The sequence below is a fragment of the Frankia nepalensis genome (assembly GCF_016786325.1).
In the GTDB taxonomy this organism is placed as follows: Bacteria; Actinomycetota; Actinomycetes; order Frankiales; family Frankiaceae; genus Pseudofrankia; species Pseudofrankia nepalensis.
On record NZ_JADWYU010000098.1, the window covers coordinates 40494 to 144648 of the forward strand.

The window sequence follows — 104155 nt, forward strand, 5'->3', positions numbered from 1 at the left end:
TCGCCGCCCGCGGAGAACACCAGATCCCGCACGGCGCCGTCGAGTTCGGGAAGCGGCCCGAGGAAGACCGGGCCGTCGAAACCGCGCGGGTCCCACACCAGGGCCTCACCGCCGTCCAGCCTGACGGCCAGGACCTCGCCGTCGACGGAGAGCACCGGGTCCCCCGACGCGGTGTCGTCGAGCCCGTGAAGGAGCCTGGGAGGGCCGGAGCCGCTCAGGTCCCACACCAGCGTCTCACCGTCGACCAGATTCCCCTCCTCGTCGGCCAGCCTGACGACCAGGACCTCGCCGTCGGCGGAGAACCTCCAGTCCCACACGCCGTCGTCGAGCCTGAGAAGGAGCCTCGGCGGGCCGGAGCCACTCAGGTCCCACACCAGCCCCCCGCCGTCGGCCAGCACGACGGCCAGCACCTCGTCGTTCGGGCTGAGCTCGACACCCACGACAGGGCCGCCGAGGTCGAGGGCCCTGGCGGAGGCATCGATGGGGCGGGTGAACGCGAGCGTGATCGCGATGGCGGAGGCCGCGGCGGTGGCCACCAGTCGGCGGGGGACGGCGCGGGGGACGGGTGAGGCTGGTGGCCTCGTCCGGGTGTGGCCGGTGAGCGCCTGGTTGGCGAGTCGCTCCTGGAGACGGACGTGGCGGAACTGGTAGGTGCCGCCGGCCTGGCGGAGCAGTCCTCGGTCGCGGGCGTCGGTGAGGAAGTCCAGCAGCCGCCAGGGAAGATGACCACCGGCCGCGAGAAGCAACCGCGCGATGAGGAAGCGGGGCCAGGCGCGGGTGAGCAGGACCAGCACGGCGAACGCGGCGCCCGGAAGCAGGCAGGCCAGGCCGAGGAACGCGACGACGCCGATCTGGTCGTCCCAGGCACGGGTCCGGTCAAGGACGAGGGAGGCGACACCGCCCAGGTCGGGTTCTCCGGGCCGGCCAGGCCAGCCGGTGACGACCCGGCCCAGCAGGCCGCCAGCGAACTCGCCGGTGGCAAGGGCGGGAAGGGCGATGGCGACCGTCAGGCCGGCGGCCAGCGCGCCGGCCAGGGCGGAGCGGCGGTCCTGGCGCAGCAGGCTGGCGGGGCTGGCGTGGCCTGGCCGTTCGGGTGGGGCGTCGAGCCAGTTGTGGGCGGCGATCGCCAGGCCGGCGAGGATGGCCAGCGCGACGGCGACGCCGCACGCCTCGAAGAACAGCAGGAAGTTACGGGTGGTCCATCCGCCGGCGGCGGTGACGATCACGACGATCGCGGTCAGTGGCAGCCCGGTCAGGATCCCCGTCAGCGCGAATCCGGTCGCGAAGCCGCGGCGCAACCGGCCCAGCGAGCCGTCGACCGCGAACGACAGCCGTCCGGGCGCTCTGGCCGGGGAGGCGTACCAGACGATCAGGGACAGCACCGCGAACCCCGCGCCCGCGATTGCGCCGATGGCCAGCGGCCCGCCGACGTCGGTGGGCCCGTCGGCGCGGGCGGCGACGGTGGCGACCAGGGTCATCACCGCCACTCCGGTGACGATCCCCAGGGCGGGAATCGCCCACGCCGACAGCAGACGGGACGGCATCTGCCACCAGGCCAGATCACGGTCGCGGTGCTGGTGAACGTAGCGGGCGAGGAACATCAGCCAGCGGCGGGCACGCTCGGCGTCCCACCGGCCGTTCGCGGCCACGGGCTGTCCGGAGGGCAGCCGGTCAGGGGCGTAGGCTGCGTCGATCACCAGGTCGGTGAGCCGGTCCTCGACCGCGTGCCGGCAGTCATACCTCTGGGGGTCGAGCAGCTCGCCGGGGTCGCCACCGCACCTCTGGTACACCAGGCGGGCTATCGACACCATCAGCGGTGTGGACAGCGCGGCTCGGACCGGGCTTTCCGCGCGGTCCGAGTCCCGTAGCCGCGCGAAGACGCGTTCCCAGCTGGTCCCTTCCGGCCAGTCCACCGCCGTCAGGTAGGCGATCACATCCTCGGCGGGCAGGGGCGCGACCTCGACCACCGGGGCGCCGCGCAGCACCGGGGCGCCGCCCTCGATGACGTCCTCGTACTCGGCGGCCCGGCAGGTCACCACGACCGGCCGCTCCCGGCCCACCGTCTGGTTGACCGCGCGGACCGCGCTACGCCGCGCGGACTCGGGGATCTCGTCGAGCCCGTCGAGCACCGGCAGCAACAGGCCCGCGTCCCACAGGAGGCGCGGGACCTCCGGCCTGCCCGAGTAGTAGGTGACGGCCAGGTCGCGCACCAGCCACCGGTCCAACGCCTCGGTCACCGGATCCCAGGAGGACGCCGACACCAGCACCGGAACCGGCCCGCCGGCCTCCCGCCGGTCCAACAGCCCGAGGGTCAGCAGGATCGCCAGCACCGTCTTGCCCGCTCCCGGCTCGCCGAGCACCACCATCCGCCCGCTTGGCACCAGCTGGTAGCCGTCAGCGAGCCGACGGGTCACCTCCTCGAACCTGCCCTCCAGCCTGCCGTCCAGGCGTAGCCGGGTCACCCGCCCGGCCGCGTCCCGCGTCGCCGTCGCCCGCGGGTCGGCGACCTCACGGCGGGTCGCCGACCAGCTCAGTGGGAGAACGCCCGGGTCCCGCAGCCGGCGGGCCGCCGCCTCCTCCACCCACTGCCCGCGAAGCGTCCCCGTCAGGTCGTCGGCGAGTTCGGCGAGGTCGCGCCGCGGCCGCTCCCCGGACCGCAGGTAGTCCGCCACCGCCAACGCCAACCCGGCGATCGTCACGAACAGGCCCGCGATCGCCGCGATGTCGACCGCGTTCTTCGAACCGGCGTGCACCATCACCGCCGCGAGCCCCGCGGAGCCCAAGCCGAGTCCGCACAGCGCCACAAGACGCACGCGGCGCCAGACCCCCGTCATGGTCACGCAGCTTAGATCTGATGGACACGTACAGTCACAAGACTCGCGGACTGCCGATGGTGTCAGGAACAGGACCCATTGACGTGACGGTCTCGGCGAGGTCGCCAGGCTCACCGGCAACGCCCCGAAACTCGCCGCAAAGAAAGAGAACCACTATGCGCTGATGCCCGGGAGTGCCACTCGTCGCGGAGAACGGCGCCGCGGACCGTGACGCCGCTCAGCGCAGGCGCGAGGACGGCATGCCGTAGCGGGTGGCGATCGCGGCGGCGCGGTCGTGCAGGGAGGTACGCAACCACCGCGGGGCCAGGGCCTCCGCGTTCGTGGCGAGCTGCCACAGCGCCCATTCGGCGTGTCTCGGATCCTGGAAGGTCACCTCCAGCCGCAGCCAGCCGTCCGCGTCGACTTCTTCGGCGCGGACGGCCAGCGCGGTGCCCACCAGGTCTTCCCGCCGCGCCGGGTCCACCCGTACCAGCACGGTGACCTGGTCGCCGCCGGTCCGGAACCGCGTGCCGCGTTCCTGCCAGGCGCGGTCCAGATCGACCCGGTCTGGCCGCTGCGCGGGTTCGGCGAGTTCCTCGGCAGCCAGGACGCGGGACAGCCGGTAGGTGCGGTCCGCGCCAGATCTCGTGGCCAGCAAGTAGCCCTGGTCGCGCACGGTGACCAGGCCTATCGGGTCCACCGTGCGCCATGTCGGGGTCTGGCCCGCGGCCGCGTAGTGGATGCGCAGCTTGTGGCCGGCGAACACCGCGCGCCGGACCTCGGCCGCTACGGTGTCGGGCACCTCCTCAGCGACCAGCCGGCGTGAGAGGAGGTCGGTCTCCGGGTCGATGAGCAGTCGCTGGGCCGCGCCGGCCGCGGTGTCCCGATAGCTTTCGGGCAGCGCGTCAACCACCTTGAGCATCGCCGAAGCGAGCGCCGACCCGAGGCCGAACGCCTGCGCGCCGCGCCGTGATCCGGCGACCAGCAGGGCAAGGGCCTCGTCGTGGTTCAGTCCGGTGAGCTCGGTGCGGAAACCGGGCAACAACGCGAACCCGCCGTGCCGGCCGCGTTCGGCGTAGACCGGGACGCCGGCCGCGGACAGCGCCTCGATGTCGCGCAGCACGGTGCGGGTGGATACCTCCAGCTCGCGGGCCAGCGCGGCCGCGGACAGCCGACCATGCTGCCGCAGCAGCAGCACCAGCGAGACCAACCGGTCGGCGCGCACACGAAAACTCTACCGGAATACACGACACAGGATGTCATGTATTGCTGGGAGGCTTCTCGACAGGACGAAAAAGACGGTGGCTACCGAGTCGATGGGCGTTCGTCCTGTCAACGAGTCGAAGGGAGTCAAGATGGCAATGGAGCGAACGGCGGTCAATCCGTGGGCGTGGTCGGTGGAGATGGGGTACAACCAGGGTGAGATCGTCTCCGGGCACACCCGGACCCTGTACTGCGCCGGGCAGACCGCGATGAGCGGTGACGGCAAACCCCAGCACGCCGGTGACATGGCGGCGCAGTTGGCGCTGAGCCTCAACAACCTGGAGGCCGTGCTCGGCGAGGCCGGCATGTCCCTCGCGAACCTCGTCCGGCTCAACGTCTACACCACCGACGTGGATCGACTCTTCGAGCACTACGCAGTGCTGGCCTCGCGGTTGGGCGCCGCCGAGATGGCACCGCCCACCACGATGCTCGGCGTCGCACGGCTGGCAATCCCCGACCTGATGGTCGAGCTTGAAGGGACCGCCGTCGCGTGACGCGACCTCGCCACCGCAGGCAGGCCGCCGGTTGGACCGGCACGAGTAGTGCCGTGACCGCCAACGCCGACCCGCCGCGCAGGATCGCCGACAGCGCCCCGGAAAGGTGGCGGACAAGGCCAGGTCGCGACCTCCAGAAAGCAAAGAACGGCGATTGTCTCCGGCGCCGGGACAGGACGAACCCTGGCGGGCCGCGGTGATGGGCAGGTGGGTGATTTCCGGTGCTCAGGATAGTGACGATCGGCGTCTACGGCTTCGGCGGCGATTCTTTCCTGCAACGGCTGCGGCACGCGGACGTTCGCCTGCTGCTCGACGTACGCCAGCGCCGCGGTGTCCGCGGGCCCGAGTACGCCTGGGCGAACTCACGCCGGCTGCAGGCGGCCCTCGCCCAGGCTCGGATCGCCTACGAGCATCACCCCGAGCTCGCCCCAACCACCGAGTTACGCCAGCTCCAGTACGCCGAGGATGACCGTCAAGGGGTCGGCAAGCGCTCGCGCCGCGTACTCGCCGCGGAGTACACCCGCCGCTACACCAACGAGATCCTCGACCGCGCCGACCTCACGCCGATCGTGTCGGAGCTGCCGAGCAGCGGGACCGCGGCTCTGCTCTGTGTCGAGCGCGACCCCGAGGCCTGCCACCGTTCGTTGATCGCCCAGCGGCTGATCGAGCGGCACCACGTCACGATCGAACACCTGCGCCCGTCGTGACTCGTGAACTCCCAGGGCACGGTCGGCATTCAGCTGGCTGACGCGGGGGCACCGCGGCTGGTGGCCGGGCCGGCCGACCGGAGATACCCGGCCACAGCAGCGCTTGTCACGGCGGCCCAGGCGCACCACAGCGAGGTGACAGCGTCAGTCGCGATCCAGGCCAGCAGCGCGACCGCGGCCAGGTTGATCACGCCGAACCAGCGCAGGAACCGCTGTCCGGAGACAATCAGCGCACCGCACGTACTGACGAGATACAGAGCGATGACCACCGCTCCGGCCGGCAGATGCACGTGATAAACGATGTGATGGCCCTCTGGGCGCGCCGTGAAGGGCTCCGTGACAAGGGCCGCCGCCAGCCATATGGCGCAGAGCACGCCGGCGACAAGCGTAACGATCTCAACCGCCCGAAGCATTGGCGCGTCTTCCAGAACCAACACCATGACAGGCACGTACACCGGCAGGACGACGAAGGCGACGCCCAGGTAGAGCGCGGTCGCGACCGTCTGGACCACGTCACCGACGTCGCCGCGCAGCCCCCACCAGACGAACGCCTCGACCAGCGTGTGCCCGGCGAGCAGGAGCGGCAGCGCCGCCAGCGGCCACTGCGCGCCGTTCTGGACATGACGGGCGGCGTCGACGCCGATACCACCAATCACGACGGCGGCCACGACGTCGGCCTCCGGGGAGAAACACATTCCGGCCCCCGTCCGCGGTTCACACCCGCCCCTGCCGCCTCGGAGTATCTCCTGGTGGCTCGGGCCTCGACAATCTCGGCGGCGGCGTCCTGGACCGGCCGCGTCGGCGGCTGGTCAGCTCCTGGCCGCCCCCGATCTTCCGAACGCCCGTGGGAGGGCCCCACCGGATCAGCTCGCGAAGGCGGGGCCCGCCCTTGTCGGGATCCTTACCCCGCTCCGAATTCCCGTGCCTGCCAGGCTCCGGCATGATGCTCAGGTGCTGAGCGTGCCGCGGGCCTGGTCGGACGTGACCCCACAGTGGATGACGGCGGCTCTCGCCGCCGCGTGCCCCGGCGCCGCGGTCGCGGCGGTCGAGATCGACGACCTCGCCGACGGGACGAACAGTCGAGCCCGGGTGCGGCTGCGCTACGCGTCAGGCGGCGGCCCGGAACGGGTGTTCGTCAAGCGCGAGGGCCGGATGCTCAACCGGCTCGCGCTGACCGCCCTGGGCGCCCGGGAGGCCGAGGCCCGCCTGGCCGGTGCCGGGCCGGACCTGCCGCTGGAGCATCCCGCCTTCTACGCCGCCGCCGTCGACCGGCGCAGGCTGGCGACGGTGACCGTGATGGAGGACGTGACGCTGCGCGGAGCGCGGGCGAACGTCGCCACCGTCCCCCTGGAGGTCGACCAGGTGCGCGACGGCCTGCTCGGCCTGGCCAGGCTGCACGCGGCCTACTGGGAGAACTCGCTGCCGGGGCCGCTGGATTTCGTGCGTCCCTGGCGGCTCGGGCGGGTCTGGGCGCCGGTCTCCTGGGCGAGCCTGGCACGGGCGCTGCGGCTGCTGCGGTCCGGCGGGCACGACCGGCTGATCCCCGCCGGCGTCGACGCGGGTGTCGTCGAGCGGGGATTCCGCGGCTGGGCGGCGCTGGCGGCGGCGTACCCGCGGACGTTGCTGCACGGCGACCCGCACCTGGCCAACACCTACGCCCTGCCCGGAGGCGTCACCGGCTTCTACGACTGGCAGCTGGTCCGGGCCGGCAACTGGTCGCACGACGTCGGGTATTTCCTGGTCTCCTGCCTGAGCACCGCCGACCGGCGTGACCACGAGCGTGATCTCCTGGGCGACTACCTGAAGGAACTCGCCGGCCAGGGGGCACCCGGCCCGGGGCTCGACGAAGCCTGGGACCTGTACCGCCAGACGCCGGTGTTCGGGCTCGGCACCTGGCTGCACACGCTGTCCGGTGGCGGCTTCCAGCCGACCGACGTGTGCCTGGCGGTCATCGAGCGTTTCGCCACCGCGCACGCCGACCACAGCGGCGCGGTCACGCCACCGCGGCGCCGGTCGCGCATGGCGTTGCCCCGGCCCCGCACCCCTGGGTCCGCTCAGCCTGTCCCGACGAGCCCGACGACATCCACCTCCACCAGCGACCGGTGACGCCGGATCAGCGCGAAGCCGACGCCGGGACTGACGGACGGGCTCCGCGCCACGACCTGACCGGCGGTCGAGCGGTCGAGCGGTCGAGCGGTCGAGATTAGCCGCGCAACGGCAGCGGCCCGGCAGCGAGCAAGCACTCGCACCGGCATCGCCGGGGCAGGCAGATCCTCCGCCGGAGCCTCGGAGGTAGCGCCGCGCGCCACCTCCGAGGCCTCGCCGCCGACCGTCACGAAACGAGGAGCTAGGCCGATTCGGTGGGCAGGCCGGCCGCCACCCAGTCCTCGATGCCCTCGCGGTACTTGCGGACGTTGGAGTAGCCGAGCGCGGTGAGCCGGTCGGCGACCTGCCCGCTGTTCGGGCAGGAGGGGCCGGTGCAGTAGGTGACGATGGCGGCGCCACGGTCCGGCAACGCGGCGGACGCCCTCGCGCCGACCTCGGCCGGGACCAGGGGCAGGGCCCCGGGCAGGTGCCGCTTGGCATAGTACTCGCCGCCCAACGCGTCGACGACGGTCACGTTCCCGGCGTCGATCGCCGCCTTCAGCTCTTCACGGGTGATGAGCACGGTCATGCCACTACCTCCAAAGGAATCGGACTATAGTCCGGTTGTGCAGGAGAACCTTAGCGGACCACAGTCCGCTTACGCAACCCCGTTGGAGCTGCTCCGTACCCCGCCGCCCAAGGAACGAGCCGACGCCGCGCGCAACCGGACGGCCGTGCTGGACGCGGCCGCCCGGCTGTTCGCCGAGCACGGGGTGGCGGCGGTCTCCATGGACCAGATCGCCGCGGCCGCCGGAGTGGGCAAGGGCACCCTCTTCCGCCGCTTCGGCGACAAGGCGGGCCTGGCGGTCGCGCTGCTCGACACGCGGGAGCAGGTGCTACAGGAGGCGATCCTGCACGGGCCACCGCCGCTCGGCCCCGGCGCGCCGCCCGCCGAACGGCTCACCGCGTTCGTCGACGCCTACCTCGACTACCTGCTCGAGCACCTGGACCTGGTACGGATGTCGGAAACCGCGGCGCCCGGCGCCCGCTACCGCATCGGGGCCTACCGGTTCTGGCACCGGCACGTGGCCATCCAGCTGGGCGACGCACCCGACCCGGACCACGCCGCGCACACCCTGCTCGCCGCGCTGGCCGCCGAGCACGTGGCCGCGCTGCTGCCCGAACTCGGCGAGCCACGCATCAGAACCGGCCTACGCCGCCTCGCCGAGAACTACAACGCACGTCGCTAAGGAAGCGGGTCCGGGGAGGAGCGGAGTGGAGTCGGGGGAAATCCCCGCCCCGCCGGGTGAGGCTTCCCTGCTCGACCACGCAAACCTCGATGAGGGCGAACCTCACCGCGCCAGGCAACGGCCACCCGCCGAGCTGGCCCGGCCACGGTGCCGAGGCGCCTCGGTCGCGCGCTTTCAGGAATCCCTGTCGCCTCGGTCTTCGGAGGACCGCTCTTCGACAACGTCGACGAAGACCGAGGCGACGAGGGCGACCATGCGGTCGCCGTCGTGAGTCAGTTGGCGCAGAACCTCCCGCGCCGCGGTCCCCGGCAGCTCGACCAGCGCCTGGGTCAGGCGTATCCGCACCGCGGAGTCCGCGCCGGGCGCGGCGAGCTCGTCGACCAGCGCGCCGATGATCCGGTCCGCGCAGTCCGAGTCCAGGGACAGCGTTCCCAGGACCTCCGCCGCCTCGACGTCGCCTGCGCCCTCGACCACCATGGCGACGAGTGTCGGCACGGCGGCGGTCACGCCGTGCCTTCCCAGCGCCAGCGCGGCGTGCCGGCGCACCGTTGTGTCCGGGTCCCCGAGCGCGTCCGCGAGCACGGCGGTCGCACCCGGGGACCCGGACATCTCGGCGATCGCCAACACCGCGCGCTGCCGGATGCCGACATCCCGCGAGTGCACGCCGGCGGCCAGCGCCGCCACGCCGTCGGCGCCCGATCGGGCGAGCGCCCAGCGCAGAGCGCCCGCGACGTTGGGGTCGGACTCGGCCAGGACCGCCCTGGCCAGCAGCTCGGCGGGAACGGACACGCCCTCGGGTCGGGCCAGGACGGCCTGCTGCCTGCGTGTGGCGCTGGTCGAGTCGAGCCCCTGGATGAGTTCGACGATACGCAGTACGCCCTGCCAGTTGGTGGGCGCCGACGCGTCGATCGCGCGGAGCCGCTCGAGCAGCTCCCGTTCCCGCTCCAAACGGTCTTCGGTCGACCGGATGAGGTCGCTGACCAGGGCGGACGGCGAGAAGGCCGGGTCCTCCAGCGCCCGCCCGACCTGCTTGAGCGAGAGCCCGAGAGACCGCAGGCTCTCCACATGGAAGATCCTCCGGACGTCCTCGGCGGAGTACTCGCGGTAGCCGCCGACGGTGCGACCGGTCGGTCGCACCAGCCCGAGGGCGTCGTAGTACCGAAGCATCCGGGTGCTCACCCCCGAGTGGCGGGCCACGTCGCCGATCAGCAATCCACTGCCTCCGCGGCCTCCATCGACTCGGCCGTCTCCGCGGGTTCGCCGATCTCCGCGACGCCGGCGGTCTCCGCGGTCTCGGCGGCCTCCGAAGTCTCGATGGCCTCCGAAGCCTCGGCGGCCTTCGAAGTCTCACCGACTCCCGGCGCTGCCGCGGCAGCGGCAGCGGCGGCGGCTCGTTCCGGGCCGAGCGCGATGACCCGCTTCGCCTCGTCGATGGCCGCGTCGAAACCGGCCTCCGGGTCCTGGCGGAGCAACCTGGTGGCGCGGGCGTGCGCGGCCACGGCCGGGTCGGGATCCGCCGTGGCCTTCTCCAGGGCGGGCTCGACCACGTCGCCGAGGTCGACGAGCGCGCGGCTCAGGCTCAGCCGCACAGCGCGGTCGCCGCGGCCCAGCTGCGCAACCAGTTCGTCGGCCAGGTCCTTCTTCTCGTCCTCGGGCACGAGGGCGACCGCGAGGCGCCACGCGGTGCGCGCGACCTCGTCGTCGGCGTCACGCAGCATGTCGCGTGTGATCCAGGCCCACGCGCCCCTGTCGCCGATCTTGCTGAGCGTGTGCAACGCCTGGCTGCGAGCCTGAACGCGCGCGGAGTCGAGTTCCCGGCGGATCCGGGGCAGGGTGATCTGCGGCGAGAGGCGGGTCAGCGCCCAGGAAAGCATGTCTCGCACGAAGAAGTCCGGCTCGACCGCGCACCGCTCGACGAGCGTCTCCAGGAGGCCGGGGTCGGGGTTCGAGCCGACCGCCAGGGCCGCCTGAAGCCGGACCGATGGGTCCTTGGCGCCCAGGGCGTTGGCCACGCGGGTGTTCTGCGGGGTTCCGTCTGTCGTGTTGATCGGACCACCTCCCACTCCCAGTGGAAGCCCTATCACCGTGTCAAGGTCAAGCCCGTGACCAGCGGTTCACAAGATCGCCTGACTCGGGTGCGTCGGCATGGTGGATGACGGTATGGGACACCGCACAGGTGCCGGTGGAGCGCGGGAAGGCGGCCTCGGCGCGGGTGCCCCTCTCTCGCTCGAACACGGGCGACTCTCTCGCTCGAACACGGGCGACGCGACCTGATGCTCAATGTCGGGTGGGGCTTCGTGAGCTTCCGATCATGCCGCCCGGGTTCTACCGGAGGTGGGGGAAACGGGCGCGGTGCAGGCTCCGGACGATCTCGGTGAAACTCTCCACGGGGCCTTCCACGACGGCCCCTGGCACGACCCGCGAGATTGGTAGCGCCGCGACCGGCGCCGGTGGAACTCCCCATTCTTCGAGCCACGAGACCAGCTGGCCGCTGGACGCCGCGTAGACGATGCGCCCCAGGCCAACCCAGCCGTGGCTCGCGGCGCACATGGGGCAGTGCTCGCCGGATGTGTACACGGTCGCCGCCGCTCGTTCGTCCGGCGTCAGGTTCTCGGCGGACCACCGGGAGATCTCGAACTCGGGGTGGCGCGTGGCGTCCCCGTCCTTGACCCGGTTCCGGTCCTCGAACAGGACCGCGTCATCGCCTGACACGAGCACGGAGCCGAATGGCTCGTCACCATCCTCCAGCGCCTCGCGCGCCAGTTCGACACACCGTTGAAGGTGAACAAGATCGGCCGCGGTGATGGTCATCCACTGATCTTCCCGCCTCGCCTCGCCTGGCCTGTCATGACCCGCCCGGCCACCACGTCGCTCCTGATCGATCTCCGGCGAGACAAGGGCTCCCGGTCAGGCGGCGCGCCGTCGTCAGGGGCGGTTGAACGCCCACGCGACGAGCAGGGCCAGACCCGTGGCGACCAGCACCAGCGCCACCCCGCCGAGAAAGAAGAACCCGACCGTCTTCAGCAGCGCCACCGCGACCGGGACGGTGGCGGCTAGAACGAGGAAGCCCCGGGCGGTGACCGGAGCCCGCAGCAGCGTCAGCCACGTCCTCGACGCGCCGTATCCTTCCTCGCTCAGGTCCGCCAGCGCGGCCGGGACCAGCCGCAGCGTCCCCCAGGACAGCGCGGCGAACGCGACGGACAGCCCGAGGGCGTATAGGAAACCGATGGCGCCGCCGAACGCGTCGAACGACGCGCCGGCCCCGATCGCGGTACAGACGAACGCGAGGTACCAGGGCACGGTGCGGTCCTGTCGGGCCTGGACGGCCAGCCGGCGGGCCTGCGCCATCCGCTCGGCGCGCCGACCGCCTCCCGCGGAATCCATGACGTCCATCGCAGACCCCTTCCCTCCACGCTCGTGAACCCTCGGATACTCGACGTCCATCGTCTCGCCCCGGATCCGGGAACGCAGGACATCGCCGGATTCGACGGGCCATCAGGCCCGCCGAGGGTCCGGTCTTGGGATGACTTACCGGCCGAGTTGCCGGTTGAGCTCCTCAAGCATGTCAATGATTTCCAGTCTGCTGGTGCCGGCTGGCGTGATCCGCGTCGTGCCGTAGGCGAGCTCGGCCAAAGCCGAGCGCGCGGCGGCAAGCTCGGCCGCGGTGACGTCCAGTTGGTACCAGGAGGCGTTGGTCGCCGGGACGGCCTCGTCACGCAGCCGCACGGCGACGGCCCGCGCCGTCTCGGCGCCCACGCCCGTCCGGATCCTCCACTCGTCGTCTCCAAGGTCGTCCAGGGCAATGTCGACGGCGCGCGAGAATGGGTCCGTGTCCGATCTGGCCTGGGACGACGTGCGCATCCTCTTTGATCCTGAACTGAATGGGACCTTGCCCGATGTGGCCATCGACCCGGCCGGCGTGGACGACTGGCAGGCGATCTTCGACCTGATCCGGGCTCGGAACTGGGTTTGCGAATACACGGAGGGCTCCGCGGCGCTCGCCCTGCCCTCCGCCGGGGAGATCTTCACTCGGCACGGGCGGGAGTCCGTTCTGTTGAAGATGTGGCCGACCCCGGATGTCCAGGTGAACTTCTGGCCGATGAGCGCGGACCGTGTCGATTTCGATGTCGACCTTCGAGAGCTGCAGGGCCAGGACCGCTTGGACGATCTGTGCGAGCTGCTGCGAGTACTCGGGCGCCTGCTGGGCAAGCCGGTAGTGATGACGGCGGAAGGTAACTACCAGGACCGGCTACTCGGATACGACGTCGAAGCGGATCGGGTTGTTCTGCTGGTTGATCCGACCGCCGGCTTCGCCCCTCGGCCGTAGGCGGCCCGGCAGCCTGGTCAAGGCATGCGGCTGCCAGCGTGGCTGCCAGAAACGATCAAAGGCCAACGGAGCTGATCAACATCAGCCCTGTTGACCTGCAAGAACTACACAGTGCAAGCGTTGGGCGGGTGGGGCTCGAACCCACGACCGGAGGATTATGAGGACTATCCGGCTTAGCGGTGTGCTGAGCTGCATAGATACACCTCATACGCCACCGTGCGTCGTCGAATACTCCGCTGTACGCAGCCCCGGCGTGGGCGTCCAGAGGTGTCGGACATCACGTCGCGCATCCGGGCGTTAGACCTGATCCGCCGAAGGGTCATCAGACGGTCCTGTTTGGGATCGACCTCGGTTCCGAGGACGTGAGCGCGCCTGGTTCTGCGCCCGAGGTTCTGTACCTCCCGGCTTGGTGTCCCTGCCTACAGATGGGAGGTCCAAGGGTTGACGAGTGGGACCCGCATGGGCGCGAAGTCGGACTCGTTGCGGGTGACAAGCGTGAGGCTGTGGACCTGGGCTGTGGCGGCGATGAGCGCGTCGTGGGCTGGGCGTCGGTCGGGCACGTGGAGTCGTGCTGCCGAGTCGGCGACGGCTTGGTCGACGTCGAGCAGGCGGCCCGAGTATGCCGGGAGCACGTTCTGATCGAGCCATGAGTCCAGGATGGCTGCCTGTTGCGCGTCGTGCCGTCGTTTGTTCTCGATGCCTGCGCGCAGCTCCAGCAGGGTGATGACGGAGAGGTAGGTGTCTGATGGCGACAGGGTGTCGGCCCAGGCGTTGAATCGGTCATCTCTGCGTTTCGCGGGCTTGCGGAGCTCGGAGATGACGTTGGTGTCGAGTAGGAAGGTCATAGGTCGACCTCGCGCAGGGAGTCCCGCGGACGCACCGGCTCGAAGTCGATCTCCTCGTCGAGGACGAACGCATCCCCCAGGCTGCCTGCACTGCCCGTGAGCCGCTGGTAGTCGGCGAACGACAGCAGCACGTGCGAGGGTCGTCCGTGGTCTGTGATGATCACAGGGCCGCTGGCGGCAGCTCGTTTGACCGCGCTCACGTCCCGGTTGAACTCTCGCGACGAGACCATGGTCATCGCGACCACCTCCCCGGTAGGTACGTACCTACACTACCCGCTGCGAGGTGTCCCGCTTCGGTCGTCCGTGGAGATCGCCTCCAACGCCCCGACCGCGACGACTGTGACCTCAGGCCATAGGCGCGACCCAGACGGCAGCCTTGCTACAGATCGGGTGGCTGTCGTCCGCAGCGTGCCCTCCAGAGGGCAACTGACGGCACGGCTCAACCACGAGGAGGTCGCACAGACAGTTGCCCGGTTGATCGAGATCCGTCGATGGCACTTCTCACCCGTTCTGCCCTACGCCGGACGACAACAGGTATCGGGCACGCGTCGCGAACAGCGTGTCGTCCGTTCGTTCCACGCGCCAGAACCGCCAGTCGCCCGGGTTGGGCGCTCCGGTGGCGGCCTTGGCCGCGGCGCTCAGCGAGCGATGGATCTTGCCGGAAGCCGTGCGAATCCGGCCGTCGGCTGTCAGCGTCGCAGGGAACATCTGACCGTCGCGACGCCCAACGAGCCGTTCGTCGGCGCGCAGGAGGCCAGCGTCGATCAGTTCCTTCAGCGTCACGTTGTACCGCTGCCGCCGCCGGGGCGCATCGTCGTCAACATCGCGCCCGCCATCACCGCGATCATTGCCGACCGCCGTGACGGGCGATCGGGTGCTGGACGAGAGGGGCAGACCGAGTGACTCCGGCGACCAGATCCGTTCGGCCATCGCCCGATACAACCGGCCGCGGGCATTGACGACCGCCTCTGGGGGGTCGCCGACATCGTAGGGCCGAAACAGCTCGGTCAGCCCCTGCTCTGCGATGAAGGTGCTGAAGCGTTTGTGTCCGCGGCTCCGGTAGATGTCCGGGTGCAACGAACCAGCCAAAACATTGGACCGAAGGTACGACGCGAGCTTTCTTTCCAGCGGCAGGCCACCGACGCTGGCGTTGTCCGACCCGTCGAGCAGGACAAGGCCACCAAGCCGTGACCGCATGCGCTCGAAGTCCGTGGCGGACGTTGCCTGCGCCGCGTAGGTGCCGGCGCCGCTGCTCTTCGTGAACAAGTGTTCAACCTCGAAAGGCCGTCGACCTTGCGCCACCGCCAGCAGGTGCTCCACGTTCTCGCTATGGCCGGTACCTCCCGCCAGCCACACGGTGAGTCTGGCGAGGAGATACAGCACGAAAGACCGGTTCCCGCCCTGCAGGTAACGTAGCTCGGGCATTTCGACGAGATGGACGTACCAGCCGGCTGCTGCCTCGCCGAGCACATGGCCCAACTCATCAGCGGTGCGGGTCATCCGTACTCGGCCGAGCAGCGCCGACACCAGTTCGTCGAGCTCGCTCGGGCCGTAGGGCAGCTGCCGGACCCCGCGGGTGACGACGAATAAGTCAAGGAACCGGGCCACCAGCTCGGCCTTACGAAGTACGGATGGCTCCGGCTCGTTCGGCTCGGCGGCGGCTAACGCAAGGTCGAACTGGCGCGGTATCCGGTGATAGGTATTATACCAGATCGCTTCCTGGCCCGGACGGAGCTGGCTCGTCGCCTCCAGCATCGCCACATAGGGCCGCGAAAGCGGCTCGAAGACATCGGTGAAAAGCCTGACCCGTCCGTCCCTCTTCCGGTTCTGACCGATAGTTTCGGCATTTTCGTGGAGCCATTCGTGTGGAGCGCTCTCCAGCAGCTGGCTGGCATCGGCGGCGGGAGTTACGTACTTGGCGCGCACCACCGCGCGCACGAACTCCAGCGGGGCGTCCCGGTCCGGGCCGTGCAGCTTGTCAACCATATGCTGCCACCGCAGGTCGAGCTGGTAAGGATCGCCGGGCGCGTCGGCGAGCAGGTAGTTCTTCAGCAGGTCCAGCGGGGCGAGATGTTTGCCGCGGTCATTCATCGCGGAGAACATCTCCTTGCCGCGGGTGGCGTCGCCGGCGTCGAGCTCGACGAGCGAGACCCGGTCGAGAAGCCAGCGGGCGAAGTACGGAAGCGCGTCCTGCTTCAGGTCCTCCGGCCAGCGAGTAAGCAGATGCTCCGCGGCCTCGTGCAGCCGCCGCACATCGGCGGGCACACCGTCGCTGGTAAAAGGGCGGTCGTTGGCGAGCTGGTCAAAGAACTCTGCATACCGGTCGACGCGGACGGCGAAGTGCTGGCCGCCATGGTCCTCGCCGCGCATAAGCAAGCGAACCGCCGCATGTAGGTGTCCAGCGTCGTGCCGGTACTCAGTCAGAGTGCCCAGCCTGATCAGCATCAGCAGTAGCGTGATGACCCGCTGCTGACCGTCAGCAAGATATATCCGCCCATTCTGGCGATAGATAATAATGGAGCCGAGAAAATAGGGATCGTAAAGCTTGGTATCCTCCTCCAGATGTGTCTCGTACCACTGTGCGGTGAACTTCGCCGCCAGATCGTCGACCAGTTTCTCGACCTGTACGATTTCCCAGGCGTAATCACGTTGGAAGGAGTCGAGATAGTAGGTCCTGCCGTCGAATAGCTTCCGGACCGTCAGCACTGCGGGCTCTACCAGCGGTTTTGCGACCGCAGGTAGGCGTGCCATTCTCGGCACCGGCCTCCGGCTCGGTGGTCTCGTCGTGGCCACGGTGGCTCTTTCCGCCGTCAAGGCAGTTTGACGACAGCCCTGGCCACCACGACCGGACGGCCGCCACCGGACCAGGTGAAGCCGGGCCGCACTACCCGGACGTCCGCGCCCGCGTCGAGGTTGGACGCGCCGACGGCCTCATGTACGTCACCGTCGAACAGGGTCCGCTCACCTGCCCGTCCGATTGGTGTGAGTCGGCGGCGACCGGCCTCATCGAGCAGCCAGCTCACGAGATCCGGCGCCGCTGCTCCGGCAGAGGCGAGCTGCGCAGCGTAGCCGACGATGCCCGCCACCAAGGCAGCCTTCTCCTGTTCACGCTGCTCGGTCCAGCTGATCTGGGAGCGTGGGCCGGCGATGGCAGAGCGGACGAGATTGTCGGTGACGTTGTCGGCGAAGGCCCCAATCAGCCAGGCTGGCCCGCGCCGGCCTGCGTAGGCTACTAGCGCGTCGAGGGAGACCTTGGCCGAGTGTGCAGCTGGAGACCACTCATACAGCGCCGGCTGCGGTTTGGAGACATGTGGATGCGTGCGGAACAGCGGTCGCAGGCGCTTCCACTGGCGGTCCACGTCGTCGACAGGTACGCCGGCGTCGACCAGGACCGCGCGTATCTCCTGTAGCCGCACCGGCCGATCGGCCCGCCTGATCACTTCGATGAACGCAGAGCCAGCGTCGTCGACGAACTGCTTTGCGAGAATCCGGTCGCCCATCGAGACCTCACCCCAGTCGGAATCATGGCGCCGGGATGAGGAAACAGCCCGACCTTCAGCTCCCGATACTAGGAAGAGCGGTGCGATTCCGCCGATTTTTCCGCCCCATGGTTCGCCGCTGCGACCACCTGCCGGGAATTTGAGCTTTGAGGAGATTTGACCGGTTGGCGATGCTTCGCAACGACACGCTCGTCGTCGTACTCGGGGTTGCGGCGCTGCCAGCGCGCGTCCGGGGCGTCGAGGGATCTTGACAGTCCCCCGCTGTACGAGCGCTGTCGGACGCAGTACCCGCATATTGCCTGATGACGGGACGCGCAAGCCTCGAGCCAAGGCTGGACGCGGGCTGCCGAGTTGGACGCCTGGTCCGACCGCCAGGTGACGATATTGATCCACATCGAATGCGTTGACCTGCGGGAACATCAGAGGTGAGCGTGGGGCGGGTGGGGCTCGAACCCACGACCGGAGGATTATGAGTCCCCTGCTCTGACCGGCTGAGCTACCGCCCCAGGCTTCCGTAGCCTACCGACTACGGCCGACTCATGCCGAATCCGCCTGCCCCGCAGGCGTGGTCCACGGCCGCGCGGCCGGCGCTCTGCCGGGCGGTGCCGGCTCGTGCCGTCAGGTGTCGGTCAGTTCGTGCCCGGTTCGTGCCTGGTCGACCACCACGACAGAAGCCACGATGGTCACCGTCGGTGACACATCCCATCAATTCAAGCGAAACGCGTTTCTCCGAGATGGCCCTCACCCAGGCACCTGGGACCACAGGCAAGCCCACCCGTCACCCACTGCTCGGCGAGGCTCGATCTTCCTGAGCGGATACCCCGGCCGCACACCACAGGCGCTGGTCACAGCGTGTCAGGAATGCTTCGGCTTCATCGCCTTGCGAGACGCGGAGGACGCTTCGGAACAGGCGGCGTCAGCCTCCCGAACACGCCTCATTTCCGGCCGGACTAGCGGCGCCGTCGCAGGGCAAACCGTGCATCTTCCGATGCGGCGCCGGGTCCCGGGCCACGAGCGTCTCCTGCGAGGCGACCAGGATGCTTACGCTTCGACGGGGCGCTACGCCAGCTCGGTGTCCCGGGCGGCCTCGTCCCGGGCGGCCTCGCCAGCCTGCTCGCCCCAGGATGGGTCTGACACCCGCTCGCCGCCGCGGCAATGATCTCACGCTCGTCGGCGGCGAATGGACGATCGACGTCCATGTCCGGCGGCGACCTCGCCGAGATGCTGGGCCAGCGTGACGCGTTGATCCACGCGCGGCGCGCGCTGCCCCCGCCAGCGGGCTGTGCTGGTGTTGCGATATGCCGAAGACCTGCCGAGGCGGACGTCGCCGCCGCGCTTGGCTGCTCGGTCGGCACCGGCCCGGGCTTGGCGATGGACCCTGCCGACGCCCGGCCCACCGGGCCGCTCATCTTCGAGGTCCGGATCTCGCCGCTTCGAGGTCCGGATCTCGCCGCGCGTGGCCCTCACGATCGGCGGCCAGCCTACTTCCATCCGTGTTGCCCCGATCTTGTCACCGTAGTGCTTGTGAAACCTCTGAAGGCCGCCGTCGGGTCGTGATATCCGGAACCTTCAGAGCTGGCTGTCCCTGTCCCCTTCACGTCCGGGACCGCCACGCCGCTCAGGACGGCCCGGCCACACGACCCCAGCCCTCCAGATCCAAACGATCACATAAGTCCGGCTGGAGTGCTAATCGTGGACCGGCGGCAGTCCCGTACTCTAGGATTCAGAATCGTGACGAGTTCAAGAGCATTCCGATTCGCGGTGCAGGCGACCAAGGCGCGTTCCGGCGGTGAATGGCGAACGCTCGCCCGCCAGATCGAGGATCTGGGATTCTCGACGCTCTTCCTGGCGGACCACTATCTGGGTCGCGGGCCCGCGAGCAAGGAGGCCCGCCAGCCGCCGCAGCACCTTGCGCCGATCACCGCGATGGCCGTCGCCGCGGCCGTGACCGAGACGCTGCGGATCGGCTGCCGGGTCTTCTGCGTCGATTACCACGTGCCGGCTGTGCTGGCGAAGGAGGCGGCCACCCTCGACCTGCTTTCGGACGGCCGGCTGGAGTTCGGCATCGGCGCCGGCTGGAGCGCGCCCGAGTACCGGGCGATGGGGCTGGAGTTCGCGCCGGGGCCGCGGCGGATCAGCAAGCTCGAGGAGGTGATCGCGCTGGTCAAGGCACACTGCTCGGGCGAGGACCTGGACCAGCACGGCGAGTTCGTCGAGGTGAGTGGCTACGCCGGGCTGCCCCTGCCCGTGCAGCGGCCGCACCCGCCGATCATGATCGGCGGCGGGAAGAAGCGGGTGCTGTCGCTCGCCGGCCGGCAGGCCGACATCGTGAGCATCGCGAACGTGCCGTTCACGCCCGTGAACGACGACGGACTGACCCCGCACCAGGAGGCGGAACGCCGGCTCGGGTACGTCCGGGACGCGGCCGGCGAGCGGTTCGGCACGCTCGACGTGGAGGGTTCGCCGTTCTTCACCCGGGTGACCGACGACCCGGAGGGCGCGCTCGTGCCGGTCGCCGAGGCGATGGGCATGCCGCCGTCCGAGCTGCGCAGCCACCCGAACGTCCTGGCCGGCACCGTCGACGAGATCGTCGACCTGCTGGAGCTGCGGCGGGAGACCTTCGGGGTCAACTACGTGAGCGTCCAGCAGGCCGACGCGGAGGCCTTCGCGCCGGTCGTCGCCCGGCTGGCCGGTAAGTAGGAGGGCCAAAGGGCGTGCGAAAATGATCTTCTTCGCACGCCCGGCCGGGGTCCCTGCCGGATCGCGCAGCGATCTGGGAGGTCTGCGAGCAGGTCCGCTGGGAGGTCCGATTGTCCCAGGATCACTCAGCGGGCCGTGTAGCCGCCGTCCACCGGGAGCAACGTGCCGGTCACGAAGGACGACTCGTCGCTGGCCAGGAAGAGCGCGGCGGCCGCCAGCTCCTCCGGCATGCCCCACCGCTTCATCGGCTGCGGCGGGATCAGGTCGGCCGGCGGGGTCGAACCAGGCTCGCCGCCGGCGAGGCCCGTCCAGATCATGCCGGGGCAGATCGCGTTCACCCGCACTCCCTGGGTGGCGTAGTCGAGCGCGGCCGTCCTGGTGAGCTGCACGACCCCGCCTTTGGCAGCGGCGTAGACCGCCTGGTGCTTCAGCCCGACCAGGCCGGCGACGGACGCCGTGTTGATCACCGAGCCGCCGCCGGAGCGCAGCATGGCCGCGATGCCGTGCCGCATGCCGAGGAAGACGCCCTTGAGGTTGACCGCGACGACGTCGTCGAAGATCTGCTCGTCGAAGTCGGCCAGCGGTCGGCGCGGGCCGCCGAAGCCGGCGTTGTTGAAGAGAACATCGAGCCCGCCGAATTCGCGCTCGGCAGTCTCGATCATCCGCGCGACGTCGTCGTTCCGTGACACGTCGACATGAACAGCGACCGCCGTATCACCGATCTCGGCGACGACTTCCTTCTCTTTCCCGCTGATGTCCGCGCACACCACACGGGCGCCTTCTCGCGCGAAGAGGAGGGCTGTCGCGCGCCCTATTCCTGAACCGGCGCCGGTGACCACGGCGACCTTTCCGGCAAGTCGACCCGTCTTTTCGTCGCTCATAGGGGAAAGTGTAGTACAACGGTATAGCTGAGGTCGATTTCGAGGAGGAGACATGGCGACGGTCGAGCTCGCGCTGAGCCCCGACACGATGTGGGACGTCGATATTGACGCGATGGCCGGCGCGACCCGGGCGGCCGGCTTCTCGGCGCTCGGGCTCGCGATCATCGGCGGGGTGGACGAGAAGGCCGCGGCCGCGCTCGACACGTCCGGGCTGCGCTGCCACGAGCTGATGGCGCTGCTGTTCACCGGGCGGGAGGACGTCGTACTCCGGCACGCGGCCAAGCTCGCGGGCGTCGCGGCGGCCGTACGGGCCGAGTGGATCGTGGCCACGTTCCTCGCGCCGCTGGGTGGGCAGTCGCTGGACCTCCTCAAGCGCAGCACGGACATCTTCGCCGAGGCGGGGGCGCGGCTGGCGGTGGAGCCCAGTCCGCTCGGCGGGGTGGCGTCGATCGACGACGCGCTCGAGGTGGTCGAGGCCGCGGGCCCGGACCGGGCCGGGGTGCTGATCGACAGCTGGCACTTCTTCCGCGGCGGCGCCCCCTGGGAGCAGCTCGAGCGGGTCCCGCTCGACCGCGTCGCGTATGTACAGATGGCCGATGCGCTGCCGCCGGCCTCCGAGGACGCGGTGAGCGAGACCGCGAACCGGCGGGCGCTTCCGGGTCACGGCGTGCTTGACCTCGACCGGTTCGCCGGGACGCTGCGCGACCGCGGCTACGACGGGCTCGTCAGCGTGGAGGTGCTGAACGAGGAACTGCGCCGCGATCCGCTGAAGCTGCCGCAGGCAGCCATGGAGGCGACGGCGCCGTACTGGCGCTGAGGGCGGGCCGCTCACGCCACGCCGCTCACGCCGGGCCGATCCGGAACCGGCGGACCTTGCCGACGCTGGTGCGCGGCAGCTCGTCGATCAGGTGCCACTCGCGCGGGCGGGCGGCCGGCGGAAGATTGCCGGTCGCCCAGTCCGCCACCTCGTTCAGGTCGGGCGGGGCGCCCGCGTCCCGCGGCACGAGGTACGCCACGGGGACGACGTCGCGGGTCGGGTCCGCCTTGGCCACCACGGCGGCCTCCAGGACGCCCGGCGCCTGCGCCAGGACCGACTCCACCTCGGTGAGGCTGACGTTCTCGCCAGCGACCTTGATCACGTCGTCGACCCGCCCGACGAAGCGCAGCAGCCCGTCGGCGTCGGCCGCCACCAGGTCGCCGGTCGTGAACCAGCTCGTCCCGTCCGGAAGGTCGGTGAACGACCGGCCGGTCGTCTCCGGGTCGTCGAGGTAGCCCGCGAAGAGGTCCGCGCCGCGCACCCCGCGTACCCGCAGGATGCCGGGCGTCCCCGCTGGGGCGGGGCCGCCGTCCACGGGGTCGACCAGCGCGATCTCGCGGCCGCCGAGCGGCTCGCCGATCACGTCGTGCCGCAGCGGGACGCTGGTGTCGCCGGTGACCGCGGCGATGGTCTCGGTCATCCCGTACAGCTGGCGCGGCCGGCACCCGACGATCTCGGCGAACCGCTCGTAGTGCTGCTCCCCGAGGCTCTGCGCGAACCACACGTGCCGCATCTTCAGCGGCGGGAGCTCGCTCCCGCAGCGGGCGAGGATCATCCGGATCGGCGCCGCGAACAGGCTCGCGTGCGTCGCGCCGAGCTCGTCCGCCTGCCGGACCCAGCGGGACGCGGAGAACGTGTGGGTGAGCGCGACGGCGGCGCCGGTCGCGATCGCCGGGGCGAAGCAGTAGTACTGCGCGTTCGCGTGGAAGAGCGGCAGCGTGACGAGCCAGCGGTCCTCGGGCCGCAGGCCCACGGCCGCGGCCATGGCCACGCCGACCGTGTGGTAGTTCTCCTGCGTCAGCACGACGCCCTTCGGCTCGGACGTGGTGCCCGACGTGAACATCACCGCGAGCCGGTCCCGCGGGTCGACGCGGGCGGCGGCGGTGACTGGCTCACCGCCGGGCAGCGGGCCGCTCGGCGCCACGTCGGCGGCCGTCTCGGTGAGCTCGATCACCACCGCGACCGCGTCGGCGGCGCCCGCGCGGTAGGCGTCCGCCCGGGCGGCGGCACACAGGGCGACGGCCGGCCGGATCCGGCGGACCTGCGCGGCGATGTCACGCGCCGTCGACGCCGGGTCGGCGGGCACGATCCAGGCGCCCAGCCGGGCCGCGGCGAGCCAGGCGGCGACGAAGGCCGGGCAGTTGGCGAGCGCGAGGTGCACGCACGAGCCGGGCCCGACGCCGGCGGCCCGCAGCGTCCCGGCGGTCTCGGCCACGATCTGGTCGAACTCCTCGTACGAGTACGCGTTGATCGCGTGGTCGTCGCGGAAGAGAAGGAAGAGCCGGTCGCCGTGGTCCGCCACGGCCGCGGACCACTGTTCGTGGAACGTCGCGGAAGGCACTCGCATCAGTCCGCGAACGACGGGTCGAGCCGCTCGACCTTCCGCAGCAGCGCGGGCCACTCGCGGTCGTGCGAGCCGGCGAGGTCGCGCAGCCACTGACGGGCGGTCACCGCGACGACCTCCGGCGGCGGGACGGTGAGCGGCCGCCCGGTGGACAGCGCCAGGAGCTGCGCCCGCGCGGCCTTCTCCAGGTAGAAACACTCCGTGAACGCGTGCCCGACGCTGCGGCCGACCGTGATCGTCCCGTGGTTGCGCAGGACCAGGCCGGCGTGGTCGCCCAGGTCGCGGACCAGCCGCTCCCGCTCGCCCGAGGCGAGCGCGATGCCCTCATAGTCGTGGTAGCCGAGCCGGTCGTGGAAGCGCATGGCGTGCTGGGTCAGCGGAAGCAGCCCGTCGGCCAGCGCCGACAGCGCCATTCCGGCCTCGGTGTGCAGGTGCACCACGGCGTGGGCGTCCTCGCGGGCGGCGTGGATCGCGCCGTGGATGACGAAGCCCGCCGCGTTCGGCCGGAACGGGCTCTCGCCGATGACCACGCCGTCCTGGTCGATCTTCACCAGGCTGGACGCGGTGATCTCGTCGAAGCCGAGCCCGAGCGGGTTGACCAGGAAGTGGTGCCCCGGGCCGGGCACCCGCGCCGAGATGTGCGTGTAGATCAGGTCATCCCAGCCGAAGAGCGCGCACAGGCGGTACGCGGCGGCCAGGTCGCGCCGGATCCGCCGCTCCTCGGCCGACATCGGCCCGTCCTCGGCCACCCGCTCGACGGGCAACTCGAACGACGAGTATTCGGTGACCGTTGCCATGCCTGCCCCACCGCCCGCCTCAACTGAACTGTACGTACAGTTCACTCTGTCGACCAGAGGGCGCGGCGTCAACAGAAAGGAGCGCCAGCATGCCGGCACGAGCCGAGTCGGCGATCCTCGACGCGGCGTACGCGCTGCTCGTCGAACGCGGGCTCGAGGCCACGACCATCGAGGCGATCGCCGCGCGGGCGGGCGTGAGCAAGGTGACCATCTACAAGTGGTGGCCCAACCGCGCCGCCGTGATCATGTCGGCATTCCTGCGCAAGTCCGTCGATCTGCTGCCCTACCCCGAGCACTTCCATCTGGAGCAGGTCGAGGACCGCCTGCTGATGATGACCGCGGCGTTCCGGGGCGCGACCGGGACCGCGATGGCGGCGCTGATCGCCGCCGGCCAGTCCGACCCGCAGCTCGCCGAGGCGTTCCGCGACGGCTACATCAACGCTCGGCGGCGGGACGGCATCGCGATCGTGCGGGCGGCCGTGGAGGCCGGGGAGATTCGGCCCGCCAGTCCCGACGTGGTGCTCGACCTGGTGTACGCGCCGCTCTACTTCCGGCTGATGGTCGGACACAAGCCGCTGGACGAGGACGACGTGCGCGAGCACGTCCGGTTGGTGCTCGCGGCACTGCGCCCCGCCTGACGGGCATCCCGCGCACGACGAAGACCGCCGGAGATCCGGTGGCCTTCGCTGATCTGTAGCGGGGGCGGCTGCCGTCGCGGAACGCGCCGCCGACGACTCAGTAAACCGTGGCGGCCGCGGCCGTGACCTCGCGGACCCTCGGCCGTGCCGAGCGAACCGAAGCCAGCCCGGCGAGGTCGTGGAGAGGGCTAATGGCTGTCTTTCCCGCCGGCGGGGACGCTGGCCACGTCGGCCCAGTCGGGAAGTGGCTCGCAGGTCGTGGCCCAGTGGCCGGGAAGGCCCTGGGCGCCGACGTGCGCGGCGACGATCCCGCCGACGATCGCGCAGGTGGTGTCGACGTCCCCGCCGGTGCTGGCGGTCGTCCAGAACGCCTGCTCATAGTCGGCGAGATGGCGGGCGGCGGCCCACAGCGCGAACGGCACCGTGTCGTGCGCACTGGTGTTGCGCCCGTTGCCCAGCTCGCGGACCGCGACGTGCGCGTGCGGAACGTGCGCCAGGCCCCGGGCGGCCCAGACACCGTGACGCACCCGCCCGGGCGGCACATAGCCAAGGACCTCGTCGAGGAACTCCCGCGGCTCGGGCGTGCCGGGGCGGGTGGCCAGCGCGGCGGCCACGGCGACGGCGACCGCGCCGGCCACACCCTCCGGATGAGCGTGCGTGACCTCGGCCGACCTTGCCGCCTGCGCCGCGGCCTTCGCCGGATCGTCGCCGAACCAGGCACCGAGTGGCGCGACACGCATCGCGGCGCCGTTGCCCCAGGAACCCTGGCCATCGAACAGGCCGACGGCGAGCTCTCGCCAGGCACCGCCCTGTCGGATCAGTCGCAGCAGCCGGTTCATGGCTGGGCCGTAGCCGCGGTCAAAGTCGTGATGCTCGGCGAAACTCGCTGCCAGCATGTCCTGGTCGACACCGCCGTGCCGTTGCAGCACGGCGACGACGGAGCAGGCCATCTCGGTGTCGTCGGTCCACTGCCACGGCCCGGGCGGAAGACCACGTCGTGTCAGGGCATCGCGGTGAGCAGGCACGAAGAACTGCGACCCCAGCGCATCCCCCACAGCCAGCCCGTGCAGGGCGTCGAGCGCACGTACCCGCCGGTCGATCGTCATTACACCCATCATCACCGCCACCATCCGATCAGCCAACACCGCCGCCGAGAAACCATCTCCTGCACGAGCACATTGATAGAGATCTCGCCGGAGCCAGCCGAAGATCAACCGCACTGAACTGGCTGTGGTCAGCGTCGAGGAACGAGGCGCGGCCAGGGACGACGCCTGGTTGTCGTTCCCGGTCCTGCTTCGGGCTCGGGGCGAGGCGGCGGGGGTGCGGGCCGGATTCCGGCGCTGAAGGCCAGCAGGCGTCGGCTGGCGTCGTCGAGTCCCGCGGCTGGGAGGCGGTCGGCTATCCGTGCCCGCTGGTCCGAGGGAAGGGGCTGCCAGGCGTTCGTGGCGCCTGTCGTCAGCCAGGCGCGCAGTCCGGCGCGGCCGAGGCGGGCCAGGCGAGGGTCCGGGTCGGCGGCGGCGCGCAGGTCCGCCTCGGCGCGGTGCCAGCCGCCGGCTTCGCGGGCAAGCAGCCAGGCCGCGCGTCTGCTGGCCAGCTTGGAGGAGACCCAGAGCGGCTCGGCCACCGAGGGCGGGGCGCGGTGCTTCGCCAGTGTTCTCGCGGCGGTCGCGCTGACGCGGGCGCTCGGGTCATGCAGCAGCGGCACGATCAGCGGGACGGCCGGTTCGGCGCCGGCCCGCGCGAAAAGACCGTTCACGGCGGCGGCGCGGACGCGGGCGTTGTCGTGTGACAGGTGCGCGGCGAACGTGGACAGGTCCGGGTGGTCGCCGACGGCGGCGAGCTCGTCCAGAGCGGCGGCCCGCCGGCGCGTGGTGAGGCCGGGATCCGCCAGCCGCCGGCGGTAGAAGGCGGCGAGCTCGATGCCGCGCCGCTTCGCCCGCCAGCGCGCCGTCTCGCGCACCCTCGGCGACCGGTCCGTCAGCAGCCCGCCCAGGGTGTCGTCGTCGAGGTCGCCGTCGGGCACGGCCGTGAGCGCCTCGAGGCGGGCCTCGACCGAGCTGGCCGTCAGAAGGGCGGCCAGCCGAGGCCCGTCGGCTGTCTCCGCCAGCCACCGTGCGCAGGTGGCACGCAGCCACTGGTCCGGGTCGCCGCGGGCGGTGTCGAGCAGGTCGTCCAGGGTCAGCGCGCCGCGCCCACGACCCAGCTCGAACGCCCACCGCCGCACCTGGCGTTGGCCGCCGCTAGTCAGGGCACGGACGAGATCGACGGCCGGCACGCTCGCCAGCAACGCGTCCCGCACCTCGGTGAGCGCCTGGCCGGCCGGCTGCCGGTCCCGCCCCGCGAGCAGCACATCGAGAACGACCGCGGCCGTGCCAGCGTCGAGCCGGGGCCGCAGGGCCGCCCAGGCCGCCGCCCGCACCCGCTCGACGTGGTCGAGAAGCCGGACCGCCAGCGCCGACGTCGCGACATCGCCGCCCACAGTGGCGAGGGCCAGGGCAGCGCGTTCCCGCAGGCGGCCGTCCGCGTGCAGGCTCGCGACCACGGCGCCGAACCCACCGCGCTCCGCTTCGACGATCACAGACCAGCCGTTGACCCCGGCGATCGCCGCGCCATACCGGTAGCTCGACCGACGCGCGGCCGCGTCCAGTAACAGCCAGCCACGGCCGTCGAGGCGCTCCAGCTCCGCCGCGACCGCGTGCCCGCGCGCCGGGTCCGGGCCGGTCACCGCGGCGGCTAAGCGCTCCGCGAGGTCCCGGGCCTCCGACAACGTCATCGCCGGCCCATCCTGATCTGCCCACCACCCAGCCGTCACCCCGTTTCCCGCGTGGTGCGGCCACCTTCGCCAAGGTCAGATCCGCTTTATGTCCATGTCCGTCCGTGTCGGCCGCGCGTTGCTCCCGATCGGGAGCGAGGGGCTGATTCGCCAGGTCATCGACGACGTCCGCGTGAAATTCGACGCGATCGAGCAGGCGGAGCTCGGAGATCTTCAGGGTCGGGCCCGTCAGGATGTCGCACCCGGTCGGCGGCTCGATGACGATCTCGGCCGGCGTGACCAGCGAAACGCGTACGCGCACCGCTCAGCGGTGTGCTCGTGCACCGCCCAGGAGCGGCGCGAGATGAACAGCCAGCAGCAGGAGCCCCAGACCCGTCGCCGACAGCAGGCCCAGACCCGGGCGGCTGCTGGCGACCGGTTCGAACAGGTTGCCCGCCGGATCCATCATGTAGGCACGCGCAGTCTTCGACCTGACGACGACGATGCAACGGACGGCCGCCAGCACAGCGCACAAGGCGGCGGCGCAGCCGACCACCCGCCATCCACGCGCGGACCGACCAAACGACGCCATAGCGGCCAGGACCATCTCCAGCACCACCGCTACCCCGAGGCCCAGCCCCAGGGCCGCCGCGACCACAGCGCCGCGATCCCTGAGAACGTCGAGGGCGGTCTCCGCCCCGGTGATGTCATTGTCGGCCCAGGGCAACAGCACCACCCCCACGACCAGAACAAGCTGACCTATCGCCAAGACGATCAACACCGGTGCCCGCCGGACGCCCCTCATGACCATTCGGACGCATCCCGCCCACGACCGGTTCTGCGCGCGAACTCCAGAACTCCGATTCAGCGACGACCCACATGTCTACGTGCCGACAGGCCCGCGAGATTCCAGGATCGGTACAGGTGGTGGCGGCCATAAACGGGTGCCTTGCCGTGGCGGACTGCCCTACCCTCTGCCCCAATGAGAGACGAAACCGCCCTCACCGCGAGATGCACCCAGCGCGCGTACCTGTACCTGGAACGCGACCACGACCCCGCCGGGCCGCCGTACAGCGACCGCGACCGCGACCAGATGGCGTTCGACCCTGACGAGGTCACCTCCCTGGTCGGGCTCACCCCGACCGAGGCATGGCGACGTGGAGATCCCGCCGCGCGGGCCGGTCGACCTCCACGCCGGTTCAGCAACTGGAAATACGGGCTACCGGAAGTCCGCACCTTCGACACCGAGGAGGTCGTCACCGCGCTCCTGGACGCGATCGAGCCGCACGCCACCGGAATCACCAACGCCTACCGCGCACTGGGCATGCGCGGCGGCGTCATGGTCGTCATCTGGATGCACGGCGTCCGAAACGCTGACGGCGACGTCGCCGTGTCCACCCCCGCGCTCAGCTACAGCAGGCAGACCGTGCAACGGCTGGCCCAGCTACAGCTGGCGGTCCACCACGACCAGTACATCGAGCTACCTGACCCGTAAACCCCCGGTCGGCTCTGCCTTCAGCCAGCCCGAACGCTGAGGATGCTGGCTTTGGGTGGCCTACCGGCCGAGTGGCCGGTTGAGCTCCTCCTCCATGTCGATGATCTCCAGCCTGCCGGTGCCGGCTGGCGTGATACGCGTCGTGCCGTAGGCGAGCTCGACGGGAGGACCCGACCACGTCCGTGCGCGCCTCGCGCCCGGCGGCGCGCAGCGGCGACGCCGAGTAGGCGTCGACGGGCTCGATGCGGGCGCCCGCGTCCACCAGCAGCCCCACGATGTCCACACGGCCGCTGCGCGCGGCCTCGGCCAGTACCGGCCCTCGAAACCGGTCGATGCTCATGTTCGGGTCCGCGCCGTCGGCCAGCGCCTGTCCGAACGGGCGCCCTTCAGGGCAGCCGGTGACTCACGCCGTGCGGCCGACCCTCGGTCCGACGTCGTCCGACGACGCACCGGATGGTGCGCTGGGCGGTGGTGTGTCAGGCGACGACGCACCGGACGGCGGCATGTCGGGCGGTCGCGTGTCGGCGGTCGTCCCGAGGCGCAGCGCGATCAGGGAGCGGGCCAGCGCCAGGGGCTCGGTGGTGTCGCTCAGGTTGCGGGACACGTTGGCGGCGGCGAGCAGGGCGTCGATCTCGAACGCCAGCATGGCGGCCGGCGGCGAGCTGGGAAGATGGCCCGCGGACTGGGCGATCGCGGCGTCCCGCTCGAGCAGGTCCAGCCAGCGCTGCCGGGAGGCGGCCAACGCGTCCCGCACCGGTCCTGGGCGGCTGTCGAAGTCGGCGAGCGTGGCGACCATGAAGCATCCGCCTGGGAAGACCCGCCGTTCGACGTAGTCGAACCAGGCCTCGATGAGCGCGCTGAGTCTCGGCAGCCCTTCGGGCTGGGCGTGGGCGGGCGCCACGACCTCGGCGACGAAGACGTCCGTGGCCGCGGCGACCGCCGCGAGCTGGACCGCCTCCTTGGTGGCGTACGCGGCCTGGACACTGCTCTTGCTGACTCCGAGAGCGCCGGCGACCTCCGACAACGTGAGCCCGGAAAGGCCATGCACGGAGGCGAGCGCGGCGGCCTGCTCCGCCACGGCTCGCCGAGTCCGGTCTCCCCGCTGTCGCCGCCCGTCCATCTCCCCACCATTGTCGCGGCGCGATCGCCGGCTTCCGCGAGCCCCTTGACATTAAATACGTACGACCGTACATATTTTAGTCATGCCTCAGCCAGCCGGCACCGCGCGCGAGAAGGCCGGCTTCGCCGGCCGTCGACCGTACCGGGGAGTTCTCCCCGATCCCCCGCGAGTCCCCGACCTCCCGCGAACGGCTTCGCCCGCCGCCACGACCGCGGCCATCGAGGCCATCGGGCGGCACCGGGGCGGCCGGCCATGAAGCAGGTCGAGCTGTCCGGCGGGACCATCGAGTACACCGACAGTGGCGGCGAGGGTCCGGTACTCGTGCTGCTGCACGGGCTCCTGATGGACGCCTCGCTGTGGGACGGGCTGATCGCGGAACTCTCCGCCGATCACCGATGCGTCGCGCCCACGCTGCCGATGGGCGCGCACCGCCACCCGGCGCACGCCGACGCGGACCTGTCGCTGCCTGGGATGGCACGGCAGGTCGGCGAGCTCCTCGACCGTCTCGACCTGACGGACGTCACCCTCGTCGGCAACGACACCGGGGGTGCCGTCGTCCAGCTGGTCGTCACCGACACCGCCGTCTCCGGCGACTCCGTCTCTGGCGACTCCGGTCCCGACACAGCCGTTCGCGACACAGCCGTTGGCGACAGCGCCGCGCGGGTGGGCCGGATCGTCCTCGTCTCGTGCGAGGCGTTCGACAACTTCCCGGCCGGCTTGACCGAGAAGACTCTGGTTCTGAGCGGCAAGCTCCCGCCCGCGCTGTTCGGGCTGTTCATGCAACAAATGCGGCTCCGGATCCTGCGGCGGCTCCCGCTCGCGTTCGGATGGCTGACCATCCGCGGTGACGCGGCCACCGCCCGCTGGCTGCAGCCGATCCTGCGACGCAGCGACATCCGCCGCGACACCGTCCGGCTGCTGCGTGCCCTCGCGAACGGGCGGGAACTCCTGCTCGAAGCCGCGGCCCGGCTGCCCGGCTTCGACCGCCCCGCCCTGGTGGCCTGGGCCGCCGACGACCGCGTGATGCCACCCGAACACGGCCGGCGCCTCGCCGAGCTCCTTCCACAGGGACGACTGGTCGCGATACCCGACAGCTACACCCTCGTCCCGCTGGACCAGCCGGAACGGCTCGCCCAGATCATCCGCGAGTTCACCGCGTCCCGCGCCGCGGCCCAGCGGCCAGCCCCGGAGCCGCGCCGCTCGGCGGGTACCGAAAGCCGCGACCTCGCCGGAGCGGACGTCACCGGAGCCAAAGAACCTCGGTGACGGCCGGGGGCGGGTACAGGAATTGGCTGGATCCCCTCCCGTCCTGGGCCGCACGATCGCACCGGATCGGGCGAGACCGGGAGAGAGGAACGGGCGATGGCTTTGCCTTCCGAGGAGTTGTTGCCGGGCACGCGCCGCGCGCTGCTGCACCGGCTGGCCGTCGGGCAGGCGGAGGGGCGCACGCCCTCGCTGGTCGGCGCGGTCGCGCGCGGCGGGCGGCTGGTCTGGTCCGACGGCCGGAGCATGCTCGACGGGCACAGCCCGGACGCCGACGTCCAGTACCGGATCGGCTCGATCACGAAGACCTTCGTCGCGACGCAGGTCATGCGCCTGCGGGACGAGGGCGCGCTGGACCTGGCCGACCCGCTGGACCGTCATCTGCCTGGCACCCCAGCCGGGTCGCTGACGATCGCCCAGTTGCTCGGCCACACCTCGGGCCTCGCGTCCGAGACCCCCGGCCCCTGGTGGGAGCGCACGCCGGGAACGCTGCGGCCATGGCTCGGTGACGTGCTCGGCGAGCCGGCGGTACGCCACCCGGCCGGCCGCCGGTTTCACTACTCGAATCCCGGGTTCGCGCTGCTCGGCGCGCTGGTCGGCCGGTTGCGCGGGCAGCCGTGGGGCGACGCGCTGCATCAGGAGGTGTTGGCGCCACTCGGCCTGACCAGGACGACGCTGTCGCCGCGGGCTCCGCGCGCCGGCGGCTTCGCGGTGCATCCCTGGGCGGACGTGATGGTGCCCGAGCCGCTGGAGGACACCGGCGTGATGGCGCCGGCGGGCCAGCTCTGGTCGACCGCCGCCGACCTGTGCCGCTGGGCCGCGTTCCTGGCCCGCGGCGCCGAGGGCGTCCTCGGCGCCGGCACCCTCGCCGAGATGCGCCGGCCCGCGGCGGAACCCGACGAGGCGGACGACTGGACCGCCTCCTACGGGCTCGGCCTGGAACTGCGCCGGTGGGACGGCCGAGGGCTGTACGGCCACACCGGCTCGATGCCGGGATTCCTGGCCGCGCTGTGGGTGAGCCCACGGGACGACGTCGCCGCCGTCGTCCTGGCGAACGCGACCGCCGGGCCGGCGGTCCCGCTGATCGCCGCGGACCTGATCCGGATCGTCGCCGAGCACGAGCCGCGCATCCCGGACCCGTGGCGCCCGCTCCCGGACGTCGATCCAGAGCTCCTCGCGCTCACCGGCCTGTGGCACTGGGGCCCGTCGCCGCACCTGCTGCGCCTGCGCGCCGACCGTGGGCTGGAGCTCGTTCCGGAGGGCCAGGCCGGCCGCGGTGCCCGCTTCCGCGCGGAGGCGGACGGCACCTGGACCGGGCTTGACGGCTACTACGCGGGCGAGACGCTGCGCGTCGTCCGGGCGCCGGACGGCGCCCCCAGGCATCTGGACATCGGCAGCTTCGTGCTCACCCGCACTCCCTACGACCCGGACGCGGACATCCCCGGCGGGCTCCACCCGGACGGCTGGGGGGCCTACTGACACGTCAGCAGGTCCAGTACGTCCCGTCGATGGCGCCAGGCGCGGCCCAGGGCCCGAGGGCCGACGCCGTTGCTCCTGCCCGCGGCGGGCCGGCAGGCGAAGCCCGCCGCCGGGCAGGAGCAGCCGCCGGGCGGGAGCAGGGCGACGCAGCGGTGGCGGCGTTCAGCTCACGGGCGCGGCGCGCTCGTTGGCGGCGCGTTCATTGGCGGCGCGCTCGTAGGCGCGCAGGGTGTCGACGACCAGGCTGCGTTCGGCCGGGGTCAGCGGCCCGAGGGCCGCGCGCCAGGCGGCGGCGCCCGGGCCGAGCCAGCCCTCGATCGCCGGGCGGCCGGCGTCGGTGATGCTCACGATCCGGCGCCGGCGGTCGTCGGGATCCTCGCGGCGCTCCACGACCCCGCCCCGGCTGAGGTCGGCGACCATGAGGCTGACCGTCGTCGGCGCCACCTCGAGCCGCGCGGCCAGGGCGTTGACGGTCATGGGCCCGTCGAACAGCAGGTAGGAGAGCAGCGACAGGTGCCGCGGGCCGAGGGCGAGCCCGGCGAGCTCGGCCGGCGGCGGCGTCCGCTTCGCCCGGCCGACCAGTTGCGGCATCAGCAGCAACAGCGCGCGGACGGCCTCGTCCACGTCGAGTTCGTTCCCGCGCTCGGGTCGGGTTGACATCGCCCTCCTCGCCGTATTTAGCTTTGCCCGCAAAATAGTTTTGCCAGCAAAGCTATGAGGCCACGCTCCTCGTCCACCTCACCATGGGAGTGTCATGACCATTCTCGTCACCGGCGCGCGGGGGAACATCGGGTCGCGCCTGGTCGCCGCGCTGGCCGAGGCCGGCCATCCGGTCCGCGGCTCGGCCCGCGACGCCACGACGCTGCGGCTGCCCGCCGGCGCCGAGCCGGCCGAACTCGACCTCACCGACCCGGGGCCGGCCGCCGCGGACGCGCTGCGCGGCGTCGACGCGGTCTTCCTCTACCCGGTCATCGGTTCCGTCGACGCGTTCCTGGAGGCGGCCGTGGCGGCGGGCGTGCGCTACCTGGTGCTGCTGTCCTCACCCTCGGCCTACGAGGCCGGGGAGTTCGACCGCCCCATCGGGCTCGTCCACCGCGCGGTCGAACGGGCGGTGGCCGGCTCCGGCCTCAAGCACACCGTGCTCTACCCGAGCTGGCTCGCGACCAACGCGGGGCGGGACTGGGCCGACCAGATCCGCGCCAGTAGGCGGGTCGCGATGGCCTTCGGGGACGCCTCCGTCACGCCGGTCCATCCCGACGACATCGCGCGGGTCGCCGCCGACCTGCTCACCCGCGACACCCACCGCGCCCGGATGCAGATCCTCACCGGACCGCGGCCACTGCGGCTGCGGGACGCGGTCGCGACCATCGGGGATGTGCTCGGCGTCGAGCTGCCCGTCGACGACCTGACGCGCGACGAGGCGCTCGAGCGCGATCAGGGCAGGATGCCGCGCCCGATCCTGGAAACCCTGCTCGACGTGGCCGCGGCGAGCGTCGGCCAGACCGCCCCGGTCACCAACGCGGTCGAACGCGTCACCGGTCGCCCCGCCCAGCCGTTCCGCTCCTGGGTCGAGGCCCACCGGGCCGACTTCCAGCCCGGCTGACGGCCCACGGCTCCCCTCCCGGCTTCCCTGACCGGCCCGCGGATTCCCTGACGACGCCTCCGTGTCTCCCGGCGGTCTCCCGGCGGCGACGCGCCCGGCGGTCTTTCCGGACACCGGCGACCGCCGGCCGACTCGGCGCCAGGGAATCCGCGACGGGCGGTGTCCGCGACGGAAGGAACCTCTATATCGACATCAACCTTGACATAGGGCACTCTGGGGAGGCGACCGGTCGAGGCCCGCGACGGCCGCGGCTGCTCATTGGCGGCGCCCGGTGGCGCCGGCGAGCAGCCGGACGATCTACGTCATCCCGGCGCCCCTGACCGGCCAGACCGACTAGGCGGGAGACGCGTCATGGAAACCCGAGCCCAGCTCGCGCGGACGGCGATCGTCGTCGACCTGCCCACGGGCCTCCATCGCGCGGGCGAGCCGCTCTCGTCGACGCGCCAGCGGACCCGGGAACGGCTCCTCACGGCGGCCAGGGTCGTCTTCGAGCGCGACGGATTCGACAACTCGCGGGTCACCGACATCTCGCGCCTGAGCGGCCTGGCCCACGGCGGGTTCTACCGCTACTTCGAGTCCAAGGAGGCGGCCTTCGTGGAGCTCGCGACCGCCGCCCACGAACGGCTGGGAACTCCGCTCGACGGGGTGAGTTTCGAACCCGACTCGCTCGACGAGCTGCCGGAACGCCTGCGGGCGAGCATCCGCCGGTATCTGGCGGCCTACGGGGCGGAGGCGCGGATTCTCGGCCTCGTCGGCGAGGTCAGGCGCCAGGACGACCAACTGCTGGCTCTGCGGTCCGCCTGCCAGCGCCCTGACATCGCCCGGCACGTCGAACCGGTCCGCCAGTCGCAGCGTCTCGAACTGCTGGAGCCCAGGGTCAACCCGGAGGCCCTGCTGTTCGCGGTCGTCGGCATGGTGGAGAGGTTCGCCGAGCAGTGGCTGGTGCGGGCCGCCGTCGCCTGCGACCTGGAGACCGCGGCGACCCAGCTGGCCCGGCTGTGCCTCCAGGCCATGCGGCCGGCGTGGCGCTGCCCGCCGGCCGCGGCGGCCTGGGCGTAGCCAGGGCCCGGCCGCGCGACGTCGGCCGCGGGCGCGCGAGCGTCCGAGGCGGCGCGGCCAGAGCGGCTACCGCCCGGCCTGGCTCCGTGCCCGCGGCGCGCCTACCGGCGCATGCCGCCTGGTCCACGGTCGCACCATGCGAACGCCTCCGCGGGAACGGATGCCGTCGACCCGTCATGAGCAGACCGTCGCCCCTGGCAAGGTGTCTGGCGCTGTCCCGCGGGGAAGCTCTGGACGCTATTTCGACGGGAGGCCCAGGACCTCGAGGGCGTTCTCGCGGGAGATGCGCGCCACCGCGTCGTCACTCAGGCCGCCCAGGGACTCCGTGACGAAGTCGCGCGGCTCGACGACCCCCTCGGCGTGCGGCCAGTCGGACCCGAGCAGCAGCCGCTCGACGGGGACGTCGTCGAGCAGGTCGGAGAGCTGGTCCTCCCAGAACGGTGTGATCCAGACGTGCTCGTTGAAGGAGTCGCGCGGGCTCTCGCTGAAGTAGCCGGGGTTGCGGTTGGCGGCGTCGTCGAGGCGGTGCAGCAGGTCGGGGACCCAGCCCGCGCCGTTCTCGACGCTGGCCATCCGCAGCCCCGGGAATCGCTCGAACAGCAGCCCACACACCGCGGCGCCGTAGAAGTCGGCCACCGCGCGGCCCTTCGTCAGCACCCCGCGCAACGGGGAACGCAACACCGACGACTCCCGCGCCCCCGGTTCCCACATCTGCACGATCGCGTCATAGCCGTCGTTGCCGGCATGGGTCGCCACCACGATCCCGGCCTCCTCGGCCAGGCCCCAGAAAGCGTCGTAGTCGGGGTCGAACGGCGAACGGTAGCCGCCCGGCGCGGGCACCGGCGCGTTGCGGACGTTCACGACGAGCGCGCCCTCGTCGAGCACCGTTCGCAGCTCCACGACCGCGGCGATCGGATCCAGCAGTGGAACGTAGGGCACCGCGTAGAGCCGGTCCTGGTAGTCATAGCCCCAGTCCTCCGCGAGCCAGCGGTTGAAGCCGTGGAAGACCTGGGCACACGCCGCCGGGTCGTCCTTGAGCGCGTCCTCCAGGCCGACGCCGAGCGTCGGGAACAGCAGGGTTGCGGACACCCCCTGCCGGTCCAGCGCCGCCAGCCTCGCCTCACGGTCCCGGTACTCCGGGGAGATCGGCTCGAGCTCGCCGAACGCCTCCCGAATGCTCTTCTGCTCGGGGTTGCCCCGGTACCAGGAGTACAACGCCCCCGGCTTGGCCACCGGATCGAACGTCGGATTGGCGATGTAGTTGTTCACCACGCCGCCCACGACCAGCCGCCGCCGGCCGTCGATCTCGGCCCACCGCGCCCCTCGGGAGCCCAGCGCCCGCGGCTGGTAGCGGGTCAACGCGTCCTCGGCCTCGTAGTAGTGACTGTCGAAGTCGAAGATCCAACGGTCCGGTTCCACTTCACCGCTCCCTCAGCTAGGAATCCGGCCGGGCATCGACGATGCCTCGCGCCATCGACGGGCCGGCAGGTTCGACGATCACCGTGGCGATCGGGTCTGCCTGCCGCGGGGCGAGCCGCTCGGCCCCAGGCCGCCCTCCGCGCACAGCCGGACCAGGGATGCTCGTCGGCCGGCCAGCCTCCGCCAGGTTCGCGCATGTCAAGTTCGACGTCAACTTCGACATCGAGTCACGAGCGGGATCCGGCGTCCAGCGCGCCCCTCCTCCGGCCCGCCCGTCCTTCCGGTCCGGCGGATACCTCGACATCGATGTCGACATCGAGGTATTACCTAGGTCGGGTGAGGTCCTGCCTCGGGCTTCTCCGCCGCCGACCGGCCCCGTCGGCGGCGCCGCCCGACGGCGGGGCCCGCTCGGCCCCGCCGCCCTCGACCGCCGTCCGCCTCGACCGGCCGTCCAGCCCGACCGGCCCGACCCACGGCCCGGGATCGCGGGCGGCACCCGCGCCGGGGCGCGCGACGAGACCAGGGGCGTGGCCGGATCCCCGCGCTCACCGGCGCCGCATGCGGAGAGGAACCCCGATGTCGACTCCTGTTGACGACCATCCGAGCCACGGCGGCATCGTCGACGACCCGGCCGAGATCACCACCGACTGGCTGACCGGCGTGCTGCGCGCCGGGGGCGTCGACGGGACCGTCACCGCGCTGCGGCACGAGCGCATCGGCACGGGCCAGGTCGGCGCGAACTACCGGCTCCATCTCGACCACACCGGCGCGGCGCCGCGCACCCTCGTCGTCAAGCTCGCCGCCGGCGACGAGGACAGCCGCCGCCGGGTGGGGCCCGGCTACCGCGCCGAGGTCGGCTTCTACACCACCTTCGCCCACCAGACCAGGGTGCGGGTGCCGCGCTGCTGGCATGGAGCGATCTCGCGGGACCGGACCAGGTTCACCCTGGTCCTCGAGGACGCCCACCCGGCGCGGCCGGGAAGCCAGCTGGCCGGGTGCGAGGTGGCGTCCGCGCTGGACGCCGTGCGCAACCTCGCCGGCCTGCACGCCGCCTTCTGGAACAGCGAACACCTGCTCACCGGGACCCGCTGGATGCGCCGCGTCGACGAGGCCGGCGCCGCGTTCCTCGGCGCGACCCAGGTCGACGCGACCGCGCGGTTCGTCCGGCTCTTCGGGGACGCGCTGGATCCCGAGGACGCGGACACGATGACCCGCGCCGCCGACCTGACCGCGCGCTGGCTCGCGGCCGAAGGCTCCCCCTTCTCCCTGCTGCACGGCGACTACCGGCTGGACAACCTCCTGTTCCCGCCCGACGGCGCCGAGGGCGTGGTGGCCGTCGACTGGCAGACGCTGGCCGTCGGCCTGCCGGCCCGCGACCTGGCGTACTTCGTCAGCACCGCGCTGTCCGGGCCCAGCCGCCGCGCCCACGAGCAGGCCCTCATCCGGGCCTACCACGAGCGCCTGACCGACCTCGGCGTCTCGGGCTACCCGCTCGCCGACTGCGTCGCGGACTACCGGCGCGGGCTGCCGCAGGGCCCGATGATCATTTCCATCGGCGCCGTCTTCGCGACGGCGCGGCGCACCGCCGCCTCGGACGAGATGTTCCTGTCCATGACCCGGAACGCCTGCGCCGCCATCCGTGACGCGGACGCCCTGGCCGCGGTCGCCCGGTAGCAGGCCGCCCCATGCGGGCGACGGCTCCCGGCGGCGCCGGCCCTCGCCGGACCAGGCCGGACCGGTTCGGTCGGGGTCGGCCGGGTCGGCCGGCCGTTGCCTCGCCAGCGCCCGCCCGATATGGTTCGCGAACGCCGATATCGACATCAACCTTGATATCGGCTCCGATGTCCCGAGGTCGCGGGACCTGGCCGGCCGCGATCGTCATCGGGGCCGAATCCCGCGGCGCGACCGGCGGCGGCTCGGCCCGCCCGGCACCGCCATCAGCACGAACCGACCGGAGGACGGCATGACGGCAGTGATGAGGGGCGTCCGCGTCCTCGAGGTCGCGGAGCACACCTTCGTCCCGGCCGCGGCGGCGCTGCTCGCCGACTGGGGCGCGGAGGTCATCAAGATCGAGCACGTCGAGCGCGGCGACGCCATGCGCGGCCTCGCCTCCACGGGCACCGCCCCCGTCGGCGGAGGCGTCCACGTCCTGCTGGAGCACTCCAACCGCGGCAAGAAGAGCCTCGCCCTCGACCTGACCAGCGAGCGCGGCCTGGAGATCCTCTACCAGCTCGCCGGGACCGCCGACATCTTCCTGACCAACAAGCTGCCCAGCGTGCGGGCGAAGCTGAAGATCGACGTCGAGCACATCCGCGCCCACAACCCGAACATCATCTACGCCCGCGGCCTGGGCCAGGGCGAGCGCGGCCCGGACGCCGACCGGGGCTCCTACGACTTCCTCGCCTTCTGGGGACGAGCCGGAATCGCGGCGGCCATGATGGAGGCCGGCGCCGAGCGCGTCCCGTTCCCGCCCGCCCCCGGGTTCGGCGACTCGATCGGGGCGATGACGATCGCCGGCGGGCTGATGGGCGCGCTGTTCCACCGCGAGCGCACCGGCCACGCCGCCGTCGTGGACGTCTCCCTGATGGCCGCCGGCATGTGGTCCATGGGCCAGGCCATCGGCCTGTCGGCCCAGCTCGGCATCCCGTGGGCGCAGCCCCCGGAGGGACGCACCGGCAACCCGCTCGTCAACACCTACCGGACCAGCGACGACCGGTTCCTCAGCTTCTCCTGCCTCCAGGTCACCCGCTACTGGCCGGAGCTCTGCCAGCTCGTCGGCCGGCCGGAGCTCGTCGACGACCCCCGCTTCGCCGACTTCGCCTCGATCAGCGCCCACGCCCTCGAGGCGACCGCCGAGCTGCGCACGGTGTTCGCGGGCGCCACGCTCGCCGAGTGGCGCGAGCGGCTCGCGTCGTTCAGCGGCCAGTGGACCGCCGTCCAGACCACGCTCGAGACGACGACGGACCCGCAGTCGGTCGCCAACGGCTACGTACAGACCCTCGAGTCCGCGAACGGCACACCCTTCCAGCTCGTGGCCGCGCCGGTCCAGTTCGACGAGCAGCCGGCGCCGGCGGGCCGCGCCCCCGAGCTGAACGAACACGGCGACGCGATCCTCACCGAGCTCGGCTACGACTGGGACACCGTCATCGCGCTCAAGCTCGACGGCGTCGTCGCCTGACCGGCCGCCGCGCGGCGCGGCCCTCGCCGCCCGGCCGGGCCGCCCGCGCCGGCGGCCGTGCCAGCGCGGGCGCCAGCGCCGGGACCAGCGCCAAGGCCGCCAGGAAGCGATGATTGCGACTGGAAGCAAACGCGAGGAGGGGATTGTGAAGGTCGAGGACCTGATCCTGGTGAGCATCGACGACCACGTCGTCGAGCCGCCCGACATGTTCACCCGGCACGTGCCGGCGAAGTGGCTCGACCAGGCCCCGAAGGTGGTCACCACCGAGGAGGGCTTCCAGGCCTGGGAGTTCAAGGGGAACCGCACCGGGACGCTGTCGCTGAACGCGGTCGTGTCCTGGCCGCCGGAGGAGTGGGGGCTCGACCCGGCGGGCTACGCCGAGATGCGGCCCGGCGCGTACGACATCCACGAGCGCATCCGCGACATGAACCGCAACGGGATCTTCGCGTCCATGTGCTTCCCGACGTTCCCGGGGTTCAGCGCGGGCAACCTCAACCGTGGGCACGACGACCTGGCCTACATCATGGTCCAGGCGTACAACGACTGGCACATCGACGAGTGGGCCGCGGCCTACCCGGGTCGGTTCATCCCGCTCGCCCTGCTGCCGACCTGGGATCCGGCGCTGATGGTCGCCGAGATCCGGCGGGTCTCGGCCAAGGGCTGCCCGGCGGTGTCGATGCCGGAGCTGCCGCACATCGAGGGCCTTCCGAGCTACCACGACCTCAGCCACTGGGGCCCGGTGTTCGAGGCGCTGGCCGACACCGGCACCGTGATGTGCCTGCACATCGGCCAGGGCTTCGGCGCCCTCAAGCAGCCGCAGGACGCGCCCATCGACAACTTCATCATCCTGGCGACGCAGGTGTCGACGCTGGCCGCCCAGGACCTGCTGTGGGGCCCGGCGATGCGGAACTACCCCGCTCTCAAGATCGCCTGGTCGGAGGCCGGCATCGGCTGGATCCCCTTCTACCTCAGCCGCTGCGACCGGCACTACACCAACCAGCGCTGGCTGCGGCGCGACTTCGGCGGGAAGCTGCCCAGCGAGGTCTTCCGCGACCACTCGCTCGCCTGCTACGTCACCGACCCCGTCGCGCTCAAGGTCCGCCACGACATCGGCGTCGACATCATCGCCTGGGAGTGCGACTACCCGCACTCGGACTCCATCTGGCCCGACGCCCCGGAGCAGGTCATGCGGGAGATGACCGACGCGGGCGCGAGCGACGACGACATCAACAAGATCACCTGGCAGAACTCCTGCCGCTTCTTCGACTGGGACCCGTTCCGCGGGCTGCCGCTGGACCAGGTCACCGTCGGCGCCCTGCGGGCGAAGGCCAGCGACGTCGACACCACCGTCCGGTCGCGCAAGGAGTGGGCAGCGCTCAACGCCGCCCGCACCGCCGGGGCCGCCGCCGGGAGCTAGCGACACCTCGGCGAGCGTTCGCCCCGCCGGCCGCGCCCGTGGAACCAGGATCAGTCGGACGGTGGCGCGCCGCCGGTGACGCGAAACGTCTGGCCGATCTCTCGGCTGTCGTTCTGGTGTCGACCTCGGTGCCGGTCAACGAGGAGAGGCGGCCACCCGTACGCGGTCGCTCTCGCGGTCGGAGAGGAAGGACGCCAGTTCCCGTCCCTGCTCGGCGACGGCGGCGCGGTCGGCTCGGGAGAAGCGGCGCAGCGGGGTGACGACCACGGCGCCCGCCTCGACGTTCCAGGTGGCGGCGACCCGGCCGTCGACCAGCACCACGCGCGCGCCGGCGACCGACAGGCCGCGGTGGGCGTCGTCGATGATCCGGCCGCGGTCCTGGTAGCCGAGGATCGCGTTGTCGAACGCCGGCAGGAACCGTGCCGGGGCGGGCGTGTCGGGGTCGGGCCGCGGGGCGTCCGGGAGGTCGAGCAGCTCACGGCCGCGCTCGTCGCGGAAGGCGACGAGCTCCTCTCGGATCGCGGCCACCGCGGCGGGCAGCCCGGCCAGGCCGCACCAGGCGCGCAGGTCGGCCACCGACGCGGGGCCGAACGCGGCCAGATAGCGCCGCGCCAGCGCCTGGCCGACCGGATCGGTGCCATCGGGGGCGGGCGGGTCGACCTCCCGGCCCAGCCACGAGGACAGCGCCGCGTGACGCACGCCTGCCCGCGTGCGCCACAGGCCGCGCGGGGGCAGCTGCGCCAGCGGCGCCAGCGCGCAGGCCATCTCGCCCAGGGCCCGCGGCCCCGGCGCCGGCCAGCGCTCGGCCAGCACCCGCGCGAGCTCCGCCGTCGAGCGCGGCTGGCCGTCGGCGAGCACCGCCCGGACCGCCGCGGCGAGCTCGTCGAGGTCCAGCCCGCCGAGCTCGCCGCGGTAGACCCCGAGGACCCGCTGGCGCAGCATGGGGTCATGGCGGGCTCGCCAGGCCAGGGCATCCTCGGCGGCGAGCAGGTGAACGGTGCGGCGCATGAGGTGGGTCCGCACCACGCGCCGCCCGGTCAGCAGGTCCGAGAGCGCCGCCGCGTCGAACGCGCGCAGCCGTGTCCACAGGCCGACGAACGGCTCCTGCGGCTCCTGCGGCTCCTGCGCCTGCAGGCCGCCGAGATGCGCGACGGCGTCGAGCACCGGCAGGTCGGCGCGCTCGAGCAGCAACTGGCGGGCCAGGGTCGCGCGGCCCAGCGCCCGGGCGCCCAGAACGGTCATCGGATCACGCCCACATTGTCGTCGTCTGGCACGAGACGACGTTGACAGGAAAAGCGGCCAGAGTGTGACCTGACTTCCCTCACGTTGATCCTTCTCGAAAGATCGTAAGGCCGTGACCTGCGACTTCGCCGTCACCGGCGACGAAAATTGTGCACTAACGGGAGGCGTCGAGTCGTTGCCGGAGACTGCCGACGGGCCCACAAGGAGATCGACTCACGCGACATGGGCGGCAGTTGTACCTACAGATCGGCAACCAACTCTCGCGCCAAGCCCTCCCGCCGGACCAACATTTCACTGTCCGTAGCATTGCGATCTTGACTGCTGTATCGGGCCGCGCACGTGCGCACTAATTTGAGGGAAGTCAGGTCGTCGTCTGGCACGAGACGACGTTGACAGGAAAAGCGGCCAGGTTGTGACCGCTTTCCCGGGCGATCTCCGCATCCGGCCCGGGAACGCCACCGCCCAGTGATCCTCGGATGTGTGCGCCATTCGGCGGTCGAGCGGCCCCAGCAAGATCCCTAGTGGCGGCCGGGGTGGTCGTGGTCGGCGGGGATGGGCGTGTCGCGCTGGAAGACGACGACCTTGCCGGCTCGTTCCCGCTTCGCGGCGTACATCGCCAGGTCGGCCTGGTGGAGCAGGACGTCGGGGCTGGCCGGCCGGGCGGCGCCGTCGAGCGTGACGAGGCCGAGGCTGGCGCGCGGGACGTAGGTCCGGCCCGCCAGCCGGCACGGTTCCTGGACCGCCGCCGCGAGCCGTTCGGCGATGCGACGCGGGTCGTCGGGGCCGCCGCCGTCCAGGATGACCGCGAACTCGTCGCCACCGAGGCGGGCGACGGTGTCGGCCGCGCGGGTACCGGCCCGCAGCCGCGATGCGCTGATCTTGAGCAGCTCGTCGCCGGCGGCATGCCCGAACTCGTCGTTGACCCGCTTGAAGCGGTCGAGGTCGACGAACAGGACGGAGACGGCAGGTTCATGGGCGGCGAGCGCGCCATTACGCCCGGGCATGGTGGCGGAGATGACCGCCCGCTGGAGCCGCCGGGTGAACAGCGCACGGTTGGCCAGGCCGGTCAGCGGGTCATGAAACGCTTGATAGTGGAGCTGACTCTCACGTTCCCGAATCTCGGTGAGAAGGCGGGTGTTCTCGGCGATGGTAATCATTTGTCGGGCGAGCGCCAGTACCAGCAGAGACACCATGCCGTAAACCTCGAACCGGTCGAGCGGGGTACCCGTCACCAGTTTTCCGAGAATCAACAGGCCGGCGGCGCAGAGCGCGGCGTAGGGCAGGGCGGCATGCACCCACATCGCCCGCGGCCGAGGCCGGGCCGGGCCGTCCGGGTATGCCGGCGCCGACACCGGCACCAGCGCGGCGAGGGCCATCAGCAGGATCGCGACGATGAAGGGGATCAGGCTCCACGCCGGGAGGTCGTAGCGCTCATGGGCGACGCGGTAGACGAACACGTTGCCCGTGAGGCCGTAGATCAGCAGGCCCGAGCCCAGCAGTCCCAACGTCGCCGGGGACCACGGCCGGCGGAAGCTCGCGATCAGCAGGACGACCACCGCCAGGATCAGCACGGCCATCTCGTGGATCAGGGCGGCCACGAACGACCCGGTGTTGGGCGTGGTCACCCGGACGACGTCGCCCAGCACCGTCCCCCATTCCAGCAGGACCACCGAACCGACGATCAGCACACAGTCCAGCACGACGATCATGCGCCAGAGAGCCTGGCCGTGCCTCTGCCTGCCCACGCCCGCGCCTCGGCCTTCGGCCGGGTAGGTGGGCAGGCACAACAGGCCGGCCAGCGCCAGCCCGTAGAAGAAGACGAGACTCGCGTACCCGGACGACGTGCTGGTGGCGGGCGATCCGCCGGTTAACAAGATCAGGATGGTGACGAGGCCCGCGCCCGCGAGGCCGGTCGCCATCAGGCCGATGAACACCCGCCATCGCCGGTCGCCGGCGACGGCCCTCCGGGCGCTCCAGAAGGCGGCAACCGCCGCGATGATCTCGGAGGCGAAGGTGACGAAGGTGGTGGCGATCACACCGGGAAGCGGTGCCAGCAGCGCGTCGAACACGACCGCCAACCCGACGAGCAGCAGGCAGGCCACCACCGCGCACGAGAACACGCGCGACCCGTGGCCTGAACCAGCCGAACGCCGAATGTCCGGCGTGGCGTCCCCGACAATGCGCAACCCAACCATCATTTCCCCCCAGGCCAGCGTACCGTAGCCGCCCGGACCCGGACAGCGACAGCCCGCGCCCCATTTCCGACACAAACACTTCGCCAGAATTTGGACGGACGTATTTCGCGATACGTCCCCACCGGGCATCTGTGCGTTACAGCTGTCCCGTTCCGGCGTCGCGGCCGTACCGCGCGGCCCGGATGCTCTCCTTTGGCCCAGCTCGTCACCAACGACCTGCCCGTCCCCGCGGCCCTGATCACCGGGATCTGGTCACCGTTGCCACCGCGGAACGCGAAAGCGCAAGGCACCCCGATCCGGTCATCCCGGCGAACCGCCCCCGGCCGACGCTCCGACCCGGAGCGGCCGGCCGAGCGGCCGGCCGGGTGTAGCGGCCGTCACAGCGCGGCCGGGCCGGGCGGTGTTATCGTCTCCGGCGGTCCCTTTTGTTACGACTGTGTAGCCGCAGAGATCGTGATCGACCGCCGCGCCGACTGGCCGGGGCGGTCCGCACTGGGACCCAGGCCCGTGGACCATGTGCCGCGGCGGCCTGGACGAATCCGGGACTCGTCTCCCCGCCGGCTCGAGCGCCCGCCGCGCTCCGGCCGCGAGGTATGTCCCATGAGCACGTCGTCCGGCCCAAGCACGTCCGCAACCACTTCCGTCCCCGTACTGACCATGACGGTGACGGGCGCCGCCGCGCCCGCCCCGGCCCGTCCCGAGCTCGGCCGCCGCCACTCACCCAGCGGCGCGCAGCCACCCTCACCGCCTGTGCCGCCGCCCCCGACGGCCATGACGGCCATGACGGCCCCGGCAACCACGACGGCCCCGGCAACCACGGCAACCGAGCCGGCTGCCGGCCTCGTCACGGCGCCGCCCGTCTCCGGTGGCGCGGCGGCCTACCGCTGGCTGCTCGGCCTGCCGGGCGCGAAGCCGATGGTCGCCGCCGGCCTGTTGGCCCGGCTGCCCAACGCGATGATCGGCATAGGCGGGATGCTGCTGGTCGCGGCGACCACCGGTTCCTACCGGCTGGCCGGCGCGGCGACGGCCGCGATCGCGCTCGCGGGTGCCGCCGCCGGCCCGCTGGTCGGCCGCCGGATCGACCGGCTCGGCCCGCGCGCGGTGCTGCCGGGGCTGGCCGTCGCCCATGTCGCCGCCGGCGTCGCCTTCCTGGCCGCGGCACTCTCCGGCGCGCCCGTGCCACTGGTGATCGCGGCCGCGGCCGCCACCGGCGCGACGCTCCCGCAGGTCGGCCCGGTGGCCCGGCAGCGCTGGGCGGCCAGGCTCGGCGACGACCCCCGGCTCAACACGGCCTACGCCCTGGAGTCGGCGCTCGACGAGGTGACGTTCGTCGTCGGCCCAGCCGCCGCGAGCCTGCTCGCCGGCTTCACCCCGTCGGCCGGCACCGCCGCCAGCCTGGTGCTCGCCGCCGTCGGCGTCGCCGCCTTCGCCGCCTTGCCCACCCCGGACGCCCCGCCAGCGCCGGACACCCCGCCCACCCTGGGCTCCCCGCTTACGCCGGACGCCCCGCCCACGCCGGGCTCCCTGTCCGCGCCGGACTCCCCGCCCGCCTCGGACTCCCTGCCCGCGCCCGCGCGCCTTGCCTCGCGGCCCGCGGCGCCGGCGGCGGCGCGGACACCGACCGCGACCACGCCGGGCCGCGGCCGCCTCGGCCGGGACCGGTCGGTGCTGCGGATCCGTGGGCTGGTGCCCCTGCTGGTGGCGGCGGCGGCCTTGGGGGCGTTCTTCGGGACGATGGACATCGGGCTGGTCGTCTACGCCAGGGCTCACAGCTGGGCGGGTGCCTCGGGCCTGTTGCCGACCCTGGTCACGCTGTCGAGCCTGGGAGTCGGCATCGTGTACGGAACAGTCCACTGGCGGACGAGCGTGGTGCGCCGGTACGCGATCGCCGCCACCCTGCTCGCGGCTGGCGCCGCTCTCGTGCCCCTGGCCGGCTGGGCCGGCGGCATCGGCGCCGTCGTCGCCGCGGCACTGATCACGGGACTGCCGCTCGCTCCGCTGATCATCACTGGCACCGCGCTCGTCGGCGAGCTGGTTCCGGCCCACCGGCGGACCGAGGGCTTCACCTGGATCGTGATCGCGAACAGTGTCGGCGTCGCCGCGGGCGCCCCGCTGACCGGCGCGCTCGTCGACCGGCTCGGCGCCACGTGGGCGCTGGCGGCCCTCGCGGTGTGCGGGTCCCTCACCGCGGCCACGGCCCTGGTCGCCGCCGTCCGCCTGCGCGCCGCGCGCGCCACCGCGCAGGCTCCCCGCGGCGCCACGCGGATCCCGCGCGCGCGGACCCCCCGTGCGCGGATCCGGAGCGCCGATGCGCGCACACGACCGGCGATCTCCAGCTCGTCCCGGCGCGGTCCGCGCAGGAGATCACCAGATGCGCACGAAATCCGGGGACAAATGGGGCCGGAATCGCCGGATGCCGCACAGATCCGATGATCAGTGCTGCCGCCGAGCCTCCGGGCACGCCATGATCGCCATTGGTGTGCGCGCATCGGCGGGCGAACGGCCCGGCCAGGGCCCACGTGAAGGCCGCGGGCGGGAGTCGCCGGCCAGCCGGGAGCTTCGGCTGGGCGGCGGCTGTCACAGGTGTGTTTCGTTTGCTGAGAAGCAGCGAGATCCGGCGCGAGGCGGGCCTACGCTGCTCGGGTGAGCCCACGGACGACCACCGACCTGACGGCGCCGGACGGCCCGGACGGGCGCCGCGGCGGGATTCCGGTCATCGACATCGGGCCGTTCCTGGCCGGGGCGGACCCCGCGGCGGCCGTCGAGCGGATCGCGCACGCCTGCTCGACGGTGAGCTTCCTGCACGTCGTCGGGCACGGGATCGCGCCGGAGACGTTCGACGCCGTCTACCGGGCCAACGACGCGCTGCTCGCGCTCCCGGAGGCCGAACGGGACCTGCTCGCCTCCCCCGACCGGCACCCGTTCCGCGGGCTGACCACGATGCGCTCGCCGGACGGCGCGCCGCTCGTCCACCGGTTTCAGGTGTGCCACTACGACGACCCGCCGGCGGCCGCCACGGCCGGGGTGCCGGCCAGGTACGTCGACTACTTCGCCCGCAACGTATGGCCGGAGCAGGTGGCCGGCCTGCGGGCCGCGGTCCTGGCCTGTTTCGCCGAGATGCGGCGGGTCGGCGACACGCTGATGGAGCTGTTCGCCCGGGCGCTCGGGCTCGCGCCGGACTACTTCGCGCCGATGCTCACCCATCCGGTGTCCGATCTCGCCGTGAACGGCTATCCCGCGCAGCCGCCCCGGGAGTCGGCCGAGCCGGCCCTGACGTTCCTCGAACACACCGACTCCGGCATGCTGACCCTGCTGCACCAGCGCGGCGACTACCCGGGTCTGCAGGTCCAGGACCTGGACGGAGCCTGGATCACCGTGCCGCTCGACCCCGACGCGCTCGTCATCAACATCGGCGACCTGATGTCCCGCTGGACGAACGACCGCTGGCCGTCGACCCGGCACCGGGTCGTCGCCGCCGCCGACTCCACCGCCACCCGGACGTCGATCGCCACGTTCCACCTGCCAAACGTCGACACCGTGATCGCCCCGCTGGAGCCGTTCGTCGGCGCCGACGGCCCCCACTACGAACCGGTCACCCCATACGTCTGGGAGGCGATGTTCCTCGCCAAGTACCGCCCTCGCGACAGCAAGGCCGCCTGACCGGCTCGGGCCGCGGCAGCGTCGAGGTTCCGGTCGCTCCGAGACCTCGGTCGCTCCGAGACCTCGGTTTGCTCTGGCGCCCGCGGGGCGACGCTGGTCGGTTCGGCCACGCGATGGTCATTGACGGTCTTCCGAGTGAATGTGATGCTTGATCCGGCTCAGTCGTCAAGATGGCGGTGGAGCGTTGGGATGTGAGTTACCGGCCTGGGCCGGTGGTTGACACCACATCGCTGCGCCGCTCGGCCGGCACTGAGCCATGTCCGAATGGCTCTTGGAAGGTCGACAGACAATGAAGATTGCTTTCGTGGGCGACGTCCACGGTTGTGTGCGGCATGCGCTGGGCGCGGCGGTGCTGCTCCAGGAACGGCGCGGGATCCGGCTCGACGCCGTGATCCAGGTCGGGGACCTGGGCGCGTACCCGTCGCCCGAGCGGTTCGACGGGGCCAGCCGCCGGTTCGCGCGGGACAACCCGGCGCAGGACGACTTCTTCCGGCTGCTGGACCCGTCGCCGAGGTTCGCCGAGGGCGTGCGCGGCGCGCTGGGGCAGGTCGGGCCGATGCTGTTCGTCAGCGGCAACCACGAGGACCACGACTGGCTCGCCGGGCTGCACGAGGCGGCGGGGGCCGACGTCGTGCCGGTCGACCCGGGTGGCGCCTGCCGCCATGTGGCCTGCGGGAGCGTGCTGGCGCTCGCCGGGCAGCGCGTGGCGTTCCTGGGGCTGATCGAGGTCGCCGGGAAGATGGACCTGGACGAGCGCGCCTACACGCGGCTGATGGGTCTTGAACCCGGTGACGTGGACGTCCTGGTCACCCATGACGGCCCGTACGGGATGTCACGCGACTGGCGCGGGAACGTTCAGGGCTCGGCGAAGCTGTCCCGGCTGATCGAGCATCTTCAGCCCTGGCTGCATGTCAGCGGCCACTACCACCACGTCAACGGCCCGCGCCGCTATGGCCGCACGACCTCCTACGCGCTCCACCAGCTGGTGCGGCCCAAGGCCAGCCGGTGGGATCCGGCGTCGGTCAACCCCGAGCAGCGGGTGACGGCCGGGAGCGTCGGCCTGCTCGACACCGACGCCGGCGACTTCACCTACGTCCACGACGACTGGCTGGCCGACGTGCGGGGAGACGCGCTCGACCTCGCCGGCCTCGTCGCCGCGACCCGCTGACCCGCGCCCGCTGGCCTTCTCGCCGCCCCGCCACCGCGGCCCGCCGCCGCGCCGACGAGCGCCGCGTGGAGGCACGGGTGGTCCGTCCATTCGCCTTCTGCCGTGGGCGCCGGTCGGGGCGATGCCCTCGTCTGAACGGCCTCGTCCTCGAAGCGGGCCGCCGGCGACCGGTCAGGCGAGCTCGGGAACCGCCTGGCTGACGCGCCGCCGGCGGCGGGCCAGGAGCGCGTCCGCGAGCGCGTCGGCGCGCTCCATGTCGTCGAGGGTCGGCCGGGCGCGCCCGTCGACCGCGATGATGGCGGCGAGCAGCTCCGCCGACAGCCTCGTCCGCGCCGCCACCCGGGCCACGCTCGGCGGCAGGGTCGTGGGATGCTGCGCCAACGGCGGCTGGGGACCGGCGCTGATCCGCGACGGGAGCCGGTGGTCGGCCGCTACCCGGCCTTCCTGGACGACGCCGCCTTCCTGGATGAGACGGCCTTCCTGGATGACACGGCGACGCGGGCGGGCCCCGAGGAGATCGAACATAGGTTCGATCCTGGCGACGCCGAATCGGGCTGTCAAGCGGCGCCACCGGCGGTCCACGGCGGGCCCACGGCCAGCTCACCGCGGGCATGGGAGGCGTGACGCGGGTCACCGAGGCGGCGGGGTGGGGACGGTTCTCGCGGAAAGGCGGCGCCGGTCCGGAAGTTCTGGCGCAGATCAGGTGATCAAGGCTTGGGCGGCGCGGCCTGATCGCCGCCGCGCCCTTCCGGGTCGCGATCCGCCCCCACGGACGACCACTTCCCTACCCGGCCTCGCCTCCGCGCCTGGAGGCCGATCCCCCGGCGCGCGGGCCGCCGGGCCGCCCGTGGTGGGAGGCGTGACGGGACGGGGCGGGGGGACAAAGTGGGCGCGGCACGGGCGCGGGGGCCGCGCGCCCGTGCCGCACCGGTCTGTGGGGCCGCGCGTCGCACCGCCGCCCTGTGGACGACCCGCGGTTCGCGGAACGCGCCGAACGCGTCGGCGGCACCGTCCCGGCCGGCGCGGACCGCGCGGCCGCCGGTACCGCCGCGAGCAGGCGGCGGCACCGGCGTGGATGACCGGCGTCATCACTCCTGGAAAGATACAAGTTGTCCGGCCGACAAGTAAATACTTGCGAGCCGGCCAACAAGATGCGACGTTGAACGGGTGTCCACCCCGCTCCCACCCGCGCCCGTCGGGTCCCCGCCCGTTCCGGCTCGCCTGCCCGTCAGCACAGGCGCGGGCTGTCCCGCCGGCCGGGAACGGGCGCCCCCGGACACGCCTTCGCGGGACCGAAGTCGCTGGGCCGGGACGCCGCGACGGTCTCCCGTGACGATCAACGTGAGACGTAGACTCGAACATCATGTCGAAGCCGGACGGGCGGACCGAGCCATCACGGCCAGAGGCATCACGGCCAGAGCCATCACAGCCTGGAGTGCCCCAGCCGGGAGCGCCCCAGCCGGGGGCGCCGCGGCCCGAGGAGTCACAGCCGGGGGCGCCGCGGCCCGACGCCCCGCGGACTCAGGCCGAGCGGACGGCCCAGGCCCGCCGACGGCTCGTGCGGGCGGCGATCCGGCTGCTCGCCGAACGCGGCTACACCGGCACGACGCTCGCGGAGATCGGCCGTGAGGCGGGACTGAGCCGGGGCCTGGTCACCCATCACTTCGGCGGGAAGGACGCCTGCATCCGCGCCGCGATCGAGGAGATCCGGACGGCCGCGCATCGCGCCCTCTACACGGACGCGGACCCGGCGCTGCGCGGCCTGGCCAAGGTTGACTTCCTCATCGGGGCTTACATCGACTCGGCCCGCGCCGGCCACCCCTATACCCGGGCGTACTACGTCGTGATGGCCGACTCGATCAGCGAGGCGCCTGAGCTGCGCGACGTCGTGGCGCACGCGAACGAGGTGTTCCGCGACCAGATCCGCGAGTTGCTCCAGGAGGCCGTCGACCTCGGCGAGGCACCCCCCGAGGCGGACCTGCGCGCGCACGCCGTCCTCCTCGAGGGCCTGCTGCGCGGGGTCTGCCTGCAGTGGTACGTCGACCCCGCCGGAGTGGACCTCGACGCGGCGGCCGAGGCGGCAAAATCCCTCATCCGTTCCAGCCTGCGCGCCGGTCTCGCGACCCCGGCCTAGGCTCCCGCGCGGTGCCAGCGGCCTGGCATGCGCCGGCGGATCTCGCGGATCCCGTGCGCACGATCTTGTGTGCATGACCCGCGGCGCCGATCCGTGCACGCATTCAGCGATCACCTGCCCGGCCCGGCCCAGGCCCTACCCGCACGGTAGATCGCCAGATCTGTTCGAAACTCGGACACTGTCGCGGCGTGGGCGGGTCGTTGCGCGTGTGGAGTGGACGGGCCAGCGCGGCGAGTAGGACGGTGAATCCGTAGGGCGAGGTGGAGGAGGCCGGTTGTGGCACTCGAGCAGACTCTTACCGAGCAGGAACGGCTTGCCGAGCTGGATGTGGAGCAATTGCGCCGGCTGGTCGGGCTGGTCGAGTACGACGCGGCAACCGACCCCTTCCCGGTGACCGGCTGGGACGCGATGGTGTGGGTCGTCGGGAACGCGGCCCAGGCGGCGGCGTACTACCAGCTGGTCTACGGGATGGAGCTGGTCGCCTACACCGGTCCGGAGACCGGCAGCCGGGATCACGTCGGTTATGTGCTGCGCTCGGGCGCGGTGCGGTTCGTGCTGACGGGTGGGGTGGACCCGGCCAGCCCGCTGGTCGAGCACCATCGCCGGCACGGCGACGGGATCGTGGACATCGCGCTGGAGGTGCCGGACGTCGACCGGTGTGTCGCGCACGCCCGCGCGTGCGGGGCGACGGTGCTGGACGAGCCCCGCGACGTCGCCGACGAGCACGGCACCGTGCGGCTGGCGGCGATCGCGACCTACGGCGACACCCGGCACAGCCTCGTCGACCGGTCCCGCTACGCCGGCCCGTACCTGCCCGGATACGTCGCCCGCCGCCCGGCCGTCGACCCGGGCCGGCCGGGCGGAGCGGCCCGCCCGGGCGGGCCGGGCCGGGCGGGCGCACCGGGCGCCATGGACGGACGGCGCGGAGGGCCGGCGGCGGACCGCGGCGCGATCCCGGGGCCCGGCTCCCCCACCGCGACCGGGGCCGCGGCGGGGAGGCGACCGGGCTGGCTGTTCCAGGCGCTCGACCATGTGGTCGGCAACGTGGAGCTGGGCCGGATGGACCAGTGGGTGGGCTTCTACAACCGCGTCCTGGGGTTCACGAACCTCGCGGAGTTCGTCGGTGGTGACATCGCGACGGAGTACTCGGCGCTGATGAGCAAGGTGGTGGCCAGCGGCAACCACCGGGTCAAGTTCCCGCTCAACGAGCCGGCGGAGAGCCGGAAGCGGTCGCAGATCGACGAGTACCTGCAGTTCTACGCCGGGCCCGGCGTTCAGCACCTGGCGCTGGCGACCGACGACATCGTGCGCGCGGTGGACGTGCTGCGTTCGCGTGGCGTGGAGTTCCTGGACGCGCCCGACTCGTACTACACCGATCCGACGCTGCGGGCCCGCATCGGCGAGGTGCGGGTTCCGATCGACGAGCTGCGGGCGCGCGGCATCCTCGTCGACCGGGATGACGACGGGTACCTGCTGCAGATCTTCACGAAGCCCATCGGCGACCGGCCAACGGTGTTCTTCGAGCTGATCGAGCGGCACGGTTCGCTTGGCTTCGGCAAGGGCAACTTCCAGGCTCTGTTCGAGGCGATCGAACGTGAGCAGGCAAGGCGCGGCAACTTCTGAACCAGACGATCCAATTACCAGACCGTCCCTTACCAGGCGATTCGACTACAAGATGATCCGACAAACCAGGCGGTCCGACCTAGCAAGGCGAGCCGACCTGGCGCGAGGACCCGACAGGGCGAGGTGACCCGACATGGCGTACTACCGGGCTGTCGGCTCGATCCCGCCCAAACGACACACCCAGCACCGCGCCCCGAGCGGGAATCTCTACTACGAGGAACTCATGGGGGCCGACGGATTCACGTCGGGCTCGTCTCTGCTCTACCACCGCGCCATCCCGTCCGCGATCGTCGACGCGACGCCGTGGGAGCCGCCGGAGGCCACACTCACCGAGAACCGCCCGCTGCTTCCCCGGCACCTGCGGCTCCACGAGCTGTTCCCGGGTGAGGAGTGGAAACGGGCCGATCCGGTCACCGGGCGGCGGCTGATCCTGGGAAACGCGGACGTCCAGATCTCGTACGTGGTGGCCGGTGAACCCTCGCCGCTCTACCGCAACGCGGGTGCCGACGAGTGTGTGTATGTCGAGTCGGGTTCGGCGACCGTCGAGACCGTGTTCGGCGCGCTCACCGCGCGCCAGGGCGACTACGTGCTGCTGCCACGGTCGACGACGCACCGCTGGCGGCCGGACGGTGACGGCGGCACCTCCGCCGGACCAGCCTCCCCCACGCCGGAATCAGCTGTGTCGGAACCGGCCGTCTCGGCCTCCGCCGGGCCGCTGCGCCTCTATGTCATCGAGGCGCGCTCGCACCTTGGGCCGCCGAGGCGCTACCAGTCCGCCGAGGGCCAACTGCTGGAACACGCGCCTTACTGCGAGCGGGACCTGCGCGGCCCGACGGAGCCGCTGCTCGCCGAGGGGACCGACGTCGAGGTGCTGGTGAAGCACCCCGGCGCCCAGGGCGCCGCCGGCACCCGGTACGTCTACCCGACGCACCCGTTCGACGTCGTCGGCTGGGACGGCTGCCTGTACCCGTACACGTTCAACATCGCCGACTTCGAGCCGGTCACGGGCCGGGTGCATCAGCCGCCGCCTGCCCACCAGGTGTTCGCGGGCGACGGCTTCGTGATCTGCAACTTCGTGCCGCGCAAGGTCGACTACCACCCCCTGGCGGTACCGGTTCCCTACTACCACTCGAACGTCGACTCGGCGGAGGTCATGTTCTACTGCGGCGGCGACTACGCGGCCCGCGAGGGCTCCGGCATCGGGCAGGGGTCGGTCAGTCTTCACCCGGGCGGCCACTGCCACGGCCCGCAGCCCGGGGCCGTCGAGCGCTCCCTCGGCGTCGAGTTCTTCGACGAGCTCGCCGTCATGGTCGACACGTTCCGGCCGCTCCGGCTCGGCGAAGGCGGCCTGGCCGCCGAGGACCCGGCCTACGCCTGGACCTGGTCCGGCCGCGGCCCCACCCGCTGACGGCCCGCGAACCGACCCGCGACGTGGGCACAATCGAGGTGGCGGCCGACTCGCCGTTCGGCCTGGACAACCTGCCGTATGGCGTCTTCTCCCCGGCGGGCGGCGCGCCGCGGGTGGGGGTGCGGCTCGGGGACACCGTCGTCGACCTGGCCACGCTGCTGCCGACGGACGCCGAGGTGTTCGCCGTGCCCGCGCTGAACCCGTTCATGGCGCAGGGCCCGGCCCGGTGGCGGGAGATCCGCCGCCGGGTCACCGACCTGCTCGCCGGGGGCGTCCCGGCCGCCGCCTGCCACCGGATCGACGCCGTGGCCGGGCATCTGCCGTTCGAGGTCGCCGACTACGTGGACTTCTACGCGTCCGAGCACCACGCCTCGAACGTCGGCCGGCTGTTCCGGCCGGGCGCCCCACCGCTGCCGGCCGCCTGGAAACATCTGCCGATCGCCTACCACGGGAGGGCTGGCACGGTCGTCGTGTCCGGGACCGGGATCGTCCGCCCCCGCGGCCAGCGGGCCCACCCGGACGAGGACATGCCCGTCTTCGGGCCCAGCCTGCGGCTCGACATCGAGGCCGAGCTCGGGTTCGTCGTCGGCGTCGGCTCGCCGTTGGGCTCCCCGATCACGGTCGACGAGTTCGACGATCACGTCTTCGGCGCCGTCCTGGTCAACGACTGGTCCGCCCGTGACCTGCAGTCCTGGGAACACGTGCCGCTCGGCCCACACCAGGGCAAGAGCTTCGCCACCTCGATCTCGCCGTGGGTGGTGCCGATGGCGGCGCTGCGGGCCGCCCGGGTGCCGCTGCCGCGGCAGATCCCCGAGCCGCTCCCCTACCTGCGCCCTGGCGCCCCCGGCGGCGAGCTGTGGGGGCTGGACGTCGACGTGGCCGTCGAATGGAACGGCGAGATGGTCTCCCGCCCGCCCTACCGCGAGATGTACTGGTCCCCCGCGCAGATGCTGGCCCATCTGACGGTGAACGGGGCGTCCACCCGCACCGGCGACCTGTTCGCGTCCGGCACGGTCTCCGGACCGCGCGCGGACCAGCGCGGCGCGTTCCTGGAGCTGACCTGGGGCGGCGCCGAGCCGGTCCGCGTGGGCGGCGAACGGCGCGCGTTCCTCCTCGACGGCGACCGGGTCACCATCACCGGCACGGCGCCCGGGTCCGGCGGCGGCCGCGTCGGCTTCGGCGCGGTCACCGGCACGGTCCTGCCGGCGCCTTCCTGACCTCCCGCGCCCTCCTGACCGGCCTGCCAGCGCGTTCCTCACCTGCCGCCGGCGCCCTGACGCCGTGCCGGTGATGGTGACCCGGTCGCCGTCGAGCCGCCGTGTCGCCGTGTCGCCGTGCCGATGTGCCGATGTGCCCGCCGGGGAGGACTTTGTCCCGTTCCGGGAACCGGACCGGCCGCGGTGCCGTCGAAGGAGCATGCTGCGCAGACGCGATCTGCTCTCGGCCGCGCTGCTCGCGACAGCCGGCCTGGGGGCCGGTGCCCTGGCGAGTGGATGCGGCAAGGACACTTCCGGCGCGCCGCCCGCCGGGCCGGGTGCCGGCGGCGGTGACCTGTCCGTGGTGACGGCGGATCTCGAGCGCGCGGCGGCCGACCCGGCGGCACTGGCCGCGGCGGTCACCTCCGTCCTGGCGTTCACCGCGGACCTGTACCGGCGGGCGGCGGCCGAGCCGGGCAACCAGGTCTGCTCCCCGTACTCGGTGGCGGTCGCGCTCGGCATGACCCGGGCCGGCGCCCGGGGACGGACGGCGGAGGAGATGGACGCCGTCCTGCACACGCCGGCCGGACCGGAGGCCCTGCACGCCGGGCTGAACGCGCTGGCGCTGCACGTGGAGGGCCGGGCCGGCGAGTTCGAGCAGCACGACGACTCGGTCGCCGAGATCGTCCTGGACGTGGCGAACTCGCTGTGGGGACAGCGGAATCTGCCCTGGGAGCAGCCCTTCCTGGACCTGTTGGCCCGGTACTACGGCACGGGCATGCGGATCGTCGACTACGTCGACCAACAAGCCCGCGAGGGCGCGGCCAAGGAAATCAACGCCTGGGTGTCGGAGCGAACCCACGAGCGCATCCCGGAACTCGTCGCGTCCGGTGACCTGACCGAACTCACCCGGCTGGTTCTGGTCAACGCGATCTATCTACGCGCCCCGTGGCTGACTCCGTTCCAGGAGGCCCAGCCCGCCCCCTTCACCCGGGCCGACGGTTCGGTCGTCCAGGCACCGACCATGTCCCTGGTGGCCGCCCAGCTCGGGTACGCGACGGGCCCAGGCTGGCAGGCAGTCGACATCCCCTATGTCGGCGGCCAGCTCGCCATGGCCGTCGTCCTGCCCGACCCGGGCCGGTTGGCGGCGGTGGAGGCCGGGCTCGACGGCTCGGCGCTGCGCGGGCTGCTCACCGGGTTCCGGCCGGCGATGGTCGACCTGGACCTGCCGCGCTGGAAGTTCCGGCGCCGTGCCTACCTGGGTGAGCCGCTCGAGGCGCTCGGGATGCGGACCGCGTTCACCGGGGACGCCGACCTCAGCGGTATGACCACCGCCGAACACCTGCTCATCGACAAGGTGATCCACGAGGCGTTCATCGCCGTCGACGAGCAGGGAACCGAGGCCGCCGCCGCGACGGCGGTGATCGCGCGCGCCCTCTCGGCCGTGGCGACCGAGGCTCACGTCACCGTCGACCGCCCGTTCCTGTTCGTCATCCATGACCGCGAGACAGCCGCTCCCCTGTTCGTCGGCCGCGTCGTCGACCCCACCGCCGACTGACCCGAGGACGACGCGCGCCGCCGCCCATGTGTGGCTTCGCCGCCGCCATATCCGCCGCCGTGCCCGCCGCCAAGGCGCGACCGCCGTCGTCAGGACCGGTCGACGGTCACGACCGCGGTGACCGTCCGTCCCCCCATGCGATCCACGGCGCGAGTGTCACGACTCCCCCGTCTGGGTAGCAAAGGATTTTCGCGGGGCCCGGCGACATAGGCGGCGCCGTCTCGGGCTCGGGCTCGGGCGACCAGATCACGTCACGACGGCCGACGCCGGGCAGGTTCGGCCACTAACGTGCCCGCCGGGGCGTGGATGGCGTGGTGGAGGCAGGAGGGCACGCGTGGGCAGGCTGACCCAGGACGAGCTGGACATGATCGCGGTCGTGCGGGAGTTCGTCGAGGAGCGGGTCAAGCCGGACGTGCGCCGGTTCGAGGCGAGCGACACCTACCCGGATGCCTTCATCGAACAGATGAAGGCTCTGGGCTTCTTCGGGCTGCTCGCGCCGGCGGAGCACGGCGGGGTCGACGTCTCGATGGCGGCGTTCGCGCGGGTCACCGAGGAGCTCGCCCGGGGCTGGATGAGCCTGGCGGGCGCGATCGGTGGCCACTCGGTCATCACCTACGTCATCAAGACGTTCGGCACCGAGGAGCAGAAGCGGGCCTATCTGCCGCGGATGGCCACGGGCGAGGTGCGCGCGACGATGGCGCTGACCGAGCCGAGCGGTGGCTCCGACCTGCAAGGAATGCGGACCTACGCCGTTTCCGACGGCGACCACTGGGTGATCAACGGTTCCAAGACCTGGATCTCCAACGCGGCTCACTCGGGCCTGATCGCGCTGCTGTGCCGGACCGACCGGGACGCGAAGCCCGCACACCGCGGCATCAGCGTTCTGCTCATCGAACCCGGCCCCGGGTTGGACATCAGCGCGAAGATCCCGAAGCTCGGCTACCGGGGTGTGGAGGCGTGCACCCTGTCGTTCGACGCCATGCGGGTGCCGGCGGCCGCGGTGCTCGGCGGCCCGCCGAACAAGGGCTGGGCGCAGATGATGCGCGGCCTCGAGGTCGGCCGCATCCAGGTCGCGGCGCGGGCGCTCGGCGTCGGCCAGGCGGCCCTGGAGGCGGCCGTCACCTACGCCCAGCAGCGGGAGACGTTCGGCCAGCCGATCTGGAAGCACCAGAGCGTCGGCAACCTGATCGCCGACATGGCGACCCAGATGCGGGCCGCCCGGCTGCTGACCGCGGACGCCGCCGAACGCTTCGACTCCGGGCAGCGGTCCGACCTGGAGGCGGGGATGGCGAAGCTGTTCGCCTCCGAGACCGCGATGAAGGTCGCGATCGACGCCATGCGGGTCCACGGCGGCTACGGCTTCTCCCAGGAGTTCGACGTCGAGCGCTACTTCCGCGACGCCCCGCTGATGATCCTCGGCGAGGGCACCAACGAGATCCAGCGCAACGTCATCGCCGCCCAGGTCATCGCCCGCGACGCCGCGGGCGATCGCTACTGAGCCTGGCGCGGCCCTCCGCCGCGCCATCGACCCGGCGTCGGTGCCGGTGACGGCGCCATTCGCCCTGTCCGACGTGACGGCCAGACCTGTCAGGCATCAGCGGGCCGAGGAGCGTCGTCTCGCGCCCCTGGCGTCGGACACGACGCCGGCGCGCCGGGGGCGCCGGCGAAGGCGGCGGCTGGGGCGGGGAGGGTCATCGCGCGGGGTCACGCGAGGCCATCGGCGGGCCGGGGGGCGCGGTCGGCGTTGGTGGGGCTTGGGGAGGGCGGCGGGACGGTGACGGGATGGGGGACGTCCGGTGTCGCGGCCGGTGCCTCGACGGGCGCGACCGTCGCCCCGTCCGCGGGGTCGGGGGCGCCGCCGGCCGGGTCGGGGGCGCCGCCGGCGAGCGCGAGCCGCCGCGGGCGTAGCGACACCGCGGCGAGCACGATGCCGGCGGCGACGCAGCCGCACGCCACCAGCAGGCCGAGCCGGTTGCCGCCGACGAGCGCCTCGTCGGCGCTGTGGCCGGCCCTGGCCAGCTCCGCGGAGCGGCCGGCGGCGACCGTGCCGAAGACGGCGAGGCCGATCGCCCCCGAGACCTGCATGGTCACGTTGACGATGCCCGACGCGAGGCCCGCGTCGGCCGGCGGGACGTCCGCGAGGGCGAGCGTGGTCAGCGAGACGAACGCGCCCCCGCCACCGGCGCCCAGGAGCAGGCTGACGACCAGCAGCCGCGGCACATACTCCGTGCCGACCCCGCCGCCGGCGAACAGCGCGAGTCCCACCAGCATGATGACCATGCCGGTGATCAGGACCCGGTAGGGCCCGAACCGCGCGGTCAGCCAGGTCGCGAGCCCGAGTGACATGGCTCCGACCACGGCCGTCTGCGGCAGGAAGGCCGCTCCCGTGGCTATCGCGTCGTAGCCGAGCACCTGCTGCAGATAGATGGTGCCGAAGAAGAGGTAGCCGTACATGCCGGCCGCCATCACCGCCCGCACGGCGCTGCCGGCGAGGAGGCTGCGCTGGCGCAGCACGCGCGGCGGGATCATCGGGTCGGCGGCGCGGGCCTCCCAGCCGGCGAACGCGGCGAGCAGCACGAGCGCGACCGCCCCGGTGCCGAGGGTGGTCGCGGAAGCCCAGCCGACCTCGGCGGCCCGCACGATCGCGTAGATGCCGACCAGCAGCGCCACGGTGACCAGGGCCGCGCCCATGGCGTCGACCCGGCCACGCCGTTGGGCGCCGTCGGCGCCCGATCCTCGTTCGAGGAGCACCGCGGCGCCCAGGAACGCGACGGCGCCGATGGGGATGTTGATGGCGAAGATCCAGTGCCAGTCCAGGGTCTGGGTGAGGACCCCGCCGAGCAGCAGGCCGAGCGAGCCGCCACCGATCGAGACGAGCATGTAGCGGCCGATCGCGCGGGCGCGCTCGGCCGGGTCGACGAACTCGGCGACGATGATGGCGAGCACCGACGACGACGCGAACGCGCCGCCGGCACCCTGCACGAACCGGGCCGCGACCAGCGCCGGCACGGATCCGGCGAGCGCGCACGCGACCGACGCGGCCGTGAAGACGGCGATGCCGCCGAGGAACAGCTTGCGGCGCCCGATCAGGTCGCCGAGCCGGCCCGCGACGAGCAGCAGGCTGCCGTAGCTGATCAGGTAGCCGTTCAGCGCCCAGGTGAGGTCGGCCTGGCTCACCTCAAAATCCGTCTGGATCGCCGGGAGCGCCACGTTCACGACGGTGGTGTCCAGCATGACCATCAGCTGCGCCAGCAGCACGACGACCAGCGCCAGCCAGCGGCGCCGGTCGAACCCGGCCGCGACGGTCACCGGGCCGCCGGCGGCCCCGTGCGCGGTGACGTGTTTCCTGGCGTCAGTCGAGGGCGACGCCACGTCAGTTTCAATCTCGCTCACGAGATAGTCACCATACAGGGACTATCTATGATCGCAAATCATCCACACTCAGTGAGCATCACCGGTTCTTGATTAACATCAGGATGTTACGCTTGGACCGCCATGGCACCTACGACGAGCCCGCCCGTCGAGGCGGGCACCGCGGCCGACGAGCCGGCGCCCGTGGGCACGCACGTCCCGGGCGCGCTGGTGCTGCTGACCCGACTGGGCCGCCAGGTCTACCGGGACGCGACCGAGGACCTCCTCGGCATGGGGCTCAAGCAGTTCGTGGTGCTCAACCAGCTGCGCGAGGACGTCGGCACGCCGCAGCAGCGGCTGGCCGAGCACCTGTGCCTGGGCGCGAACATCCTGGTCCTGCTGCTCAACGGCGTGGAGAGCGCGGGCTGGGCCGAGCGGCGCCGCGACCCCGCCGACCGCCGCCGCCACCTGGTGCACCGCACCCCGGCGGGCACCGCCGCCCTCGCCCGCGCCGAGCAGGCGATGGACAGCGTCGAGGACCTGGTCCTGGGGCACCTCTCGCCCGACGAGCGGGCCACCCTGCGCGCCCTGCTCGCCCGCGCTCTGGGCGACTGACGACCCAGCCGGCACCACCAGACGGCCAGACGGCCTAGGGACGCGCCCTAGCCGCCGGGCGCCCTAGCCGCCCGCGACCCGGCGATGCGGCGACGCGGGCGACGCGGCGACGCGGGCGGCACGACGCGCGGGCGGCACGATGGCAGAGACCCCGGGGCACGCCGGGCGCGTTCGCTCGCGCGCCGGCGAACCACCCGCGCCGCCTCAGAAACGACCGCTCGGATGGTCGGCACTCCCCCACGCGGCCTCGGAGCAACGATCTCAGCAAGATCGCTGGATGCCCGCGAAAATGGCGCGGGCAGCCACTGGTCGTGGGTGCGCCATGTCCGCGAGCGGGCGACGACTGGCCAGGCTGCCCGCCGGCCGGTCAGTCCTGGATGAGGCTGTCGATCGCTTCGGGGTCGAAGGAGTAGTGGCAGCGCCACTCGACGATCTTGCCGGCCTTGTTGACGCGGATGGAGTCGGCGCCGGTCTTGGACTGGCCGTCGGCGAAGTGGCAGGTGTAGACGAACACGACGGTCTGGGTGCTCACGAAGGACGATTCGATCGAATACCGGATGCCGGGGACGCGGCGCATCGAGTCGTCGATGTAGGCGCGGAAGGCGTCATACCCGTCGATGGTCACCTTCTCGGGGTCACCGGTCAGCCGGGGCACGAACGGCGAGCTGAACACCACGTCCTGGTCGACCGGTTCCAGCACGAGGTCGACGTCGTACCGGTTGAACCCGTCCTCCCAGTGCCGCTGTAACGCCGTGACGACCTTGTCCTCAAGCATGCCCGTCTCCTCAGCCCAGACTTCGGGTTCGGCTTCCCGCCGACTCACGTCACCCCAGCCGTCGGTCCAGCGCTGGACTGGATCGAGTCGGCGGGGGCACCGCCCCGGCGGGCCTGGCCGAGCTCCCAGCCGGTCCGGGCATCCGCCTCCGCGCGGCCGAGGCAGGCGTCACACTAGGCCAGCCACCCGACCGAGGCAAGAACTTAGTGAGCGCTTGCTCTCGCCATGGCCGCGGCGGCGCCCTGGTAGCGGGGCACCCGAGCACGCGCCGTCCGCGGGAGCACGGTCTCAACGGGCGCGCGGCCCCGAGCGGACGGCGGCGGATGGCCCCGGGCGGACGGTGTCCGGGGGCGCCGGCTATGGCGAGGCGGGCTCCACGCGCGGTTCGGCGGTGGTGTCCGTCGCGCTGGTGAAGGCCACGTGTCGCCCGGTCAGGCCGCGCGGGTCAAGGGCGAACGCGGCGAGGGCGAGCGCCCCGCCGGCGAGGCCGACGGCGACGTATCCATGCGCGGGTGCCCCGTGGTCGATGACCGCGCCGATCAGGGGCGCGCCGATCAGGTTGCCCACGGACAGCGCCGAGGCGTAACAGCCCAGCACGGTGCCGCGCGCGGACGGGGGTGTCACCTGGACCAAGCGGTCGGCGCCGGCGGACAGTACCGGCGCGCAGCACAGACCGGCGGGGACCAGCAGCGCCGCGAGCCACCCCCACGAGGGGGCGAGCGCCACCGGCGCCGTGAGCGCGGCGAGCGCCGCCAGCAGCACCAACGGGTGGACGCCGCGGCGCAGCGCGCCGTAGACCAGGCCGCCGGCGAGCGACCCCAGCGTCCAGAGCAGGGCGACGAGGCCCAGCAGTTTCAGCGCGCCGAAGTCGCGCATGCTCGCGGTCATCGCGACGTCCGTGCCCGCGAGCGTCAACGTCGAGCCCACCGCGACGAGCAGCACCGCCGCGACCGGGGGCCGCAGCCAGCTCCGGATGGGCACGGGTGGCTCCCGGCTGGTGGCGGCGCCGGTGACGCCGGTGCCCGAGGCGCCCCGGCTCAGCGGGGCGACGGCGGCCGCCAGCGCCACCCCGGCGAGCGGGAGCGCGGCCGCCAGCATCACCAGCGCCGCCACCGGGCTGGCCTGGGTCGTCACCACCACGCCGAGCAGCGGCCCGAGCCCGTAGGCCGCGTCCACCGACACCGCGTCCAGCGCCAGCGCGGCCTGCCGTTCGGCGTCGGGCACCAGCTCGGCGAGCGCCTGCCGGCCGACCGTGTAGGCCGGCAGCATGACCAGCCCGCCGGCGAACGCGGCCGGCGCGAGCAGGGCGAAGGACAGCACCGTCGCGACCGACCAGAACACCGCCTGGCCGGCCGCGGTCACCAGCAGCGCGGCGCGCATGCCGTGCCTGTCGATGCCCCGGCCGACGACCGGCGCGCCCACCGCGGAACCGACCGAGAACAGCGCCACCACCACGCCGGCCGCGGTGTAGCCCAGGCCCAGCCCGCCCTCGTCGGCGGGCAGCACGACCCGCAGCGTCAGGACGATGCTCATCGCGGTGAGCGGTACCCGCGCCAACGAGCTGATCACCAGCACGCGGCGCACCCCGGGCCGGGCGAGTACTCGGCGGTAAGCATCCATGGCCATGGCGGACGCCAGCCTAGTGCCGTACCCAGCGACGCTCGCCCGGCCGCTGCCCACCCGGTCCTGTGAGTGGCCGCCCTCGAAGTGTCCCCCAGAACGCGAGCCAGGGACCGCGTTCTGACGGACAAGTCCGGGGACACGACACAAACGACCAAAGCAACCGGCCACCCGACCCCGGCGGGTCGGTCTCCGGACCTGTCCGCTGTCACGCGAGCCAGGGACCGCGCTACCGCGGACACTTCACCGGCTCCGGCACCGGCCCACAGCACCGCCCACGGCGCGGGCAAACCTTCGCTGAGGCGGCACTAGGCCAGCCGGGCCCGGCCGGGCCGCCGACCGGGTCACACCGCCGCGCGGCTCACCGCGGCCCCGGCCGGGTGACACGCCCCGTGCTCGAGTCCACTTTGGCCGGTGACGCCGGACACGGTACGATCACTCACCGACAGTCGGATATGCACGTCCAGACGTCTCGCGCGACGGGGGTGCGCGTGCTTCCAGGTCTTCATGCTTCCCATACGGGGCCGCCGCGGCGCGCGCTGCCCGTCGCCCACCGCCGGGGCGGGCGCTGATGCCCGGGCTGTTCGGGGTCAACCTGGACGTCACCTGGCAGCTGTCGAGTGACCTCAAGGCGATCCGGGCGGCGCTGACGTCACTCGGGTCCGACTTCAACGGCCTGGACGGGCAGTCCGGGTCGTCCCGGGTCGAGTCCGCGCTGGACCGGTTCGTGCGTGACTCCTCCGACAGCCGGGGCAACCTGGACAAGCTGCTGGAACGCGCGATCGGCCTCCTCGACGGCCTGATCGAGGGCACGGCGGCGGTGGACACCGCCCTCGTCCAGGCGCTGGGCCCGGCTCCCGGCCCGGCACCGGCGGCGGCGCCGTGAGCGCGGCGGCCACCCGGCCCGCGGCCACCCGCTTCACGCTGCGGGTGCCGGACTCGTGGTTCGAGTTCGACGTGTGGCGGGCGACCCGGACCGGCGACCTCGCCCGGCTTGTCGACGCGCGCACGGCGAAGTACCCGCGGCTGCGGCCCTACCGCGCCGCGCTGCTGAAGCTGCTGCGCGAGGTCGCCGAGCGCGCCGAACGCCAGGGCGCGGTCTACTGCGCGACGGCGACGGCCGACGAGTCCGGCGCCGGTGACCTGCTCGCGACCCTGCTGGTGTTCCACACCCACGGAGGTGACGACCCGGCCGAGAACACGGTGGCCGCGATCGCCGCGCGGGTCAGCGCGGTCGCGCCGGGCCAGCCGGGCGAGCCCTGGCGGTCGGTCGAGATCGTCACGATCCCGGCCGGGGAGGCGGTCCGCATCCGGGGCGTGGAGCGCGGCGTGATCGGCGGCGCGGGCGCAGCGGCGACGATCGACACCGTCACGACGCAGACCCTCGTTCCGGTCCCCGGCGGCGAGCACGGCGCCGAGGGCGTGCTGAACGTGGTGCTGACCAGCCCGCACCTCGGGCTCGTCGACGAGCTGTTCGACCTGTTCGAAGCGATCAGCGACACCCTCGCCTGGACCCCCGACGTCCCGGCCTCCTGACCGGAGGCGTCCCGCCCACCCACTGTCCGTCAGCCCAAGCAGGACCGGAAGGCTCCGCCCGCCGGCGGGCCGGTCCGCGTCGCGTCCTCACCGTCCGTCCAGGCACCCGTCCCGAGGAAAGGCAGGCCCGGCCATGGCGAACGTCCACGTCGACTACGAGGCGATCCGCGGGATGGCGACCACGCTGTCGCGCATCCAGACCGACATGGAGAACCAGCTGACCGCCCTGAAGGGGCAGATCGACGCGCTGGTGACCAGCGGCTTCATCACCGACCAGGCGTCCGGCCGGTTCCAGACGTCCTACACCCAGTGGGACACCGGCACCCGCCAGGCCATCACGGGCCTCGGCGGCATGAGCAAGTTCCTCAGCGAGACGGTCACCCAGCACGAGCAGCTGGACGCCACGCTCGGCCAGGCCGCAGGCTGACCCGCCGCCCCTCCCCACCCCCTCCCCGCGCGCCGTTCGTCGTTCGCCGGCCGCCGCTCGCCACGGCGGCCGGTGGCCGGTGGCCAGCGGCCACGTTCGTCGGTAGTCCCCGTAGGCAGCGCCGCCGCGCGCCGCGCGAGTTGGAGAAGCGCATGAGCAGCGACTGGGAGGTGCTCGGCCTCACCGCCGACCCGACTCCCGGCGACCCGGAGGCGGTCCGGGCACTGGCCACCCGGCTGGGCGGGCACGCGACGACCGCCGAGAACGGGACCACCCGGCTGCGGGCGGTCGCGGCCGGCGGCGGCGAGCTGGGGATGCAGGGGGACTACGCCCCCGGCTACCGCGAGGCGCTCGACGACCTGCCCGACCAGCTGGCCAAGCTGGCGCGGGCCTACCGGGGCGCCGGCACGGCGCTGGCCGGCTACGCCACCACGCTGACCGAGGCGAAGATCAAGTCCGGCGCGGCGCTGCGCCAGGGCCTGGACGCGCAGACCCGCTACCGGGGTGCCGTGTCACGGGTCGAGGCACTGCTGCCGCCCGACCGGGTGCCGTTGCTGTGGCCGAACGACGAGCTCAACCCGGTCTCGATCGCCCAGGCGACCAGCGGCCTGCCCACGCCCGGCCTCGCCGAGCAGGCGCAGGTGATCGCCCGGGAGGGCCAGGAGGCCAGGCGCGACCGGACGCTGGCCGCGCGGCTGGCCGCCGAGGCGAAGACGCTGCGCGACGGGGCGGCCACGACCTGCGCGCACGGCATCGACGACGCGCTCAAGGACAGCGGGATCAAGAACCGGCCCTGGTGGAAGAAGGCCTGGGACTTCGCCAGTACCCCGTTCCGCTCCTGGGACGACTTCGTGAAGCTCTGCTCCGACGTGGCGCTGGTGGTCGGCGTCGTCGCGATCTTCGTCTCCGGGCCGGCCGGCTGGGTCCTGGGGGCGATCGTTCTGGGGGCGTCGGCCGTCGTGCTGGCCGACACGCTGCGAAGATACGCGCGCGGGCAGGCCTCCCTGGGGCAGCTGGCGCTCGCCGGCCTCGGCGTCATACCTGGCGTCAAGGGACTGTCCACCGCCGGCAAGGGCCTCGGCGCGGCCTCACGCGCGGTCCGGACCGGGCAAGGGGCGAAGACCATCTTCGGGTCGCTGCGCGCGTCCGCGGCGCTCGGGCGCCAGGGGCTGCGTGACATCGCGACCGCGCTCCCCCACGGCATCAAGGCGACGAACGCCGCCCGCGGCCCGCTCCAGAAGGCGAAGTACTTCTCGAAGGCCTCGTGGTGCCGGCTGGGCGGCCGCGACCCGGTCGACATGGCCAGCGGCCAGATGATCCTTCCGCAGGCGGACGTCGAGCTGCCCGGGGTGCTCGGCTGGTCGCTGCGGCGCACCTACCAGTCGGCCTACACCGCGGGCCGATGGTTCGGCCTCGGCTGGAGCTCGACCCTCGACCCGCGCCTCGAGGTCGACGACGAGGGCGTCGCCTACACCGCCGAGGACGGCGTGGTGCTCGCCTTCGAGCATCCGGAACCCGGAGGCCCGGCGGTGCTGCCCGCGTCGGGGCCGCGGCTGGAGCTGGCGCTCGACGAGGCGGGCGCGTACACGATCGTGGACGGCGCCGCCGGGCTCGCCCTGCGGTTCGCGGTACCCGCCGCCGGCCAGCGCGGCGTCGCGCTGCCCCTGGCCGCGATCACCGACCGGGCCGGCAACACGGTCGACTTCGGCTACGACACCGAGGGTGACCTCGCGCAGATCAGCCACTCCGGCGGCTACCAGCTCGACATCGAGACCCGGGGCCACCTGGTCACGGCGGTCAGCACGGTCGCCGTCGGCGACGAGCCGGCGCGCGAACTGGTCCGCTACCGCTACGACCCCGCTGGTCGGCTCACCGGGGTGGTGAACTCCTCCGGCGCGGCGCTGCGGTTCGACTACGACGACGACGGCCGGATCACCCGCTGGCTCGACCGCAACGGCACCGAATACCGCTACACCTACGACGCCCTCGGCCGGGTGGTGCGCACCGCCGGCAGCGCCGGCATCCTCGACGGCACGATCGAGTACGACGACGAACGGCTCGTCACCCGGGAGACCAACTCCCTCGGGCACACCATCGAGCACCACTTCACCGAGAACCTGCGCCCGCGCCGCCAGGTCGACCCGCTCGGCCGGGTGACGTCGTTCGCCTGGGACTGGTTCGACAACCGGACCGCCGTGACCGACCCGCTCGGGCGCACCGTCCGCTACTCCTACGACGAGGCCGGCAACGTCGTCGAGGTCACCCGGCCGGACGGCCAGCGGATCGCCACCCGCTGGAACGGCCAGCGCCGCCCGGTGACCACGGTCGACGCCGACGGCGCCCGCTGGGAACGCGAGTACGACGAGCGCGGCGGCCTCACCGCCGTCGTCGACCCCACCGGCGCCCGCACCGAGCTCACCTACGACGGCCGCGGCCGACTGATGGCCGTCACCGACCCGCTCGGCGGGCTCACCCAGGTCGAGACGGACGCCGCCGGGCTGCCGGTCGCGGTCATCGACCCGCTCGGCGCGGTCACCTCCTACGAGCGCGACACGCTGGGCAGGGTGGTCGCGGTGATCGACCCGATCGGCGGGGTCACCCGGTACGCCTGGACCCCGGAGAGCCGGCTCGCCGCGCGCACCCTCCCCGGCGGCGCCACCGACCGGTACCGGTACGACCCGGAGGGCAACCTCGTCGAGCACGTCGACGCCGCCGGCCTGGTCACCCGCACCGAGGTCACCCACTTCGACCTGCCCGCCGCCCGCGTCGGCCCCGACGGCGCCCGGCTCGCGTTCGCCTACGACACCGAGCTGCGGCTCACGTCCGTGACCAACCCGCAGGGCCTGGCCTGGTCCTACGAATACGACGCGGCCGGGCAGCTGGTAGCCGAGACCGACTTCAACGGCCGGACGCTGCGTTACCAGCACGACGCCGCCGGCCAGCTCACCCAGCGGACCAACGGCGCCGGCGAGACCGTCACCTTCACCCGCGACGCGCTCGGCAACATCGTCGAGAAACACGGCCCGGACGGCGTCACGACATTCGCCTACGACGCGGCCGGCCGGATCCTGCGCGCGACCGGCCCCGACACGCGGGTGACGTTCGAACGGGACGCCGCCGGCCGGGTCGTCGCCGAGACGGTCGACGGCCGTCGCGTCACCTCCGAATACGACGCGCTGGGCCGGCGGGTCCGGCGGACGACGCCGTCGGGCGCGGTCAGCGAGTGGGAGCACGACGAGGCCAGCCGGCCGCTCGCGCTGCGCACCGCCGGCCGCGTCCTGCGCTTCACCCACGACGCCGCCGGCCGCGAGCTGGAACGCGTCGTCGAGGCCGCCGCGCTCGCCGGGCGAAGTGACGCGGGCGAACGAGGCGTCACGCTCCTCCAGACCTGGGACGCCGACCACCAACTGCTCTCCCAGACCGTCACCGCCGGCGTGGCGAGCCTCACCGCCATGCCCGGACTCCCCGGTACGCCCGGCGGCCCGGGCCTGCCTGGCAGCGCAAACCCGCGCGGAGGCGCGGGCCTGCCCGGCGGCGCAAGCCTGTCCGACGTCGCGGGCCTGTCCGGCGGCGCGGGTCTATCCGACGTCGCGGGCCTATCCGGCGGCGCAAGTCTGTCCGGCGTCGCGGGCCTGCCCGGCGGAGGCCCGCCCCGGGGCGGGAGTCCAGCCGGTGGCACCGGTGCCCTCGCCGCCCGCCAGCCCGCGGCGGCCCGGCTGCTGCAGCGCCGGGACTTCAGCTACAGCGCCGACGGCTACGTCACCGAGATCGACGACCTGGTCGGCGGGCTGCGCCGCTTCGACCTCGACCCGATGCGCCGGGTCGTCGCCGTCAGCGGCGCCGACTGGCACGAACGGTATGCCTACGACGCCGCCGGCAACCTCGCCGACGCCTCCTGGCCGACTCCTGGCACGCCGACGGGCCAGACCGGCGTGGCCCGCGAGACCCGCGAGGACGGCGAGGACGGCGAGGACGGGCCGGATGAGCGGGGCACGCGGGAGTACGCCGGCACGCTGATCCGCCGCGCCGGCGCCGTCCGCTACGAGCACGACGCCCAGGGCCGCGTGACGCTTCGTCAGCGCAAACGCCTGTCCGGCAAGCCCCGCACCTGGCGCTACTCCTGGGACGCCGACGACCGGCTGACGACGGTCACCACCCCCGATGGCACCGTCTGGCGCTACCGCTACGACCCGTTCGGCCGCCGCGTCGCCAAGCAGCGCCTGGACGCGGCGGGCGCGGTCGCCGAACAGACCGCCTTCACGTGGGACGGCGCGGTGCTCGCCGAGCAGCACCACACCATCGGCGCTGGCCCGGACGCGGCCGCCCCGGGCATGGCCGAAATCGGCACGGCCGAAATCGGCACGGCCGACCCGGGCGCGCCCGGCGCGCGCACGACCGGGGACGCCGAACCGGAGATCATCACCTGGGACTGGGAGCCCGGCACGTTCCGCCCGCTCACCCAGACCACCCGCCGCGCCGCCACCACCGACGCCGACCAGGCCTGGTTCGACGCCCAGTTCCACGCCATCGTCACCGACCTCGTCGGCACCCCCACCGACCTCGTGGACCCCGACACCGGCCACCTGGCCTGGCACCCCCGCGCGACCCTCTGGGGTGTCACGCCCCCACCGGCCCCCGGCGAGCCCACCTGCCCACTACGCTTCCCCGGCCAGTACCACGACCCCGAATCCGGCCTCCACTACAACTACCACCGCCACTACGACCCCACCACCGCCCGCTACGAAAGCCCCGACCCCCTCGGCCTAGAGCCGTCTCCAAATCCACAGGCGTATGTCCTCAACCCACTCAGTTGGCTCGATCCCTTCGGGCTGGAGGGCTGCAAGGACCTCCTGCACGCGTTTGGCAACACGAAAGGCCCACGACCGCCCAGGACTTCCGATCTTGATATCGGCCCGGACGGCATGTTGGTTCCGCAACGGCCCCCTGCCCCTATGGGGGCTTCCACCTTCGGAGATCCCGCGCAGGCGCCGCTGAGCGGTCATTATCACTCGATACCCGCCGACACGCCGATGCCCCCAGGGCTGGCCGTCGTGCGGGACGGCGTCGACGTCGGAGGACCTCATCTCCCGACGCATGCCACTATCTATCCGACCGAACCCATGACTCCAGAGACCTTCACAGAGCGGTTCACGAGTCTGCCCTGGCAACATGCCGGAAAGAAGTGATCAACGTGGAGCCCTGGGAGGAGCTAGCGGAGGCCGAGAACACATATTTCGCCATCCGTATGCGTATGTTCGCGGCGGGCGCCGAAACGCAACTCCGGAAGGCGCTGGCGACACCACGTGGCCGGCGAACCGCGCTACGGGTCCTCCTGGAAGCCCCAGCCGAGCTCAGGATGGATCTCATAGAACCAGTATTCGAGGCGACTCTTGGTTCGACGGCTGAGGTCGCAACAGCGCGCGCGGTTCTTCGTCTTGTCGATCCAGGATGGCTGACCATGGCGCTGCGCCCGCTGTTGCTCCAGCGCTTCTCAGACAGTCGAGAACCGATTGACTGGAGCGAGTATCGGCGCGCCGCCGAGCTCCTGGGCGAACTTGGCCAGCCTGCACTTCTCGGCCTGCTCCTGTCACTGGGATCAGAAACGGACGATCCCGACGTACGAGAGGTCGTGGATGATTTCTGGAACGTCGCCGAACATCAACCTGACGGACGTCCGTAGAGTTTCGGCTGACGCTCGCCGAACCGACCATTCCCTGCGCCACTGGTTAGAGGGCTTCCCGAAGTCAGACCGGCCAGCAGGAAGACCGTGCCGGTGGTCCTGATCTCGTTGGCGACCTTGAACAGGAACCGGTGCCACGTATCGAGGGTCGGGCCTTTGTGCCCGTGCGGATGCTCGCTCATTGTGTCCGACGTTGCGGGGAATCCTGTCCGACATCAGAGCGCTGAGGGGCCTCGATTCTTGCCCCTGACGTCGGACAGGACGTTCGACATGCCCCTGACGTCGGACAGGGTGTGGCTTCGGGTGAGCACTGAGTGCTGCTGGGCAGCAGTTCCGACCAGACCTCGGTTCTCCGGGGGCGATATTCCAACGCCCCGACCCGCGCATCGCTAACTCGCGAGCTGGATCAGGGTGGCCTTGCCGTTGGTGATGAGGTAGCCGCGGCCGGCGGGGGCGGGGAAGAACTGGTCGGGTTCGAGGCGCAGGCCCGCGTGTTCACGGGTGGTGTGCGGGTTGGTGGGGGTCAGCAGGAACACCGCGCCCGTGGTCTTGATCTCGCTGGCGACCTTGAACAACGACCGGCGCTGGGCGTTGAAGATCGGAGTGGCGTCGCCGCAGAGGAACAGGGCGAGCCGGCCGCGGGCGGACGGGCCCGCTGCCTCCTCGAACAGGGTCGGCGCCTCCGCGAAGTTCACCACCGACGCCGCCACGCTCAACTGGTCGCAGTCGTCGACGACGACGGCGAACTGGCCGTCGCCGAAGGCCTCGGCGGCCTCGCGTAGCTCGGTGTCCTTGAGGTTGCCGCCGACGACGACGCGGACGCCCTCGTCGTCGGCCCCGGCCCCGGCCCCGGCCCCGGCCCCGGCCCCGGCCCCGGCGCCGGCGCCGGCGCCGGCGCCGGCGAGCGCGGCCAGCGGGGAACGTGGCGGGGCGACGAGCAGCACGCCAACGCCGAGGCGGCGTAGGCCCCGGGCCAGGGCCGCCGCGGCGGTGGACCGGCCGGAGCCGGGCGGCCCGGAGACGAGCAGGGCGTGCGGGCCCGCGTCGAACGGGTCGAGGCCGACGACGGCGACGTCGCGGCCCCCGATCCCCAGCGGCAGCCAGGTGCCGGACGGGCGCGGATCGGGCAGCGCCAACTCGTCGCCGCGCACCGTCGTAGGCAGCGAAGGGAAAGCGCGCGGCACGCCGGCGGCCACCGCATCGGTACCGGCGCCGGTACCGCCGGTACCGATGTCGACGCTGGCGGCGTGGGTACCGGCGTGGGCACCGGTGTGGGCGAGGACCTCGGGATCTGCGTAGGTAGGAGCCTCGGAACCGGCGCGGGCATGGTCGGCATGGGCACCGGCGGGGCTGTCGGCCGTCCCGCCGAGGCGAACGTCGTCAGAGTCCCCGGCCCAGCCGCCGGGGCGGCCGTGAGCAGGGACGTCAGGCCGCCAACCCGCGCGGCCCTCAGCAAGATCGCCAGCCTGGCCGCCGACGCGGCTGTTGGCAAAGTCGTCGGCACGGGTCTTGGCGTGGGCGTCGGGGCCGCTCGTGACCAGGACGGCGAGCTCGGCGGCGGTCAGGTGCGGACGGGCGATCTGCAGGTGCGCGCCGGTGGCGGCGTCGGCTGCCCGGCCGGGCAGCTCGGGCGGGGAGACGGCACCGGAGGGCAGGTGCAGCCGGCGCAGCTCCTCCTTTCCGAACGGGAGCAGCACCCGGCGGGTGAACAGCGTCGCCGTCCGGCCGCCGGCCAGATCCTGGCCGCCGAGCGCGACGACGTGCACGCCGACCGGCGGGCCGGACGAGATCACCTCGCGCAGGGTGGTCAGCAGCGAGGTCTCGACGAAGGCGGGGTCGCGGTTCTCGAAGTGGTCCCAGCCGTCGACGACGAGGACGAGCCGTGGCCGGCGCCCGCCGGCGCCGCCGGCACCACCGAGCCGGGACGCCTGGCGGGCGGCGACCTCCTCGCCCAGCCAGGTGACGAGGCGGCGGACCCGGTCGGGCTCGCCGGCGGCGACCACGGCGCCGCAGTGCGGCAGCGCCGCGTACTCGGCCAGGCCGGCCGGGGTGCGTTCGATGACGTAGACGTGCGCCTGGTCGGGCCGGAACCGCGTGGCGAGCGATGTGACGAGGGCGCGGGCCAGCGTGGTGCGGCCGGTCTGCGGGCCGCCGGCGACCAGCAGCCGCTCGGTGCCGTCGAGGTCGAACACGGCGGGTGGCTGCGCCTGGGCGGCCGGGTCGTCGACGAGCCCGAACGGGATCTCGCTCGGCCGGGGCGGCGCGGTCGCGGCGGTGGCCAGGCCGGCCAGGGTGAGGTCGGCGGGCAGCGGCGGCAGCAGCGGGCGAAACGGCGCCGGCCGGGCGGCGAGGTCGGCGGCCTCTTCGATCGCCCAGATCGTCAGCGTCTGGTCGGTGGCGGCGCCGCCGTGGTCGATCTTCTCGTCCGGCCGGGGCAGTCCGAGCGTGGACCAGCCGACGAGGCGGACGCGGGCGGCGCGGGCGCCGCCGGCCGGCGGCGGGTCGCCGAGGTAGCCGGACTGGAACAGCCGCGGCGTGCGGGTCTCGTCCTTGGTGCACAGGATCATGCCGCGCCCGCGCAGCCGGCCGGGGATGCTCGCCGCGTCCGGGACGCCGAGGACCTCGACGCTGTCGGCCGGCTCGTTCTGCCGCAGGGTGATCCGCAGGTCGATGTTGTTCTTGAGCTCGGCGGTGAGCTTGCCCTGCAGCGACTGGGTCGCGAGCACGAGGTGCATGCCGAGCGACCGGCCCTTGGCCGCGACGTTGACGAGCTCCTTGAGGAAGTCGGGCGAGGTCTCCAGCACCCGGGCGAACTCGTCGAAGACCATCACCAGCCGCGGCAGCGGCGCCCCGCCGCCCCGGGCCTGCCCGGCGCGCCAGTACTCGTCGATCTCGCCGCCGTACCGGGCGAGCAGCCGCTCGCGGCGGTTCACCTCGGCGCGCACCGAGGCGAGCACCCTTCGCGCCGCGGCCTCGTCGAACACGTCCGCGGCGGTCTGGCCCGTCGAGCGGATCAACGCCACGACGTGCGGGCAGCGTTCGAACGGCAGGAACGCGCTGCCGCCCTTGAAGTCGACGAGGACGAGGTTCAGCTCGTCCGGTGAGTTCGCGAGCAGCAGCGAGGTGACCAGCGTCTGCAGCAGGATGCTCTTCCCGGTGCCGGTGGCGCCGGCGAGCATGGTGTGCGGGCCCTGGGCGGCGAGGTCGACGGTCACCGGCCCGTCGGCGTCGGCGCCGAGCACGACCCGGGTGGTCGGCCCGGGCGACGCGGCCCACAGGTCGGCGACGTCGCGGGCGGTGGGCCGCCGGACCCCGAGCAGGTCGAGGAAGCGGACCGGGTGGGGGATGCTCACGTCCGAGCTGCCCAGCGTGAGCCGGTCGCGCAGCGGCGCGACGGCGCGGGCGAACATCTCGGCCTCGCCGGTGTCGATCCCCTCGGCGCTGCCGCGCACGACCTGCTCGCCGCGCCCGCGCGTCACCTGGAGGGCGAGGTGGTCGTCGACGACGCACTGCGCCCGGCACTCGGTCATGCCGTGCTCGTCGACGGCGAGGACGTAGACGCCGGCCTCCGGGCCGTCGCGCAGCACCGCCTTCATCCCGGGCAGGTTGCGCAGCGCGAGCGCGCCGTCGAGCAGGACGACGACGTCCTCCTCGAAGCGGACGACGCGTTCTCCGCGCCGCTGGGCCAGACGCAGCGAGACCAGCTCGCGCAGCTCCCGGACCCGCTCGGCCCGGGTGGACTCGGTGTTCCCGACCCAGCAGGCGACGTCGCTCCCGTCGCCCGCCGTGGTGTGCGGCAGCCAGGACGCCCAGGAGAGGTCGGCGTCGTCGGACGAGGTGAGCAGCACGATCCGCAGGTCGTCGGGGCCGCGCAGCACGCCGAGCTGGACGAGCAGCCAGCGGGCCAGCGCGCGGCGCGGCCCCGTCGGCCCGGCGACGCCGAGCACCCCGGCGGCGCGCAGGTCGACGGTCAGCGGCACGCGGCGCAGCGTCGGCTCGGCGAAGTCCGGCCAGCGTTCACCGCGCAGGTCCAGCGACGCGGGGGCGTCGGTGAGGCCGACCCGCAGCAGCATCCCGTCCGGGGAGTCGGCGCCGCGCGCCCAGACCTCGCGGCTGGCGCCGGTCGCGGCCATGGCCAGCGAGACCCGGTCGGGCGCCTGGGCACGCCGCGCCCGCTCCTCGGTGAAGATCCGCTCGCCGAGGTCAAGCAGCACCGCCGCCTTGGCCTGCTCGTAACGCTCCCGGTCGAGCCGGCGCTGGCGCCGGTCGCCGACCTGGTTGCCCATGATGCTGAGTGGGCCGAGCAGGCACATCAACAGCAGCAGCGGCCGCTGCATGGCGAAGGCGAGCACGACGCCCATCACGACCGGCAGCAGGGCGGACAGCCAGATTCCGATCTTCGAGGTCGGCGGGCGGACGGTCGGCGCCGGGAGCGTGACCTCGGCGCGGGCGATCGCCGGCCGGGAGACGAAGGCCCGGTCGAAGTCGAGCCGGCCGTCGCCGGCGGGGGTGGCGACCAGCGGGTGGTGCGCCGCCAGCGGCTCCCACTCCAGCCGGTCGGAGCCGATCTCGAGAACCGCGCCGGGAGGCAGCTCGGCCGGGCCGTCCAGGGCGGCCAGGGCGGCACCGTCGACGAACGTCCCGTTGTGCGAGCCGGCGTCGGTGACGAGCACCCGGCCGGCGAGATCGACATCCAGCTCGGCGTGCTGGCGGGACGCCTCCTCGCAGAGGAGCGTCACGTCGGCGTCGGGCGCGCGGCCCAGGGCGCGGCGGCCAGGGGCGAGCCAGGCGACGAGCCCGGCGTCGTGCCCGTCGACCACCCGCAGCGCGCCGACCACGCCGGGCGCGAGCGCGCGCGGGTCCGGGCCTGGCACGCCGATGCTGATGACCGCGCCCTGCGCCAGCGGGCTCCGCGCGATCGTCAGCGACGGGTCGAGCCATCGCTCGCCGACGTAGCAGTGCTGGCCGCCGGCGGGCAGCGGCAGCGCGTCGAGCACCGAGGCGACGGTGGTGTCCGGCTCCGCGGACACCTCGACGTCGCGGCTCACTCCCGTGGCGGCGTTCCGCGCGGTCATCCTAATGATCAAGATCGGCCCGCCTCGGCCCCGATGCCTACGGGCAGCGGCCCCCGCGCCCGCCTGACAGAACCCGCCATACCAGCCAGTCGCATGTTCCCCCCGTACCGCCACAGAATAGCCGCGCTCCGTGCCCGGTCCGCGCCGGTCGGGCATCGGTGCGCCGACGACTCGTGAGGGCGCGGTGCGTTCCGGAAGCGAGCGGAAGCTCCCGAGGCGCCAGACGGCCCTGGCCGACGATCGTGGCCAGGGCCAGGCCGGCTTCTAGTCGTCGCGTGGGTCGGACTCGGTCGCCCAGACCGCGTGGGCGGGCTGTGGCGGCGCGCCACCCGAGGCCGCGCGGCCCGCGTCGGTCGGACGGTGGTTCAGGCGGATCATGTCGACGACCTGGGTGACCGGGCCGACGACGAGCAGCTCGTCGCCAGGGCGAAGCTGGGTGTGCCGACCCGGCCGGAAGTTCGGCCGGGTCGGGCCGGCCGCCTCACCGTCGCGACCCTGCGCGCCCACCGCCGGGGTGGCCGCGACCCCGGCGTCATCCGCCTCACCCACCTGGCCCGCCTGGCCCGCCTGGCCCGCCTGGCCCGCCTGGCCCGCCTGGCCCGCCTCGACGATGGCGACGGAGTCCACGGTCGCGCTCGGGGCCGTGACGGCGAGGACGCGGGCGCCGGTGGCCAGCTCCGCGAGCGTCGGGCCGGCCAGGGCCACGCCCGGGCGCACGACCAGCCGGGCGACGAGGAACGGGGTGCGTTCGACGTAGAAGGTGCTGATGACGTCGTAACCGAGCGCGGCGCCGACGAAGTACGGTGACGCGAGCGCCGCCGCGCTGCGCACGGTGTGGATGTTGAAGCGGTGCTCCACCTCGTCGGTCATCGTCGAGTCGGCGATCCGCAGCACGACCCGCAGCCCCGCCTCGTCGGCCGGATCCGCGGCGCGCGGCGCCCGGCCGTAGGCCCGCCCGCCGGCCCCGACGGCGTGGCGGGCGCGTTCGTCTCTCGCCTGGGCGAGCTCCTCGTAGGCGTCGCGGGCGGACAGAACGGTCTCGAGGTTCGCGACGCCGTCGCTGGTGAGGGCCACGATCGTGGTCGCGTGACCGATGCCGGCCTGCAGCAGGGTGGCGCGCACCGTCGCGTCGCCGATGACGACGGGGACGCCGCGCTCGCGCGCCACGGACAGGTACCGGTTGTTCTCGTTGCGCTCGATCACCACCACCCGCCGGCCGGCGCGCAGCAGGCCCTCCATCGTCGCCGTGCCGACCTTGCCCAGCCCGCACAGCACGACGTGCCCGCGCACCGCGCCCGCCCGCCCCCGGCCGAGCGCCCGCTCGAGCCGGCGACTGATGATGATGTTGGTGATGAAGGCGTAGATCACCGCGATCGACAACGCGCCGAGGAGCATCAGGACGATGCCGAAGGCCTGCAGCCAGTGGTCGGCGGAGCCGAAGTTGTAGTCGCCGTAGCCGACCGTCGCCATCGTCTCGACCGTCAGGTAGAGCGCGTCGAGGGCGTCGAAGTCGGCCGGGGCAGCCGAGTTGTGGTCGGTGTAGGTCAGCGTCAGCACCGTCGTGCTGATCAGCATGATGGCGAGCACCGCGGCGAGCGCCCAGCGGAAGGGCCGGTCGAACTCGTCGCGGACGGTCGCGATCAGGGCCCGTGCCCGGCCGAGCAGTCCCTGGCCGCCCCCGTCCTGGCGTGGGTCGTCCAGCTGTCCGTGACGCGCGTGGCCGTCGCCGCGGCGCGGCGGCGTGCTGGCGCGCCCGGCGGTGGGGCCGGCGGCCGCGGCGGCGATCTCGGCGAAGGTGCGGGCGTCCTGCAGGCCGGCGACGGTCATCCCGCGGGTATCGAACTCGGCGAGCCGGCCGAGTACCGTCAGCCGGTCGCCCGGAAAGAGCGGTATGTCGCGTGGTGGGCACAGTATCGCGGCGCCTTCGCCGGACCGGCGCAGCGAGATCGGGGTGAGGTCGCCGTAGCGGGCCCGGAAGGCGTCGGCCTCGTCGACGGTGGCCTCGGCGACGACGAAGACCTCGTGGAAGCCAGGCGTGGCGGCGGCGGCGGCGCGGCCGGCCGCGCCGGTCCCGGCGGTCATGGTGAAGGCGTGCACGACGTCGGAGCGCACGCAGGCCTCGACGAAGCTCGGCCCCACCCGGGCAGCCATATTGATCACTCGCGCGGTCGGGATGGCCGCGGCGAGCTGGTCGCCGAGCTGGGCGTTGCCGATGTTCACCACGAGCCGGGTCGCCGGCGCGACCTCGGCGGCGGCGATCGCGGTCTGCAGGTTGTCCAGGTCGACGTCATGGCAGGCGGCGACGGCGAGCGCCGTGTCGATGTCCGCCTCGCGCAGTGCCTCCGAGCTGTGCGCGCTCTCCGGCACCACCCGAACGCCCCGCCGTTCCAGCCGGCGGCGCTGGACCGGCGCGTCCTGGTCGTCGACGACGACCACCGTCACTCCCGACGCCACCAGCTGCTCGGCTACCCGCACCCCGAGGATGCCGAGCCCGCAGACGATGACGTGCCCCGTCACGCTGGCCATGTCCGCCTCCTCCCGCCCGGGAAGCGAACCATGGGGATCCCCACCCGGACGAGGCAGCCGGGCGGAGGTGCGGAGGCACGACCGGTCGCCGACGGCGTCGCCCATGTCTCCCATGCGGCGCGGCATGGGACAAACGGCCGAGTTAGGGCAGGTCACGGCCCACGTCCGCCGGGGCTCGGGGTTTTCGGAGCCGCTCAGCGGGGAGGGGGAACGGGCGGCTGCCGTCCGGCCGTGAACACCTTTCCCCTTGACCCGGACCCGACCAGGTGAGTGATCGCGTGAGCAGTCCGCAACGCGAAGAGCGCCGGTTTGGCGCCGGTCGCGAAGCCCCCGTCGCCCGTGGCGGGCTCGCCTCGGTCCTTCGCTCGGCGCTCGGCCAGTTCGCGCAGCTCACCGGCCAGGAGCCGGAACGAGTGAGTGGGGTACGCCCCGCCGACGACGGCTGGTCCGTTCTCATCGACGTCGTCGAACTCGAACGGATCCCCAGCACGACCAGCGTGCTCGCGACCTACCGGGCGGACGTCGACGCGGACGGCAACCTGTGCGGCTACGAACGGCTGCGCCGGTTCGTCCGCGGCGCCACCGACCCGCTCTGAGCGGGCTGTCCGACCCGACTGCCTTCCCCGGCCGGCGGCCGCTCTGGTCCCGCCCCGCCCCCGCGTCGCCCCGCCCGCCCTGGAGGCGGGCCCATCACCATCCCTGGCAGCGCGATGACCGAGCAGATCCTGACCGCGCACCGGCCCACCCGGCAGTGGACCGGGCCGCGCAGCGACACGCTCGCCGACGTGCTGGAGCGCGTCCTCGACAAGGGCGTCGTGATCGTCGGGGACGTGGTCGTCAGCGTGCTCGACGTCGAGCTGTTGACGCTGCGGCTCCGGCTGTTCATCGCCTCCGCGGACACCGCCCGGGAGATGGGCCTGGACTGGTGGCTGAACGACCCGTTCTTCAGCTCCCGGGCCACGCGGGCGCCGGAGCGGGACCCCGACGCCCTCGCCGACGAGAACCGGCGGCTGCGGGAACGTCTCGACGCGCTGGAGCGCGCGGTGGGCTCCCGCCCCGAGGCGTCCGCCGCCCTGCCGAGCGCCGAGACGGGCGCCTCGGCGGCCGACGTGCTCGCGACGCGGGCCGGCGGGCGGGCCGAGGAGCCCGTCGGCGCCACCCGGCGGCCTGGCCGTCGGACCGAAGCTGGCAGGTCCCGATGACGCGGCCACCCGGAGGCATCCGCCAGCTCGCCGACCGGCTCGTACCAGGCGTCCTCGACGAGGCGGTGGCGGACGCGCGGGAGCAGGCCCGCCAGCGGCTGGCCGCCGCGCTGGCCGAGGAGATCGTCGCCGCGGCCCTCGCCGAGGAGGCGCCCGCGCCGGCACGCACCCGACCGCCGGACCGCCCGGCTCCGCCGGACCGGCCGACAGCGACGACCCAGTCGACGGCGACCGCCCGGCCGACGAGCGCGAACCCGCCGACAGCGCGCGCCGAGCCGGCCGAGCCGCCGGAGCCGGCCAAGCCAGTTGGACCGGCTGAACTCGCTGGACCGGCGGCACCGCCGGAACCGGCGGCACCGCCGGAACCGCTGGAACCGGCGTCGAAGCGGGCCCGTGGCCAGCCGCCGGAGACCGGATCGGTCGCCGAGGTGCCCCGCGGCGCTCCCCCGGCGCGGACCGGCCTGTACGCGTACGGCATCACGGACGTGACGACGGATGCGCATGACCTCGTCGGCCTGGACGACCGGGCCCCGGTCGAGACCGTGGCGGTCGGGGACGCCGCGCTGGTCACCTCTCCGATCGACCTGGGGTTGCTGACCGGGCTGGAGGACGAGGTCTCCGCGGCGGGGCAGCTGTCCGAGTCCGGGCGGCTCGCCGAACTCGCCGGCCGGCATGACCGGGTCCTGAGCCGGCTTCTCGAGCGCGGTCCCGTGCTGCCGCTGCGGTTCGGCACGGTCCTGCCGGACCGGTCACGGGCCGAGCGGCTGCTGCGGGCGTCGGCGGGCGAGCTGGCGGGCGAGCTGGACCGGGTCCGCGACCACCGCGAGTGGGGCCTGCGGGTCACGCCCCCGCGAGACGAGGCCACGCCCGCGCGGGACGGCGAGACCGCCGGCGAGGCGGACGCCCCGGCCACGGGCATCGGCGACGGCGGTGAGCCGCCGGGGGCTGGCGGCGAGCGGCCGGGGGCCGGGAGCGGGACCGCCTACCTGTCGGCCCGGCGGGAGGACCTGCGCCGCGCCGCGCTGCGCGAGGAACGCCTCACCGAGCTGACCGGCCGGATCCACGAGGAGCTCGCCGCGCTGGCGTCCGAGACGGCGATGCGGTCCGGGCGCCCGGGAGCGGGGCGCCTGGGCGCCGCCTACCTGGTCGCGTCCACCAAGGAGGACGACTTCCTCGACGCCGCGGACGCGGCCGAGCACGAGCTGACGGACGCCGGCTGCGAGGCCCGCCTCACCGGCCCCTGGCCGCCGTACTCCTTCGTCCGGCTGACACTTGGGGAGGCGCGCGATGTCTGACCCCGCCCGCCGGGCCGAGCCGCGGCGTGACCCGAGGGCCGCCCATGGGGCCGGCCGCGGCCCGGGACCGGCCCGCCGCCGGGGGCTCGGGACCGGCCGCGCGTTGTCGGACCTGCTGGACCGGGTCGTCGACCAGGGGGTCGTGGTCAGCGGCGACGTGATCATCGGCCTGGCCGAGGTCGACCTGATCCGCCTGGACCTGCGGCTGCTGCTCGTCGGCGCGCAGAGCGCGATCGAGGCGGGTGCCGGGGCGGAGCTTCGCCCCTACCTGACGTCGGGCGACGAGCGCGCCGGCGACGCGCTGGACGGCGCGGGCGACGTGATCGAGGGCGACGTGGTCCGCGGTGACCTCGCGGGCGACGCAAGGAGTGACACCGCGGCCGGCGGCGAGCGGCACGCCGACGAGGGCGCCCGGCGGCACAGAGCCGGCGCGAGGGCCGAGCCGTGACGGCGCCGGGACGCCGTGGCCGCGCCGTGCGCCTGACCGCGAACCCGGAGGAGGTCGGGCGCGGGCTGGGGCAGGTCGTCGTGGTGCTCCTCGAGCTGCTCCGTGACCTGCTGGAGCGCCAGGCGGTGCGCCGGATGGACAGCGGCACGCTGCCCCCGGAGCGGGTCGAGGACCTGGGCCGGGCGCTGATCGAGGTGCGCGCGGCCATCGCGGAGGTCCGGGAGTCGCTGGGCGTCAGCGCCGAGCAGGCACGGTCGGCCACCGAGCGGGCCCGCGAGCTGGTCGGCGACTGGCCGCCGCCCGACGTCGGCGCCAGCCGTACCCGCGGGGGCGCCGCCGGCCGTACCGGTGGGGGTGCCACCGGCCGTACCGGCAGGGGTGCCGCCGGCGGGCCAAGCGACGCGGGTCGCGAGCGGGACGACGACCCGCGCACAGGCAGCGGGATACCGGCTGCCGGCGGCCTCCTGGGGACCGGCCGGCGCCACCACGAGAGAGGGCGGCCGGCGGCGCGGGCTCGCGGCGCGGCGCCGCCCGGTTGGGACCTGCCATGACTTTGGCGACACAGTCGATCAATCGCGCTCCCCGCCCGAGCAGCCTCGCTGACGTGCTCGAGGTCGTCCTCGACAAGGGCATCGTCATCGACGCGTATGTGCGGGTCGCGCTGGTCGGCATCGAGATCCTCACCATCGATGCCCGGATCGTCATCGCGAGCGTCGACACCTACCTACGGTTCGCCGAGGCGGTCAACCGGCTGGACCTGTCCTCGAGGGAGCGGGAACAGGTCACGGGTGTTCCCGGACTCGTCCAGTCCGTCAGCGAGGGCGGATCGCGGCACAAGGCGAAGGGAGCCCTGGAAGGCGTCAAGGACACCGCGCAGGACTTCGTCTCGTCGCTGCGCGGCGACGACGACCGGGACGAGGCCGAGATCGAGCGTGGCTCCCGGCACGAGTACTCCCACAGCGATGCCCGCGAGTACTCCCACAACGGTGCCCGCGACCTGCCTCCTGGCCGGGCCGCGCCCACCGGCCGGGGCGGCGGGCGCGGCGGGGGCTGACATGGCGCCGCTGTTCCTCTACGGCGTGGTCCGCGACGACCACCCGCCGCCCGACCCGGCGTCGCTCGGCGTCGGTGACCCGCCGGGACGGATCCAGCTGGTGCGGCACGGCCCGGTGGCCGCCGTCGTCAGTCCGGTCGCTGACGCGATACGGGTCGCCGACCGGGACGCGGAACGCCACCTCGACGTCCTCCTGGAACTGTTCGACGCCGGCCCGGTCATCCCGCTGCGGCTGGGATCGGTCGCTCCCGACGAGGACGCCGTCCGCGAGGAGGTGCTGGGCGAGGCGGCCCCCGAGCTGCGCCGGCGGCTCGACGCGCTGGAGGGCTTCGTCGAGGTGCACGTCGACGCGGACGAGTCGGAGATGAGCGCCATCCGGGCGGTCATCGCGGCCGACCCGTCGCTGGCCGCGGCCCGGGACAGGTCGGGCGACGCGGACCTGTCGAACCGGGTCGCGCTCGGTGAACGGGTCGCTGACGGCGTCGTCCTGCGCCGCCTGCACCAGGCGGAGATCCTGCTCGAGGAACTACGCCCCTGCGCGGTGGCGGACACCGGACGGTGGGCGATGGGCGGCCCGGAGGATCCCGTCCTGCGCTGGGCCTTCCTCGTCCACCGGGACGCCGGCCCGGGCCACCTCGACCTGGAGCAGTTCGACCAGGCGGTGGAGCGCGTCCGCCACGGCCATCCCGAACTCGTGATCGGGTACGTCGGGCCGTTGCCCGTTTTCCACTTCCTCGAGCTCGTCGAGCCCGACGAACCCGCCGGGGCGGCCAGCGAGCCGTCGCGCGGCCGGTGGGGCTGGTGAGCCCGATGGCCCAGCGAAGGGCCGGAAGGAGTCCGCGATGAACCCCAAGCTGATAGTCGCCGGCGTGGTCGGCTACGTCCTCGGCAGAACCAAGAAGGGCAAGGCGGCCATACGCCTCGCGCTATGGAGCCGCGGACGCAACACCAACGTCAAAGACCTGGCCCGGTCCCGCGCGCTGAAGTTCCTCGCCTCCGAGGAGGGGAAGAAGCTGGTAGCCCAGCTGCGCGGGCCGGCGCTCGAGGCCGCCGAGAAGGCCGCCCTGTCGACCTACGAACGCGGGGTCGAAAAGCTGACGGGCGACCTGTCCCACCGCACGTCCGAGCTGCGGCAATCGCTGGACAAGGCGCCGGCCGCTGACCTGGGCGGGAAGGCCGGGGCACTCACCGGCAAGCTGACCGGCGCGCTCGGCCGCTGGGGCGGCCCGCAGGGCGAAAAGGCCGAGCAGGGCGAGGCACCTGAGCAGGCCGAGGCACCTGAGCAGGCCGAGGCACCTGAGCGGGCCGAGGCGCCGGCCGAACAGGCCGGGAAGGCCGAGGAGGCGCCGGCCGAGGAGGCGCCGGCCGAGCCGGCGAAGACCAGGAAGCGGCAGGCCGCCGGAGCCGACCGGGCGTCGGCCAGCGCGGGTCGGGCCCGCTCGGCCGGGCGGGAAGAGCCCGCTTCGGCGGGCGAGAGCGCTGAGCCCGAAGGCCGGGAGACGGCCAAGGCGACGGACCGACGTCCCCCGTCCCGGCACCTGGACTTCCGGCCGCCGGCGGACCGGCCCACGGGCAAGCCGGTCCCGGGCCGGGAACGGACCGGCGCCGCGGCGCCGCGGTCGAGGTAGGTGAGTCGAGATGGCCGAGTCCAGCCAGACGCAGGGAAAGGGACTCGTCGGCACGCTGCTGCACAACCCGGCGACCGACAAGCTCATGCGGGAGGTGAAGGGCTTCCTCGCCGCCGAAGGCCAAGCGGCGGTCAAGCAGGTCGGTGAACGCATCGGCTCCGCGACCGGCGGGCTGGGGCCGGCGGCCGAGGGGATCAAGAAGCTCGCCGCGGGCGAGTCCCCCGGCAAGGCGGCGACGTCGACGGCGCTGAGCGCGCTGAAGGAGAAGGCGAAGGGGGCGCTCGGCATGGGCGGCGGGGTGGGCAAGGCGGGTAAGACGGGCGAGCCTGGGCCGCCGAAGGTCACCCACATCGCGGAAAACGTCGACGTGGCGGTGCCGGTCTCCACCGCCTATGACCAGTGGACCCAGTTCCAGGACTTCGCGAAGTTCATGAAGGGTGTCGAAGGCGTCGACCCGAAGAGCGAGACGGAGCAGAACTGGCGGGTGAAGGTCTTCAAGTCCCGGCGGACCTGGCAGGCCAAGACCCTGGAACAGGTCCCGGACCGGCGGATCAAGTGGACGACGGAGGGCGCCAAGGGGACGACCAAGGGCGCGGTGACGTTTCACCCGCTGGCCGACGACCTGACCCGGGTCGAGCTGACCATGGAGTACTACCCGAGCGGGTTCATGGAGAAGACCGGCAACCTCTGGCGTGCCGGCGGCCGGCGCGCCCGCCTGGATCTGAAGAACTTCCGCCGCTTCGTCACCGTCAAGGGCGAGGCCAGTGGATCGTGGCGCGGCGAGATCCGCGACGGCAAGGTCGTCCGCCAGCCCGAGGATGAGAGCCAGGAAACCGAGCCGCGGGACACCGAGGCACGGGAGTCGGAGTCGGGCGAGCCCGCGGAAGGCGAGGCGCAGGCGCCGGAATTTGAGGACCAAGAACCTGAGGACCGAGAGGACGAAGATCAGGAAACCGCCGAGGGATCCGGCCGAGACGAGGCCGATGCCGACGCCGAGGAGGAAGAAGAGGAGGAGGAAGAGGAGGAGGAAACCAGCGGCAGGGCCTAGCAGACGCTTCTGTGGACCGTGTCCGGTCGCCGCCCCGGGCTCGCCGGGGTGCGGCGCGGAAGGGCCGGACACATCCTGGGTGGGTCGTCGGTTCGGCCGGATGTCTCGGCGAGGAGGTTCCATGTCCATCAGCGCGGATCTGGTCGCCGGGGTGGCCGTGCCGGACACGGCGCTGGCCAGGGAGGCGACGGAGCTGGTGCGCGACGCGGCGGACGACCTCATCTACCACCATTCGCGGCGGGTGTACTGGTTCGGCAGCCTGCGGGGCCGCCACCGCGGGCTGAGCTTCGACCCGGAGCTGCTCTATGTCGGCGCGATGTTCCACGACCTGGGCCTCGGCGAGCGGTTCCGCGGCAGCGGCCGGCGATTCGAGGTCGACAGCGCCGACGAGGCACGCCGTTTCCTGCGGCGCCACGACGTACCCGAGGACAGCATCCGGCGCGTCTGGACGGCCATCGCGCTGCACACCACGCCGGGAATCCCGGAGTACATGGAGCCCGAGGTCGCGCTGGTGACGGCCGGCGTGGAGTACGACGTGCTGGGAATCGGCTACGACGACCTCAGCGACGCCGACCGGGAAGCCGTCACCAGGCTGCACCCCCGGCCCGACTTCAAGAACGAGATTCTGCGGGCCTTCACCGCCGGCATCGCCCCCAGGCCGGAGACCACCTTCGGCAACATCAAGGCCGACGTGCTGGAGCACTTCGTGCCCGGCTTCCAGCGCGCCGACTTCGTCGACGCCGTCCTGAACTCCTCCTGGCCCGAATAGGTCCTCGCCCGAGTAGTTTCAGGCCACAGTTCCGGGCCACCGGCGGCCGCGCCGCCGGCGCTCGCCGGCGGCCGTCCCGGCGACTCGGCGCCCGGCGACTCCGCGTCCCAGCGACTCCGCGTCCCAGCGACTCCGCGTCCCAGCGACTCCGCGTCCCGGTGACTCCGCGTCCCGGTGACTCCGCGTCCCAGCGACTCCGCGTCCCGGCGGCCGGTTCGCCGCGTCCCGCCGGCGACGCGGCCGGGACGGAGCGCGAGCGGGTCGGCGCCGGGATTTTCCCGGCTCAGCTGACCGCGCCGAGGACGAACGGCAGACCTCCGGCGCCTGGCTCACCCGTCTCCTGGGCCACTGACGGGTCCACCCCGTTGTGCCCTGCCCCAGGGCGATCTCTGGGCCAGGGCCGCCCGGCATGGGCGCGGACGGCCGGCGGGCTGGGCGCGCCCTGTCACGCAGCCGACATCCCGCGCGGGGCATCGTCCACAGAAATCGCGGGATGCGGTGCGCAACATCCCATACGCTCCGGGTGTCAGAGCTTGACGCCGAATTATTCGCTATTCGCCCGGCATGCGAGGTTGTCGTGGCAACAAAGCGTGACCTTCCGATGTCTTTGTGCATCGCGGGTTCCGTACTGCTGGTGGCCGTCGCCGCGTGCGGCGGCGGTAGTGGCGAGCCGACGCCGCCACCGCCCACCTCCGCCGTGCCAACCTCCATCACGCCCAAGACGCCGCCGCCCCAGCCACCGATCTCGCGCGCCGACTACCAGAAGGCGCTCTCCGAGGTGGAGGCGGCGCTCGCCCCTGGGTTCGCGGCCATCGGCGGCGCGCAGACCCCGACCGATCTCGAGGGGGCGCTGTCCGCCGTCGCGCTCAACCTCGACATCCAGGCCGACAACCTGGAGAAGCTGAAGGCCCCGCAGGCGGTGGCGACGCCGAACCTGGACCTGGTGGCCGGGATGCGCGCGCTGTCCAACGACCTGTCGACGGTGGCGGGCGACGCCGGCAAGCAGATCCTGTGCACCGGGGGGTCGGGCCTGCCCCGGGCGGTCAGCGGCAACGGCGCGCACCTGTTCCGTCTGGCGGTGCTCGGGGTGGCGACCGCCGAGCCCGACCATCCGTACGCGTTCGGCGGGTTCCTGCCGCCCGGCTCCCCGGACCAGAACCGCCGCCCGGCGAACGGGAACCTGGGCGGCGGCCGGCACGGCGGCTACGGCCAGCTGACGGTCGAGGCGGGCAGCGGCGCGGACGCCGTGGTGAAGCTGATGCAGGGCGGCGAGCTGGTCCGCGCCATCTTCGTCGCCGAGGGCGGCACGGCGACCGTGACCGGAATCCCGAACGGCACCTACGAGGCGTTCTACACCACCGGCCACGACTGGGACGACGCCAACCGCCGGTTCACCCGCGACTGCGAGTTCGACAGGTTCGACGACCCGCTGGAGTTCACGACCCGGTCGCTGCCCGACTCGATCGAGTACACGACCTGGACGCTGACCCTCTACACGACCGCGGGTGGCAACGCCGCGACCAGCCCCGTCGATCCGGGAACCTTCCCCGGCTCCTGACCGCGGCCCACGCCGCGCCGCGGGGCCGGCGCGGTCAGCGCCTCCTGGGCGAGCCGGATATGGATCTCGTCCGGGTAGGACACGCGGAGGAGCCGAGCGCCCGCTACCGCTCCCGCGGGTCCGCGCCGGCGCCCAGCGCTCCCCACCCGTCGGAGCCCGCCGGAGCGGTGCCCGGCGCGCGCAGGACGAAGAACTCGGGCCTGCGGCGCAGTCGGAAGCCGATCGACAGGTACAGCCGGATGGCGTTCGTGTTGTCCGCGGCGGCGTGCAGGAACGGGGTCTCGCCGCGTGCCCGGATACCGTGCGCGACGGCCTTCACCAGCCGGGTGGCGAGCCCCTGGCCGCGAAACGCGGCGTCTGTGCAGACGGCGCTGATCTCCGTCCAGCCCGGTGGGTGCAGCCGCTCGCCGGCCATCGCGACCAGTGCCCCGCCGCGGCGGATGCCGAGGTAGGTACCCAGCTCGATGGTGCGCGGCAGGAACGGGCCGGGCTGGGTGTCCGCGACGAGCGCGAGCATGTCCGGCACGTCGGCCGGGCCGAGCCGGACGGCCTCCTCATCGGGGGCGGCCTCGAGGCTCTCGTCGACGAGCTGCACTCCCGGGCCGCTCAGCGCCACCTCCCAGCCGGGCGGGACCACGTCCGGCTGCCGGGTGAACGGCGCGAGCCCGCCGGGTCCGACGAGGGCGGCCAGGTCGTCCCAGACACCCGGGTCCAGCCGGTCGGGGATCCCCATGAACGGGGAGACGTCGACCGGATAGCGCAGGACACTGCCGCGCCGCTCGGCGAGGTGCGCGTGCGCTCCCCTCAGCGACCAGTACACCGGGTTGTCCAGCACATGCGACTCGGATTCGCCCTCCGGCCCGGCTGCCGGATCGTCGTCCTCGAACGGGCGGGGGCGAACGTCGGTTGGAGTGCCCATCGGGGTTGCGCTCCTCGGCTAAGAATGACGAGTACAGCGCCGTGCCGGGCACGCCGCGGCCTGGAAGAAGGCCCGCGGGCGCGCCCGGCGACGGGTGGAGCTGGCTCAGGCGTTGGTGAGCGGCAGACCGGGCGGGTTCACCTCGGAGGTCGACACGGCCTCGTCCTGCAGGTTCCAGGCAGCCAGCCACTTCTCGTACTGACCGTTCTTGATCAGATAGTTGATCGCGTCGGCGAGCGGCTGGGCCAGGCCCGAGTCCTTCTTCGTCGTCGCCGCGATCAGGCCCTGCAGGCTCTCGCCGGCGCCGGACCACTGGCCGGCGACCCGGGTCGGGTTCGGGGTGCTGGCCGTCTGGGTGACGTGGTAGGCCGAGAACGGGTTGGGCCCGAAGAGGGCGTCGACCTTGCCGGAGCTCAGCGCCACGGTGGCCGACGAGGTGTCCTGGAAGAACTTGATCTCAAGCTTCTTGCCCTCGGCCGCGAGCTTGGTCTGCCACTCGACCAGGATCTTCTCCTGGTTGGTGCCGGAGCCGACCGCGACGGTGAGCCCGTCGAGGTTCCGGTAGTCGCCGTCGAAGTTCCAGTCGTTGGACTTGAGCACTTCGAACGCGAGGTTGTCGTCGCGGTACGCCGCGAAGTCGTACTTGCGCTTGCGTTCCTCGGTGACGGTGATGTTCGTGATACCGACGTCGGTCCGGCCGCTGTCGATGCCGACGAAAAGGTTCTCCCAGGTCGCGTTCTCGAGCACCGGCTTGAGGCCGAAGACCGCGGCGATGAGCTGGCCGAGGTCGGGCTCGGAACCGGTGAGCGTCTTCTGGTCGCTACCGATGTAGCCCAGTGGCGGCGCCCCGGTGGGCAGCAGGCCAAGCCCGATGACCAGCTCGCCGCTGTCCCGGATCTCGGCGGGCAGCTTGGCCCGGATCTCCTCGACCACCGGCACGCTGAGGTCGACCTGCTTGGCCGCGCCGTTCGACACCGCGCCGACGGTGACCACGGTCGTGCCGTTCGCGGCGGCGGGTGCCGCGGAGTCGTCGTCGTCACCGCCGCCGCAGGCGGTCAGGCCGACCGCCAGCGCGACGGCGGCGGCTGTCCCCGCCACCGCGGCCCGGACGGACCTGGGCCGGAATCCACGCATGATTCTCCTTGCCTTTCTTTTTCTCGTGGCCGCGGGAAACCGCTCCCGACTGGCGTTGGAACGGGTCTGAGAAGGAGTCCTGCGGGCGCGCGACAGCGCGCGACAGCGCCCGCCGGGCCGGGCCGGCCGCCGTCGCCGATGTCCGGACGGCGGCCGGTGGCGGTGCCAGGAAACCGGCGCCGTCTCGGCCTAGAGGACCTTGCTGAGGAACTCGCGGGTTCTGGGATGACGAGGGTTGTCGAGGACCTCGGACGGCGGGCCCTGCTCGACGATCCGGCCCTCGTCGAGGAACACCACCAGGTCGGCCACCTCGCGGGCGAAGCCGATCTCGTGGGTGACGATGACCAGCGTCGTGCCGCTGGACGCCAGGTCCCTGATGACCGCGAGCACGTCGCCGACGAGCTCCGGGTCGAGCGCCGACGTCGGCTCGTCGAACAGGATCACCCCGGGCCGCAGCGCGAGCGCCCGCGCGATCGCGACCCGCTGCTGCTGCCCGCCGGAGAGCTGGCGCGGATAGGAATTGATCTTGTCCGCGAGCCCCACCCGGGTGAGCAGCGCGCGGGCGAACTCAGCCGCCTCGGCGCGGCTCAGTCTGCCGGTGGCCACCGGCGCGGCGGTGACGTTGTCGAGCACGGTCAGGTGCGGGAACAGGTTGAAGTTCTGGAACACGAAGCCGATCCGGGCACGCTGGGCCAGGATCGCCCGCTCGGGCAGCTCCTTGAGCCGGTCGCCATGACGGCGCACCCCGATCAGCTCGCCGTTGATCGCGACGTGGCCGACGTCGAGCTTCTCGAGGTGGTTGATCGCCCGCAGCAGGGTGGACTTGCCCGAGCCGGACGGACCGAGGATGACGGCGACCTCGCCGGCGGGTACCGCGAGGGAGATTCCGGCCAGGACGTGGTGGGCGCCGAACCACTTGTGCGCGTCGTGGATCTCGACCGCGGCGGCGCTCGCCGGCGCGACCGCGGGCGCGGCGGTCGCCTGGCCTGGCGCCGTCGGCCGGGCGCTCTCGGTGGTCTGGGCGAAGGTCATCGGGCCACCGCCGCCGTGAACCGCAGCCGCAGGTCACGGACGCTGGCGTGCACCCATTGCAGGGGCGTCAGGGGCATCGCGCGCAGCGCGCCGCGGGAGTAGTAGCGCTCGACGTAGTACTGCGCGACCGACACGACGCTGGTGAGGATCACGTACCAGACCGTGCCGACGAGCAGCAGCGGGATGATGTCCCCCGGGTAGCTGGCGCCCATCGTCTGCACCGTGCCGAACATGTCGAGCAGCGAGACGTAGAAGACCAGCGACGTCGCCTTGATCAGGCCGATCAGCTGGTTGACGTAGGACGGGATGATCGCCCGGAGCGCCTGCGGCAGCACGATCCGGCGGAACTGGTAGAAGCGCGGCAGGCCGAGCGCGGACGCGGCCTCGTGCTGCCCCTGGTCGACCGAGAGCACCCCGGAACGCACCACCTCGGCGGCGTAGGCGGCCTCGTTCAGGCTGATGCCGATCACCGCGATCGCCAGCTCGCTGAACAGGGCCGTCTCGTCGAAGCTGAAGAACGCCGGCCCGAACGGCACGCCGACGCTGAGCGTCTGGTACAGCGCGCTGAAGTTGTAGAGGAATATCAGCACGACGATCAGCGGTACCGATCGGAACAGCCAGATGTAGACCCAGCTCACCGACCTGAGGATCGGGTTGCGGGAGAGCCGGCCGAGCGCGAGCACGATCCCGCCGACCAGCCCGAACACCGCGCTCCACGCGGCCACCTGCAGAGTGATCAGCAGGCCCCGCAGGATCACCGGCCGGGAGAACCAGTAGTCGAACCGGTCCCACTGGTAGAACGGGTTGGTCACCAGGCCATGGATGACCTGGGCGAGCACCACCAGCACGACCACGGTGGCGATCCAGCGCCCAGGCCGGCGCTGCGGGATCACCCGCCGCGCCGCCGGTGGTCCGGCCAGCGTGAGGCGCGCTGGCTCGTCCGCCGGCCCGGCGCCCACGGGTGGCGCGGGCGGCACGGGCGACACGGCGACGAGCGACGCGTCGGGCCGATGCGCCGACGACGCGTCCACGCGCTCACTCACGGAATTCACTCACGGCTATGTCCACTGAGGGCTGTGTTCTCTCATCGGAACGGACTCGGAAAGTCCCGGAACGGGCTCAGGAAGGCTTGGAACGGGCGTCGACGCCAAAGGCCCGGGCTGCCGTGGAGCACGCGGGCATCTACGCGCCGCGGGCAGGACGACGGGACCGGCCGCGCAAAAGCGCGGTGAGCCGGCGGGGAAAGGTCGCCTCACGGTTACCAAAAGTCCGCCGCGAGAATCGGAAAACGAAATCAATCCTGGCGGGGAGCCGCCGGCGTCCCGCCGCCGGCGGTTCGCCGCGGGCCGGAAACGGTCAGCGACGACAGAGCGCGCTGCTACTGCGGGCCAGGTCGATGTGCCTGCGGGCCACCAGGAGCTGGCCGTCGGCGTCGACCTCACGTCGCGCGCTCACCGTCACCTCCACCCTTTCCGCCCCCTCGGGCTTTCACCGGGTCGTTGTTTCCCTGGGGCGCGCGCGAGGCGGGGCGAGCAGCCCCATCCGCGCGGCGAGCCGCACACGGTAGACGTTAGACACCAGGTCGTATCTCGTCAATCCCTACCGGACAAGTGGTTTTTTGGCGGCACACACGGTCGCAACATTCAGGAAATCCAGCACGCGATGCGAACGAATGTTCACCGCCAGCGCCGCCCTGCCATCCCGCGGCAAGGGCCACTCGAAGCGGCCGATCTCGGCTGGCGCCGGCCCCGCCAGGGTCGCCCTGCCTCGACGCCGGACATGATCGCCGTTTCTGCCCTGGAGAGGTCGTGACCTGGCCATGTCCGCGACCTCTCCAGGGCACTATCGGCGATCATGGGGGCAGGTCAGCCTTCGTGGTCGTGGCGCGGCGGCGGCGCGCGGGCTCAGGCGCCGATCTCGACCACGGTGCGCCCGACCGAGCGGCGGGCCTCGTGGTCACCGAGCGCCGCGGCCGCGCCCCCCAGCGCGACGCGCCGGCCGACGTGCGGGCGGATCGCGCCCGCGGCGAGCAGCTCGAGGAGCTGGCCGTGCGCCTCGCCGGCCGTCGCCCGGCCGAACGGGTTGAACCCGAACCGGCGCATCCCCGGGTCGACCTCGTCCACCCAAGCGAGCATCACCCCGACGATCGAGAAGTTGCCGATGCAGGCGAGGCGCAGCGGCTGGCCGGTCATCCCGTTCCGTGGGTCGTCGGCGAAGCCGATCGGCAGGTAGCGCCCTTCGCGGGCGACGCAGGTCCACGACCTGCCGACGAACGCGCCGCCGGCCAGGTCGTAGACGACGTCCACGCCGGCGTCCCCGGTGTGCTCGAGGACCGCCTCGGCGAAGTCCTCGCTGGTGTGGTCGACGACCAGCTCGGCGCCGAGCCGGGCGCACAGCGCGGCCTTCGCCGGGCTGGAGACGGTGGCGATCACCCGGGCGCCGACGGCCCGGCCGAGCTGGATGGCGGCGGTGCCGAGGCCGCTCGCGCCCGAGTGCACCAGCAGCGTCTCCCCCGCCACCAGCCGGGCGCGGCGCAGGAGGGCGAGCGCGCCGGTGTGGAAGGGGATCACGAAGGCCGTCGCCTCGGCGTCGTCGAGGCCGTCGGGGGCGTCGAACACCGACACGGCCGGGGCGATCGCGTACTCGGCGAGCCCACCGATCGCGTTCTTCGTGATGGCGACGACCCGCCTGCCGACCCAGGCGGCGGCGCCGTCGCCGGCCGCGTCGACGACGCCGCAGACGTCCATGCCGAGGGTGTACGGCGGCGGGACCGGGACCGAGACGAGCTTGCCGCGGCACCGGTCGATGTCGTTGAAGTTCAGGGAGCCCGCCCCGACCCGGATGCGCACCTCGCCGGGGCCGGGCTCCGGTAAGTCGACGTCGACCACGTCGAGCACCTCGGTCGGGTCACCGTGCTCGCGTACCTGTAGCGCCTTCATGTCATCCCTTCGGGGGTCGTGACGGGTCCGGGAGACCGAAGCGCGCTGACAGCTCTTGGCCCTGGCTCTTGGGCCTAGCTGTGGTGATGCCCGTGGGCGGGCTCGTGCTCGGGGCTCCAGTTCGGGTCGACCAGGTCGGCATAGTCGGGGTGGCGCTCGATCCAGGAACGGATGAACGGGCAGCGCGGCCAGACCGTCAGGTTGCGGGCGCGGGCCGCGTCGAGCGCCTCGCGAGCGAGATCACCTCCGACGCCCTGGCCGGCGAACGCCGGATCGGTCTCCGTGTGATTGAAGGCGATGATCCCGGGATACGTCGAGTACGTCACGAACCCGGCGATAGTCCCGTCGATCTCCAACTCGAACCGGCGCCGCTCGGGCACGTCGGTCACCGTGCGCTTGCCTGCCATGACGTCATCTCCTCGGATAGGACTCGCTAGCGGCTCGGCAACCGGGCGTCCGCGCCCCCGAGCCCGCTCCCGGTCGGCCGCCGACCGCCGGCCGCCGACCCCATGGCGGGCAAACCACCGCCCGCGGGCAACTGTTCCGCCAGCCGGCGGAACAGTGCCGGCCGGGTGGCCGAACCGACGGTGGGGCTATGCCTACCTTGGCCGGGGGGCTTGCCGCTCCCGGTTGGGGGGCTCACCGCATGGGACAGCGCGACCGCTCTCGGTAGCGTGATCAGCGTTAACTGATCATGCGTCATCGGCCGGCCGGCGGATCGGGCGGGATGGCGATGTGCCAGCGGGAGGATCACGATGGCGAGCGCCGAACTGGCCGAGCGGCAGCGCGGAAACGGCCTTCTACAGCTCGGCCTGCGGGTCGCGCTTCCGGTGTTCGACTTCGTGGTCGGCATCGTCGGGTTCGTGGTGATCTTCACCCTGTTGGCACTCACCGTCGGCCTTACGCCGCTGATCTGGGTCGCCCTGCCGGTCTTCCTGCTCCTTGGGGTCGTCGCCCGCGGGCTGGCCTCACTGGAACGCGGCCGCCTCCGGCTCTTTCTCGGGACCGAGTTCGGGCCGGCGCCGGCGGCACCGCGCGGGATCCGGGCGAACCTGCGCGACGTGCCCACCTGGCGGGCGATCGGCTACCTGCTGGTGCACTGGCTGGTCGCGACGGTGTCGTTCACGCTCACCGTCAGCCTCTGGGCGACGTCGCTCGCGCTGATGACCATGCCCTGGTGGCTGCACCGGGTTCCCAGCGAGCAGGCCGACCTCAGACTGCTGCATGTCACCGACTCCGCGACGGCCTGGCTGATGTGCGCCGTGGGCCTGCTGGTCGGCGTCGTCGGCCTCGCGGTGGCCTACGGTTTCGGAGCCCTCAGCGGAGCACTGGGCCGCGGCCTGCTCGACACGGACGAGGCCGGGCGGTTCGACGAGGGCGGACGGTTCGACGAGGGCGCGATCGCCCGGGAGCCGCGGGAGTACCGCCCGGCGGGTTCGTCGCCACGGCTGACCGGAGGCCGGGTCGCGGTCCTGGCCGTGGCACTGCCGATGATGCTCGCGGCCTCGGCGGTCACCGCGACGAGCGCCGCCGCGCAGATGGCCCTCACGAGCGAGCGGCACACCGCGAGCTACCCCTGGCGGGGCGGGCCGATCACACTCAACGCCACCGACGGCGACGTCCGGGTCGTGTCCGGGAAGGATGGCCAGGTCGGCGTCGCCTACACCGAGCACTACGGGCTGCGCAGGCCCACGGTCTCCGGTGCCGCCACCCCGGACGGCGGCGTGGCGCTGACCGCGAAATGCCCCGCCGGGCCCCTCGGGAACTCCTGCGAGGTCGACTACGTGCTCACCGTCCCACCGACCGCCCAGCTCACGCTGCGCACCGGCGACGGCTCGCTGACCATTACCGGCACCACGGGCCGGGTCGACGCCCGCACCGGCGACGGCTCGCTGTCGATCACCGACACCACGGGCCCCGTCAACGCGGTCACCGGCGACGGCAAGGTCGTTCTCACCCGGCTGGCCGGCACGCTCGATCTCCGTAGCGGCGACGGCGGGATCAGCGGCACCGGCCTGACCGCGTCCTCGGTCACCGTCCGGACCGGCGACGGCCGCCTGTCGCTCGCCTTCGACGAAGCGCCGTCCGCCGTGACGGCCACCACCGGCGACGGCGGCATCAAGATCACCCTGCCGCCGGGCTCGACCCCCTACCGCGTGGACGCCACCAGCGGCGACGGCCGCGCCCGCGTCACGGTCCCCACCGATCCCGCCGCCCCGAACGCCATCACCGCGCGCTCCGGCGACGGCGACGTCACCGTCGCCCCGGCTTCCCCCGGCGCATGACCCAGCCGGCCCGGGCCGGCTTGCTTCGGCCCGGGCCGCTCCGGCCCGACCCACTCAGGGTCGGGCCGTGTTGGTGCCCGCGCCGGCCCGCGACCATCCGGTCCTCGGAGCCTGGGGTGGGGCAGCGCGGCAGTCCGGCGTCGAAGGCTCGGGCGGCGGTTCAGGGCTTGAGGCGGCGATTCAGAACTTAGGCGGCGGTTCAGGGCTCGTCGCGGGCTCGGGTGGCCGAACCCCGGGGCGTGCGCTGACGTGCGGTGAGGCCGGCCCATTCGCCCGCCCAGTCGGAGAGGGGTTCGAGCAGGCCCTGCAGGCGGCGGCCATGGGAGGTAAGGCGGTAGTCGCCGGCCTCGTCGACCTCGATCAGCCCGGCCTCCCGAAGCTCGCGGGCCCGCTGGGTGAGCTGCGCGGTCGGCGCGTCCAGGCCGGCCTCCAGCGCGCGGAAGGAACGGGGCGTCGCGCGCAGGCTCCAGAAGATCGCCAGGCTGTGCCGGCGGCCGAGCAGGTCGAGCAACATGGCCAGCGGAAGGTCGGCACCCGCCACGGCGCGGCCCTCCGGCGCCGAGCGAGGGGCGGACCGGCTCATCGGTCGCCCCTCCTCTCAGGCGTTCCGGTCTTGGCTGTTCCGAGCCCGGATGTTCCAATCTCGGACGTTTCGGATCTCAGGGGATCGTGGCCGCGCCGACGCCGTTCGAGCTTGGCGTGTCCTTTGGGCGGGCGTGCCGGTGACCGTCCGGCCCGGAGACGTGCCGACCGTGGCCGCTGAGCGTCTCCGCGGCCCGGCTGTAGATGCCGCCGACCTGCGCCGAGACGATGCCGGCGACGCTCTGCACCTCGGGGCGGTCCCAGACCAGGCGGGCCTGGCGGGCGATCTCGTCGTAGCTCTCCCGGCCGGCCCGGGTACCTAGCAGGTAGCCGGCCACGAAAGCGAGGGCGACCGTGGGGCGGATCCGCATGCTGCCTCCCGAGGCTTCGCCGAGCTGGGCGGGTGTGCGTGGGCTCGTCGGTGCACGGCCGCCCTTCCGGGCCGACGTTCCTGTTCTACCCGCTCACGTGCCGCGAGGTTCCCCACTTCGGGGCACCCGACCCGTCCGTGTGGCCCGCGACCAGCGGCGGCAGGGGTCACCAGCTCCGCCCACCACATCCACAACGAACCTTACCGGCCAGTAGGGACGATTCCAGGGCCGATCCACGCAAGGGGCGCGAATCACCAGCGAGCGGCGGGAGGCAACGACCACGCAACATCGACCTACCCCACGGCCGATCCCGCCGAACCTCCGGTAAGCTAGCCACTGCCAGTCGGACAGCAAGATCCCCCCGAGGGCTCCGGCCCCCGGTACGATCGGCGCCGACACGATGGTCCCGCGTAGCTCAATTGGCAGAGCAGCCGGCTGTTAACCGGCAGGTTATAGGTTCGAGTCCTATCGCGGGAGCAAGCAAGGGAGCAGCGCCCCAGGTCAGCGACCATGTCAATCTAGGGTCAGCGATTACAGGTCAGGCGCCACCTAAGATCATATCTTAGTTACTCCCCACTTGCGTTAACGGGTCAGACCGTGTCCAGTCGCGTCGCCAGCCAGGCGGAGACGTCCTCACGGCGGTAACGCACATGCCGGCCGATCCGCAGGCCCGCCGGGCCTTCCCCGGTCGTCCGCCACCACCGTCGGCCGGACCCAGCGATGGTCAGGAGCCGCTGAATGTTCGGCGGTATGCGCTCGGTGACACGCCACGTTGAAGGACGAACTGTTCGCGAAGGGCGGCCGCGCCGCGGTAGCCGACCCGGGTCGCGATCTGCTCGATGGACAGATCGGTGGTCTCCAGCAGTTGTTCGGCCAGGGACAGGCGCTGGGTCCGGAGCCAGGCGTGCGGTGACGTGCCGGTGGCCGATCGGAAGTGGCGGAGGAAGGAACGGCGGCTCATCAGGGCCTTGGCGGCGAGCATGTCGACGGAGATCCGGTGGTCCAGGTGCGCCCGAGCCCAAGCGATGACGGTGGCCAGGCGCTGGTCCTCGCTGTCCGCTGGCACGGGGGTGCTGACGTACTGCGCCTGGCCACCGTCGCGGTGCGGTGGCACCACCAGGCCACGCGCGATCTCGTTCGCCAGTCCGGCGCCGTGCTCGCGGCGGATGAGGTGCAGGCACATGTCCAGGCCGGCCGCGGCGCCGGCGCCCGTGACGATCCTGCCTTCGTCGATGTAGAGGGCTTCTGGAGCGACGGTCACCTCGGGATGACGGGCGGCGAGTTCGGCGGCGAACTGCCAGTGCGTCGTCACCGTGCGGCCGTCGAGCAGGCCGGCCATTGCCAGGGTGAAGGCGCCGACGCAGTGGGCGGCGATGATCGCGCCGCGGCCGTGGGCGGCGCGTAGCGCCTGGAGAACCGGGTCCGACGGCTCGGTGAGATAGTCGACGGCCGGCAACACGATGATCAGGTCGGCGGTCGCCAGCGGGCGCAGGTCGTGCCTCACCGTGACCGGCAGGCCGAGGTCGGTCGGGAGAGGACCTGGTCGCCGGGCGCAGACAGCGACGTCGAACCCGGCGATGCCCGGCCGCGAGCCGAAGGTCGCGTGGACGATCCCGAGGCCGAGCGCGGTGACGCCCGGTGGGGCATAGGCCGCGACGCGACGGAAGGCCATGTTGTCGATCATGCCAGAGAAGTTGGCACGAAACCTGCGCTCACTGGCATTCGGGCCAGCGGACTGCCGGGCCCGGGTCCGGCAGTCTGGCGCCGTGCGCGACAACGAGACAACGGGCCGAGGCCCGACACTGCACGGGCCCCGGGACACGAGCGACAAGGCCGACAGAGCGAACAAAGCTCGGAAGATCATCCTGGTGACGGGTGCGACCGGCAACCAGGGAGGTGCCGCGGCGGCGCGGCTCCTCGCGGACGGCTGGCAGGTCCGGGCGCTGACCCGAGACCCGGCGGGAGGGCCGGCGCGGCGGCTCGCGGCGGCCGGTGTCCAGGTCGTCGTGGGCGACCTGGACGACCGTGGGTCACTGGACGCCGCCGTCGAGGACGCCCACGGGGTGTTCAGCGTGCAGCGGGGTGCGCTGGGCACGCCTCCGGTGCCGTTCGAGGACGAGGTCAGGCGGGGCCGGAACGTGGCCGACGCCGCGGCGGCAGCCCGGGTGCGGCACCTGGTCCACGCCTCGGTCGCGGGCGTCGAGCGCGGCGGGGGTGGGCGCGCGTTCGCGAGCAAGCGGGCGATCGAGGAGCACATCGGCCGCATCGGTATTCCGGCGACAATCCTGCGGCCGGTCTCGTTCATGGACAACTACGCGGATCCGGCGTTCGGGGTGCAAACCGGGACTCTGGCCACCCCATTCGCGCCGGATGTTCCCGAACAGCTGATCGCCGTCGACGACATCGGCGCCTTCGCCGCCTCCGCCTTCGCCGATCCGGCACGTTATCTGGGGCGGGCCCTCGCCATCGCCGGTGACGCGCTTCGCCCAGGACAGACCGCCCAGGCGCTCAGCCTCGCCACCGGACGCGACATCCGCTACGCGCACGTTCCGTCCGACATCGTCCGCGGCCAGAACGAGGACGTCGCGGACGTCGCGGACTTCCTCAACAATCATGGAGGGTACGGCGCGGACCTCGCGGCCGCTCGTGCGCTGCATCCAGGCTTGATGAGCTTCCAGACCTGGCTCGCGGGCCCGGGCCGCACGAAACTCGCCACGCTGCTCGAGACCCATGCGCATTCCACATGACGCGCGAGCACGAGGGCGACGCGGGGAGGGCCTGCTGGCCACCGCCATCGAGGAGGGCCGGGACCCGTCCTCGATGAGCGGCATCCTGGCCGACAGCTCCTGTCGTCTGCTGCCGGCCTGACGGCCCGGCCTCACTTCAGGTGCCGGGCGAAGAACCGGTTCCCGTCGTCCCCCTCGAACCGCGGGACGCCGGTGTGCCCGCCCATATTGGCGTGCAGCGTCTTCTCCCTGGAGCCGAAGGCGTCGAACAGGTCCAGGGCCAGCTGCCGGTCGTTTCCTTCGTCGTCCCACTGCAGCAGGACCTGCAGCGGAATGGTGACCTGCCGGGCCTCCTCGAACAGGGTGCGGGGCACGAAACTCCCGGCGAACAGAAGGGCGGCCGAGATGCGCGGCTCGACCACCGCCAGCCGGATGCCGATGGCGATCACCCCGCCCGCGTACCCGACCGGGCCACCGATCTCGGGCAGCGAAAGGAGGGCGTCCAGGGCGGCCCGCCATTCCGGGACCGCCTTTTCGACCAGCGGGAGGACGAGCCGGTCGACGATCTCGTCGTCGACCGGCTCGCCGGCCGCCAGCGCCCGGCGCAGGTCGGCGCGGGCCTCCTCGGCGGCGGCGGAACGGGGCCGGTCACCGCTCCCGGGAAGCTCGATGGTGGCCGCGGCGAAGCCCTCCACCACGGAGTGCCGGGCCCGCGCCACCAGTCGGGGGTACATCTTGCGCAGTCCGCCGGGGTGGCCGACCAGGATCAGCGGGGCCGGCGCGGACGCGGATCCGGGCGTCCACAGGATGCCGGGGATCTCGCCGAGGGTGAACTCGCGCTCGAGGACACCGTCGTCGAGGCGCTGTTCGGAAGTGAATCGCATGGCCGTGCCTTTCGGGAGTGCTCGTGAACGGCGCTCCCGGACGACCTATCGCCCGACCGTGACCCCGGAGGGGAGCACCCATGTCGATACGTTCACGGGTACCACCTCCTCGTTCTCTCGCACGGCCTCCGGAAAGGTAGCAGTGGTCGCCAGGGTCCGCCAACGGGTTTTCGCGGAGGCTCCGGGGCCCGCCGCGAAGGCGGTCACGCTCAGCCAGCAAGATCCAACGAACTCACGGCCGCTCGTCTGACACGTGCGGAGAAGGCGACCAGCGCGGCGTCAGGAGCCGCCGGAGCCCGTCGGGCCGCGGCGAGTCCTACGGCCGTCCGCGCTGGACGATCGGGGCCCACGTACCGGTGTAACGGTCGAGCCGCTTGAACACCGCGGCGGCGGAGCCGGCCGGCGAGCGCGGTCGCCGGCCGGCTCGGGTTGATCAGAGGCGGCGCTCCTGTATGAGCCTCCCCGTGGGGCGGAAATGGGAGCGCCAGGCTCGGCGTCGAGTTGCCCTGGCCATTGACTCAGAGGGGCAGAGAGCCGCGGAAGGTCAGCTTCGATGGGATCGGCCAGCCTGACTCGTCAACCGGACCGATACACGCGATCCTCACCTCGCCGACGTCGGTCACGACGACCCCGTCGCGACCGGGTGCCACACCGGGGAGAGTCCAGCCCAGGATGGTGGCCACCGCGTCGGCCGGCACGCCCGCGGGCGGGTTCGGAGCCTGGACCGCCGCCTGAATGCACGCCTGGTTCATTTCGATCTGTTGCTGCTCGGTAGGGCGCGCGGGCCCAAGGTTCGGAATCTTCCAGGCGTCCAGACGGCCGAGGAGCTTTCCCGCGCCGTCGAAGGTGTAGAACGCGAAGGGCTGGTCCCAGGCCGGGAAGTTGGCCCCTTCGACCTTGAACCGGGCGAGGACACCGCCGTCATCGAGGATCGGGACGACGATACTCTGGCCGGTCGGGAACACGGCCAGCACCATTGCCACGTCCGGTGACACGTGCCCGGCGCCGAACCGGCCATACGTCCAGCCTGGGCCCAGGAAGTTGAACGACGTGAGTGGACCGTCCGGGGGGAGCAGAAACTCGTTGTAGTGGGAGACGCCTTCTCCGACCCCGCCTTGGACGCGGTCGAAGGCGGGACCGCCGTCCTCACCAGTGGGGATATCGCAGTAGGTCATATCGGTTTCGGACACGATTATTCCGGCGTAACCCTGTTTGTCATGTATTACGCCGAGGACCCGGTTGGTATCACCCGGCGTATCCAGGTTCCAATCGCAGTGGCGGATCAGCGTCGCCTTCTCGCTCTCGGTCAGCGGGACGACGCGGGGGGCGTCCACCAGCTGGATCTTGATTGGTGGCTGTCCGGTCGCTCCGGGCACCTCAGAGGGCACCGGCGGCTGCGCCGGCCTCGAGGCCGCTGTCGGTGTCGTCCCGGCGCCTCCCGCGGCGATCACCTGGTCAGGCTCGCCCGTGCGCGTCGCGGCGAGCAGGCTCAGGGGGATCGCGACGCCGGCGAGGGCGACGACGAGTGCCGTGGCGAGCCGGCCGCGGGCGCGGCGGCGGCGGGCGCCGGCGCGGATGGTGTCGGGGAAGGCGGGGCCGAAGGCCGGCGTGGGCTCGTCATGGGCGAGGGCGCGCAGCCGGGTCCGCAGGTGTGCGTCGTCGGGGGTCACAGCCGGTCTCCCTCGGGCTTGGTGGTGACCAGCCGCGGTGTGCGCTGGTGGTGGTCGCGGTCCGTCAGGATGTCCGGTCCGGCGGCGGTCCGTGGGCCGACCGCGTCGAGGTGTTCGCTGTCGCGTAGCCGGGCCAGGCCGCGGGAGGCGTGGGAGCGCACCGAGCCGATGGAGCAGCCGAGGGTCGCGGCGACGTCGGCCTCGGGCAGGTCCTCGACATAGCGGAGGACGACGACGGCACGCTGGCGGGGTGACAGGGCACGCAGCGCCCGGATGAGGCTCTCGCGTTGGGTGATCCGGTCGGCGAGGTCGACGCCCACCGCGGCGACGTCATGTGGCCAGGAACCGTGGTCCTGCAGAGGGACCTCGACTACCCGGGCGCGCAGCCGCCGCCACCGGCTCGTCGCGCCGTTGACGATGGCCCGGCGCAGATAGGCCTCGCGCCGCCCTTCGTCGATCTTGTCCCAGCGAAGGTAGGCCCGTTCGAACCCACCCTGGACGAGGTCCTCCGCCGCCGCCCGGTCGCCGCCGGTGAGCAGGATCGCGCTCGAGAGCAGCCGGTTGGCCACCCTGGCCACGAATTCCTCGAACGCCCGTTCGTCATCCGTGTCCACTCCTCGCCTCCTCCCTCTGTCGCCGCTGCTGCTGATGTGACGCGCGCGGGCCGGCCGGCTATGAGGCTGGATGGGGGCGCTGTCCGGCGGCCGACGATCGGGGCGACCCACGCCAGCGTGCCGAGAGGCAGTCGTGGGGCCGGGTTGGGAGCCGGGGTTGTGGCCAGGCCCCAGCAGAGCGGTGTGCTGGCCCTTGGCCTGTGGCACCCCGGGGCGGCCTTGGCCGGTTGCGCACAAGGCCGTCGCGAGGTTGCGGAGTCGCGCATGTGATTTGACGGCAAGACGACCTCTTCGGCGCCCCTAACCGCGATTCCCATCATTCAGAATCGGCTGGGCGCAAACAAGGAGGTGTCGCCATGGTTGTCACGGACATTCCCCAGACGATTCCCGACCCGCTGCCCGCCACCCTGCCATTCCTCTGGGAACGTCGCGGCGCCGACAGATGGCGCCCTCCGCCGGGCGCGCGAAGATCCCGGCTGGCGAGTTTTCTGTCCACCGCCACCCAGGAAGGCACCGCCGCCGTCCTGCCCACCTTCTTCGCCAGCACGCTGCGCGCGACACCGCTGGCCCTGGGCGCCGTCGAGGCCGGCGGCCACGCCGCCGGGACCGTAGCCCGCATGGTCGGCGCCGAACTCGGCGCCCACACCCGCCGCCGACGAACCCTAAGCGCCATCGGCCACAGCGGGATCACCATCGGCTCCGCGCTGATCGCCCTCGCCACCACCGTCTGGGCCGCCGGCAT

Annotated in this window: 90 protein-coding genes, 2 tRNA genes and 1 pseudogene; 48 read left to right on the forward strand and 45 right to left on the reverse strand. The window is 72.6% G+C overall.

Annotated features, from left to right (window positions below; all coding sequences use genetic code 11):
- Positions 1 to 2834 (reverse strand): NACHT domain-containing protein (locus tag I6A81_RS09720; protein WP_203010158.1); only part of this gene is annotated, 2834 nt, incomplete at its 3' end.
- Between the two features lie 217 nt (positions 2835 to 3051).
- The gene (locus tag I6A81_RS09725; protein WP_202999310.1) at positions 3052 to 4038 is read right to left on the reverse strand and encodes a helix-turn-helix transcriptional regulator; all 987 of its coding nucleotides are present in this window, start codon (positions 4036 to 4038) and stop codon (positions 3052 to 3054) included.
- Positions 4039 to 4174: 136 nt separating this feature from the next.
- Between I6A81_RS09725 and I6A81_RS09730 the strand changes: the two genes are divergently transcribed.
- Entirely contained in the window at positions 4175 to 4570 is a 396-nt protein-coding gene (locus I6A81_RS09730) for a RidA family protein (RefSeq protein ID WP_202999386.1), read from the forward strand.
- Positions 4571 to 4791: 221 nt separating this feature from the next.
- On the forward strand, positions 4792 to 5277 hold the full coding sequence (locus I6A81_RS09735) for a DUF488 domain-containing protein (protein ID WP_202999311.1): 486 nt from the start codon (positions 4792 to 4794) through the stop codon (positions 5275 to 5277).
- Positions 5278 to 5306: 29 nt separating this feature from the next.
- Here the strand turns inward: I6A81_RS09735 and I6A81_RS09740 are convergent, their stop codons facing one another.
- On the reverse strand, positions 5307 to 5972 hold the full coding sequence (locus I6A81_RS09740; protein ID WP_238428132.1) for a DUF6629 family protein: 666 nt from the start codon (positions 5970 to 5972) through the stop codon (positions 5307 to 5309).
- A 256-nt stretch (positions 5973 to 6228) separates the two neighbouring features.
- Between I6A81_RS09740 and I6A81_RS09745 the strand changes: the two genes are divergently transcribed.
- Complete coding sequence (locus tag I6A81_RS09745; RefSeq protein ID WP_307874561.1) at positions 6229 to 7383, forward strand: phosphotransferase; 1155 nt, start codon at positions 6229 to 6231, stop codon at positions 7381 to 7383.
- Positions 7384 to 7624: 241 nt separating this feature from the next.
- Here I6A81_RS09745 and I6A81_RS09750 read toward each other — a convergent pair whose 3' ends face one another.
- On the reverse strand, positions 7625 to 7951 hold the full coding sequence (locus I6A81_RS09750; protein WP_202999313.1) for a rhodanese-like domain-containing protein: 327 nt from the start codon (positions 7949 to 7951) through the stop codon (positions 7625 to 7627).
- Positions 7952 to 8033: 82 nt separating this feature from the next.
- Here I6A81_RS09750 and I6A81_RS09755 point away from each other — a divergent pair, with 82 nt between their 5' ends.
- A complete protein-coding gene (locus I6A81_RS09755) occupies positions 8034 to 8612 on the forward strand; it encodes a TetR/AcrR family transcriptional regulator (protein ID WP_238428146.1) in 579 nt (192 codons plus the stop codon).
- A 174-nt stretch (positions 8613 to 8786) separates the two neighbouring features.
- On the opposite strand, the gene I6A81_RS09760 is transcribed toward I6A81_RS09755, so the two are convergent.
- The 5 genes from I6A81_RS09760 to I6A81_RS09780 form a co-directional block, all read right to left on the reverse strand.
- On the reverse strand, positions 8787 to 9824 hold the full coding sequence (locus I6A81_RS09760; RefSeq protein WP_202999316.1) for a MerR family transcriptional regulator: 1038 nt from the start codon (positions 9822 to 9824) through the stop codon (positions 8787 to 8789).
- The gene (locus I6A81_RS09765; RefSeq protein ID WP_407661280.1) at positions 9818 to 10675 is read right to left on the reverse strand and encodes a HEAT repeat domain-containing protein; all 858 of its coding nucleotides are present in this window, start codon (positions 10673 to 10675) and stop codon (positions 9818 to 9820) included. Before I6A81_RS09765 ends, I6A81_RS09760 begins: the two co-directional genes overlap by 7 nt.
- A gap of 262 nt (positions 10676 to 10937) precedes the next feature.
- The gene (locus I6A81_RS09770; protein ID WP_202999317.1) at positions 10938 to 11423 is read right to left on the reverse strand and encodes a nucleoside deaminase; all 486 of its coding nucleotides are present in this window, start codon (positions 11421 to 11423) and stop codon (positions 10938 to 10940) included.
- Between the two features lie 114 nt (positions 11424 to 11537).
- Positions 11538 to 11996, reverse strand: coding sequence for a hypothetical protein (locus I6A81_RS09775; protein ID WP_238428133.1), 459 nt, complete (start codon positions 11994 to 11996; stop codon positions 11538 to 11540).
- Positions 11997 to 12140: 144 nt separating this feature from the next.
- Positions 12141 to 12368, reverse strand: a complete 228-nt coding sequence (locus I6A81_RS09780; protein WP_202999319.1) for a hypothetical protein — start codon at positions 12366 to 12368, stop codon at positions 12141 to 12143.
- A gap of 73 nt (positions 12369 to 12441) precedes the next feature.
- On the opposite strand from I6A81_RS09780, the gene I6A81_RS09785 reads away from it, so the two are divergent.
- Complete coding sequence (locus I6A81_RS09785; RefSeq protein WP_202999320.1) at positions 12442 to 12939, forward strand: hypothetical protein; 498 nt, start codon at positions 12442 to 12444, stop codon at positions 12937 to 12939.
- Between the two features lie 419 nt (positions 12940 to 13358).
- Here I6A81_RS09785 and I6A81_RS09790 read toward each other — a convergent pair whose 3' ends face one another.
- From I6A81_RS09790 to I6A81_RS09810, 5 genes are all read right to left on the reverse strand, one after another.
- The gene (locus I6A81_RS09790; protein WP_202999321.1) at positions 13359 to 13784 is read right to left on the reverse strand and encodes a type II toxin-antitoxin system VapC family toxin; all 426 of its coding nucleotides are present in this window, start codon (positions 13782 to 13784) and stop codon (positions 13359 to 13361) included.
- Positions 13781 to 14020, reverse strand: a complete 240-nt coding sequence (locus I6A81_RS09795) for a type II toxin-antitoxin system Phd/YefM family antitoxin (RefSeq protein WP_238428134.1) — start codon at positions 14018 to 14020, stop codon at positions 13781 to 13783. Before I6A81_RS09795 ends, I6A81_RS09790 begins: the two co-directional genes overlap by 4 nt.
- A 265-nt stretch (positions 14021 to 14285) precedes the next feature.
- Complete coding sequence (locus I6A81_RS09800) at positions 14286 to 16490, reverse strand: GmrSD restriction endonuclease domain-containing protein (protein ID WP_202999322.1); 2205 nt, start codon at positions 16488 to 16490, stop codon at positions 14286 to 14288.
- A 104-nt stretch (positions 16491 to 16594) separates the two neighbouring features.
- Entirely contained in the window at positions 16595 to 17284 is a 690-nt protein-coding gene (locus tag I6A81_RS09805; RefSeq protein ID WP_202999323.1) for a hypothetical protein, read from the reverse strand.
- A gap of 432 nt (positions 17285 to 17716) precedes the next feature.
- Positions 17717 to 17790 (reverse strand) — tRNA-Ile (locus I6A81_RS09810).
- A 691-nt stretch (positions 17791 to 18481) separates the two neighbouring features.
- Between I6A81_RS09810 and I6A81_RS45475 the strand changes: the two genes are divergently transcribed.
- Both I6A81_RS45475 and I6A81_RS09820 read left to right on the forward strand, forming a co-directional pair.
- On the forward strand, positions 18482 to 18841 hold the full coding sequence (locus tag I6A81_RS45475; protein ID WP_202999325.1) for a hypothetical protein: 360 nt from the start codon (positions 18482 to 18484) through the stop codon (positions 18839 to 18841).
- A 174-nt stretch (positions 18842 to 19015) separates the two neighbouring features.
- Positions 19016 to 19984, forward strand: coding sequence for a TIGR03621 family F420-dependent LLM class oxidoreductase (locus tag I6A81_RS09820; RefSeq protein WP_202999327.1), 969 nt, complete (start codon positions 19016 to 19018; stop codon positions 19982 to 19984).
- Positions 19985 to 20109: 125 nt separating this feature from the next.
- Here I6A81_RS09820 and I6A81_RS09825 read toward each other — a convergent pair whose 3' ends face one another.
- Positions 20110 to 20865 carry an SDR family NAD(P)-dependent oxidoreductase gene (locus I6A81_RS09825; protein WP_202999329.1) on the reverse strand — a complete coding sequence of 252 codons (756 nt, stop codon included), beginning with the start codon at positions 20863 to 20865 and terminating at the stop codon, positions 20110 to 20112.
- A 52-nt stretch (positions 20866 to 20917) separates the two neighbouring features.
- Between I6A81_RS09825 and I6A81_RS09830 the strand changes: the two genes are divergently transcribed.
- Positions 20918 to 21682, forward strand: a complete 765-nt coding sequence (locus I6A81_RS09830; RefSeq protein WP_202999331.1) for a sugar phosphate isomerase/epimerase family protein — start codon at positions 20918 to 20920, stop codon at positions 21680 to 21682.
- A gap of 25 nt (positions 21683 to 21707) precedes the next feature.
- Here I6A81_RS09830 and I6A81_RS09835 read toward each other — a convergent pair whose 3' ends face one another.
- Together I6A81_RS09835 and I6A81_RS09840 are read right to left on the reverse strand one after the other, a co-directional pair.
- The gene (locus I6A81_RS09835) at positions 21708 to 23249 is read right to left on the reverse strand and encodes a class I adenylate-forming enzyme family protein (protein WP_238428135.1); all 1542 of its coding nucleotides are present in this window, start codon (positions 23247 to 23249) and stop codon (positions 21708 to 21710) included.
- A complete protein-coding gene (locus tag I6A81_RS09840; RefSeq protein ID WP_202999333.1) occupies positions 23249 to 24043 on the reverse strand; it encodes a class II aldolase/adducin family protein in 795 nt (264 codons plus the stop codon). Before I6A81_RS09840 ends, I6A81_RS09835 begins: the two co-directional genes overlap by 1 nt.
- Before the next feature lie 89 nt (positions 24044 to 24132).
- Between I6A81_RS09840 and I6A81_RS09845 the strand changes: the two genes are divergently transcribed.
- Positions 24133 to 24681: a TetR/AcrR family transcriptional regulator gene (locus I6A81_RS09845; protein WP_202999335.1), complete on the forward strand. Its 549-nt coding sequence runs from the start codon at positions 24133 to 24135 to the stop codon at positions 24679 to 24681.
- A gap of 188 nt (positions 24682 to 24869) precedes the next feature.
- Here the strand turns inward: I6A81_RS09845 and I6A81_RS09850 are convergent, their stop codons facing one another.
- The 3 genes from I6A81_RS09850 to I6A81_RS09860 form a co-directional block, all read right to left on the reverse strand.
- Positions 24870 to 25787 carry an ADP-ribosylglycohydrolase family protein gene (locus tag I6A81_RS09850; RefSeq protein WP_238428136.1) on the reverse strand — a complete coding sequence of 306 codons (918 nt, stop codon included), beginning with the start codon at positions 25785 to 25787 and terminating at the stop codon, positions 24870 to 24872.
- A gap of 128 nt (positions 25788 to 25915) precedes the next feature.
- The gene (locus tag I6A81_RS09855; protein ID WP_202999337.1) at positions 25916 to 27454 is read right to left on the reverse strand and encodes a HEAT repeat domain-containing protein; all 1539 of its coding nucleotides are present in this window, start codon (positions 27452 to 27454) and stop codon (positions 25916 to 25918) included.
- Positions 27455 to 27758: 304 nt separating this feature from the next.
- On the reverse strand, positions 27759 to 28169 hold the full coding sequence (locus I6A81_RS09860; protein WP_202999338.1) for a hypothetical protein: 411 nt from the start codon (positions 28167 to 28169) through the stop codon (positions 27759 to 27761).
- A 246-nt stretch (positions 28170 to 28415) separates the two neighbouring features.
- Here I6A81_RS09860 and I6A81_RS09865 point away from each other — a divergent pair, with 246 nt between their 5' ends.
- Positions 28416 to 28928, forward strand: coding sequence for a DUF4279 domain-containing protein (locus I6A81_RS09865; protein ID WP_202999339.1), 513 nt, complete (start codon positions 28416 to 28418; stop codon positions 28926 to 28928).
- Positions 28929 to 29331: 403 nt separating this feature from the next.
- Here I6A81_RS09865 and I6A81_RS09870 read toward each other — a convergent pair whose 3' ends face one another.
- Positions 29332 to 30006, reverse strand: coding sequence for a TetR/AcrR family transcriptional regulator (locus tag I6A81_RS09870; RefSeq protein ID WP_202999340.1), 675 nt, complete (start codon positions 30004 to 30006; stop codon positions 29332 to 29334).
- A gap of 294 nt (positions 30007 to 30300) precedes the next feature.
- Between I6A81_RS09870 and I6A81_RS09875 the strand changes: the two genes are divergently transcribed.
- Both I6A81_RS09875 and I6A81_RS09880 read left to right on the forward strand, forming a co-directional pair.
- Positions 30301 to 31314 (forward strand): alpha/beta fold hydrolase, encoded by a 1014-nt coding sequence (locus tag I6A81_RS09875; RefSeq protein WP_202999341.1) that lies wholly within the window; start codon positions 30301 to 30303, stop codon positions 31312 to 31314.
- A 96-nt stretch (positions 31315 to 31410) separates the two neighbouring features.
- Positions 31411 to 32790: a serine hydrolase domain-containing protein gene (locus I6A81_RS09880; protein WP_202999342.1), complete on the forward strand. Its 1380-nt coding sequence runs from the start codon at positions 31411 to 31413 to the stop codon at positions 32788 to 32790.
- 162 nt (positions 32791 to 32952) lie between these two features.
- Here the strand turns inward: I6A81_RS09880 and I6A81_RS09885 are convergent, their stop codons facing one another.
- Positions 32953 to 33450: a MarR family winged helix-turn-helix transcriptional regulator gene (locus I6A81_RS09885; protein ID WP_202999343.1), complete on the reverse strand. Its 498-nt coding sequence runs from the start codon at positions 33448 to 33450 to the stop codon at positions 32953 to 32955.
- A 94-nt stretch (positions 33451 to 33544) separates the two neighbouring features.
- Here I6A81_RS09885 and I6A81_RS09890 point away from each other — a divergent pair, with 94 nt between their 5' ends.
- Both I6A81_RS09890 and I6A81_RS09895 read left to right on the forward strand, forming a co-directional pair.
- Positions 33545 to 34393, forward strand: coding sequence for an NAD(P)H-binding protein (locus I6A81_RS09890; RefSeq protein ID WP_202999345.1), 849 nt, complete (start codon positions 33545 to 33547; stop codon positions 34391 to 34393).
- 351 nt (positions 34394 to 34744) lie between these two features.
- Positions 34745 to 35452 (forward strand): TetR/AcrR family transcriptional regulator, encoded by a 708-nt coding sequence (locus I6A81_RS09895; protein WP_202999347.1) that lies wholly within the window; start codon positions 34745 to 34747, stop codon positions 35450 to 35452.
- A 237-nt stretch (positions 35453 to 35689) separates the two neighbouring features.
- On the opposite strand, the gene I6A81_RS09900 is transcribed toward I6A81_RS09895, so the two are convergent.
- Complete coding sequence (locus I6A81_RS09900; protein ID WP_202999349.1) at positions 35690 to 36871, reverse strand: amidohydrolase family protein; 1182 nt, start codon at positions 36869 to 36871, stop codon at positions 35690 to 35692.
- Positions 36872 to 37447: 576 nt separating this feature from the next.
- On the opposite strand from I6A81_RS09900, the gene I6A81_RS09905 reads away from it, so the two are divergent.
- The 3 genes from I6A81_RS09905 (at position 37448) to I6A81_RS09915 (ending at position 41466) form a co-directional block, all read left to right on the forward strand.
- A complete protein-coding gene (locus tag I6A81_RS09905) occupies positions 37448 to 38545 on the forward strand; it encodes an ecdysteroid 22-kinase family protein (RefSeq protein ID WP_238428137.1) in 1098 nt (365 codons plus the stop codon).
- A 289-nt stretch (positions 38546 to 38834) separates the two neighbouring features.
- Positions 38835 to 40049, forward strand: a complete 1215-nt coding sequence (locus I6A81_RS09910) for a CaiB/BaiF CoA transferase family protein (protein WP_202999352.1) — start codon at positions 38835 to 38837, stop codon at positions 40047 to 40049.
- A gap of 145 nt (positions 40050 to 40194) precedes the next feature.
- A complete protein-coding gene (locus I6A81_RS09915) occupies positions 40195 to 41466 on the forward strand; it encodes an amidohydrolase family protein (RefSeq protein WP_202999353.1) in 1272 nt (423 codons plus the stop codon).
- Between the two features lie 135 nt (positions 41467 to 41601).
- Here I6A81_RS09915 and I6A81_RS09920 read toward each other — a convergent pair whose 3' ends face one another.
- On the reverse strand, positions 41602 to 42708 hold the full coding sequence (locus I6A81_RS09920) for a winged helix DNA-binding domain-containing protein (protein ID WP_202999354.1): 1107 nt from the start codon (positions 42706 to 42708) through the stop codon (positions 41602 to 41604).
- 518 nt (positions 42709 to 43226) lie between these two features.
- On the reverse strand, positions 43227 to 44903 hold the full coding sequence (locus tag I6A81_RS09925) for a GGDEF domain-containing protein (protein WP_202999393.1): 1677 nt from the start codon (positions 44901 to 44903) through the stop codon (positions 43227 to 43229).
- Between the two features lie 780 nt (positions 44904 to 45683).
- On the opposite strand from I6A81_RS09925, the gene I6A81_RS09930 reads away from it, so the two are divergent.
- The 3 genes from I6A81_RS09930 (at position 45684) to I6A81_RS09940 (ending at position 49731) form a co-directional block, all read left to right on the forward strand.
- Positions 45684 to 47336, forward strand: coding sequence for an MFS transporter (locus I6A81_RS09930; RefSeq protein WP_238428138.1), 1653 nt, complete (start codon positions 45684 to 45686; stop codon positions 47334 to 47336).
- Between the two features lie 210 nt (positions 47337 to 47546).
- Positions 47547 to 48563, forward strand: a complete 1017-nt coding sequence (locus tag I6A81_RS09935; protein ID WP_202999356.1) for an isopenicillin N synthase family dioxygenase — start codon at positions 47547 to 47549, stop codon at positions 48561 to 48563.
- A 289-nt stretch (positions 48564 to 48852) separates the two neighbouring features.
- Entirely contained in the window at positions 48853 to 49731 is an 879-nt protein-coding gene (locus I6A81_RS09940) for a metallophosphoesterase family protein (protein ID WP_202999357.1), read from the forward strand.
- A 171-nt stretch (positions 49732 to 49902) separates the two neighbouring features.
- Here the strand turns inward: I6A81_RS09940 and I6A81_RS09945 are convergent, their stop codons facing one another.
- Entirely contained in the window at positions 49903 to 50256 is a 354-nt protein-coding gene (locus I6A81_RS09945; RefSeq protein ID WP_202999359.1) for a hypothetical protein, read from the reverse strand.
- 910 nt (positions 50257 to 51166) lie between these two features.
- On the opposite strand from I6A81_RS09945, the gene I6A81_RS09950 reads away from it, so the two are divergent.
- The 6 genes from I6A81_RS09950 to I6A81_RS09975 all read left to right on the forward strand — a co-directional run bounded on the left by I6A81_RS09950 (position 51167) and on the right by I6A81_RS09975 (position 59148).
- A complete protein-coding gene (locus tag I6A81_RS09950) occupies positions 51167 to 51865 on the forward strand; it encodes a TetR/AcrR family transcriptional regulator (protein WP_202999361.1) in 699 nt (232 codons plus the stop codon).
- Between the two features lie 276 nt (positions 51866 to 52141).
- The gene (gene hppD / locus I6A81_RS09955; RefSeq protein ID WP_202999363.1) at positions 52142 to 53488 is read left to right on the forward strand and encodes a 4-hydroxyphenylpyruvate dioxygenase; all 1347 of its coding nucleotides are present in this window, start codon (positions 52142 to 52144) and stop codon (positions 53486 to 53488) included.
- Positions 53489 to 53621: 133 nt separating this feature from the next.
- The gene (locus tag I6A81_RS09960) at positions 53622 to 54896 is read left to right on the forward strand and encodes a homogentisate 1,2-dioxygenase (RefSeq protein WP_202999365.1); all 1275 of its coding nucleotides are present in this window, start codon (positions 53622 to 53624) and stop codon (positions 54894 to 54896) included.
- Positions 54897 to 54919: 23 nt separating this feature from the next.
- Positions 54920 to 56113 (forward strand): fumarylacetoacetase, encoded by a 1194-nt coding sequence (gene fahA / locus I6A81_RS09965; protein WP_202999367.1) that lies wholly within the window; start codon positions 54920 to 54922, stop codon positions 56111 to 56113.
- A 199-nt stretch (positions 56114 to 56312) separates the two neighbouring features.
- Positions 56313 to 57650, forward strand: a complete 1338-nt coding sequence (locus I6A81_RS09970) for a serpin family protein (RefSeq protein ID WP_202999369.1) — start codon at positions 56313 to 56315, stop codon at positions 57648 to 57650.
- Between the two features lie 334 nt (positions 57651 to 57984).
- On the forward strand, positions 57985 to 59148 hold the full coding sequence (locus I6A81_RS09975; protein ID WP_307874562.1) for an acyl-CoA dehydrogenase family protein: 1164 nt from the start codon (positions 57985 to 57987) through the stop codon (positions 59146 to 59148).
- A gap of 206 nt (positions 59149 to 59354) precedes the next feature.
- On the opposite strand, the gene I6A81_RS09980 is transcribed toward I6A81_RS09975, so the two are convergent.
- On the reverse strand, positions 59355 to 61043 hold the full coding sequence (locus I6A81_RS09980; RefSeq protein WP_307874563.1) for an MFS transporter: 1689 nt from the start codon (positions 61041 to 61043) through the stop codon (positions 59355 to 59357).
- 102 nt (positions 61044 to 61145) lie between these two features.
- On the opposite strand from I6A81_RS09980, the gene I6A81_RS09985 reads away from it, so the two are divergent.
- Positions 61146 to 61616, forward strand: a complete 471-nt coding sequence (locus tag I6A81_RS09985) for a MarR family winged helix-turn-helix transcriptional regulator (RefSeq protein ID WP_202999371.1) — start codon at positions 61146 to 61148, stop codon at positions 61614 to 61616.
- Between the two features lie 367 nt (positions 61617 to 61983).
- Here I6A81_RS09985 and I6A81_RS09990 read toward each other — a convergent pair whose 3' ends face one another.
- A complete protein-coding gene (locus I6A81_RS09990; protein WP_202999373.1) occupies positions 61984 to 62391 on the reverse strand; it encodes a nuclear transport factor 2 family protein in 408 nt (135 codons plus the stop codon).
- 357 nt (positions 62392 to 62748) lie between these two features.
- Complete coding sequence (locus tag I6A81_RS09995) at positions 62749 to 64017, reverse strand: MFS transporter (RefSeq protein WP_202999375.1); 1269 nt, start codon at positions 64015 to 64017, stop codon at positions 62749 to 62751.
- Between the two features lie 565 nt (positions 64018 to 64582).
- On the opposite strand from I6A81_RS09995, the gene I6A81_RS10000 reads away from it, so the two are divergent.
- From I6A81_RS10000 to I6A81_RS10020, 5 genes are all read left to right on the forward strand, one after another.
- The gene (locus I6A81_RS10000) at positions 64583 to 64897 is read left to right on the forward strand and encodes a hypothetical protein (RefSeq protein WP_202999377.1); all 315 of its coding nucleotides are present in this window, start codon (positions 64583 to 64585) and stop codon (positions 64895 to 64897) included.
- Complete coding sequence (locus I6A81_RS10005) at positions 64894 to 65547, forward strand: hypothetical protein (protein WP_202999379.1); 654 nt, start codon at positions 64894 to 64896, stop codon at positions 65545 to 65547. The genes I6A81_RS10000 and I6A81_RS10005 overlap by 4 nt, the downstream gene beginning before the upstream one ends.
- A 133-nt stretch (positions 65548 to 65680) precedes the next feature.
- Positions 65681 to 65974: a WXG100 family type VII secretion target gene (locus tag I6A81_RS10010; RefSeq protein WP_202999381.1), complete on the forward strand. Its 294-nt coding sequence runs from the start codon at positions 65681 to 65683 to the stop codon at positions 65972 to 65974.
- Between the two features lie 152 nt (positions 65975 to 66126).
- Positions 66127 to 71160, forward strand: coding sequence for a DUF6531 domain-containing protein (locus I6A81_RS44780; protein ID WP_202999383.1), 5034 nt, complete (start codon positions 66127 to 66129; stop codon positions 71158 to 71160).
- Positions 71157 to 71654, forward strand: coding sequence for a hypothetical protein (locus I6A81_RS10020; protein ID WP_202999384.1), 498 nt, complete (start codon positions 71157 to 71159; stop codon positions 71652 to 71654). Before I6A81_RS44780 ends, I6A81_RS10020 begins: the two co-directional genes overlap by 4 nt.
- Here the strand turns inward: I6A81_RS10020 and I6A81_RS10025 are convergent.
- The 3 genes from I6A81_RS10025 to I6A81_RS10035 form a co-directional block, all read right to left on the reverse strand.
- The gene (locus tag I6A81_RS10025) at positions 71633 to 71836 is read right to left on the reverse strand and encodes a hypothetical protein (RefSeq protein ID WP_202999385.1); all 204 of its coding nucleotides are present in this window, start codon (positions 71834 to 71836) and stop codon (positions 71633 to 71635) included. The two genes, I6A81_RS10020 and I6A81_RS10025, sit on opposite strands and share 22 nt — an antisense overlap.
- Before the next feature lie 207 nt (positions 71837 to 72043).
- Positions 72044 to 76729 carry an FtsK/SpoIIIE domain-containing protein gene (locus I6A81_RS10030; RefSeq protein WP_285222683.1) on the reverse strand — a complete coding sequence of 1562 codons (4686 nt, stop codon included), beginning with the start codon at positions 76727 to 76729 and terminating at the stop codon, positions 72044 to 72046.
- A gap of 264 nt (positions 76730 to 76993) precedes the next feature.
- Entirely contained in the window at positions 76994 to 79255 is a 2262-nt protein-coding gene (locus I6A81_RS10035) for a potassium channel family protein (protein WP_203010161.1), read from the reverse strand.
- 278 nt (positions 79256 to 79533) lie between these two features.
- Between I6A81_RS10035 and I6A81_RS43155 the strand changes: the two genes are divergently transcribed.
- The 11 genes from I6A81_RS43155 (at position 79534) to I6A81_RS10090 (ending at position 88257) form a co-directional block, all read left to right on the forward strand.
- Positions 79534 to 79851 carry a gas vesicle protein GvpO gene (locus I6A81_RS43155; protein ID WP_203005006.1) on the forward strand — a complete coding sequence of 106 codons (318 nt, stop codon included), beginning with the start codon at positions 79534 to 79536 and terminating at the stop codon, positions 79849 to 79851.
- 114 nt (positions 79852 to 79965) lie between these two features.
- A complete protein-coding gene (locus tag I6A81_RS10045) occupies positions 79966 to 80457 on the forward strand; it encodes a gas vesicle protein (RefSeq protein ID WP_203010162.1) in 492 nt (163 codons plus the stop codon).
- Positions 80454 to 81752 (forward strand): GvpL/GvpF family gas vesicle protein, encoded by a 1299-nt coding sequence (locus I6A81_RS10050; RefSeq protein ID WP_203005008.1) that lies wholly within the window; start codon positions 80454 to 80456, stop codon positions 81750 to 81752. Before I6A81_RS10045 ends, I6A81_RS10050 begins: the two co-directional genes overlap by 4 nt.
- A complete protein-coding gene (locus I6A81_RS10055; RefSeq protein WP_203005009.1) occupies positions 81745 to 82200 on the forward strand; it encodes a gas vesicle protein in 456 nt (151 codons plus the stop codon). Before I6A81_RS10050 ends, I6A81_RS10055 begins: the two co-directional genes overlap by 8 nt.
- Complete coding sequence (gene gvpK, locus I6A81_RS10060; protein WP_203005010.1) at positions 82197 to 82751, forward strand: gas vesicle protein GvpK; 555 nt, start codon at positions 82197 to 82199, stop codon at positions 82749 to 82751. The genes I6A81_RS10055 and gvpK overlap by 4 nt, the downstream gene beginning before the upstream one ends.
- A complete protein-coding gene (locus tag I6A81_RS10065) occupies positions 82748 to 83254 on the forward strand; it encodes a gas vesicle structural protein GvpA (protein WP_203005011.1) in 507 nt (168 codons plus the stop codon). Before gvpK ends, I6A81_RS10065 begins: the two co-directional genes overlap by 4 nt.
- A complete protein-coding gene (locus I6A81_RS10070) occupies positions 83187 to 84059 on the forward strand; it encodes a GvpL/GvpF family gas vesicle protein (RefSeq protein ID WP_307874564.1) in 873 nt (290 codons plus the stop codon). The genes I6A81_RS10065 and I6A81_RS10070 overlap by 68 nt, the downstream gene beginning before the upstream one ends.
- 37 nt (positions 84060 to 84096) lie before the next feature.
- Positions 84097 to 84882 (forward strand): hypothetical protein, encoded by a 786-nt coding sequence (locus tag I6A81_RS10075; protein ID WP_203005012.1) that lies wholly within the window; start codon positions 84097 to 84099, stop codon positions 84880 to 84882.
- A 10-nt stretch (positions 84883 to 84892) separates the two neighbouring features.
- Entirely contained in the window at positions 84893 to 85930 is a 1038-nt protein-coding gene (locus I6A81_RS10080) for an SRPBCC family protein (protein WP_203005013.1), read from the forward strand.
- Between the two features lie 121 nt (positions 85931 to 86051).
- Positions 86052 to 86699: an HD domain-containing protein gene (locus I6A81_RS10085; protein WP_203005014.1), complete on the forward strand. Its 648-nt coding sequence runs from the start codon at positions 86052 to 86054 to the stop codon at positions 86697 to 86699.
- A gap of 601 nt (positions 86700 to 87300) precedes the next feature.
- Positions 87301 to 88257: a hypothetical protein gene (locus I6A81_RS10090; protein WP_203005015.1), complete on the forward strand. Its 957-nt coding sequence runs from the start codon at positions 87301 to 87303 to the stop codon at positions 88255 to 88257.
- A gap of 103 nt (positions 88258 to 88360) precedes the next feature.
- Here the strand turns inward: I6A81_RS10090 and I6A81_RS10095 are convergent, their stop codons facing one another.
- The 7 genes from I6A81_RS10095 to I6A81_RS10120 form a co-directional block, all read right to left on the reverse strand.
- Positions 88361 to 89176 (reverse strand): GNAT family N-acetyltransferase, encoded by an 816-nt coding sequence (locus I6A81_RS10095; protein WP_203005016.1) that lies wholly within the window; start codon positions 89174 to 89176, stop codon positions 88361 to 88363.
- Between the two features lie 105 nt (positions 89177 to 89281).
- The gene (locus I6A81_RS10100; protein ID WP_203005017.1) at positions 89282 to 90310 is read right to left on the reverse strand and encodes a transporter substrate-binding domain-containing protein; all 1029 of its coding nucleotides are present in this window, start codon (positions 90308 to 90310) and stop codon (positions 89282 to 89284) included.
- Between the two features lie 189 nt (positions 90311 to 90499).
- On the reverse strand, positions 90500 to 91342 hold the full coding sequence (locus I6A81_RS10105; RefSeq protein ID WP_203005018.1) for an amino acid ABC transporter ATP-binding protein: 843 nt from the start codon (positions 91340 to 91342) through the stop codon (positions 90500 to 90502).
- Positions 91339 to 92301, reverse strand: a complete 963-nt coding sequence (locus I6A81_RS10110; RefSeq protein WP_407661281.1) for an amino acid ABC transporter permease — start codon at positions 92299 to 92301, stop codon at positions 91339 to 91341. The genes I6A81_RS10105 and I6A81_RS10110 overlap by 4 nt, the downstream gene beginning before the upstream one ends.
- A 397-nt stretch (positions 92302 to 92698) precedes the next feature.
- On the reverse strand, positions 92699 to 92797 hold the full coding sequence (locus I6A81_RS46015; protein WP_311446889.1) for a putative leader peptide: 99 nt from the start codon (positions 92795 to 92797) through the stop codon (positions 92699 to 92701).
- Positions 92798 to 93246: 449 nt separating this feature from the next.
- Complete coding sequence (locus tag I6A81_RS10115) at positions 93247 to 94281, reverse strand: quinone oxidoreductase family protein (RefSeq protein WP_203005019.1); 1035 nt, start codon at positions 94279 to 94281, stop codon at positions 93247 to 93249.
- Between the two features lie 74 nt (positions 94282 to 94355).
- Positions 94356 to 94688 carry a GNAT family N-acetyltransferase gene (locus I6A81_RS10120; RefSeq protein WP_203005020.1) on the reverse strand — a complete coding sequence of 111 codons (333 nt, stop codon included), beginning with the start codon at positions 94686 to 94688 and terminating at the stop codon, positions 94356 to 94358.
- A 348-nt stretch (positions 94689 to 95036) separates the two neighbouring features.
- Between I6A81_RS10120 and I6A81_RS10125 the strand changes: the two genes are divergently transcribed.
- Positions 95037 to 96566: a sensor domain-containing protein gene (locus tag I6A81_RS10125; protein ID WP_203005021.1), complete on the forward strand. Its 1530-nt coding sequence runs from the start codon at positions 95037 to 95039 to the stop codon at positions 96564 to 96566.
- A gap of 199 nt (positions 96567 to 96765) precedes the next feature.
- Here I6A81_RS10125 and I6A81_RS10130 read toward each other — a convergent pair whose 3' ends face one another.
- Both I6A81_RS10130 and I6A81_RS43160 read right to left on the reverse strand, forming a co-directional pair.
- Positions 96766 to 97149, reverse strand: coding sequence for a winged helix-turn-helix transcriptional regulator (locus tag I6A81_RS10130; RefSeq protein WP_203005022.1), 384 nt, complete (start codon positions 97147 to 97149; stop codon positions 96766 to 96768).
- Between the two features lie 76 nt (positions 97150 to 97225).
- Positions 97226 to 97519 (reverse strand): hypothetical protein, encoded by a 294-nt coding sequence (locus I6A81_RS43160; protein ID WP_238429739.1) that lies wholly within the window; start codon positions 97517 to 97519, stop codon positions 97226 to 97228.
- Positions 97520 to 97923: 404 nt separating this feature from the next.
- Here I6A81_RS43160 and I6A81_RS10140 point away from each other — a divergent pair.
- Positions 97924 to 97996: transfer RNA gene (locus tag I6A81_RS10140), tRNA-Asn, on the forward strand.
- A 247-nt stretch (positions 97997 to 98243) separates the two neighbouring features.
- On the opposite strand, the gene I6A81_RS10145 is transcribed toward I6A81_RS10140, so the two are convergent.
- Positions 98244 to 99203, reverse strand: a complete 960-nt coding sequence (locus tag I6A81_RS10145) for a GlxA family transcriptional regulator (RefSeq protein WP_238429740.1) — start codon at positions 99201 to 99203, stop codon at positions 98244 to 98246.
- 184 nt (positions 99204 to 99387) lie between these two features.
- Here I6A81_RS10145 and I6A81_RS10150 point away from each other — a divergent pair, with 184 nt between their 5' ends.
- Positions 99388 to 100266 carry an NmrA family NAD(P)-binding protein gene (locus I6A81_RS10150; RefSeq protein WP_307874566.1) on the forward strand — a complete coding sequence of 293 codons (879 nt, stop codon included), beginning with the start codon at positions 99388 to 99390 and terminating at the stop codon, positions 100264 to 100266.
- A complete protein-coding gene (locus I6A81_RS10155; protein ID WP_203005024.1) occupies positions 100250 to 100387 on the forward strand; it encodes a hypothetical protein in 138 nt (45 codons plus the stop codon). Before I6A81_RS10150 ends, I6A81_RS10155 begins: the two co-directional genes overlap by 17 nt.
- Positions 100388 to 100397: 10 nt before the next feature.
- Here the strand turns inward: I6A81_RS10155 and I6A81_RS10160 are convergent, their stop codons facing one another.
- The 3 genes from I6A81_RS10160 to I6A81_RS10170 all read right to left on the reverse strand — a co-directional run bounded on the left by I6A81_RS10160 (position 100398) and on the right by I6A81_RS10170 (position 103413).
- Positions 100398 to 101129 (reverse strand): alpha/beta hydrolase family protein, encoded by a 732-nt coding sequence (locus I6A81_RS10160; protein WP_203005025.1) that lies wholly within the window; start codon positions 101127 to 101129, stop codon positions 100398 to 100400.
- 518 nt (positions 101130 to 101647) lie between these two features.
- Entirely contained in the window at positions 101648 to 102580 is a 933-nt protein-coding gene (locus tag I6A81_RS10165; RefSeq protein WP_203005026.1) for a hypothetical protein, read from the reverse strand.
- 215 nt (positions 102581 to 102795) lie between these two features.
- Entirely contained in the window at positions 102796 to 103413 is a 618-nt protein-coding gene (locus tag I6A81_RS10170; protein WP_203005027.1) for a SigE family RNA polymerase sigma factor, read from the reverse strand.
- A 356-nt stretch (positions 103414 to 103769) separates the two neighbouring features.
- Here I6A81_RS10170 and I6A81_RS10175 point away from each other — a divergent pair.
- Positions 103770 to 104155, forward strand: a pseudogene (locus tag I6A81_RS10175) (hypothetical protein); the annotation flags it as partial.

Bases quoted from the DNA above. Each gene is read 5' to 3' on its own strand.
- I6A81_RS09730 (WP_202999386.1), top strand. From the start codon at position 4,175: ATGGAGCGAACGGCGGTCAATCCGTGGGCGTGGTCGGTGGAGATGGGG.
- I6A81_RS09740 (WP_238428132.1), bottom strand. From the start codon at position 5,972: ATGTGTTTCTCCCCGGAGGCCGACGTCGTGGCCGCCGTCGTGATTGGT.
- I6A81_RS09750 (WP_202999313.1), bottom strand. From the start codon at position 7,951: ATGACCGTGCTCATCACCCGTGAAGAGCTGAAGGCGGCGATCGACGCC.
- I6A81_RS09770 (WP_202999317.1), bottom strand. From the start codon at position 11,423: ATGACCATCACCGCGGCCGATCTTGTTCACCTTCAACGGTGTGTCGAA.
- I6A81_RS09775 (WP_238428133.1), bottom strand. From the start codon at position 11,996: ATGGATTCCGCGGGAGGCGGTCGGCGCGCCGAGCGGATGGCGCAGGCC.
- I6A81_RS09790 (WP_202999321.1), bottom strand. From the start codon at position 13,784: ATGACCTTCCTACTCGACACCAACGTCATCTCCGAGCTCCGCAAGCCC.
- I6A81_RS09795 (WP_238428134.1), bottom strand. From the start codon at position 14,020: ATGACCATGGTCTCGTCGCGAGAGTTCAACCGGGACGTGAGCGCGGTC.
- I6A81_RS09805 (WP_202999323.1), bottom strand. From the start codon at position 17,284: ATGGGCGACCGGATTCTCGCAAAGCAGTTCGTCGACGACGCTGGCTCT.
- I6A81_RS45475 (WP_202999325.1), top strand. From the start codon at position 18,482: ATGTCCGGCGGCGACCTCGCCGAGATGCTGGGCCAGCGTGACGCGTTG.
- I6A81_RS09825 (WP_202999329.1), bottom strand. From the start codon at position 20,865: ATGAGCGACGAAAAGACGGGTCGACTTGCCGGAAAGGTCGCCGTGGTC.
- I6A81_RS09830 (WP_202999331.1), top strand. From the start codon at position 20,918: ATGGCGACGGTCGAGCTCGCGCTGAGCCCCGACACGATGTGGGACGTC.
- I6A81_RS09835 (WP_238428135.1), bottom strand. From the start codon at position 23,249: ATGCGAGTGCCTTCCGCGACGTTCCACGAACAGTGGTCCGCGGCCGTG.
- I6A81_RS09840 (WP_202999333.1), bottom strand. From the start codon at position 24,043: ATGGCAACGGTCACCGAATACTCGTCGTTCGAGTTGCCCGTCGAGCGG.
- I6A81_RS09845 (WP_202999335.1), top strand. From the start codon at position 24,133: ATGCCGGCACGAGCCGAGTCGGCGATCCTCGACGCGGCGTACGCGCTG.
- I6A81_RS09850 (WP_238428136.1), bottom strand. From the start codon at position 25,787: ATGACGATCGACCGGCGGGTACGTGCGCTCGACGCCCTGCACGGGCTG.
- I6A81_RS09855 (WP_202999337.1), bottom strand. From the start codon at position 27,454: ATGACGTTGTCGGAGGCCCGGGACCTCGCGGAGCGCTTAGCCGCCGCG.
- I6A81_RS09865 (WP_202999339.1), top strand. From the start codon at position 28,416: ATGAGAGACGAAACCGCCCTCACCGCGAGATGCACCCAGCGCGCGTAC.
- I6A81_RS09875 (WP_202999341.1), top strand. From the start codon at position 30,301: ATGAAGCAGGTCGAGCTGTCCGGCGGGACCATCGAGTACACCGACAGT.
- I6A81_RS09880 (WP_202999342.1), top strand. From the start codon at position 31,411: ATGGCTTTGCCTTCCGAGGAGTTGTTGCCGGGCACGCGCCGCGCGCTG.
- I6A81_RS09885 (WP_202999343.1), bottom strand. From the start codon at position 33,450: ATGTCAACCCGACCCGAGCGCGGGAACGAACTCGACGTGGACGAGGCC.
- I6A81_RS09890 (WP_202999345.1), top strand. From the start codon at position 33,545: ATGACCATTCTCGTCACCGGCGCGCGGGGGAACATCGGGTCGCGCCTG.
- I6A81_RS09895 (WP_202999347.1), top strand. From the start codon at position 34,745: ATGGAAACCCGAGCCCAGCTCGCGCGGACGGCGATCGTCGTCGACCTG.
- I6A81_RS09905 (WP_238428137.1), top strand. From the start codon at position 37,448: ATGTCGACTCCTGTTGACGACCATCCGAGCCACGGCGGCATCGTCGAC.
- I6A81_RS09910 (WP_202999352.1), top strand. From the start codon at position 38,835: ATGACGGCAGTGATGAGGGGCGTCCGCGTCCTCGAGGTCGCGGAGCAC.
- I6A81_RS09920 (WP_202999354.1), bottom strand. From the start codon at position 42,708: ATGACCGTTCTGGGCGCCCGGGCGCTGGGCCGCGCGACCCTGGCCCGC.
- I6A81_RS09925 (WP_202999393.1), bottom strand. From the start codon at position 44,903: ATGGTTGGGTTGCGCATTGTCGGGGACGCCACGCCGGACATTCGGCGT.
- I6A81_RS09930 (WP_238428138.1), top strand. From the start codon at position 45,684: ATGACGGCCCCGGCAACCACGACGGCCCCGGCAACCACGGCAACCGAG.
- I6A81_RS09940 (WP_202999357.1), top strand. From the start codon at position 48,853: ATGAAGATTGCTTTCGTGGGCGACGTCCACGGTTGTGTGCGGCATGCG.
- I6A81_RS09945 (WP_202999359.1), bottom strand. From the start codon at position 50,256: ATGTTCGATCTCCTCGGGGCCCGCCCGCGTCGCCGTGTCATCCAGGAA.
- I6A81_RS09960 (WP_202999365.1), top strand. From the start codon at position 53,622: ATGGCGTACTACCGGGCTGTCGGCTCGATCCCGCCCAAACGACACACC.
- I6A81_RS09970 (WP_202999369.1), top strand. From the start codon at position 56,313: ATGCTGCGCAGACGCGATCTGCTCTCGGCCGCGCTGCTCGCGACAGCC.
- I6A81_RS09985 (WP_202999371.1), top strand. From the start codon at position 61,146: ATGGCACCTACGACGAGCCCGCCCGTCGAGGCGGGCACCGCGGCCGAC.
- I6A81_RS09990 (WP_202999373.1), bottom strand. From the start codon at position 62,391: ATGCTTGAGGACAAGGTCGTCACGGCGTTACAGCGGCACTGGGAGGAC.
- I6A81_RS09995 (WP_202999375.1), bottom strand. From the start codon at position 64,017: ATGGCCATGGATGCTTACCGCCGAGTACTCGCCCGGCCCGGGGTGCGC.
- I6A81_RS10000 (WP_202999377.1), top strand. From the start codon at position 64,583: ATGCCCGGGCTGTTCGGGGTCAACCTGGACGTCACCTGGCAGCTGTCG.
- I6A81_RS10010 (WP_202999381.1), top strand. From the start codon at position 65,681: ATGGCGAACGTCCACGTCGACTACGAGGCGATCCGCGGGATGGCGACC.
- I6A81_RS44780 (WP_202999383.1), top strand. From the start codon at position 66,127: ATGAGCAGCGACTGGGAGGTGCTCGGCCTCACCGCCGACCCGACTCCC.
- I6A81_RS10025 (WP_202999385.1), bottom strand. From the start codon at position 71,836: ATGAGCGAGCATCCGCACGGGCACAAAGGCCCGACCCTCGATACGTGG.
- I6A81_RS10030 (WP_285222683.1), bottom strand. From the start codon at position 76,729: ATGACCGCGCGGAACGCCGCCACGGGAGTGAGCCGCGACGTCGAGGTG.
- I6A81_RS10035 (WP_203010161.1), bottom strand. From the start codon at position 79,255: ATGGCCAGCGTGACGGGGCACGTCATCGTCTGCGGGCTCGGCATCCTC.
- I6A81_RS10045 (WP_203010162.1), top strand. From the start codon at position 79,966: ATGACCGAGCAGATCCTGACCGCGCACCGGCCCACCCGGCAGTGGACC.
- I6A81_RS10050 (WP_203005008.1), top strand. From the start codon at position 80,454: ATGACGCGGCCACCCGGAGGCATCCGCCAGCTCGCCGACCGGCTCGTA.
- I6A81_RS10055 (WP_203005009.1), top strand. From the start codon at position 81,745: ATGTCTGACCCCGCCCGCCGGGCCGAGCCGCGGCGTGACCCGAGGGCC.
- I6A81_RS10065 (WP_203005011.1), top strand. From the start codon at position 82,748: ATGACTTTGGCGACACAGTCGATCAATCGCGCTCCCCGCCCGAGCAGC.
- I6A81_RS10075 (WP_203005012.1), top strand. From the start codon at position 84,097: ATGAACCCCAAGCTGATAGTCGCCGGCGTGGTCGGCTACGTCCTCGGC.
- I6A81_RS10080 (WP_203005013.1), top strand. From the start codon at position 84,893: ATGGCCGAGTCCAGCCAGACGCAGGGAAAGGGACTCGTCGGCACGCTG.
- I6A81_RS10085 (WP_203005014.1), top strand. From the start codon at position 86,052: ATGTCCATCAGCGCGGATCTGGTCGCCGGGGTGGCCGTGCCGGACACG.
- I6A81_RS10090 (WP_203005015.1), top strand. From the start codon at position 87,301: ATGTCTTTGTGCATCGCGGGTTCCGTACTGCTGGTGGCCGTCGCCGCG.
- I6A81_RS10095 (WP_203005016.1), bottom strand. From the start codon at position 89,176: ATGGGCACTCCAACCGACGTTCGCCCCCGCCCGTTCGAGGACGACGAT.
- I6A81_RS10100 (WP_203005017.1), bottom strand. From the start codon at position 90,310: ATGCGTGGATTCCGGCCCAGGTCCGTCCGGGCCGCGGTGGCGGGGACA.
- I6A81_RS10105 (WP_203005018.1), bottom strand. From the start codon at position 91,342: ATGACCTTCGCCCAGACCACCGAGAGCGCCCGGCCGACGGCGCCAGGC.
- I6A81_RS10115 (WP_203005019.1), bottom strand. From the start codon at position 94,281: ATGAAGGCGCTACAGGTACGCGAGCACGGTGACCCGACCGAGGTGCTC.
- I6A81_RS10120 (WP_203005020.1), bottom strand. From the start codon at position 94,688: ATGGCAGGCAAGCGCACGGTGACCGACGTGCCCGAGCGGCGCCGGTTC.
- I6A81_RS10125 (WP_203005021.1), top strand. From the start codon at position 95,037: ATGGCGAGCGCCGAACTGGCCGAGCGGCAGCGCGGAAACGGCCTTCTA.
- I6A81_RS10130 (WP_203005022.1), bottom strand. From the start codon at position 97,149: ATGAGCCGGTCCGCCCCTCGCTCGGCGCCGGAGGGCCGCGCCGTGGCG.
- I6A81_RS43160 (WP_238429739.1), bottom strand. From the start codon at position 97,519: ATGCGGATCCGCCCCACGGTCGCCCTCGCTTTCGTGGCCGGCTACCTG.
- I6A81_RS10145 (WP_238429740.1), bottom strand. From the start codon at position 99,203: ATGATCGACAACATGGCCTTCCGTCGCGTCGCGGCCTATGCCCCACCG.
- I6A81_RS10155 (WP_203005024.1), top strand. From the start codon at position 100,250: ATGCGCATTCCACATGACGCGCGAGCACGAGGGCGACGCGGGGAGGGC.
- I6A81_RS10160 (WP_203005025.1), bottom strand. From the start codon at position 101,129: ATGCGATTCACTTCCGAACAGCGCCTCGACGACGGTGTCCTCGAGCGC.